Source organism: Candidatus Halocynthiibacter alkanivorans (assembly GCF_003333265.1).
GTDB lineage: Bacteria > Pseudomonadota > Alphaproteobacteria > Rhodobacterales > Rhodobacteraceae > Halocyntiibacter_A > Halocyntiibacter_A alkanivorans.
In genome coordinates this window covers 1-111,088 of sequence record NZ_QOLB01000156.1, presented here as the reverse complement: position 1 = coordinate 111,088, position 111,088 = coordinate 1, and the positions used below count along the sequence as shown (strand labels likewise).

108 protein-coding genes and 1 riboswitch (1 of these 109 cut by a window edge) are annotated in these 111,088 nt (G+C 61.8%); of the genes, 57 read left to right on the top strand and 51 right to left on the bottom strand.

Annotated features, from left to right (window positions below):
• The 4 genes in view from DWA01_RS20760 to DWA01_RS20745 are tightly spaced (at most 23 nt apart) and all read left to right on the top strand, a layout consistent with a single transcriptional unit that may run on beyond the window.
• On the top strand, positions 1-247 hold the 3' portion of the coding sequence (locus DWA01_RS20760; protein WP_114287708.1) for an ABC transporter permease subunit. The gene continues 761 nt to the left of window position 1, outside the view; the window shows 247 of its 1,008 coding nt (coding positions 762-1,008); its start codon lies beyond the left edge, outside the window; its stop codon occupies positions 245-247.
• A 5-nt stretch (positions 248-252) separates the two neighbouring features.
• A complete protein-coding gene (locus tag DWA01_RS20755; RefSeq protein WP_114287707.1) occupies positions 253-1,167 on the top strand; it encodes an ABC transporter permease subunit in 915 nt (304 codons plus the stop codon).
• A gap of 3 nt (positions 1,168-1,170) precedes the next feature.
• The gene (locus tag DWA01_RS20750; protein ID WP_114287706.1) at positions 1,171-2,157 is read left to right on the top strand and encodes an ABC transporter ATP-binding protein; all 987 of its coding nucleotides are present in this window, start codon (positions 1,171-1,173) and stop codon (positions 2,155-2,157) included.
• A 23-nt stretch (positions 2,158-2,180) separates the two neighbouring features.
• Complete coding sequence (locus DWA01_RS20745) at positions 2,181-3,215, top strand: ABC transporter ATP-binding protein (protein ID WP_114287725.1); 1,035 nt, start codon at positions 2,181-2,183, stop codon at positions 3,213-3,215.
• A 26-nt stretch (positions 3,216-3,241) separates the two neighbouring features.
• Here DWA01_RS20745 and DWA01_RS20740 read toward each other — a convergent pair whose 3' ends face one another.
• The 4 genes from DWA01_RS20740 to rocF all read right to left on the bottom strand — a co-directional run bounded on the left by DWA01_RS20740 (position 3,242) and on the right by rocF (position 8,196).
• Complete coding sequence (locus DWA01_RS20740) at positions 3,242-4,048, bottom strand: carbohydrate ABC transporter permease (RefSeq protein ID WP_160116088.1); 807 nt, start codon at positions 4,046-4,048, stop codon at positions 3,242-3,244.
• A 79-nt stretch (positions 4,049-4,127) separates the two neighbouring features.
• On the bottom strand, positions 4,128-5,627 hold the full coding sequence (locus tag DWA01_RS20735; RefSeq protein ID WP_114287704.1) for an NAD-dependent succinate-semialdehyde dehydrogenase: 1,500 nt from the start codon (positions 5,625-5,627) through the stop codon (positions 4,128-4,130).
• A 466-nt stretch (positions 5,628-6,093) separates the two neighbouring features.
• Positions 6,094-7,143, bottom strand: coding sequence for an ornithine cyclodeaminase (locus DWA01_RS20730; protein ID WP_114287703.1), 1,050 nt, complete (start codon positions 7,141-7,143; stop codon positions 6,094-6,096).
• Positions 7,144-7,269: 126 nt separating this feature from the next.
• Positions 7,270-8,196, bottom strand: coding sequence for an arginase (rocF, locus tag DWA01_RS20725; RefSeq protein WP_114287702.1), 927 nt, complete (start codon positions 8,194-8,196; stop codon positions 7,270-7,272).
• Between the two features lie 129 nt (positions 8,197-8,325).
• On the opposite strand from rocF, the gene DWA01_RS20720 reads away from it, so the two are divergent.
• The 5 genes from DWA01_RS20720 to DWA01_RS20700 all read left to right on the top strand — a co-directional run bounded on the left by DWA01_RS20720 (position 8,326) and on the right by DWA01_RS20700 (position 13,486).
• Complete coding sequence (locus tag DWA01_RS20720) at positions 8,326-8,748, top strand: Lrp/AsnC family transcriptional regulator (protein ID WP_200832633.1); 423 nt, start codon at positions 8,326-8,328, stop codon at positions 8,746-8,748.
• Positions 8,749-8,820: 72 nt separating this feature from the next.
• Entirely contained in the window at positions 8,821-9,906 is a 1,086-nt protein-coding gene (locus DWA01_RS20715) for a glycosyltransferase family 4 protein (RefSeq protein WP_114287701.1), read from the top strand.
• The gene (locus DWA01_RS20710; RefSeq protein ID WP_336470021.1) at positions 9,903-10,622 is read left to right on the top strand and encodes a glycosyltransferase family 29 protein; all 720 of its coding nucleotides are present in this window, start codon (positions 9,903-9,905) and stop codon (positions 10,620-10,622) included. Before DWA01_RS20715 ends, DWA01_RS20710 begins: the two co-directional genes overlap by 4 nt.
• Positions 10,623-10,711: 89 nt before the next feature.
• On the top strand, positions 10,712-11,734 hold the full coding sequence (locus DWA01_RS20705; RefSeq protein WP_114287700.1) for an aspartate-semialdehyde dehydrogenase: 1,023 nt from the start codon (positions 10,712-10,714) through the stop codon (positions 11,732-11,734).
• 129 nt (positions 11,735-11,863) lie between these two features.
• On the top strand, positions 11,864-13,486 hold the full coding sequence (locus tag DWA01_RS20700; protein WP_114287699.1) for a DUF4139 domain-containing protein: 1,623 nt from the start codon (positions 11,864-11,866) through the stop codon (positions 13,484-13,486).
• A gap of 476 nt (positions 13,487-13,962) precedes the next feature.
• Here the strand turns inward: DWA01_RS20700 and DWA01_RS20695 are convergent, their stop codons facing one another.
• A complete protein-coding gene (locus tag DWA01_RS20695; RefSeq protein ID WP_114287722.1) occupies positions 13,963-14,613 on the bottom strand; it encodes a carbonic anhydrase in 651 nt (216 codons plus the stop codon).
• A gap of 225 nt (positions 14,614-14,838) precedes the next feature.
• Between DWA01_RS20695 and DWA01_RS20690 the strand changes: the two genes are divergently transcribed.
• The 3 genes from DWA01_RS20690 to DWA01_RS20680 all read left to right on the top strand — a co-directional run bounded on the left by DWA01_RS20690 (position 14,839) and on the right by DWA01_RS20680 (position 17,408).
• Complete coding sequence (locus DWA01_RS20690) at positions 14,839-15,147, top strand: hypothetical protein (protein WP_235008638.1); 309 nt, start codon at positions 14,839-14,841, stop codon at positions 15,145-15,147.
• A 66-nt stretch (positions 15,148-15,213) separates the two neighbouring features.
• A complete protein-coding gene (locus DWA01_RS20685) occupies positions 15,214-16,599 on the top strand; it encodes a leucyl aminopeptidase family protein (RefSeq protein ID WP_114287697.1) in 1,386 nt (461 codons plus the stop codon).
• Positions 16,600-16,601: 2 nt separating this feature from the next.
• Positions 16,602-17,408 (top strand): C40 family peptidase, encoded by an 807-nt coding sequence (locus DWA01_RS20680; protein WP_114287696.1) that lies wholly within the window; start codon positions 16,602-16,604, stop codon positions 17,406-17,408.
• Between the two features lie 92 nt (positions 17,409-17,500).
• On the opposite strand, the gene DWA01_RS20675 is transcribed toward DWA01_RS20680, so the two are convergent.
• Together DWA01_RS20675 and DWA01_RS20670 are read right to left on the bottom strand one after the other, a co-directional pair.
• A complete protein-coding gene (locus tag DWA01_RS20675; RefSeq protein WP_114287695.1) occupies positions 17,501-17,860 on the bottom strand; it encodes a DUF2794 domain-containing protein in 360 nt (119 codons plus the stop codon).
• Between the two features lie 246 nt (positions 17,861-18,106).
• A complete protein-coding gene (locus DWA01_RS20670; RefSeq protein WP_160116087.1) occupies positions 18,107-18,376 on the bottom strand; it encodes an I78 family peptidase inhibitor in 270 nt (89 codons plus the stop codon).
• 70 nt (positions 18,377-18,446) lie between these two features.
• Between DWA01_RS20670 and DWA01_RS20665 the strand changes: the two genes are divergently transcribed.
• Positions 18,447-19,559, top strand: a complete 1,113-nt coding sequence (locus DWA01_RS20665; RefSeq protein WP_114287693.1) for an S-(hydroxymethyl)glutathione dehydrogenase/class III alcohol dehydrogenase — start codon at positions 18,447-18,449, stop codon at positions 19,557-19,559.
• 182 nt (positions 19,560-19,741) lie between these two features.
• Here DWA01_RS20665 and DWA01_RS20660 read toward each other — a convergent pair whose 3' ends face one another.
• Complete coding sequence (locus DWA01_RS20660; protein WP_114287692.1) at positions 19,742-20,368, bottom strand: TetR/AcrR family transcriptional regulator; 627 nt, start codon at positions 20,366-20,368, stop codon at positions 19,742-19,744.
• A gap of 182 nt (positions 20,369-20,550) precedes the next feature.
• Here DWA01_RS20660 and mbfA point away from each other — a divergent pair, with 182 nt between their 5' ends.
• From mbfA to DWA01_RS20620, 8 genes are all read left to right on the top strand, one after another.
• Entirely contained in the window at positions 20,551-21,531 is a 981-nt protein-coding gene (gene mbfA / locus DWA01_RS20655) for an iron exporter MbfA (RefSeq protein ID WP_114287691.1), read from the top strand.
• A 583-nt stretch (positions 21,532-22,114) separates the two neighbouring features.
• Entirely contained in the window at positions 22,115-22,948 is an 834-nt protein-coding gene (gene fghA / locus DWA01_RS20650; RefSeq protein WP_114287721.1) for an S-formylglutathione hydrolase, read from the top strand.
• Between the two features lie 2 nt (positions 22,949-22,950).
• Positions 22,951-24,501, top strand: a complete 1,551-nt coding sequence (gene sthA / locus DWA01_RS20645) for a Si-specific NAD(P)(+) transhydrogenase (protein WP_114287690.1) — start codon at positions 22,951-22,953, stop codon at positions 24,499-24,501.
• Positions 24,498-24,950 (top strand): YaiI/YqxD family protein, encoded by a 453-nt coding sequence (locus DWA01_RS20640; protein WP_114287689.1) that lies wholly within the window; start codon positions 24,498-24,500, stop codon positions 24,948-24,950. The genes sthA and DWA01_RS20640 overlap by 4 nt, the downstream gene beginning before the upstream one ends.
• Positions 24,947-25,930 (top strand): DMT family transporter, encoded by a 984-nt coding sequence (locus DWA01_RS20635; RefSeq protein ID WP_419187026.1) that lies wholly within the window; start codon positions 24,947-24,949, stop codon positions 25,928-25,930. Before DWA01_RS20640 ends, DWA01_RS20635 begins: the two co-directional genes overlap by 4 nt.
• Positions 25,931-25,969: 39 nt before the next feature.
• On the top strand, positions 25,970-26,590 hold the full coding sequence (locus tag DWA01_RS20630) for an HAD family hydrolase (RefSeq protein ID WP_114287688.1): 621 nt from the start codon (positions 25,970-25,972) through the stop codon (positions 26,588-26,590).
• The gene (locus DWA01_RS20625) at positions 26,587-27,537 is read left to right on the top strand and encodes an ornithine cyclodeaminase family protein (RefSeq protein ID WP_114287687.1); all 951 of its coding nucleotides are present in this window, start codon (positions 26,587-26,589) and stop codon (positions 27,535-27,537) included. Before DWA01_RS20630 ends, DWA01_RS20625 begins: the two co-directional genes overlap by 4 nt.
• Positions 27,534-28,445 (top strand): alpha/beta fold hydrolase, encoded by a 912-nt coding sequence (locus tag DWA01_RS20620; RefSeq protein ID WP_160116086.1) that lies wholly within the window; start codon positions 27,534-27,536, stop codon positions 28,443-28,445. The genes DWA01_RS20625 and DWA01_RS20620 overlap by 4 nt, the downstream gene beginning before the upstream one ends.
• A 147-nt stretch (positions 28,446-28,592) precedes the next feature.
• Here DWA01_RS20620 and DWA01_RS23200 read toward each other — a convergent pair whose 3' ends face one another.
• Together DWA01_RS23200 and DWA01_RS20615 are read right to left on the bottom strand one after the other, a co-directional pair.
• Entirely contained in the window at positions 28,593-28,760 is a 168-nt protein-coding gene (locus tag DWA01_RS23200; RefSeq protein WP_160116085.1) for a hypothetical protein, read from the bottom strand.
• 40 nt (positions 28,761-28,800) lie between these two features.
• Entirely contained in the window at positions 28,801-30,057 is a 1,257-nt protein-coding gene (locus tag DWA01_RS20615; RefSeq protein ID WP_114287685.1) for an MFS transporter, read from the bottom strand.
• A 358-nt stretch (positions 30,058-30,415) separates the two neighbouring features.
• Between DWA01_RS20615 and zapE the strand changes: the two genes are divergently transcribed.
• Together zapE and DWA01_RS20605 are read left to right on the top strand one after the other, a co-directional pair.
• Positions 30,416-31,570, top strand: coding sequence for a cell division protein ZapE (zapE, locus tag DWA01_RS20610; RefSeq protein WP_114287684.1), 1,155 nt, complete (start codon positions 30,416-30,418; stop codon positions 31,568-31,570).
• Positions 31,571-31,638: 68 nt separating this feature from the next.
• On the top strand, positions 31,639-32,376 hold the full coding sequence (locus tag DWA01_RS20605; RefSeq protein WP_114287683.1) for a glutathione S-transferase family protein: 738 nt from the start codon (positions 31,639-31,641) through the stop codon (positions 32,374-32,376).
• Between the two features lie 224 nt (positions 32,377-32,600).
• Here DWA01_RS20605 and DWA01_RS20600 read toward each other — a convergent pair whose 3' ends face one another.
• From DWA01_RS20600 to DWA01_RS20590, 3 genes are all read right to left on the bottom strand, one after another.
• Positions 32,601-33,878, bottom strand: a complete 1,278-nt coding sequence (locus tag DWA01_RS20600) for a bifunctional folylpolyglutamate synthase/dihydrofolate synthase (protein WP_114287682.1) — start codon at positions 33,876-33,878, stop codon at positions 32,601-32,603.
• A 256-nt stretch (positions 33,879-34,134) separates the two neighbouring features.
• A complete protein-coding gene (gene accD, locus DWA01_RS20595) occupies positions 34,135-35,082 on the bottom strand; it encodes an acetyl-CoA carboxylase, carboxyltransferase subunit beta (RefSeq protein WP_114287681.1) in 948 nt (315 codons plus the stop codon).
• Positions 35,083-35,148: 66 nt separating this feature from the next.
• A complete protein-coding gene (locus DWA01_RS20590) occupies positions 35,149-36,030 on the bottom strand; it encodes a CPBP family intramembrane glutamic endopeptidase (protein ID WP_160116084.1) in 882 nt (293 codons plus the stop codon).
• Between the two features lie 327 nt (positions 36,031-36,357).
• Between DWA01_RS20590 and ilvD the strand changes: the two genes are divergently transcribed.
• From ilvD to DWA01_RS20560, 6 genes are all read left to right on the top strand, one after another.
• The gene (gene ilvD / locus DWA01_RS20585) at positions 36,358-38,091 is read left to right on the top strand and encodes a dihydroxy-acid dehydratase (protein ID WP_114287679.1); all 1,734 of its coding nucleotides are present in this window, start codon (positions 36,358-36,360) and stop codon (positions 38,089-38,091) included.
• Positions 38,092-38,095: 4 nt separating this feature from the next.
• Positions 38,096-38,743, top strand: a complete 648-nt coding sequence (locus DWA01_RS20580; protein WP_114287678.1) for a hypothetical protein — start codon at positions 38,096-38,098, stop codon at positions 38,741-38,743.
• Positions 38,744-38,854: 111 nt separating this feature from the next.
• Positions 38,855-39,628: a DUF6478 family protein gene (locus DWA01_RS20575; protein ID WP_114287677.1), complete on the top strand. Its 774-nt coding sequence runs from the start codon at positions 38,855-38,857 to the stop codon at positions 39,626-39,628.
• Positions 39,629-39,710: 82 nt separating this feature from the next.
• Positions 39,711-40,097, top strand: coding sequence for a hypothetical protein (locus DWA01_RS20570; protein WP_114287719.1), 387 nt, complete (start codon positions 39,711-39,713; stop codon positions 40,095-40,097).
• Positions 40,098-40,159: 62 nt separating this feature from the next.
• Entirely contained in the window at positions 40,160-42,184 is a 2,025-nt protein-coding gene (locus DWA01_RS20565; RefSeq protein WP_114287676.1) for an FAD-dependent oxidoreductase, read from the top strand.
• A gap of 164 nt (positions 42,185-42,348) precedes the next feature.
• Positions 42,349-43,254, top strand: a complete 906-nt coding sequence (locus DWA01_RS20560) for a LysR family transcriptional regulator (RefSeq protein WP_114287675.1) — start codon at positions 42,349-42,351, stop codon at positions 43,252-43,254.
• Between the two features lie 143 nt (positions 43,255-43,397).
• Here the strand turns inward: DWA01_RS20560 and DWA01_RS20555 are convergent, their stop codons facing one another.
• The 5 genes from DWA01_RS20555 to DWA01_RS20535 are packed head-to-tail and all read right to left on the bottom strand — an operon-like array spanning position 43,398 to position 47,039.
• Positions 43,398-44,318, bottom strand: coding sequence for an OmpA family protein (locus tag DWA01_RS20555; protein WP_160116083.1), 921 nt, complete (start codon positions 44,316-44,318; stop codon positions 43,398-43,400).
• 8 nt (positions 44,319-44,326) lie between these two features.
• Positions 44,327-44,917 (bottom strand): peroxidase-related enzyme, encoded by a 591-nt coding sequence (locus tag DWA01_RS20550; RefSeq protein WP_200832632.1) that lies wholly within the window; start codon positions 44,915-44,917, stop codon positions 44,327-44,329.
• A 2-nt stretch (positions 44,918-44,919) separates the two neighbouring features.
• Positions 44,920-45,648, bottom strand: coding sequence for a GNAT family N-acetyltransferase (locus DWA01_RS20545; RefSeq protein WP_235008637.1), 729 nt, complete (start codon positions 45,646-45,648; stop codon positions 44,920-44,922).
• A complete protein-coding gene (locus tag DWA01_RS20540; protein ID WP_114287673.1) occupies positions 45,645-46,376 on the bottom strand; it encodes a competence/damage-inducible protein A in 732 nt (243 codons plus the stop codon). The genes DWA01_RS20545 and DWA01_RS20540 overlap by 4 nt, the downstream gene beginning before the upstream one ends.
• A 54-nt stretch (positions 46,377-46,430) precedes the next feature.
• The gene (locus DWA01_RS20535; RefSeq protein WP_200832631.1) at positions 46,431-47,039 is read right to left on the bottom strand and encodes a TetR/AcrR family transcriptional regulator; all 609 of its coding nucleotides are present in this window, start codon (positions 47,037-47,039) and stop codon (positions 46,431-46,433) included.
• A 110-nt stretch (positions 47,040-47,149) separates the two neighbouring features.
• On the opposite strand from DWA01_RS20535, the gene DWA01_RS20530 reads away from it, so the two are divergent.
• The 3 genes from DWA01_RS20530 (at position 47,150) to map (ending at position 49,909) form a co-directional block, all read left to right on the top strand.
• Complete coding sequence (locus tag DWA01_RS20530) at positions 47,150-47,914, top strand: SDR family NAD(P)-dependent oxidoreductase (RefSeq protein ID WP_114287672.1); 765 nt, start codon at positions 47,150-47,152, stop codon at positions 47,912-47,914.
• Between the two features lie 362 nt (positions 47,915-48,276).
• The gene (locus DWA01_RS20525; RefSeq protein ID WP_114287671.1) at positions 48,277-49,056 is read left to right on the top strand and encodes a DNA/RNA nuclease SfsA; all 780 of its coding nucleotides are present in this window, start codon (positions 48,277-48,279) and stop codon (positions 49,054-49,056) included.
• 46 nt (positions 49,057-49,102) lie between these two features.
• Positions 49,103-49,909 carry a type I methionyl aminopeptidase gene (gene map, locus DWA01_RS20520; protein WP_268807757.1) on the top strand — a complete coding sequence of 269 codons (807 nt, stop codon included), beginning with the start codon at positions 49,103-49,105 and terminating at the stop codon, positions 49,907-49,909.
• Here map and DWA01_RS20515 read toward each other — a convergent pair.
• The 3 genes from DWA01_RS20515 to DWA01_RS20505 are packed head-to-tail and all read right to left on the bottom strand — an operon-like array spanning position 49,897 to position 52,321.
• Positions 49,897-50,556 carry an HAD family hydrolase gene (locus DWA01_RS20515; RefSeq protein WP_114287670.1) on the bottom strand — a complete coding sequence of 220 codons (660 nt, stop codon included), beginning with the start codon at positions 50,554-50,556 and terminating at the stop codon, positions 49,897-49,899. The genes map and DWA01_RS20515 overlap by 13 nt on opposite strands.
• A complete protein-coding gene (gene rsmD, locus DWA01_RS20510; protein WP_114287669.1) occupies positions 50,553-51,116 on the bottom strand; it encodes a 16S rRNA (guanine(966)-N(2))-methyltransferase RsmD in 564 nt (187 codons plus the stop codon). Before rsmD ends, DWA01_RS20515 begins: the two co-directional genes overlap by 4 nt.
• On the bottom strand, positions 51,116-52,321 hold the full coding sequence (locus DWA01_RS20505; protein WP_114287668.1) for an NAD(P)/FAD-dependent oxidoreductase: 1,206 nt from the start codon (positions 52,319-52,321) through the stop codon (positions 51,116-51,118). Before DWA01_RS20505 ends, rsmD begins: the two co-directional genes overlap by 1 nt.
• A gap of 92 nt (positions 52,322-52,413) precedes the next feature.
• On the opposite strand from DWA01_RS20505, the gene DWA01_RS20500 reads away from it, so the two are divergent.
• Positions 52,414-52,902 carry a peroxiredoxin gene (locus DWA01_RS20500; protein WP_114287667.1) on the top strand — a complete coding sequence of 163 codons (489 nt, stop codon included), beginning with the start codon at positions 52,414-52,416 and terminating at the stop codon, positions 52,900-52,902.
• 128 nt (positions 52,903-53,030) lie between these two features.
• On the opposite strand, the gene DWA01_RS20495 is transcribed toward DWA01_RS20500, so the two are convergent.
• The 4 genes from DWA01_RS20495 to DWA01_RS20480 form a co-directional block, all read right to left on the bottom strand.
• Positions 53,031-53,849 carry a mechanosensitive ion channel family protein gene (locus DWA01_RS20495; protein WP_114287666.1) on the bottom strand — a complete coding sequence of 273 codons (819 nt, stop codon included), beginning with the start codon at positions 53,847-53,849 and terminating at the stop codon, positions 53,031-53,033.
• A gap of 180 nt (positions 53,850-54,029) precedes the next feature.
• Positions 54,030-55,184: a GNAT family N-acetyltransferase gene (locus tag DWA01_RS20490; RefSeq protein ID WP_114287665.1), complete on the bottom strand. Its 1,155-nt coding sequence runs from the start codon at positions 55,182-55,184 to the stop codon at positions 54,030-54,032.
• Between the two features lie 51 nt (positions 55,185-55,235).
• Positions 55,236-56,000 (bottom strand): glycerophosphodiester phosphodiesterase family protein, encoded by a 765-nt coding sequence (locus DWA01_RS20485; protein ID WP_114287664.1) that lies wholly within the window; start codon positions 55,998-56,000, stop codon positions 55,236-55,238.
• A complete protein-coding gene (locus tag DWA01_RS20480) occupies positions 55,997-56,461 on the bottom strand; it encodes a RidA family protein (RefSeq protein ID WP_114287663.1) in 465 nt (154 codons plus the stop codon). Before DWA01_RS20480 ends, DWA01_RS20485 begins: the two co-directional genes overlap by 4 nt.
• A 497-nt stretch (positions 56,462-56,958) precedes the next feature.
• Here DWA01_RS20480 and DWA01_RS20475 point away from each other — a divergent pair, with 497 nt between their 5' ends.
• Together DWA01_RS20475 and DWA01_RS20470 are read left to right on the top strand one after the other, a co-directional pair.
• Complete coding sequence (locus DWA01_RS20475) at positions 56,959-57,702, top strand: MlaA family lipoprotein (RefSeq protein ID WP_114287662.1); 744 nt, start codon at positions 56,959-56,961, stop codon at positions 57,700-57,702.
• Entirely contained in the window at positions 57,695-58,288 is a 594-nt protein-coding gene (locus tag DWA01_RS20470; protein ID WP_114287661.1) for an MlaC/ttg2D family ABC transporter substrate-binding protein, read from the top strand. Before DWA01_RS20475 ends, DWA01_RS20470 begins: the two co-directional genes overlap by 8 nt.
• Positions 58,289-58,345: 57 nt before the next feature.
• Here DWA01_RS20470 and DWA01_RS20465 read toward each other — a convergent pair whose 3' ends face one another.
• On the bottom strand, positions 58,346-60,517 hold the full coding sequence (locus tag DWA01_RS20465; RefSeq protein WP_114287660.1) for a transglycosylase domain-containing protein: 2,172 nt from the start codon (positions 60,515-60,517) through the stop codon (positions 58,346-58,348).
• 260 nt (positions 60,518-60,777) lie between these two features.
• Between DWA01_RS20465 and DWA01_RS20460 the strand changes: the two genes are divergently transcribed.
• The gene (locus tag DWA01_RS20460) at positions 60,778-61,116 is read left to right on the top strand and encodes a P-II family nitrogen regulator (protein ID WP_114287659.1); all 339 of its coding nucleotides are present in this window, start codon (positions 60,778-60,780) and stop codon (positions 61,114-61,116) included.
• A gap of 23 nt (positions 61,117-61,139) precedes the next feature.
• Positions 61,140-62,465: an ammonium transporter gene (locus tag DWA01_RS20455; RefSeq protein ID WP_114287658.1), complete on the top strand. Its 1,326-nt coding sequence runs from the start codon at positions 61,140-61,142 to the stop codon at positions 62,463-62,465.
• A gap of 93 nt (positions 62,466-62,558) precedes the next feature.
• Here the strand turns inward: DWA01_RS20455 and DWA01_RS20450 are convergent, their stop codons facing one another.
• From DWA01_RS20450 to dapA, 5 genes are all read right to left on the bottom strand, one after another.
• On the bottom strand, positions 62,559-63,743 hold the full coding sequence (locus DWA01_RS20450; RefSeq protein WP_114287657.1) for an amino acid aminotransferase: 1,185 nt from the start codon (positions 63,741-63,743) through the stop codon (positions 62,559-62,561).
• A complete protein-coding gene (sseA, locus tag DWA01_RS20445; RefSeq protein ID WP_114287656.1) occupies positions 63,743-64,600 on the bottom strand; it encodes a 3-mercaptopyruvate sulfurtransferase in 858 nt (285 codons plus the stop codon). The genes DWA01_RS20450 and sseA overlap by 1 nt, the downstream gene beginning before the upstream one ends.
• A gap of 253 nt (positions 64,601-64,853) precedes the next feature.
• Complete coding sequence (gene smpB, locus DWA01_RS20440) at positions 64,854-65,330, bottom strand: SsrA-binding protein SmpB (RefSeq protein ID WP_114287714.1); 477 nt, start codon at positions 65,328-65,330, stop codon at positions 64,854-64,856.
• A gap of 296 nt (positions 65,331-65,626) precedes the next feature.
• Positions 65,627-67,255: a tetratricopeptide repeat protein gene (locus DWA01_RS20435; protein WP_114287655.1), complete on the bottom strand. Its 1,629-nt coding sequence runs from the start codon at positions 67,253-67,255 to the stop codon at positions 65,627-65,629.
• 477 nt (positions 67,256-67,732) lie between these two features.
• Positions 67,733-68,608, bottom strand: coding sequence for a 4-hydroxy-tetrahydrodipicolinate synthase (dapA, locus tag DWA01_RS20425; protein ID WP_114287653.1), 876 nt, complete (start codon positions 68,606-68,608; stop codon positions 67,733-67,735).
• Positions 68,609-68,732: 124 nt separating this feature from the next.
• Between dapA and DWA01_RS20420 the strand changes: the two genes are divergently transcribed.
• The gene (locus tag DWA01_RS20420; RefSeq protein ID WP_114287652.1) at positions 68,733-70,679 is read left to right on the top strand and encodes a lytic transglycosylase domain-containing protein; all 1,947 of its coding nucleotides are present in this window, start codon (positions 68,733-68,735) and stop codon (positions 70,677-70,679) included.
• Between the two features lie 396 nt (positions 70,680-71,075).
• Here the strand turns inward: DWA01_RS20420 and DWA01_RS20415 are convergent, their stop codons facing one another.
• Both DWA01_RS20415 and mnmC2 read right to left on the bottom strand, forming a co-directional pair.
• On the bottom strand, positions 71,076-71,993 hold the full coding sequence (locus DWA01_RS20415; protein WP_114287651.1) for a DMT family transporter: 918 nt from the start codon (positions 71,991-71,993) through the stop codon (positions 71,076-71,078).
• Entirely contained in the window at positions 71,990-72,802 is an 813-nt protein-coding gene (gene mnmC2, locus DWA01_RS20410; protein WP_114287650.1) for a tRNA (5-methylaminomethyl-2-thiouridine)(34)-methyltransferase MnmC2, read from the bottom strand. The genes DWA01_RS20415 and mnmC2 overlap by 4 nt, the downstream gene beginning before the upstream one ends.
• 60 nt (positions 72,803-72,862) lie before the next feature.
• On the opposite strand from mnmC2, the gene DWA01_RS20405 reads away from it, so the two are divergent.
• Positions 72,863-73,912 carry an NAD(P)/FAD-dependent oxidoreductase gene (locus DWA01_RS20405; RefSeq protein ID WP_114287649.1) on the top strand — a complete coding sequence of 350 codons (1,050 nt, stop codon included), beginning with the start codon at positions 72,863-72,865 and terminating at the stop codon, positions 73,910-73,912.
• Positions 73,913-74,073: 161 nt separating this feature from the next.
• Here the strand turns inward: DWA01_RS20405 and DWA01_RS20400 are convergent, their stop codons facing one another.
• The 3 genes from DWA01_RS20400 to DWA01_RS20390 all read right to left on the bottom strand — a co-directional run bounded on the left by DWA01_RS20400 (position 74,074) and on the right by DWA01_RS20390 (position 76,117).
• Positions 74,074-74,610, bottom strand: a complete 537-nt coding sequence (locus DWA01_RS20400) for an NADPH-dependent FMN reductase (protein ID WP_114287648.1) — start codon at positions 74,608-74,610, stop codon at positions 74,074-74,076.
• Positions 74,611-75,055: 445 nt separating this feature from the next.
• On the bottom strand, positions 75,056-75,664 hold the full coding sequence (gene cobO / locus DWA01_RS20395) for a cob(I)yrinic acid a,c-diamide adenosyltransferase (protein WP_114287647.1): 609 nt from the start codon (positions 75,662-75,664) through the stop codon (positions 75,056-75,058).
• A complete protein-coding gene (locus tag DWA01_RS20390; RefSeq protein ID WP_114287713.1) occupies positions 75,665-76,117 on the bottom strand; it encodes a GFA family protein in 453 nt (150 codons plus the stop codon).
• 460 nt (positions 76,118-76,577) lie between these two features.
• Between DWA01_RS20390 and DWA01_RS20385 the strand changes: the two genes are divergently transcribed.
• Positions 76,578-76,904 carry a hypothetical protein gene (locus DWA01_RS20385; RefSeq protein ID WP_114287646.1) on the top strand — a complete coding sequence of 109 codons (327 nt, stop codon included), beginning with the start codon at positions 76,578-76,580 and terminating at the stop codon, positions 76,902-76,904.
• A 423-nt stretch (positions 76,905-77,327) separates the two neighbouring features.
• On the opposite strand, the gene DWA01_RS20380 is transcribed toward DWA01_RS20385, so the two are convergent.
• The 4 genes from DWA01_RS20380 to cobW all read right to left on the bottom strand — a co-directional run bounded on the left by DWA01_RS20380 (position 77,328) and on the right by cobW (position 83,596).
• Entirely contained in the window at positions 77,328-77,987 is a 660-nt protein-coding gene (locus tag DWA01_RS20380; RefSeq protein ID WP_114287645.1) for a GNAT family N-acetyltransferase, read from the bottom strand.
• A 37-nt stretch (positions 77,988-78,024) separates the two neighbouring features.
• Entirely contained in the window at positions 78,025-81,780 is a 3,756-nt protein-coding gene (gene cobN, locus DWA01_RS20375; RefSeq protein ID WP_114287644.1) for a cobaltochelatase subunit CobN, read from the bottom strand.
• A gap of 104 nt (positions 81,781-81,884) precedes the next feature.
• Positions 81,885-82,442, bottom strand: coding sequence for a GNAT family N-acetyltransferase (locus tag DWA01_RS20370; RefSeq protein ID WP_235008636.1), 558 nt, complete (start codon positions 82,440-82,442; stop codon positions 81,885-81,887).
• A gap of 59 nt (positions 82,443-82,501) precedes the next feature.
• Positions 82,502-83,596, bottom strand: coding sequence for a cobalamin biosynthesis protein CobW (gene cobW, locus DWA01_RS20365; RefSeq protein WP_114287642.1), 1,095 nt, complete (start codon positions 83,594-83,596; stop codon positions 82,502-82,504).
• Between the two features lie 72 nt (positions 83,597-83,668).
• On the opposite strand from cobW, the gene DWA01_RS20360 reads away from it, so the two are divergent.
• On the top strand, positions 83,669-83,989 hold the full coding sequence (locus tag DWA01_RS20360; RefSeq protein ID WP_114287641.1) for a DUF1636 family protein: 321 nt from the start codon (positions 83,669-83,671) through the stop codon (positions 83,987-83,989).
• 17 nt (positions 83,990-84,006) lie between these two features.
• Here the strand turns inward: DWA01_RS20360 and DWA01_RS20355 are convergent, their stop codons facing one another.
• From DWA01_RS20355 to DWA01_RS20345, 3 genes are all read right to left on the bottom strand, one after another.
• Positions 84,007-84,495: a hypothetical protein gene (locus DWA01_RS20355; protein ID WP_114287640.1), complete on the bottom strand. Its 489-nt coding sequence runs from the start codon at positions 84,493-84,495 to the stop codon at positions 84,007-84,009.
• A 78-nt stretch (positions 84,496-84,573) separates the two neighbouring features.
• On the bottom strand, positions 84,574-85,269 hold the full coding sequence (locus DWA01_RS20350; RefSeq protein ID WP_114287639.1) for a CbtA family protein: 696 nt from the start codon (positions 85,267-85,269) through the stop codon (positions 84,574-84,576).
• 3 nt (positions 85,270-85,272) lie between these two features.
• Positions 85,273-85,437 carry a CbtB domain-containing protein gene (locus DWA01_RS20345; protein WP_114287638.1) on the bottom strand — a complete coding sequence of 55 codons (165 nt, stop codon included), beginning with the start codon at positions 85,435-85,437 and terminating at the stop codon, positions 85,273-85,275.
• A gap of 37 nt (positions 85,438-85,474) precedes the next feature.
• A riboswitch (cobalamin riboswitch) is annotated at positions 85,475-85,689 on the bottom strand.
• A gap of 149 nt (positions 85,690-85,838) precedes the next feature.
• Here DWA01_RS20345 and DWA01_RS20340 point away from each other — a divergent pair.
• From DWA01_RS20340 to DWA01_RS20330, 3 genes are all read left to right on the top strand, one after another.
• Positions 85,839-86,900 carry an MBL fold metallo-hydrolase gene (locus tag DWA01_RS20340; protein WP_114287637.1) on the top strand — a complete coding sequence of 354 codons (1,062 nt, stop codon included), beginning with the start codon at positions 85,839-85,841 and terminating at the stop codon, positions 86,898-86,900.
• A gap of 227 nt (positions 86,901-87,127) precedes the next feature.
• Positions 87,128-90,583: a chromosome segregation SMC family protein gene (locus DWA01_RS20335; RefSeq protein ID WP_114287636.1), complete on the top strand. Its 3,456-nt coding sequence runs from the start codon at positions 87,128-87,130 to the stop codon at positions 90,581-90,583.
• A gap of 87 nt (positions 90,584-90,670) precedes the next feature.
• The gene (locus DWA01_RS20330; protein ID WP_114287635.1) at positions 90,671-91,141 is read left to right on the top strand and encodes a YbjN domain-containing protein; all 471 of its coding nucleotides are present in this window, start codon (positions 90,671-90,673) and stop codon (positions 91,139-91,141) included.
• Positions 91,142-91,321: 180 nt separating this feature from the next.
• Here DWA01_RS20330 and DWA01_RS20325 read toward each other — a convergent pair whose 3' ends face one another.
• The 4 genes from DWA01_RS20325 to DWA01_RS20305 all read right to left on the bottom strand — a co-directional run bounded on the left by DWA01_RS20325 (position 91,322) and on the right by DWA01_RS20305 (position 95,541).
• Complete coding sequence (locus tag DWA01_RS20325) at positions 91,322-92,587, bottom strand: lytic murein transglycosylase (RefSeq protein WP_114287634.1); 1,266 nt, start codon at positions 92,585-92,587, stop codon at positions 91,322-91,324.
• A gap of 446 nt (positions 92,588-93,033) precedes the next feature.
• Positions 93,034-93,945, bottom strand: a complete 912-nt coding sequence (cbiB, locus tag DWA01_RS20315) for an adenosylcobinamide-phosphate synthase CbiB (RefSeq protein WP_114287632.1) — start codon at positions 93,943-93,945, stop codon at positions 93,034-93,036.
• The gene (locus tag DWA01_RS20310; protein ID WP_235008635.1) at positions 93,942-95,141 is read right to left on the bottom strand and encodes a threonine-phosphate decarboxylase; all 1,200 of its coding nucleotides are present in this window, start codon (positions 95,139-95,141) and stop codon (positions 93,942-93,944) included. The genes cbiB and DWA01_RS20310 overlap by 4 nt, the downstream gene beginning before the upstream one ends.
• Before the next feature lie 7 nt (positions 95,142-95,148).
• Positions 95,149-95,541 (bottom strand): DUF1636 family protein, encoded by a 393-nt coding sequence (locus tag DWA01_RS20305; protein ID WP_114287631.1) that lies wholly within the window; start codon positions 95,539-95,541, stop codon positions 95,149-95,151.
• Positions 95,542-95,750: 209 nt separating this feature from the next.
• Between DWA01_RS20305 and DWA01_RS20300 the strand changes: the two genes are divergently transcribed.
• Positions 95,751-96,110, top strand: a complete 360-nt coding sequence (locus tag DWA01_RS20300) for a response regulator transcription factor (RefSeq protein WP_114287630.1) — start codon at positions 95,751-95,753, stop codon at positions 96,108-96,110.
• A gap of 38 nt (positions 96,111-96,148) precedes the next feature.
• Here DWA01_RS20300 and DWA01_RS20295 read toward each other — a convergent pair whose 3' ends face one another.
• Entirely contained in the window at positions 96,149-97,123 is a 975-nt protein-coding gene (locus tag DWA01_RS20295; protein ID WP_114287629.1) for a glutathione S-transferase family protein, read from the bottom strand.
• Positions 97,124-97,509: 386 nt separating this feature from the next.
• On the opposite strand from DWA01_RS20295, the gene DWA01_RS20290 reads away from it, so the two are divergent.
• From DWA01_RS20290 to DWA01_RS20260, 7 genes are all read left to right on the top strand, one after another.
• Positions 97,510-98,661, top strand: coding sequence for a sirohydrochlorin chelatase (locus tag DWA01_RS20290; protein ID WP_114287628.1), 1,152 nt, complete (start codon positions 97,510-97,512; stop codon positions 98,659-98,661).
• A gap of 102 nt (positions 98,662-98,763) precedes the next feature.
• Entirely contained in the window at positions 98,764-99,423 is a 660-nt protein-coding gene (locus DWA01_RS20285; RefSeq protein ID WP_114287627.1) for a precorrin-8X methylmutase, read from the top strand.
• Positions 99,420-100,619 (top strand): precorrin-6y C5,15-methyltransferase (decarboxylating) subunit CbiE, encoded by a 1,200-nt coding sequence (gene cbiE / locus DWA01_RS20280; RefSeq protein WP_114287626.1) that lies wholly within the window; start codon positions 99,420-99,422, stop codon positions 100,617-100,619. The genes DWA01_RS20285 and cbiE overlap by 4 nt, the downstream gene beginning before the upstream one ends.
• Positions 100,616-101,317, top strand: a complete 702-nt coding sequence (gene cobI / locus DWA01_RS20275) for a precorrin-2 C(20)-methyltransferase (protein ID WP_114287711.1) — start codon at positions 100,616-100,618, stop codon at positions 101,315-101,317. Before cbiE ends, cobI begins: the two co-directional genes overlap by 4 nt.
• On the top strand, positions 101,308-103,299 hold the full coding sequence (gene cobJ / locus DWA01_RS20270) for a precorrin-3B C(17)-methyltransferase (protein ID WP_114287625.1): 1,992 nt from the start codon (positions 101,308-101,310) through the stop codon (positions 103,297-103,299). The genes cobI and cobJ overlap by 10 nt, the downstream gene beginning before the upstream one ends.
• A gap of 100 nt (positions 103,300-103,399) precedes the next feature.
• A complete protein-coding gene (cobM, locus tag DWA01_RS20265) occupies positions 103,400-104,173 on the top strand; it encodes a precorrin-4 C(11)-methyltransferase (protein WP_114287624.1) in 774 nt (257 codons plus the stop codon).
• A gap of 98 nt (positions 104,174-104,271) precedes the next feature.
• Positions 104,272-104,619: a hypothetical protein gene (locus tag DWA01_RS20260; protein WP_114287623.1), complete on the top strand. Its 348-nt coding sequence runs from the start codon at positions 104,272-104,274 to the stop codon at positions 104,617-104,619.
• A 172-nt stretch (positions 104,620-104,791) separates the two neighbouring features.
• On the opposite strand, the gene DWA01_RS20255 is transcribed toward DWA01_RS20260, so the two are convergent.
• The gene (locus DWA01_RS20255; protein ID WP_114287622.1) at positions 104,792-105,157 is read right to left on the bottom strand and encodes a VOC family protein; all 366 of its coding nucleotides are present in this window, start codon (positions 105,155-105,157) and stop codon (positions 104,792-104,794) included.
• 230 nt (positions 105,158-105,387) lie between these two features.
• Here DWA01_RS20255 and DWA01_RS20250 point away from each other — a divergent pair, with 230 nt between their 5' ends.
• Positions 105,388-105,618 carry a hypothetical protein gene (locus tag DWA01_RS20250; RefSeq protein WP_136057793.1) on the top strand — a complete coding sequence of 77 codons (231 nt, stop codon included), beginning with the start codon at positions 105,388-105,390 and terminating at the stop codon, positions 105,616-105,618.
• Between the two features lie 478 nt (positions 105,619-106,096).
• Here the strand turns inward: DWA01_RS20250 and DWA01_RS20245 are convergent, their stop codons facing one another.
• A complete protein-coding gene (locus DWA01_RS20245) occupies positions 106,097-107,266 on the bottom strand; it encodes a MalY/PatB family protein (RefSeq protein WP_114287620.1) in 1,170 nt (389 codons plus the stop codon).
• Between the two features lie 100 nt (positions 107,267-107,366).
• Here DWA01_RS20245 and def (DWA01_RS20240) point away from each other — a divergent pair, with 100 nt between their 5' ends.
• The 4 genes from def (DWA01_RS20240) (at position 107,367) to DWA01_RS20225 (ending at position 110,015) form a co-directional block, all read left to right on the top strand.
• A complete protein-coding gene (gene def, locus DWA01_RS20240; RefSeq protein ID WP_114287710.1) occupies positions 107,367-107,888 on the top strand; it encodes a peptide deformylase in 522 nt (173 codons plus the stop codon).
• Positions 107,885-108,397, top strand: coding sequence for a peptide deformylase (gene def, locus DWA01_RS20235; protein ID WP_114287619.1), 513 nt, complete (start codon positions 107,885-107,887; stop codon positions 108,395-108,397). The genes def (DWA01_RS20240) and def (DWA01_RS20235) overlap by 4 nt, the downstream gene beginning before the upstream one ends.
• Before the next feature lie 47 nt (positions 108,398-108,444).
• On the top strand, positions 108,445-109,359 hold the full coding sequence (gene fmt / locus DWA01_RS20230; protein ID WP_114287618.1) for a methionyl-tRNA formyltransferase: 915 nt from the start codon (positions 108,445-108,447) through the stop codon (positions 109,357-109,359).
• Positions 109,360-109,778: 419 nt separating this feature from the next.
• Entirely contained in the window at positions 109,779-110,015 is a 237-nt protein-coding gene (locus DWA01_RS20225; RefSeq protein WP_114287617.1) for a GlsB/YeaQ/YmgE family stress response membrane protein, read from the top strand.
• A gap of 97 nt (positions 110,016-110,112) precedes the next feature.
• On the opposite strand, the gene DWA01_RS20220 is transcribed toward DWA01_RS20225, so the two are convergent.
• Positions 110,113-110,736, bottom strand: a complete 624-nt coding sequence (locus tag DWA01_RS20220; RefSeq protein WP_114287616.1) for a trimeric intracellular cation channel family protein — start codon at positions 110,734-110,736, stop codon at positions 110,113-110,115.
• Between the last annotated feature and the right edge of the window lie 352 nt (positions 110,737-111,088).

Below are 111,088 nucleotides of genomic sequence, written 5' to 3'. Positions count from 1 at the left end.
CAATGCGATGATCCCGGTGATCACGGTGATAGGCCTCTCAGTGGGCACGCTGCTGGCCGGCGCCATCCTGACCGAAACCATTTTCAGCTGGCCGGGCATCGGCAAATGGATGGTCGACTCGATCTTCCGCCGCGACTACCAGGCGGTGCAGGGCGGGCTGATGCTGATTGCCGCGATCGTGATGATCGTGAACCTGATCGTTGATCTGCTTTACGGCTTTATCAACCCCAAAATCCGTAAAGGCTGAGTGTGATGACCGACAATAATACCGACGCTGACACCACCCTGGCCACCCCCATCGCCCCCCCCGGTCCGCTGCGTGAATTCTGGAGTTATTTTTCCGAGAACCGCGGCGCCGTTGCCGGGTTTTATGTGTTCCTGCTGTTCCTGTTTATCGCCATTTTCGCGCCGCTGCTGGCGCCGCATTCCCCCTCTGAGCAGTTCCGCGACTTTCTGTTGCAGCCGCCGGTCTGGGAAGAGGGTGGCAGCTGGGCCTTCCCGCTGGGCACCGACCCGCTGGGCCGGGATATGGTCTCGCGCCTGCTGCATGGCGCCCGTTATTCGTTCTTTATCGGGGTTGTCGTGGTGTCGTTGGCGACGTTTTTCGGCGTTGGCATCGGTGTGATCGCCGGTTTTTCGCCGCGCTGGATCGATACGCTGATCATGCGGTTGATGGATATCGTGCTGTCCTTTCCTTCGCTGTTGCTGGCGCTGGTGCTGGTGGCGATCCTGGGCCCGTCGCTGATCAATGCGATGATCGCGATCTCGGTGGTGCTGCAGCCGCATTTTGTGCGCCTGACCCGCGCCGCGGTGATGACGGAACGCACCAAAGACTATGTCACCGCCGCCCAGGTTGCGGGCGCCTCCACCGCGCGGGTGATGTTCAAAACTGTGCTGCCCAATTGCCTCGGGCCGATCATCGTGCAGGCGGCGCTGAGCTTTTCCACTGCGGTGCTGGACGCCGCCGCGCTGGGCTTTTTGGGCATGGGCGCGCAGCCACCAACCCCGGAATGGGGAACAATGCTGGCTGAATCGCGTGAATTTATCCTGCGCGCCTGGTGGGTGGTGACGCTGCCCGGTCTCTGCATCCTGATCACGGTGCTGGCGATCAACCTGATGGGCGACGGTCTGCGTGACGCGCTTGATCCGAAACTAAAGCGGAGCTGAGCCATGTCCCTGTTAGAAATCCGCAACCTCACTGTCGAATTCCGCACCGCCTCCGGCTTGTTCCGGGCGGTGGATTCAGTCGATGTCACTGTCGAGAATGGCGACCTGCTGGCCATTGTAGGCGAATCCGGCTCCGGCAAATCGGTGTCGATGCTGGCGGTGATGGGGCTGTTGCCCTGGACCGCCAATATCACCGCTGACAAGATGGAGTTTGACGGCCACGACCTGCGCAGCCTGAGCGCCAAAGCCCGCCGGCAGATCGTTGGTAAAGACATCTCGATGATCTTTCAGGAACCGATGTCCTCGCTGAACCCCTGTTTCAACGTTGGGTATCAGATCAAAGAAACCCTGCGTATCCACATGGGCATGGGGCGGCGCGAACGCCACACCCGCGCAGTGGAACTGATGACCCAGGTCGGCATTCCCGACCCGGAAAAACGTCTCAGCGCTTTTCCACATCAGATGTCGGGCGGCATGTCACAGCGGGTGATGATTGCGATGGCGCTGGCCTGCAAACCGAAACTTCTGATCGCGGATGAACCGACAACAGCGCTGGATGTGACCATTCAGGCACAGATCCTCGATCTGCTGACCGATTTGCAGGAGACCACCGATATGGCGCTGATCCTGATCACTCATGACATGGGTGTGGTGGCCGAGACCGTCGACCGGGTGATGGTGCAATATGCCGGCCAGCGGGTCGAAGAACAGATGGTGGATAAATTGTTCGCCAACCCGCATCACCCCTATACCACAGCACTTCTGGCAGCACTTCCCGAACGTGCCCAAAGCCGCCATCTGCCCACCATTCCCGGCGTGGTGCCGGGCCAGTTTGACCGACCGCAGGGCTGTCTGTTTTCGCCGCGCTGTCAGTTTGCCGATGCGCGCTGTAAATCCCAACCGCCGGGCCGGGCAGGTCAGGAGCTTGGCTCGGTGCTGTGCCACTATCCGCTGGTGGACGGTGCGCCGCTGAACAAGGAGGCCAGCTGATGAGCCAGGTACTGCAAAATCAGATGGACAAGAGACAGGCGGAGAACAAACAGGTGGCAAAAAAACCGATCCTGATCGCGCGAGATCTGAAACGCCACTATGAGGTCGGCGGTGGCATGTTTTCCAAATCTTCCACGGTGCGGGCGCTGGACGGTGCCAGTTTCACGCTGACGCCGGGGCGCACGCTGGCGGTGGTCGGGGAATCCGGCTGCGGCAAATCCACCCTGGCCCGGGTGGTCACTATGATCGAACAGGCCACCGAAGGCGCGTTGGAAATTGAAGGCGACGCGATCGGCGAAAAGCTCGCACAGGGCAACAAAGAGCTGCGCGCCAAAGTGCAGATCGTCTTCCAGGACCCCTATGGCTCGCTGAACCCGCGTCAGTCGATCGGCAAAACTCTGATGGAGCCGCTGCTGATCAACCGTCCCGATATATCTGCGAAGGAGCGCGAGACACGCGCCCGCGACATGATCGCCATGGTCGGGCTGCGCGAAGAACATTTCGACCGCTATCCGCATATGTTTTCCGGCGGCCAGCGCCAGCGCATCGCGGTGGCGCGTGCCCTGATGCTGGACCCGAAAATCCTCGTTCTGGATGAACCGGTCTCTGCGCTCGACCTGTCGATCCAGAGCCAGATCCTCAACCTGCTGGTGGATCTGCAGGACCGGCTGGACCTGGCCTATCTCTTTATCAGCCACGACCTGTCGGTGGTGCGCCACTTTGCCGATGATGTGATGGTGATGTATCTGGGCAAACCGGTGGAACAAGGCAGTATGGAGACGGTGTTCAGCCAGCCGCGTCACCCCTATACCAAGGCGTTGCTTTCTGCGACGCCGGTGGCCGACCCGACCCGAAAATCAAAACGTATCAAGCTGAGCGGCGAACTGCCATCGCCGATGAACCTGCCACAGGGCTGCGCCTTTAACCCGCGCTGCTGGCGCGCGAGCGAGAAATGCCGCAGCACCCGCCCGGTGCTTACCGGCGCCGGGGACGGCGCGGGCACGGACCTTGGCGATCATCTGGCCGCCTGTTTCCATCCGCTCGAAGACGAGGACTGAGCGGCAGCCCGTCGCACGTCATCTTCTCAATGGGTGACGGCGACGAACTCGCGCACGATAAAACGTTGCAATACAATCACCAGCACCGCCGGTGGCAGCAGTGCGACGATCGCCAGCGCCATGCCGGTGCTGTCGCCGGTGCCGGCGCGCTGAATGCCATGCACCAGCGTGATCATACCCTCAGAACTGGTGGCAATCAGGATCGGCCAGAAATACTGGTTCCAGCCCATGACAAAAAAGATCACAACCAGGGCGGTGATCATCGGCACCGAGATTGGCACCAGAAACTGCCACAGGAACCGCATTGGCCCGACCCCGTCCATCTTGGCCGCTTCGAGCAATTCATCGGGCACGGTGCGGAAATACTGGTGGAACAGCAGCGTGCCATATCCGGTGGCCACCAAAGGCAGCACCACTCCGGCATAGGTGTTGAGCAGGCCCAGTTTCTGGGTCACCAGAAAGGTCGGCAGAAACCGGGTCTCCACCGGGAACCACATGGTCAGCACAATCAGCCCGAACCACAGCGATCCCCAGCGCGGCCGGAAATAGACCAGCCCATAGGCTGCAAGCAGGCTGACCAGGGTTTTCAGCAGGGTAAAACCAAGCGCGATAGCCAGCGTATTGCCCAGCATCGTATAGACATTGGCCAGGCCGGAAAACACTGGTTCACCAGAAAACAACCCGCCATAAACTTCAAAAAACTTGTCCCCCGGAGTGATCTGCAACCCGTCACGGCTGACCCGGCCACCGCCCCAGGTCGAGGACATGAAAATCACCAGCACCGGCAGCGACATGATCAAAGCGCCGGTGATCAGAATGAAATGGTCAAACAACCGCGACAGGCGCCGGGGCAAATTCCCTGGCGCCCGGGCGATGCGCAGCGGCTGTTTCCCTGAGGCGTTTGGAGGGCAATCAGACACCGCCAAGGCAGACGTATTTGATCTCCATATAATCCTCGAGCCCGTATTTGGAGCCTTCACGCCCCAGACCCGATTGTTTGACCCCGCCAAACGGCGCGGTGGCATTGGAAATCAGCCCGGTGTTGACGCCGACGATACCGTATTCCAGCGCTTCCGAGACCCGGAACACCCGCGACATGTCGCGGGTATAGAAATAGGCAGCGAGGCCGAATTCGGTGTCATTGGCGGCTTTGATCACCTCATCCGTGGTGTCGAACTTAAACAGCGGTGCCAATGGGCCGAAGGTTTCTTCGCGCGCCAGCAGCATCTCGCTGGTGACCCCGGTCAGGATGGTGGGCTCAAAGAACAGCTCCCCCGCGTCAGAACGACTACCGCCGGTCAACAGGGTTGCACCTTTTTCCAGCGCGTCTTTGATATGGGCTTCGACTTTGTTCAGCCCGCCGCCGTCAATCATCGGGCCGGTGGTGACACCGTCTTCAAACCCGTCGCCGACTTTCAATGCATCGACCGCCAGTTTCAGCTTGGCGGCAAAAGCATCATAGACCCCGGCCTGGACATAGATCCGGTTGGCGCAGACGCAGGTCTGGCCGTTGTTGCGGTATTTTGAGATCATCGCGCCGGCGACCGCCGCATCAATATCGGCGTCATCAAACACGATAAAGGGGGCGTTGCCGCCCAGCTCAAGCGACAGTTTCATGATCTGATCGGCGCCCTGACGCATCAGGATGCGACCGACCTGGGTCGAGCCGGTGAAAGAGAGTTTGCGCAGCTTGTCGTTGCTGCACATTTCCTGACCAATGCCGGGCCCGTCGGTGCCCAGAATAAGCGGGCACAGCGCGCCGGGAATGCCCGCGCGTTCCAGCAGCACCGTCAGCGCGATCGCTGACAAAGGCGTCTGTTCAGCTGGTTTAGAGACCATGGCACAGCCCGCCGCCAGCGCTGGCGCAATTTTGCGCGCCAGCATTGCCGAGGGGAAATTCCACGGTGTGATGGCGCCGGTCACCCCGATTGGCTGCTTGCTGACCAGCACCCGCTGGTCGCTGGACGGCGCAGGGATGATGTCGCCATAGACCCGGCGGGCCTCTTCCGCGAACCATGCAATATAAGAGGCGCCATAGAGCACTTCGCCGCGGGCTTCTGCCCAGGGTTTGCCCATTTCTGCGGTGATGATGGTGGCCAGATCATCGGCGTTTTCCACCACCAGGTCATTCAACGCGCGCAGCAGATTGGCGCGGTCCGGCGCCGGGCGTGCCGCCCAATCTTTCTGCGCCACATAGGCCGCTTCAATGGCTGCGCGTGTATCGGCCGCGCCCATTTCGGGCAAAGTGGCCAGCAGTTCACCGTTGGACGGGTTGCTGACCTCAAAACTACGCTGATCCGGCGCCAGATCCCGGTTCAGACCCTGGCTGACCCATTCGCCGCCGATATATCCTTCGGCCCGCAGCAGGCTTGCATCTTTCAGCCGCGACAGCATCGCATTGGTAATGGACATGAGGGTATTCCTTCTTCGCAAATTACAGACCACCGCCGGGCGGCGTTTTGAGGCGGAGAGTGGCGTGTCATCCGCCGGAATGCAAATGAAGATCTTTGATGGGTGCCAAAATGTCTGCACGCCACTGGGAAGGTGACGACCAGCAACGGGAGGGCGCGCCGGCCCTGGCGGGCCGGCGCGCAGAAGACGTGGTATTTCGCGGCAGAGTGAGGGGGGATTTGCCTGTTGCTCTACGCCAGAGTGCGCGGCACGTCAGCGTCGGCAAGCCGGTGCTGTGGTTCAAAGCAAGCGCCGCGGGGGTACGGCGCCCGGCCCTGCACAGGCATCGGAATCCGCAATTTCGACGTGCAAGCTGCCGGGGGCTTGCCGCATCCCATGTGAGGTTGCGTCCAGCAACATAAGAACGCGCCGGCCCTGGCGGGCCGGCGCGCAGAAACCGAGCGCTTCCGGTTTCGGGTGCTTTCGCTTATTTCGCCCGGTTCACCATGCCGAACAGATCGCGCGGATCATCGGGATCGGCCAGCATGTCCAGCGGTTCAAAGAAATCGGTGTCTTTGATTTTGGCATGCACATAGAGCAGGGCGCTGAAGTCTTCGATGGCAAAACCAACACTGTCAAACAGGGTGATCTGACGCGGATCGGTACGGCCTTCGGCTTCGCCCCGGATCACCTGCCACAGCTCGGTCACCGGATGATCGTCGGCCAGCGCCTGGATCTCGCCCTCAACCCGCGTCTGGGGCGGGTATTCCACGAAGATGTCAGAGCGGGTCAGGATGTCGCGGTGCAGCTCGGTCTTGCCCGGACAGTCGCCGCCGATGGCGTTGATATGCACGCCGGCCCCAACCATATTGTCGGTCAGCACGGTGGCGTTCTGTTTGTCGGCGGTGCAGGTGGTGATGATTTGTGCGCCTTCGACCACCGCTTCGGCGCTGGAACAGGAGACCACCTTCAGCCCGGTGCCCTGCAGATTTTTTGCCGCTTTGGCGGTGGCTTCGGGATCGATGTCATACAGGCGTACCGTGTCGATACCGACGATTTCCTTAAACGCCAGCGCCTGGAATTCGCACTGGGCGCCATTGCCGATCATCGCCATCACCCGGGCACCTTTGGGGGCAAGGTATTTCGCCATCAGCGCCGAGGTGGCGGCGGTGCGCAGCGCGGTCAGGATGGTCATTTCGGTGAACAGGATGGGATAGCCGTTGGACACCGCCGACAGCACGCCAAAAGCGGTCACGGTCTGAAAACCGCGTTTCATATTGGCGGGATGGCCGTTGACGTATTTGAAACCGTAATTTTCGGCATCCGCGGTGGGCATCAGCTCAATGACACCGTCTTTGGAATGGGACGGCACCCGTGGGGTCTTGTCAAATTCCTGCCAGCGGGAAAAGTCGCTCTCGATATAGTCCGCCAGTTCGCGCAGCACGCATTCAAGCCCGACCGCATGCACCAGGCGCATCATGTTGTCGACAGAAACGAATGGCACCATGGCCAGATCAGAAGGGGTAGGTTTGCTCATAGTGTCCTCATGGTTCGTGTCCCCTGGTGCCGGCGGATCCCGCGTGGTCGCGCGTGTCCCCGGGCAGGGTTTGAATGTTTACGTCCGTGCCCCGGCCAGTGTCGGCCGGGGCACGGGCAGCGCCGGTCAGAAGCTCTTGGTTTTGCGGTCCAGAACCTTGCGGCCGAACAGGCTGGCGGCGAGGTCGGTCAACAACTTGGCGGTGCGGCCGCGCTCGTCCAGAAACGGGTTCAGCTCCACCAGGTCCAGCGAGGTGACGCGCCCGGAATCATGCAGCATTTCCATGATCAGGTGCGCTTCGCGGAACGTCGCGCCACCGGGCACGGTGGTGCCGACAGCGGGTGCGATCGACGGGTCGAGAAAATCTACGTCAAAGCTGACATGCAGCATGCCGTTGGCTTCCACCACCCGATTCAGGAAAGCGCGCAGCGGGTTGATAATCCCGTGCTCATCAATGGCGCGCATATCATGCACGGCGACGCCGATCTCGTTGATGCGTTTGCCCTCGGCCGGATCGACCGAGCGGATGCCCATCATACAGATGTTCTTCGGGTCCACCGCATGGCTCAGGGCCGGGAAATCGTCAAATCCCTGCTGGCCGGTGAAATAGGCCACCGGCGTGCCGTGCAGATGGCCGCTGGTGGTGCTGTCCGGCGTGTGCAGATCGGGATGGGCATCGAGCCAGAGCACAAACAAAGGCCGGTCCTGCTCGGCGGCGTACCGCGCCAGCCCGGCGACAGTGCCGGCGGCCATAGAATGGTCGCCGCCCAGAAACACCGGCAGGTCAGAGTCGCGTGCGGCCTGACAGGCGGCCTCGGTCAGGATCCGGGTCCAGCCCACGGTTTCGGCCAGGTTGTGCACCGCGCCGTTCTGATGGTCTGCGACCGGGTCAGCAATCTGGGCCAGATCGCCCAGATCGGTGACCTGCCAGCCCAGCGAAGCGATCGTGTCGCCCAGCCCGGCTGTGCGCAGCGCTGCCGGCCCCATCAGGCAGCCGGGCTGAGAGGCGCCGGTCTGTACCGGGGCGCCAAGGATATGGCATTGTTTTGTCATCTGATTTTCCTGTGTCACGGTCTTGTCCCAAGGATGACTTGTCGAAATGCAGTGCAAAAGTGAGAAATATGTTCAAATTGCACGCTCAATGGTGCATTTTGGCGGGGTATTCTTGCAGATTGGGCGCGTATGACTGAAATCACCGAAACCGATCACCGGCTGCTGGCGGCGCTGAAGCGCAACGCGCGTGCCTCGGTCACCGAACTGGCCCAGGCCACCGGCGTGGCGCGCGCTACGGTGAAATCGCGGCTCGACCGGCTGGTGGAGAGCGGCACCATCCGTCGTTTTACCATCGAAACCGATCTGGAGGACCGCGAAATGGTGCGCGCGATCACCACCATTGAGCTGCAGGGCTCGATGTCGCGCTCGGTGGTGCGCAGCCTGCGCGCCATCCCCCATGTGCATGCGCTGCATTCTACCAATGGCGCCTGGGATCTGGTCGCCGAGATCCGGGCCAGCGATCTGCGCAGCTTTGACCAGGTGCTGCGTAAAATCCGCGATATCCCGGGTGTGCTGAACTCTGAAACCAGCCTGCTGTTGAATTCGGCCTGAAGCGGGCGTCGATTGCGCTTCCCAGCAGCACGGGCGGCGGGTAGATATCAGGGCGGATACAAGGATCTCACCATGCCAGCCCAGAACCCAGACCGGAAAACAGCAGGCGCACCAGCCCGGATACCCACCGGGTCCATCGAGGTGATCGCCCCCAATCTGAAACGCCGCCTCTCTGGTGTGACTTCGACTATTGTGCGCCTGGTGCCAATCCAGGCCGAACAAATGGGCGTGGTGGCCACCGGGCCTGGGCTGCCGGACTATTTGCCCCATATCGCGCTTTGGAAACTGCCGTTCCTGTCGCGGCGCACCCGCGTCTGGCATGCACGGCGCAATGTGGAAATGCTGCTGGGGCTGGTGCTGAAAAACCTGTTCCGCAGCAAGCTGAAACTCCTGTTCACTTCGGCCTCTCAGCGCCAGCACAGCGGCTATACCAAATGGCTGATCTCCCGGATGGACGCGGTGATCGCCACTTCGCATAAAACGCAATCCTATCTGGAGTGCGACGCCACGGTCAGCCATCACGGTATCAATACCGATGATTTTCAGCCGGCCGGCGACCGGACTGCGCTGCGCCAGAAACTCGGCCTGCCCGATGACGTGCTGATCGGCTGTTATGGCCGGATCCGGCACCAGAAAGGCACCGACGCTTTTGTCGATGCAATGATCCGCATCCTGCCGGACCTGCCTGGCCACACTGCGCTGGTGATGGGGCGGGCGACCGAAAAACACACGGCCTTTCTGGACGGGCTGAAAAAACGCGTGGCGGCAGAAGGCCTGGCAGAGCGCATCCTGTTTCTGCCGGAAGTGCCGGTGCATCAGGTCGCGGCCTGGTATCAGGTGCTTGATCTGTTCGTGGCGCCTCAACGTTGGGAAGGCTTTGGCCTGACACCGCTGGAGGCGATGGCCTGTGGCGTGCCCTGCGTCGCCACCCGGGTCGGCGCCTTTGAAGAACTGCTTGCGGATGGTGCGGTGGGCACGCTGGTGGCGCGTGACGATGTCGCGGCGCTGGCAGAGGCCAGCATGGCCTGGCTTGCGGATCCGGAGCGCATGGTGGCAGGGGCAAGCGCCGCACGGGCGCATGTGCTGGCGCATTTCCGCATTGAAGGCGAAGCCGAACGTCTGATCGCCATCTATCGTGATCTTTTGGAACAGGCATGATGGGCGATGAACAGGACTCCTGGGCTGCAGCCGCTGCCGCATTACGCGCTGGCGACTCGCAGAAAAAGCCAGCGCTGAAACCCGCAGGTCTGCTGACGCGACTGATCTTTGCGCTGCAACGGCGGCGACGCAAACAGGATACTCTGCTGCCATGGTCGGTGTCCGTGGTGGATCTGATGGAGGAGCTGGAAGGCAAATCCGTGGCGCTTGTCGGCAACGCGCGGGCGCTGGCGGAGACGGACCAGGGGGCGGCGATTGACGCTGCGGACATCGTGATCCGCATCAACCGGGCACCGATGCCCTCCGCGCGGTCTCATGGCAGCCGCACCACCTGGCTGGCGCTGGCAACATCGCTGCCGGACGCAAAGCTGGAGCGTATCAGCCCTGCACGCATTCTCTGGATGTCGCCCAAGCGCAAACGGCTGTCCCTGAAGATCGCGCGCCGGGCCGATTTCTATCTCTACCCGCTGACCGCCTTTCGCGCCCTGCAAACGCGGCTGGGCGGGGCGCCGACCACCGGGGCGATGTTGATCGACCTGCTTGCTACCACCGAGTCGGCACAAATCACCCTTTATGGATTCGATTTTTTCGCCAGCCAGTCATTGTCGGGCAGCCGCCGCGCCGACCAGGTGCCGCATGATTTCAGCTCGGAAAGCGCCTTTGTGCAGGATTTGATCGCCCGGGATGACAGATTCCACCTGATTGCGATGCGCTGACCCTTTCCCCTGGCGTCAAATTCCGCTATCAGGCCGCGTCTGCCCCGGCAGACACCCGTCCCATGCTAAACGAGATGAAGGAGAGCCACATGGGCTACAAAGTCGCCGTCGTCGGTGCCACAGGTAATGTGGGCCGCGAAATGCTGAACATTCTCGCTGAACGCGAATTCCCCGTAGATGAGATCGCCGTTCTGGCGTCCCGCAAGTCTCTGGGAACCGAAGTCAGCTTTGGCGACAAGACGATGAAGACACTTGATCTCGACACGTTTGACTTCACCGGTTGGGATATCGCGTTGTTTGCGATCGGCTCTGACGCCACCAAAAAATACGCGCCCAGAGCGGCCGCCACTGGCTGTGTTGTCATCGATAACAGCTCGCTGTACCGCTATGACCCCCAGGTGCCGCTGATCGTGCCGGAAGTGAACCCGGACGCGATCGTAGGCTATGCGCAGAAAAACATTATCGCCAACCCCAACTGCTCGACCGCGCAGATGGTTGTGGCGCTGAAACCGCTGCATGACCGTGCCACAATCAAACGCGTGGTGGTCTCGACCTACCAGTCGGTGTCCGGCGCGGGCACATCCGGTATCGACGAGCTGTGGGATCAAACCAAGTCGATCTACAACCCGACTGATAACAAACCGCCAAAGACCTTTACCAAGCAGATCGCTTTCAACGTGATTCCCCATATCGACGTGTTCCTCGATGATGGCTCCACCAAAGAAGAGTGGAAGATGGTCGCCGAGACCAAGAAGATCATCGACAAGAGCATCAAAGTCACCGCCACCTGTGTGCGCGTGCCGGTGTTTGTCGGCCATTCGGAAGCGATCAATATCGAGACCGAAGACTTTCTGGACGAAGATGAAGCCCGCGACATCCTGCGCGAAGCACCCGGCATCCTGGTGATCGACAAACGCGAAGACGGTGGTTACGCCACGCCGGTCGAATGTGTCGGTGATTTCGCCACGTTTGTATCGCGCATCCGTCAGGACAGCACCATCGACAACGGTCTGAACTTCTGGTGTGTCTCCGACAACCTGCGCAAAGGCGCGGCGCTGAACGCGGTTCAGATCGCCGAACTGCTGGGCCGCCGGATCCTGAAAAAAGGCTGAATCCCGCCGGGTTACATGCCGCAGCTCTGCAATGAGTTGCTGATATTGAGGGCGCCTCCGGGCGCCCTCTTGCGTTTTACCGGTGCCTGCGCAACGCTCCCTTAAACTTGTTTGAGTGGAGTCATTTTGATGCGTTATTCTTTTCCCCTTCTCACCGTGATGCTGGCAATCGCCGGTACAGCCCAGGCCGATGAAATCCTCGTCGCGCCGGAAATCCAGTTGGCGACGGTCTACCCGGGCGGCGCCTGGGTGTCGCGCAGCGCTGAAGTTTCGATCCCCGCCGGCACCCATCAGCTGATCCTGACCGGCCTGCCCAGAGATGCTTATTTTGAAGGGCTGCGCATTGATATCGACGGTGTCCGGACCGGTGCAGTCACCACACGCAATGATTTTGTGCCCCCCCAGGACCCGGCGAAATCGCAGGCCGTCACCGCTGCCGAGGCCGAAATTGAACGCATCAAAGACTTGATCCGCAAACAGGAACGTGATCAGCAGGCAATCCTGCTGGAAGTTGCCGCCGCAGAGGCCCGCAAGAGTTTCGTGGCCCAGCTGGGGCGCTCTGAAGGCATGGCAGTGCTGCCGCTGGACACCCTGCGCGATCTCGCCGGGCTTGTCAGTAGTGAAACGCTGGCCGCAGACCAGGCTGCTCAGGCGGCAGAAATCCGCGCTGAAGGGCTGGACCCGGCGCTGGAGGATCTCTCAGAGGAGCTGAAACGTGCCGAGGCAGCGCTTGCCGCTCTGCGCCCCGGTTCGCGCGCCCGTTCTTATGTCGCGGTTCAGGTCACTGCCGACGCTGACACCGACGCTGTGCTCCGCATGAAAACCCCGGTTGAATGGGCCGGCTGGGAGCCGGTCTATGATATCGAACTGGATCCGGTCACTGGTGCTGTCAGTGTTGAGCGCGGCGTGAAGGTCTTCCAGAACAGTGGTGAAAACTGGCAGGACATCAAAGTGACGCTGTCCACCGCCCAACTGAGCGGGCGCAGCGCGCCGGGATTTTTGCCAAAGCAACTCTACCAGATCTTTGATGAGCCGGAATTCAAGCCGCTGTCGCGGATCGCGCAGGCTCCGGTGATGGAAGAAATGGCGATGGATGCCGCCAGGGGCGCCGCACCGCCGCCACGCCAGGTGGCCGGTGGGCTGGTGGTGGAATATGCGCTGGAGGGGCGTTATTCGATTGCCGACCAGGCAGACGCGCTGCGCCTGTCTCTGGGCCAGCTGTCGTTTGACGGCAAAGTCACCGCCCAGGCCGTTCCGCGCAAAGATCAGACTGCCTTTATCGTCGCGGAATTCACCAACAGCAGCGCTGAGCCAATTCTGCCCGGCACCGCCTTTCTCTATGTCGATGGCACGATGACGGGGTCGCAACAGCTTGACCTGCTGGTGGCGGGCGACAGCACGGAACTGGGGTTCGGGCCGATAAACGGCATCCGACTGGAGCGCCGTGTGCTGGACCGCAATACCGGCGACGCGGGCTTTATCAGCCGCAGCAATGAACGCGTGGAAGAGGCAGAAATTACCGTCAGCAACCTGACCGGGCGGGCCTGGGATCTGCGGCTGATCGATCGTGTGCCCTATTCGGAACAGGAGGATCTCGAGATCACCTATCAGGCCGACCCGGCTGCCGATGTGCAGGATCTGGACGGGCGCAAGGGCATTCTGGCCTGGGATTTCACCCTGCAGGCAGGCGGCAAACGCAAAGTTCAGCTGCGCCATACCATCACCTGGCCGCTGGATAAATTACTGCGCTGAACCTGACCGGTGCAGCGCCGGGTGATTCGTCTCCCGGCGCGCGCTGCGCTCTCTGCCGCCCGTCAGTTCACAACTTCCCATCATTGCGTGCAGTTTTATCCATATACACACGCGGTGGTTGTAAAGTGTAGCGGACTGTTAACGCTGATTTTTGCTGACCCGTGGCGTGAGGCGATGGTTTTCCGTGGCATTTTAGCGATATTCGCGGGTGCCGGACCGGCAATCTGTGTTCCAGTCATATCAGCAGGGGCCGGTACAGAAGGCCAGTCACCGGTTTCCAATCGCCCGTGATTGCCCCGGCTGCACCGGTCAAACCAGCCAGCTTATGCTGCGCCGGGGCGAATCTCCGGCGGGCATATGGTGCCAGGCATATGCCCAGGTCACGCGCGGCACGATCTGCAGCGCGTCCTGCCGGTCCCTGCCTGTCTGATCCGGGCCAGCGGCTTGTCCACACTGGCCCGGATCACCACAGCGCTCTAAATCACCACAAAGCTGTCGCTCACGGGGTCGTATTGTTCCAGCCCGCCTTCGCCGATATCGGTCCACAAACCATGCAGCGTCATCTGCTCGGCCTCCAGCGCTTCGCGGACAAACGGAAAGCTCAGCAGGTTCTCCAGTGACACCATAACCGACTGTTTTTCCAGCGCACGGGTGCGGGTCTCCGGATCCTCAATATCTTTGATTATCTCATATTTTGGCCGTAAAATGTCCATCCAGCGGCCAACAAAAGAGCTTTGATCTTCCAGTTCAGGCGCGTCGCCGCTGCACATGTCATGGCAGCCCTGAACCCCGCCGCAATTGGAATGGCCCAGTACCACGATATGGGCGACCTTCAGATAGCGCACTGCATATTCCACTGCCGCCGACGTGCCATGCACATCCCCGTCCGGATTAAAGGGCGGTACCAGGTTGGCAATGTTGCGGTGAATGAAAAATTCGCCCTGGTCGGCGCCAAATATTTGCGTCACGTGCACCCGGCTGTCACAGCAGCTGATCAGCATCGCACGCGGGCGCTGGCCCTCGCTCGCGAGCCGGCGGTACCAGGCTTTGTTCTCGCTGTACATGGTGGCGCGCCAGCCGTGATAGCGCTGTACCAGATAGCTCGGCAGGGGTTTGGCCAGTGTCAGGTCGCTCATGGTCCGTCCTCGTTCAAATCTTAGATGAATTTAGTGAAGGTTTTCAGGAATTTCGAGAGATATTTCAGTTGGGCCTCAACCTTTTGTTTTTTCAGTGCCGTCACAGTGGAGCGGTCCGTGAGGGGCAGTGAGTAATTGGGGTGAATTAAGATGGTAACACATCTGAGATTTGATGAACCAGTACGGTTAGACCGTGAAAAGCTGGAGCACTTGTACGTGCAATTAGGGTCGCGCGGCGCGGAAGATGTAATCTCGCGTGCGATGGAGGAACTTGCGGTGCGTCTGGCCAAGGTGGGCAAGGCGTGGAAACGCAGTGACATGGAAGAGGTGCGGCGGGTGTCGCGCTCAATGGTGGCCATTTCCGAGCAGATCGGCATGGTCGCATTTGCCCGCGTGGCAGGGCAGGTCAGCGCCCTGGCGGTCACCGATAAAGGCACTGCGCTGGCGGCGACGGTGACGCGGCTGACCCGGATCGGGGAAGGATCGCTGATTGCAGTGTGGGATTTACAGGACCTTTCGGTCTGATGCCTCTTGCAGGTGCGCGGCAGCCGGCTAATCTGAGGTCTGTATTGACATGCCAAGGAACCGCCGATGCCCCTGCAATTCGCGCCCGCCTCTGACGACGCTTTACCACTTTATGCGCTGAGCAAAGAAACGCTGGCAGACTGGCGCGCCGGGCAAACGCCCCAGGCGCGCCACTGGCTTGATATGCTGGAGTTTTCTGCAGGCATCGGCGAAGTTGCCCTGGTGCCGGACAAGGACGGCGCAGCTGCTTTTGCTGTGGCCGGTCTTGGCGATGCCCGCGCCCGCGCCCGCGGACGTTTTGCGCTGGCGGCGGCGCGGACCAAATTACCCGCCGGAACCTATGTGCTGCACGCAGAGCTTGAAGGCGACGATCTGAACGAGGCGGCGCTGGGCTGGTTGCTGGCAGGCTATCGCTATGACCGGTATGCACATGCACCCCGGCCCGGGGCCCGTCTGGTGGCGCCAACAGGCGTGGACGCAGCGGCGCTGGAGATCATCGCGGCGGGCGAAGCTCTGACCCGGGACCTGATCAATACGCCATCTTCCGATATGGGACCTTCTGAGCTGGAGACGGCGGCGCGCCAACTGGCCGCGGATCATGGTGCCAAAGTCTCTGTCACCGTGGGCGAAGCTTTGCTGTCCCAGGGGTTTCCGATGATCCACGCGGTGGGGCGCGCTTCGCCACGGGCGCCGCGGCTGATCGATATGCGCTGGGGCGATACCGGCCCGACGCTGACCCTGGTGGGCAAGGGGGTTTGTTTTGACACTGGCGGTCTGAACCTGAAACCCGGCGCCTCGATGGGGCTGATGAAAAAGGACATGGGCGGCGCCGCAGCAGTGCTGGGACTGGCGCATATGATCATGTCGCTGGGGCTGAAGCTTCAGTTGCGGGTGCTGATTCCCGCGGTGGAAAACGCTGTGTCAGGCGCTGCGTTCCGTCCCCAGGACATTCTCACGTCACGCAAAGGCCTGACGGTTGAAATCAACAACACCGATGCCGAAGGCCGGCTGGTGCTGGCCGATGCGCTGGCGCTGGCGGATGAAGACTGCCCGGATCTGATCATCTCCATGGCGACACTGACCGGGGCTGCGCGTGTTGCGGTCGGCCCTGACCTGGCGCCGTTTTTCGCCGGCGATGAAGCCGACGCGCTGGCGGTGCAATCCGCCGCGCATCAGGTGGCGGACCCGGTCTGGCGGCTGCCGTTCCATGAACCCTATGAGAAGATGATCGAACCCGGCGTCGCGGATCTGGACAATGCGCCCAAAGGCGGTTTCGCCGGCACCATCACCGCCGCGCTGTTCCTGCGCCGCTTCGTGACTGAGTCTGAGCGCTATATGCATTTTGACATCTATGGCTGGCAGCCTGCCGCCTTGCCCGCCCGCCCCAAAGGCGGCATGGGGCAGGGCACCCGCGCCCTGCTGGCGGCGCTGCCCGCCCTGCTGGAGCTGTAATCATGGAAGACCATCAGCCGCCCGACAACAGTCTTGAGACGCAGAAACCGGTGCCAGGGTTCACCGGCGGCAGCTGGTGGCGCATTCGCACGCCGCTGGCGGATCTGCGCGACGCGCCTTCCGGCCGGCGGCAACGCCAGCTGTTGCTGGGTGCGCGGGTGCGGCTCACCGGCGATGTGCAGGACGGGTATGGTCCGCTCAGCGCTGAGCATGACGGCTACACGGGCTATGTGGCGCTGGACTGTCTTGGCGCCGACAGTGAGGTCAGTCATCAGGTCGCCAGCCGTGCCACCCATCTATATCCCGAAGCGGATTTCAAAGCGGAAGAGCTTGCCGCGCTGAGTTTCGGGGCGCAGCTGCTGGTGCTGGATGAGCGGCCAAAGTTTTACGAAACCAGTGCCGGGTTTGTGCCCAAAAAACATCTGCGGCCGCTGGATCGCCCATTTACGGACCCGGTGACCCTGGCACAGATGTTTTTTGGCACGCCTTATCTCTGGGGCGGCAATTCTTCTGCCGGCATTGACTGTTCCGGGCTGATCCAGGCGGCGCTGCGTGGCTGTGGTATTGCTTGCCCCGGCGACAGCGGCGCGCAACAAGCGGCGCTGGGCACAGACCTTGCCCCAGGCACGCCCTGGCAGCGGGGCGATCTGCTGTTCTGGCGCGGCCACGTGGCGCTGGTGGTGGATGCCGATACGCTGATCCACGCCAATGCCCATCATATGGCCGTCGCTTACGAGCCAATCGCGCGCGCCATCGCCCGGATTGAGGCGCAGGGCGAAGGGCCGGTGACAGCGCATAAACGTCTCTGAACAGGTCGGACTGGCAAGCAAGTCAGCCCGGCGGGAAAACCAGTGCTCCGCGTAAACCCATGCAGCAGGCAGATCAGACCACCAGGCGGATGTCAGTTCACCGACCGGATCAGTTTGCGCTCCAGCACCCGCAGCACCTGTGGCAGGTCATGGCCGCGTTTCAGAATATGCCCGTCCATCGCAATCACCGCGTAAAGCCCCTGCTTAAGGCGCAGGGCCGGGCGTTTCTCGATGCGGTAAAGCGGATGTTCCGCCGCGCGCCGGAAGACGGAGAACACCGCCACTTCGCGCAGGAAAGACATGCCATAATCGCGCCATTCCCCGGCGGCGACCATGCGGCCATAGAGCCCCATCAGGGAACCGATTTCGAGCCGGTTAAAAACCACCTGGTCGCGGGGCACCGCGTGGGCCGGAGCCTGCGGCGGAAACTGAGCGGGCGGAATGCTTTTCATACCCTATAGGGTGCGTCTCTGCCCCCGCAAAATCAAGTCCCGCCCTCAATTTGCCGCAAAAAAGCGCAGATTTGGCCGCGATACATCCCTGGTGGCGCCCTGTTTATGAACGATAAAGAAACTGTAGCGACAAATTTTCCCGGGGGCGCGGTTTTACAGCCCCCACCCAGTTCGCGGCCCCGGGAGGTTGCGCTTCAAATGACAAAAGCCCTGTCCTTGCGGACGGGGCTTTCTTTGTTCGTGCGATCAGCCGCAGGAAATCCGGCGGATATTTCCGGCCTCATCCATTTCAAAATTGATCCGGTCCGGGCGGAAATCCTGCGTCACCATAGTGCCGGGATCAATCAGGCGCAGCGGCCCCGGCAGGCCCAGAAGCGCCACCTGGCTGCCGGGCTCACCCAGCAGATATTGCACCTTGTCGGCACCGCAGATGCGGCTCGCCGCGTGGGGGTCAGCAGCGGTGGCGCAGGCGCCAGGAATGGCAAGGGTCGCGAGCGTAAAAATAATGCGGAACATCTGGACTTCCTTCCTGATTGCGGGACATGGTGCCCGGCAGAACACCATATGATTTACGGGAGGATCCCAAATGCGAACCAAAGCCGCCGTCGCCGTTCAGGCAGGTAAGCCGCTTGAAATTATGGACGTCAACCTTGAGGGCCCCCGTGCCGGCGAAGTTCTGGTGGAAATGAAAGCCACCGGCATTTGTCATACGGATCAGTTTACCCTGTCGGGCGACGATCCCGAAGGCTTGTTTCCAGCCATTCTCGGCCATGAGGGCGCCGGGGTGGTGCTGGAAGTCGGTGCCGGGGTGACCTCGCTGAAGCCGGGCGATCACGTGATCCCGCTGTACACGCCGGAATGTCGCGAGTGCGACTATTGTCTGAACCCGAAAACCAACCTGTGCCAGTCGATCCGCAGCACTCAGGGCGCCGGGCTGATGCCCGATGGCAGCTCGCGTTTTACCACACTGGATGGCGACCCGATCCTGCATTACATGGGCTGTTCGACCTTCTCCAACCACACGGTTGTGCCCGAGATCGCGCTGGCGAAGGTGCGCGAAGACGCGCCGTTTGACAAAATCTGTTATATCGGCTGCGGTGTCACCACTGGTATTGGTGCGGTGATCAACACCGCCAAGGTCGAGATCGGCAGCACTGCCATCGTCTTTGGCCTCGGTGGAATTGGTCTCAATGTGATCCAGGGGCTGCGTCTCGCCGGTGCAGATCAGATCGTCGGTGTGGATCTGAATCCGGCAAAAATTGAAATGGCGACCCGGTTTGGTATGACCGATTTTGTCAATCCGAATGAGGTGGACGGTGATCTGGTGGCCTATCTGGTGGCACTGACCAAAGGCGGGGCGGATTATACGTTTGACGCCACCGGCAATACCAATGTGATGCGTACCGCGCTTGAATCCGCCCACAAAGGCTGGGGCGAAAGCATCATCATCGGCGTGGCGGGAGCCGGAGCAGAGATTTCCACCCGTCCGTTCCAGTTGGTGACCGGACGGTCCTGGCGCGGCACCGCTTTTGGCGGCGCGCGCGGACGGACCGATGTGCCCAAAATCGTTGACTGGTACATGGAAGGCAAGATCGAGATCGATCCGATGATCACCCACACTATGGGGCTTGCTGACATCAACAAAGGGTTTGATCTGATGCATTCCGGTGAATCAATCCGCTCGGTGGTGATTTACTAAACCATCAAAGACAAAGCTGTCCCGGCGCCATCTTGCCGGGGCAGCAACGCCGGCGCAGGGTGAGAGCAGACAGAAACGCGGCGCCAGATTTGGCGGAACGGTTCTTGCTCAGACGCGCTGCGGGCCGCAGACCCATCAGCTCTGTCTTCAGGCTTGGCAGGTCCAGGCCCTCCGGCCGGATATCAGCGGGTTCCGGTGCCGTGACGCGCCAGGAACATCGCCACCGCCGCAGCAATCACATCCTTACGTTCTTTGTCACTGAACTCGGTCTGCACCCCAAACAGGTAACGGCTGAACAAGCGCGCTTTGCACAGCTCAACAAACTGCTCTGAGGCAAGCGCAATATCATCAATCTGCAAGTGGCCCAGAGACACTGCCCGGGCAAGATAGCGGGTGAGTTTTAAGCGCAGATTGCGCGGGCCGCATTCATAAAATTCGGCGGCAAACTCCGGAAAACGCTCACTTTCGGCCAGGCCGATGCGGAAAAACTGTTTGCCGGAGACCGACAGAAAAACGTCTAGAATGCTCTGCCCCACCTGGTACAGCACCACATCGGGCGGCTGGTTCTGGTCGATGTCGCTCAGATCGGCAACGGTCTGGTGCTGACACTGGTAAAGCAGGGCTTCCATGAACAGGGCACGTTTGTCCGGGAAATAGCTGTAGAGCGTAGCTTTGGAGACCGCCGCCTCGCGGGCGATGTCATCAACACTGGCGCCCTCAAACCCGTCGCGCAGGAATACAATGCGCGCGCCCGAGACCACCTGGTCGAACTTGCGACCGCGTTTAACAAGATCGGCTGGCGCTGACATATTCCTGTCCCCTTTCCCTAATCTAAGCGGATCTGAACTGATCAGTCTACTTGGCCAAAAGGCCAGGGTACCAGCCCATTTTCTGTGCGGGCAGATTTCGCCATCCATTGCGACAACTCTCCTCTTGTGCCGCCGGGTGGAATAAGTACTTTAGAACCATTCTAAACTGACAGGAGCCAGACATGATCCCAGGGTTCAGCACCGGCCGCCGCCGCTTTGACGATCTCAGCGAACAGGACATCCTGGCGCTGGCGATTTCCTCAGAAGAAGACGACGCGCGCATTTACCGCCATTTTGCCCATCAACTGCGCGCGGATTTTCCCGCTTCGGCCAAAGTGTTTGAAGGTATGGCCGAAGAGGAAGACACCCACCGCAATCAGCTGATCGCGCTGCACAAAAATCGGTTTGGGCAGATGATTCCGCTGATCCGGCGGGAACATGTGGCAGGGTTTTATGCACGACAGCCGGTGTGGCTGACGGAAAATCTGGGGCTGGACCGGATCCGTTCTGAAGCCCAGCATATGGAACGCAGCGCCGAAAAATTTTACCGCAAGGCGGCTGCGCGCAGCCAGGACGCCGACACCCGGGCCCTGCTGGGCGATCTGGCCGCCGCCGAGGCCGCCCACAGCGACCGCGCCATTGATCTGGAACAGGAGCACCTGGAAGGTGGGGCGCGCGACAGCGAGGATGACACCGCGAAACGCCAGTTTTTGCTGACCTGGGTTCAGCCGGGGCTGGCCGGGCTGATGGACGGGTCAGTGTCGACCCTGGCGCCGATCTTTGCCATCGCCTTTGCCACCCAGAACACCGAAACCACCTTTCTGGTCGGTCTGGCCGCCTCGGTCGGGGCGGGGATTTCGATGGGCTTTACCGAAGCGGCTTCGGATGATGGCGAACTGTCCGGACGCGGCTCGCCGCTGAAACGCGGCGTTGCGGCAGGGGTGATGACCACGATTGGCGGTCTGGGCCATGCGCTGCCCTATCTGATCCCCTCGTTCTGGACCGCGACCATTCTGGCGATGGTGGTGGTGTTTGTTGAACTCTGGGCCATCGTCTGGATCCAGAACCGGTTTATGAACACGCCGTTTTTGCGCGCCACCTTCCAGGTGGTGCTTGGCGGCGCGCTGGTCTTTGCCGCCGGCGCGCTGATCGGCGGCGGCTGAGCGTTTTTAAATGAGCGCCAGCCCGGCGCCGGTGCCTTGCGCGGGGGGCAGAGCGGAGCAGGATCAGGCCCGTCCCGCCCGATTGCGCAGGGGCGTGGCTGGCGGCTTTGGCGCAGGGCGCGCGGCGCAGCCAGGCCGGAAAAGACTGCGCCCAGCGTGTAAATTCAGCGCCTGGCAGCGAGCGGCCACTCCCGTCCCCGTGCGCCACATCAAAGATGTGTTCCCCGGCGTTGGGCCGCGCAGCTTCGCTGCAGTGGCGCTTGCCGGAAACGGGCGGACCAGGCCGGTTGAGCCCAATCTGCCTGCGACTGCTGCAATAGCCTGTTTGCGCATACCCTGGTGAGGGGGCTCACCAGGGTATGCGCCCGCCGCGCGTCAGCGCGGCGCGGCCCAACGCTTTTGGCCGGGGCCTGGCCCGGGACAAAGGGGCGGGAGCGCTCCCTGCGCCAGTGGCCACGCTGACAAGGCCGGCTTCTGGTGGCGTGTTCCGGTTACAATCGGGCGTTTCTGACAGGGCTTGCGCCCGCGCCAAAATGCGATGATGTTGGCGCCAACCTCATCCAGCCGTCAGGAGCCCCTGCGCATGAAGATCCTTTCCGAAAATACATGTTTTGGCGGTGTCCAGGGTGTCTATTCCCACGCCTCTGCCGCCACCGGCTGCGACATGACTTTTGCCTTGTTCCTGCCGGCGGAAGCGCGCGACGGGCCGGTGCCTGTGCTGTGGTATCTTTCGGGTCTGACCTGCACCCATGAGAACGCCATGACCAAAGCCGGTGCCCAGGCCTGGGCGGCAGAACATGGCATCGCGCTGGTCTTCCCGGACACCTCGCCGCGCGGCGAAGGGGTTGCGGATGACGCCGCCTATGACCTCGGTCAGGGCGCCGGCTTCTATCTCAACGCCAGCCAGGACCCGTGGAAACCACATTATCAGATGTGGGACTATATCGCCGAAGAGCTGCCAGCGCTGCTGTTTGAAAACTTCCCACTGGAACAGGCACGCCAGGCCATCACCGGCCATTCCATGGGCGGGCACGGCGCGCTGACGCTGGCGATGCGGCTGCCGGGGCGGTTTGCCTCGGTGTCGGCCTTTGCGCCGATCTGCAACCCCTCTGCCTCCGACTGGGGCCGCAAGCAACTCACCGCCTATCTGGGCGAAGATGAAGCCGCCTGGGCGCTGCATGACGCCTCGCTGCTGATGGCGCAGACCGGCTTTGACGGGCCAATGCTGATTGACACCGGCACCAAAGATCAGTTCCTCGATCTGCTGCGCCCCGAAACCCTGGCCCAGGCCATCGCCGCCCGCCGTCAGCAGGCCATCTTCCGTATGCAGCTGGGGTATGACCACAGCTATTTCTTCATCTCCACCTTCATGGAAGAGCATGTCGCTTTCCATGCCGATGCTTTGTACGCGGTGTAATTATGAACAACTCCAGTTTTGACTATGATCTGATTGTGATCGGCTCCGGCCCGGCCGGACGCTCGGCCGCGATCCAGGCCGGCAAGCTGCAACGCCGGGTTCTGGTGATCGACCGCCAGGAGCGGCTCGGCGGTGTTTCGGTCCATACCGGCACCATCCCGTCCAAGACCCTGCGCGAAACGGTGCTGAACCTGTCGGGCTGGCGCGAGCGTTCGTTTTATGGCCGGTCCTACCGGGCGCGTGAACAGATCGGCGCCGAGGATCTCAAGGCGCGTCTGCATATGACGCTGGACCATGAGGTCGATGTGCTGGAACACCAGTTCGCGCGCAACCATGTGGAAACGCTGATGGGTCAGGCGTGCTTTATCGGTGCCAATGAGGTCGAGGTCACCTCTGATAAAGGCGAGATCCGCTGCATCACCGCCGCACGCTTCCTGATTTCCACCGGCACCAAAACCTATCGCCCGGACAACATCCCGTTCAACGGCACCAGCATTGTCGATGGCGACGAGTTCCTCGAAATGGCGCAGATCCCGCGTTCTCTGATCGTGGTCGGTGCTGGTGTTATTGGCGTCGAATACGCCACCATGTTTGCCGCGCTCGATGTCAAAGTGACGCTCATTGAGCCGCGCGATACGTTTCTGGACTTCATTGACCGGCAGCTGATTTCGGATTTCACGCACCAGATCCGCGAAAACGGCGTCGATCTGCGGCTGGGATCCAAAGTCGAAAAGGTCGAAGACAAAGGCGAATTTGTTGAGGTTTCGCTGGCCAATGGCCGCCATATCCGCGCCGAGATGCTGCTGTTTGCCGCCGGGCGGCTCGGCGCCACCGCGTCGCTGAACCTCGAGGCGGTCGGCGTCAACACCGACCACCGCGGTCGCATCGAAGTCGATCGCAAGAGCTACCAGACTGCGGTGCCCCACATTTATGCGGCGGGCGATGTGATCGGGCATCCCTCGCTGGCCTCCACCTCGCTGCAACAGGGGCGCATCGCCGCCTGCCATGCGCTGGAAACGCCCACGCTGAAAGAAAGCCCCTGGTTCCCCTATGGCATCTATTCGGTGCCGGAAATGTCCACTTGCGGCATGTCCGAAGAAGAGTGCCAGCGCCGCGAGATCCCCTATGAGGTCGGCATCGCCCGTTTCCGCGAAACGTCGCGCGGGCATATCATGGGTCTGGAACATGGCATGCTGAAAATGCTGGTCAGCCTGAAAACCCGCCGTCTGCTCGGAGTGCAGATCGTCGGCGAAGGTGCGACGGAGCTGATCCACATCGCTCAGGCGGTGCTGAACCTCAAAGGCACGGTGGATTATTTCGTTGAAAACACCTTCAACTATCCCACCCTGGCCGAGGCCTATAAGATTGCCGGTCTGGATGCGTTCAACCGGATGCCGATCCCGCAGGAATTCAAGGTGGAGCGCCGGGCGGATGCCCCGGTACGAGCGGTCGCAGCAGCGGACAGCAAAGCGGCGGCCAACACCGCGGCAGCAAGCGCCAAAACCACGGGCTCAAATACCGCCGGCAAAAAATCCACCGGGGGCGCGGCGTGATCTATATCGATGCCGATGCCTGCCCGGTGAAAGCCGAGGCGGAAAAAGTCGCCACCCGGCATGGCCTGAAGATGTTTCTGGTCTGCAACGGCGGCCTGCGCCCCTCTGCCAACCCGCTGGTGGAGATGGTGTTTGTGCCCGACGGGCCCGACGTGGCGGATATGTGGATCGCGGACCGGGCCGGGCCAGGCGATGTGGTGGTGACCAGTGACATCCCGCTGGCCGCCAAATGTGTCGAAGCCGGTGCCCGGGTGCTCAAACACAATGGTGAAGCGCTGACACAGGCCAATATTGGCAATGTGCTGGCCACCCGCGATCTGATGGCGGATCTGCGCGCGGCGGATCCGTTCCGTCAGGGCGGCGGCCCGGCGTTTTCCAAAACCGACCGCTCGCGTTTTCTTGAGGCGCTGGAGCGTGAAGTGCGCGCCGCAGCGCGGGAGCAGAAGTGAACAAAATCACAGGCGCAAACCCGGCCACCGCAGGTATACAGCCTCTGGGCTTGCTGGCTGCTGTCGGTGCCGCGCTGTGTTTTTCCATTATTGATCTGATCGTCAAACTGCTGTCGGGTGACTACCCGCTTTATGAAATTGTGTTTCTGCGCTCGCTCATCGCGCTGACGGTGCTGCTTGGGTTCATCGTGCCGCTGGAAGGCGGGCTGCATGTGTTGCGCACTTCAAAACTACGGCTGCACGGGATGCGCAGCCTGGCGGTTATCTTTGCAAATCTGATGCTCTTTACGGGACTTGCGGTGATGCCGCTGGCCAATGCGGTGGCGATTTACTTTGCCACGCCGCTGATTGTGACCGCGATGTCGGTGCTGTTTCTGCGCGAAAAAGTAGGGCCCTGGCGCTGGGCGGCGGTGGCGGTTGGTTTCTTCGGGGTTCTGATCATCGTGCGCCCGGGAGCGGATGCGTTTCAGTTCACGTCGCTGCTGCCGCTGGCGGCCGCCTTTGGCTATGCCAGCGCGCATATCCTGACCCGCCGCGCGGGCGGCTCTGAACGGGGCGCGGCGCTGTCACTCTATCCGTTGCTGGGGTTCCTCTTTGTCAGCGCGCTGGTGGGGCTGACGCTGGGTGACGGGCGGTTTGCCACCGGCGACAGTACGGCGCTGGATTTCATATTCCGGGCCTGGATCTGGCCGGCGCAGAGTGATTATCTGGTCATTGCGGTGCTCGGTATTGCCGGCGGGTTTGGCGGTTATCTGATCGGTCAGGCCTACCGGCTCTGTGAAGCCGGGCTGGTGGCGCCGTTTGAATATGTCGCGTTGCCGCTGGCGGTACTTTGGGGCGTGGTGTTTTTTGCAGATTGGCCCACGACAAACGTCTGGATCGGCTCTACGCTGGTGGTCGGATCAGGGCTGGTTTCTGTCTGGCGGGAGTTACTGCACAAGCAGGTGCCCACCCGGCCAGGACGCCGGCCCGCCGGCTGATACAGACGGCTTTTTGGCAAGGCAAAGGATTAGACAAAAATGATTGAAGCAGTAATTTTTGACATCGGCAATGTCCTGATCGAATGGCATCCCGAACGCTGGTTCGACGCGAGGATCGGTGAAGCGCGGCGGCGCGAATTGTTCGCGACAACCGACCTGCACGCAGTGAATGACCTGGTGGACCAGGGCCATGATTTCAAACAGACGATCTATGACGCCGCCGACAGGTTCCCGGAATTCGCCGCGGAAATCCGCATGTGGCACGACAACTGGCTTGAACTGGCGCAGCCGGCGATCCCCCATTCGGCGCAGCTGCTGCGCGCGCTGCGCCAGCGCGGTATTCCGGTGTTCGCCCTGTCCAATTTTGGCATCGGCACCTTTGAAATCGCGGAAAAAGAATATCCGGTGCTGGCGGAATTCGACCGACGCTATGTTTCGGGCTACATGGGCTGCGTAAAACCGCATGTGCAGATCTATCAGATGCTGGAAGAGGATTGCGGCGTCACTCCGCAGAACATGCTGTTTGCGGACGACCGCCAGGAAAACCTCGACACCGCCGCTGCGCGCGGCTGGCAGACCCATCTGTTCACCTCGCCCAAAGGCTGGGCCGCGCGCCTGGTGGCCGAGGGCCTGCTCAGTGAAAGTGAAGCACGACCATGAGTTTTGACATTATTCCTTTTGCCGGCGGCGAAGCCCTGCTGGACTGGCGAGGTCTCACAGAGGCGCTTGAGGCCGGGCATTCGCTGCCCCGTGCCACGCTCGACGACACCTTTCTGTATCGCGGCAAAGACACCTTGCTGTCGCGTTCGGCCTGGATTGACGGCCTTGGTATTGCGGTGAAAAGCGCCACCATTTTCCCCGGTAACAAGGGCAGCGAGGTGCCGACCATCAACGGGGGTGTGAACCTTTATTCCGATGCGGACGGCAGCCTGGAAGCGCTGGTGGATTTCCACCTGGTGACCAAATGGAAAACCGCTGGAGACAGCCTGCTGGCGGCGCTGAAACTGGCGCGCCCTGACAGCAAACGCATCCTGATCCTCGGTGCGGGCACCGTGGCTCATTCCCTGCGCCAGGCCTATGGCGCCGCGTTTCCCCAGGCGCAGTTCACCGTCTGGAACCGCAGCGCCGCCGGCGCAGAAACGCTTGCCAATGCCTTTGACAATACCACCGTTGCCACCGACCTGGAATCCGCTGTGGGCGCGGCCGATATCATCAGTTCGGCGACCATGAGCACCGAGCCCCTGTTGCGCGGCGCCTGGTTGCAGCCGGGACAACATGTGGACCTGATCGGCGCCTATCGCCCTGATATGCGCGAAGCCGATGATGAGGCGCTCTGCCGCGCCCGCCTGTTTGTCGACAGTCGCGACACGGTGCTGGATCATATCGGCGAATTCAGAACGCCGCTGGCTGAGGGCGTGATAAGCCGTGACGACGTGGTGGCCGATTTTTATGACCTTCCGGGTGGCAACTTCACCCGCCGTAACGACGATGAGATCACTCTGTTTAAAAACGGCGGCGGTGGCCATCTCGACCTGATGACCAGCCGCTATATCCTGCAACAATGGCGCCGCCAGGGCGGGGGCGCAGTTCCGGGCCCGGGGGAATGATCTGGCTAACCCTCTTTCTGCTTCTGGCGGTTCTGGCGGCTGCGCCCTTTGTGCTGGAGCGCCGCCGCGCCTTGCCAGATACGCGCCAGGCGCCGGGCCGCTTTGCCAGCCTCAGCGACGGCGATACCCATTATCAGTGGCATGGGCCAACACGTGGTCCCGTCGCGGTCTGTGTGCATGGGCTGACCACCCCGTCCCATGTCTGGGCCGGCACCATTGAGGGATTGACCCGGATGGGGTTCCGGGTGCTGAGTTATGATCATTACGGCCGGGGCTATTCCGCCAGTGTGCACGCAGCACACGACCGGGCACTGTATCTGCGCCAGCTGCGCGACTTGCTGCAGGACCAGGCGGTAGAGGGCGATATCACCCTGCTGGGATATTCCATGGGCGGGCAGGTCGCCACCGCCTTTGCCGCCGAAGACCCTTCCCGGGTGGAGCGGCTGATCCTGGTCGCCCCCGCCGGCTTTGGTGTGACAACCGGGGCGCTGGACAGGCTGATTTTCAGAGGTGGGTTTCCGGCGCGTTGGCTGCAATATTTGTGGGGCCCGCAGGTGATGCGCCGGGCAGCGCGGGACCACAAGCGCCGTGGCCTGATCGACAGTACAGAGCAATATTACGCGGATTGCCGGCGCCGCGGGCTGCACCCGGCGATTGTCTCGGCGATCGGGCACCTTCTGAGCAATGGTGCCGCTGAGGATATGCGGGAGCTGCACGAGCAGGGCGTGCCGGTACTGGCGCTCTGGGGGGCGCAGGACGCGGTTATTCCGCAATCCGCGCCAGGCGCTATGGCGCAGGCCAATCAGGACGTTTGTCACAAGACCTGGCAGGAGGGCGACCATATGCTGCCACTCAGCCACGCCAAAGAAATGGCGGCTGAAATTCAGCGCTTTCTGCGCGAACAGTGAAGCGCGGCCCGCGGCCGTGACGGGTGTCACGGCGCCTCAGTGTTGGCGCTTCAATCCGACGCGGCAGTCATCGTGCAGCAGCCACAGAGGGGCCGTCACCGGCGGGCTGGCAGGCAGTGGCTGCGCCGAGGTGCCCTGCTCAAAACCTTACTGCGACACGGCGTTCGTCTGGGCCGGGGTCTGATGGGTCAGCATCAGGTAATATTCCTCACTCACCGGCACTTCAAAGGCGCGGTTCGGGCTCATTGAAGAGGTGGTCGCACAAGCGGACAACAGGATAAAACCACTGAGGGCAACAAATGTTAAACGGGTCATAATGACAGCTCCGGATCGGGGTGGTGCCTGGAAACGGTCCTCAGCCAGCAGCTGTCGCTGCAGTACGCTGCGACAGCGGGGTTTCCTTCACAGGCAGGTGCAGGATCGCTGAAATCGCCCCGACACCAACGCCAATCCACCACACAATGGTATAATCTCCGTAAACGTCATAAAGCTTACCGCCGAGCCAGACGCCCAGGAAGCTTCCGAGCTGATGGGACAGGAAGACAAATCCATACAGCGTGCCCATATAGCGCAGCCCGTAAATCTGCGCCACCAGACCCGAAGTCAGCGGCACGGTGGCCAGCCACAGCAGCCCCATAGTGAGCGAAAATATCAACACGGTTGCCGGGGTGATTGGCAGCAGGATGAACGCTGCGGCCAAAACCGTGCGCGCCGTGTAAATGCCTGCAAGAAGGTACTTTTTCGGGTAACGATCGCCGAGATAACCGGCCGTCAGCGTGCCGGCGATATTGGCAAGTCCGATCATCGAAATCGAGATCGCCCCCAGTGCTGCAGTGGTGCCAATCCCCATTGACGCGAGCTTGCCCGTCGGGTCCACAGCACTGGACATTTCGGTGACCAGAGCCGGGAAATGAGCGGTGACAAACGCAAGCTGATACCCGCAGGAAAAAAAGCCCAGAAAAATTAACCTATATGTCGGATCGCGAAACGCTTTGCCCAGAACCTGGCGCATTGTTTCTTCATCATCGACAATCCTGACCGGTTGAACGCTGCGCATAAACGGCAGCGCGCCCAGCACGGTCAGAATGGCGGCGGCGAACATCACAAACACTTCCTGCCAGCTCATGATGCTGAGCAGATACTCCGCAACCGGGGCGCCAAAGATCTGCCCGGCCGAGCCCGCTGCGGTGGCAATCGCCAGCGCCATCGAGCGATTTTTGTCAGAAGACGCCCGCCCCACCACCGCCAGAATGACTCCAAAACCGGTGCCGGCGATGCCAAAACCCACGAGGATCTCATAGGCCTGATGCTGCTCCGGTGTGACGGCAAAAGAGGACAGCAACAGCCCCAGCGCATAGGTCAGCGCGCCAAGGAAAATCGCTTTGCGGTCGCCGATCTTTTCGGCAATGGCGCCAAAGATGGGCTGGCCAATGCCCCAGGCCAGATTCTGCACCGCGATCGCCAGAGAAAACTCGGCCCGCGGCCAGTTGAACTCTGCCGCCACCGGGATCTGAAACACACCAAAAGAGGCGCGGATCGCAAAGCTGACCAGAATGACGAAACAAGCCGCCAGAAGAACCGGGTTGAAAAGGGGCGCGCGTGAAACTGTCATGAAGTCCTCCGGCGTGCAGTTGCCGTGAAAAACGCCACCGGGTCAAATCAATATCTGTCGGGTGACGCATCATCTTTTATGACGCGATGTCTGCAGGCCATATCGCGCGGCAATGACGGGCATCGCTGACCCATGAGAGCTGTCTGGCCCGGTGCCTGCCCACGCCGCGCCCGCGTCAGTGAAATGGTCGCCCGGGTCATTCCCGGGACGCTTCTCACGCCCCACGGAAAGGCGCTTCATGCCTCCCCAGCGTCAGGTGCTGCCCCGTTTCCGGACCACTGTCCAGGCCTCACAGCCAACCAACACGAATTGAAGACATCATCTTTTATTATCCTGTCCTGGCTATTACACAGTGGCCATGACCCAGCATCAGCCACAACAGATCTCAGACCCAAAACCGCTGCTGGCAGGCAGCCTGCAACAGATCTATGCCGCGCGTATTGCCCGCGGTGATCTGCGGGAAGACCCGGCGCAGCTGGCGCTGATGCCACTGTTGCAACAGGTGCGCGACGGGCTGGAAACCGCCCCGGTCAAACCCGGCGGGTTGCGCGGGTTGTTTTCCCGCCAGAAACCCGAGCCGGTGCGTGGCCTCTATATCTGGGGTGGCGTCGGGCGCGGCAAATCGATGCTGATGGACCTGTTTTATGACACGGTCGAGGTGCCCAAACGCCGGGTGCATTTCCACGCGTTCATGCAAGAGGTCCACGCCGCCATCCACCAGGCGCGTCAGGACGGCGTCGCCGATGCACTGCAACCGCTGGCGGCCGAGATCGCGGGCAGTCTGCGCCTGTTGTGTTTTGACGAGATGGTCATCACCGATATCACCGACGCGATGATGGTGGGGCGCTTGTTTGAACTGCTGTTCGCCGCCGGGGTTACCGTGGTCACCACCTCCAACCGGCTGCCGGATGACCTCTATCTGAACGGGTTGAACCGGAAGCTGTTCCTGCCCTTCATCGCGCTGCTGAACCAGCGGCTGGAGGTGTTTCATCTGCAGTCCCCTCATGATTACCGCCAGAACCTGCTGACCGGCGGCGACGTCTATTTCAGCCCGGCAACACCCGAGTGCCACGCCCGGATGAACCGGTTGTGGAGCGATCTGGCCGGGGGCGAAGCGGAACCGCTGGTGATCAAAGTGAATTCGCGTGACGTAACGCTGTCGCAGTACCGCAATGGCGTGGCGCGCGCGAGCTTCTGGGACCTGTGTTCGCGCATGCTGGGCCCGGCGGATTACCTCGCCATTGCCGATGCGGTTGAGGTGCTGTTCCTCGATGACATCCCGCTGCTGGGCCGCTCAAATTTCAACGAGGCCAAACGCTTTGTCACCCTGATTGACGCGCTTTATGAAGCGCGGGTGCGGCTGGTTGCAACCGCCGCCGCCCAGCCGGAAATGCTTTATGTAGAAGGCGAAGGCACTTTTGAATTTGAACGCACTGCCTCCCGCCTGCGCGAAATGCAGGGCGCGGACTGGGGCAGGGATCAAAGCGCCGCGTCTGGCGACACCGGCGGCTGATCCCGGGGCGCACGGGCGTGTTGCTGCGTTTCAGCTGTATTTTTAGCGCGCTGCGCCTATACTAAACCATGGCTGATGTGTTGCTTTACGACTATCCCGGCTCGATCTGTTCGCAGATGGCGCGGCTGGCGCTGGCGGAAAAAGGCGTGTCTTACACTCGCCAGACCATCGATATCATGAAAACCCACGAACAGTTTGAGCCCTGGTATGTGGCGCTCAATGCCAAAGCGGTGGTGCCGACACTGCGGATCGGCGATGAGATCATCACCGACACGATCAACATCGTGCATCGGGTGGATGCCGCCTTTGATGGCCCGGCGCTGATCGTCCCGGATGCGGCACGGATGCAGGACCTGATGGCGCGCATTATGGGGCTGCACTACGGCGTGCTGCTCTATTGCGACGGGCTGACACACGATCGTACCTCGCCCACAATCGTGGCACGCGGAGAACTTTTGGCGGCACAGTTGAAACAGCATCCGGAGCACGCAAAGCTGCTGAAATCGCGCCTCGAGGGCAACCGGCGTTTTCAGGCCATTCTCAAAGACGCGGATGAAGTCGAAGCCCATCTGCAAAACACCCGCGACCTGGTCGATGCGCTTGAAACGGCGCTGGCACACAGTGATTTTGTCGCCGGCGACAGCTACAGTCTCGCCGATTGTTTTGCCACTGCGGCGTTGGCACGGTTCCACAAACACGGCTTTGACATCTGGTGGGAAGACGGGCTGAAACCCAATATTCACCGCTATTATATGGCGATGAAAGCCCGGCCCAGCTGGAGCGCCGCCGGTGTGGTTGAAGGCTGAACCCGGCCGAAACCTGATGTGCACAGCATTGGAAACCAGTAAAAATTCCGGCAGCGCTTCATCACAAATCTCCGCTGGACATCAGACCAGCCCCCATCACAGTCCTCGTCCAGGCCGACATCCTGGCCGCCAACCAAGCCGCCTGGCCTCCGCGCGGTTCTGGCCCGGTATTGAACCCGGACCAGTCTTATTGGCAATCCTGAGCAGATACCCGACCGGAGTGCTCAGCCGTTTTCGCGCAGAATATGCCCGGCGAGGTAAAGCGAACCACAGATCAGAATCCGTGCGTCCGGATGCTCGGCACGGATGGCTTTCACCGCTTCTGCCGCGCTTTCTGCGGTGGCCGAGGTCAGACCCACAGAAGCAGCGGCTTTGGCGGTTTCCTCGCCGCTCAACGTCGCCGCTTCGCCTGGAATAGACACCGCATGCAGGCTTTGTGACACTGCCGCCAGCGGTGCCAGATAGCCGCTGACATCCTTGGTATTGAGCATGCCGCAGATCAGGTGCAGCTTGCGTTTGGGCAACCGGCCCAGCGCCTCGGCTAGCGCGGCACCCGCAGCGGCGTTGTGGCCACCGTCCAGCCACAGCTCGGCACTTTCCGCCAGCTCTACCAGCGGCCCCTGGCGCAGATGTTGCAGGCGCGCCGGCCAGACGGCATTTTCCATCGCCGCGACACAGGCCGCCTCGTCATATCCCAGATGGCGCAGCGCCATCAGCGCCGCCCCGGCGTTCTGCACCTGATGCGCGCCGATCAGCGCCGGCATCGGCAGATCCAGCAAGCCGGTCTCGTCCTGAAACACCAACCGGCCGCGTTCTTCACTGACATGCCAATGCTGGCCACAGGCCAGAACCGGTGCGCCCAGACGGGCGGCGGTGGCTTCAATCACCTCCATCACCTCGTCGGGCTGCGGACCGACGATGACCGGCACGCCACGTTTGATCACCCCGGCTTTTTCGGTGGCGATCTTGGTCAGCGTATCGCCGAGGAACTGTTCGTGGTCGATCGAGATCGGGGTGATCACCGACAACAGCGGCGTATCCACCACATTGGTGGCGTCCAGCCGTCCGCCCAGCCCCACTTCCAGCAGGGTGTAATCAGCCGGTGTGCGGGCAAAGGCCAGCAGGCCGGCGACGGTGGTGATCTCAAAATAAGTGATGCTCTCGCCGCCATTGGCCGCATAACACTCGTCCAGCATTTCGCTGAGCTGTTCCTCAGAAATCAATTCGCCTGCCAGCCGGATGCGCTCATGGAACCGCGCCAGATGTGGTGAGGTATAGGCGTGCACCGCTTTGCCGCCGCCCTCAAGCCCGGCGCGGATCAGCGCCTGGGTCGAGCCCTTGCCATTGGTGCCGGCGATATGGATCACCGGCGGCATCTTGCGCTCCGGGTGGTCCAGCGCCGCCAGCAGTCGCCAGACCCGGTCCAGCGTCAGATCAATGATCTTGGGATGCAGCGCCATCATGCGTTCCAGGATGAGGTCGGAGGTCGGGGAAGTGGGCATGGCTTTGATCCTGTTGTTCTGCCGGGGCGCGGCAGGCTGCGCGTACTATGTCTTGTTCGGGCGCTCTCCGCCTGGGGGATTGCGGCAAAGAGAGGGTGAGAACCGTCAGCGACAGCCGGATTGCGGCGCAACGGAGGTGCCGGATGTGCAAAAGCCGCGCTCAGAGCGCGGCAAATGCGAAATCAGTCTGCCAGGACGCCGGGGCACCAGGACGCCGGAGCACCGGGATGCCGGCGTCAACCGGCGGGCGCCGGCCTTATTCGGCGGCAGCGTTTTCCGCGCCGGCTTTGGCCGCAGCGTCTTCACCGCTGGCATCAGACGCGTCTGGTGCCGGCAGGTCACCGCGAATGGCGGGCGACTGGCCCATCAGCATACGGCAGATGGTCACCAACTCATCGCGCAGGTCCTTGCGGTGAGTGACCCGGTCCAGCATGCCGTGATCAATCAGGTATTCCGAGCGCTGGAACTCCGGGGGCAGTTTTTCCCCGATGGTCTGCTCGATCACCCGGGGGCCGGCGAAACAGATCAGCGCATTGGGCTCGGCGATATGCACATCCCCCAGCATCGCGTAAGAGGCGGTGACACCGCCAGTGGTGGGATGGGTGAGCACCACGATATAGGGCAGGCGGGCTTCTTTCAGCATCTGTACCGCAATTGTGGTGCGTGGCATCTGCATCAGCGACAGAATGCCTTCCTGCATCCGGGCGCCGCCGGCGGCCGAAAACAGCACCAGTGGCCGCTTCATTTCCACCGCACGTTCTGCGGCGGCAATAATGGCGTTGCCGACATACATGCCCATGGAACCGCCGAGGAAAGAAAAGTCCTGTACTGCGGCGATGATTGGCGTGCGGCAAATTTCGCCCTCCGCCACCAGCATCGCTTCAGATTCGCTGGTCTTTTTCTGCGCCGCTTTCATCCGGTCGGGATATTTCTTCTGATCGCGGAACTGCAGCGGATCGGCCAATGGCTCAGGCACCGCGACCTCGGTGAAAATGCCGCCGTCAAACAACGCGCTGAGCCGGTCCCGCGCAGTGATCGCCATATGGTGATCGCAGCTGCTGCAGACGTTCAGGTTGGCTTTGACTTCGCGGTGAAACAACATGGTGCCGCACTCGGGGCACTTGGTCCACAGATTGTCCGGGACTTCGCGCCGGGAAAACAGCGAGTTGATCGTCGGACGGACGTAGTTTGTGATCCAGTTCATAGTCGAGGGCCCTTGCTTTGCGGCTGCCGTAGCCTCCCAGATAGTCCTGCGAGCGGGGAATTGCAATCAGCGACGCACGGCAACGCGGCAAGCCAGCCAGCTGACAGCGATCCAGGCCATGTCCAGAACCAGGAATGAGGTCATGCCCGGCAGCTCTTCACTGCTGAACGGATAAAGATACAGGGCCAGACCGCTGAGATTGCCGGGCAGGGCGACAAACAGCACCGCCATCAGATTGTTGGTGAAATGAAAGGCGATCGCCGGTCCCAGATTGCCGCTGCGCGCGGTCAGGTCCGCCGCCGCCACCGCAAACAGCAGCGCCCAGCTGATATACCAGGGGTTCAGATCACCCGCAGCCGGATCAAAATGACCGAGCCCGAACAGTGTGGCGGGCAGCAGGATCCACACCAGCGGCGAGGCAAAGCGCGCCGCCAGCTGGCTCTGCACATAACCGCGAAACAGAATTTCTTCGGCGCTGACCTGGATCAGCAGCGCCAGCAGCGACACGGGCAGCAACAGCAGCCAGAGCCCGCCGCTGAGACCGGGCAGCAAGTCGCCACCCGTGCCTGACGGCAGCACCAGCACCAGCAGCGCCAGCGGCAGCAGCCATTTCAGACAGGCTTTGAAATCAGCCGCCAATTCGCGCAGCGGGCCCAGCAGCGTCAGCAGTCCACGTTTGTGCAGCCGCGGCAGCACCAGCGCGATGGCGACAATGGTCAGCAAAAAGCTGAACAGCACCACCAGGGTGGCGCCGGGGCTCTCGCCGCTGACAATGCCCTGATACAGCGCGTCATTTGCCGACGGGGCGACGGATCGCATCATCAACAGGAGCGACACTTTTAACACCGCGCCCAGGGTGAGGATCAGCACGAAGCCCACAATCAGCCGCCCGGGCTCTGAGGTCGGGCGTGCCGGAGCCACCAGTGCTTCGTATTTCTGATATGACATCGGGGCTCCCATGGGTGGCGGTCCTGCGCTGTGGATCGTGGCTGTGGATCTGCGGCAGTGGCTTCGTGGTGTGGCTTAGTGGCGTGGCTTTGTCGCAGCGGGGCCGCGGCAGGGGGCAACGGTGGTTCTGCGCCAGGCTACTTGCTGCGCTCCGCCTGTGCAATGGTGCTGCGACACAGGGTCCCGCCCTGGCGCCGTCCCCGCAGTAAAAGGCTTGATTTGCGCTGAAAAATGCGTGTTGCACCGCCTGTATAGTGCATTCTTGCTTGTCCAAAGCCCCGCAAGCAAGTATCGCAAAGGCAAGCCAGATTTTGGGAGCCTCAGCCAATGACCAATCGTTTTATTGATAAATCCAACCTGCCAAGCCGCCATGTGACCGAAGGGCCGGAGCGCGCACCGCACCGCTCTTATCTCTATGCGATGGGTCTGTCAGATCAGGAAATCCACCAGCCGCTGATTGGCGTTGCCACCTGCTGGAACGAAGCTGCCCCTTGTAACATTTCGCTGAACCGTCAGGCGCAGGCCGTCAAGATGGGCGTGAAAGCCGCCGAGGGCACACCACGCGAATTCACCACCATCACCGTCACCGACGGCATCGCCATGGGCCATGAGGGCATGCGCTCCTCGCTGGCCTCGCGTGAAGCCATCGCCGATACGGTTGAGCTGACCATGCGCGGCCATTGTTACGACGCCATCGTCGGCCTTGCCGGCTGTGACAAATCCCTGCCCGGCATGATGATGGCCATGGTGCGCCTGAACACGCCTTCGGTCTTTATCTACGGTGGCTCCATCCTTCCGGGCCGCCTTAACGGCAAAGACGTTGTGGTGCAGGACGTGTTTGAAGCGGTTGGCAAACACCAGGCTGGTGAGATGTCGGACGAAGAGCTGGAAATTCTTGAGCGCGTTGCCTGCCCTTCGGCCGGCGCCTGTGGTGGCCAGTACACCGCCAACACGATGGCCTGCGTCTCTGAAGCCATCGGCCTGGCGCTGATGAATTCTTCCGGTGCGCCCGCGCCTTATGAGTCCCGCGACCAGTATGGCGAGGCCTCTGGCCGGGCGGTGATGAACCTGATTGCGAAGAACATCCGCGCCCGTGACATCGTCACCAAAGAATCGCTGATCAACGCCGCTCGTGTTGTGGCTTGTACCGGTGGTTCTACCAACGCCGGTCTGCACCTGCCTGCAATCGCGCATGAAGCCGGCATCGACTTTGATCTGTTTGATGTTTGCGACATCTTCCGCGACACGCCCTATTTCGTGAACCTGAAGCCAGGCGGCGAATATGTGGCCAAAGATCTCTATGACGCCGGCGGTGTGCCAGTGGTGCTGCGCGAGCTGCAAAAAGCCGGTCTGATCTATGAAGACTGCATGACCGCGTCCGGCGAAACCATCGGCGAAGAGCTGAACAAAATCACCCGTGAAGTTGACGGCAAAGTAATCCATTCGGTCGCCACCCCGATTTCCAAAACCGGCGGTGTTGTTGGTCTCAGCGGCAACCTGGCCCCCGACGGTGCCATCGTCAAAGTCGCTGGCATGAGCGAAGAAGAACAAGTGTTCTCCGGCCCGGCCAATGTGTTTGAATGCGAAGAAGACGCGTTTGCCGCGGTGCAGAACCGCGAATACAAAGAGGGCGAAGTTCTGGTGATCCGCAATGAAGGCCCCGCCGGCGGTCCAGGCATGCGCGAAATGCTGGCCACCACAGCGGCGCTGTCCGGCCAGGGCATGGGCAAAAAAGTGGCGCTGATCACCGACGGCCGGTTCTCTGGTGCGACACGCGGGTTCTGCGTCGGTCACGTGGGTCCGGAAGCGGCGCATTGCGGGCCGATCGCGCTGGTCAAAAATGGCGATATCATCACCCTGAACGCGGTGAGCGGCGAAATCTCCATCGACGTGTCTGATGAAGAACTGGAAGCGCGCAAAGCCGACTGGAAAGGCCCGCGCGATACGATTTATGCCTCTGGCGCGCTGTATAAGTTTGCCAAACTGGTGGGCTCCACCCGTCTTGGCGCGGTGACCCACCCCGGTGCCAAAGTAGAACGTCACATCTATATGGATCTGTGAACCGGTGATTTCTAAAGCAAAATTCCGCGCGGCGACAGTTCTGGTCGCCGCGTTTCTGCTTTCCGGCTGTCTGGATACGATGACCGCAGGCGGGCTGACCGCTGCCAGCCGGCGGGCGCCGCAGAAACTTACCGTCGCTGCGGGGGCGGTGACCATTGCCGCCCCGCCCGGCTATTGCATCAACAGCTCGGTCAGCCAGGACAGCAGCGAAGGCGCTTTTGTCCTGCTCGGCAGTTGCCGGGCCCTGCGTGGCCTTTTTTCTCCGGCGCCGGCAGACCCGGCGATACTGACCGCCTCCGTCTCGGGCGTAGCGCAAGAGGGCGACGCTCCGGAGCGGCACACAGATCAGCTGGAACGCTATTTCCGCTCCCGGTCCGGGCAAAAAGCGCTGTCGCGCTCCGGGGACGCCAGCACCGTGAGTATTCTGGCCACCGACAGCACGGATGAGGCCTTTTTCGTCCAGGTGCGCGATACGTCCGACACGCTGAACAGCGGTTTGAATGAGGACTACTGGCGCGCCCTGATCGACGTCAACGGCTACCTGATCACCGCCTCGGTGATGACGTTCGACGCCAGCCCGATGACAAGTGGCTCTGCCCGTCAGACTCTTGAGCGCTTTACCACCCGTCTGCGGCGTGAAAACGAATTGTAAAATTAATTGTCGCCGGATGCTCGACAAACGCTGGAAATTCATCAGGATTGTCGCGCATAAACATGGTGCTGGCCTCCCGGGGTCAGCCTGTTGGAAAAAGGCGGCGTGAGCATGGCGAAACAACTCAGAGCAGCGGTGACCCGGGTGCTGCATGCCCGTGTGTTAAAACGCTGGCAACGCATTTCCGAGCGCACCGACCAGATGACCCTGAGCACATTGCGCCAGGTGCGCGGCCGGGCGCGGGAACTTGGCAAGCGGCTTGACCATATCCTTTTTGTCGCCGACGGAAGACTGACCCTGCCGCTGATCGGCTCCAATGCACTGGTGACACCGCTGCATACGGACTGGTCATACCGCCCGGAGCTCTGGCGCGGTCCGGTGCGCCCCTCCGGCCGCGCCGCTGTGGAAAACAAAGCCCGCCTTGGCCAGGAGGCGACGATCTTTCACGATTGCCAGGAGTCGGAACTGACCCTGCGCCAGATGCGCAACACCCGCGAAGAAGACCTGGCCCCCTTTGGGATGCGCCTGGATGTGTTCCGCTTTGACGGCTCCTTCCTGTCGCTGGTGCTGGACCTGCCAGACGCCGCCAGAGAAGGGCTGCAAAAACGCCATGTGTTCCGGTTGACGGCAGTGGTGGAGGTTGAAAAGCCGATCGAAATGTTTGTGCGCCTGAACATCAAACACGGGCCCAATACCGAACAACTGGTGCAGGAACTGCCGCTGGGGGCGGAGGAGAGTTTTGTCGAATTTGACCTGGCCTATTCCCGGCTGAACGAAAAACGCATCGACCATATCTGGGTGGATCTGATTTTTGAAGCGCCGGAGATGAACCAGGTGATGTTGCGCGATGTCACCCTGTCGCGCCGTCCGCGTGCCGAGTTCTGATGTGCCAGGCTGTCGTGAGCTGCCTTGTCATGCGCCGGACCAAAACGCGCCCAATTAAAGTGCTTAGATGAAGGATGCTGTGATGAGCGAGCTGAAACTGACCAAAACCCGCATTCAGGCCGGCGTCTGGGAAGGGATCTTGCACGTGCCGGACAGTGTCGGGGCGCTGCCTGAAATCGAAGTCACCCACCAGGAACAGCCGGTCCCCGGCCATATGCTGAGCGAAGACAGCGACACCGCAGGTCAGTGGCATCTGCGCATCGCCATCCCTCAGGATCTTCTCTCAGACGGGGTGCAGACCTTTTTGATCCACGACAAGGTGAGCGGCGTCAAACTTGGTGATTTCACCGTGATCACCGGCCAGCCGATGCAGGACGATATCCGCGCCGAAATGGATCTTCTGCGTGCCGAACTGGACATGTTAAAACGTGCCTTTCGCCGCCACTGTCTCGAAACACAGAACCTGTGACGCGGCGTCCCTGATGACAGCGCTGCGGCTTTACGCGAGGGTCAAGGCGAAGGAGACCCGCAATGACCCGCTACCCCCACATGCTCGCGCCGCTTGACCTTGGTTTCACCACGCTGAAAAACCGCGTGCTGATGGGGTCCATGCACACCAATCTCGAAGAGCGCGGCGACTGGAACCGGGTGGCGGAGTTCTATGCTGAACGGGCGCGCGGCGGCGTCGGCCTGATTGTCACCGGCGGCATGGCCCCCAACAATGAAGGCGGCGTGTTCCCCGGAGCCGCCGGTCTCTTTAGCGACCAGGACATCGCCAATCATCGTGTGGTCACCGACCGGGTGCATGCCGAGGGCGGCAAAATCGCGATGCAGGTGCTCAACGCCGGGCGCTATGCTTATGGCCCCGGCTGTGTCTCGGCTTCGGCAGTGAAATCTCCGATCTCGCCTTTTCCCCCTGTTGAGCTGGATGAAGCGGGCATTCAGAAACAGCTGGACGACTACGCCACCGCCGCCCGCCGCGCACAGATCGCTGGTTATGACGGTGTCGAAATCATGGGCTCGGAAGGCTATCTGATCAACCAGTTCCTGGTCGAACACACCAACCGGCGCGAGGACAGCTGGGGCGGCTCTTATGAGAACCGCATGCGCTTTGCCATTGAATCGGTGAAACGCTCACGTGCCGCCGTTGGCTCTGATTTCATACTCATTTTCCGCATCTCTCTGATGGATTTGCTGCCCAAAGGTTCGGACTGGGATGAGGTGCTGCAGCTGGCCCGTGCCATAGAGGCCGCTGGCGCCACCATTCTCAACACCGGCATCGGCTGGCATGAAGCGCGCATTCCGACTATCGCCACTTCCGTGCCGCGCGCTGCCTTCAGCTGGCTAACACAAAAGCTGAAGGGCGAAGTGGGCATCCCGGTGATCACCTCCAACCGTATCAATACCCCGGATCTGGCCGAAGAGCTGCTCGCGGATGGCTCTGCCGATATGGTGTCGATGGCGCGCCCCTTCCTGGCCGATGCCGATTTCGTCAACAAAGCCGCCGCAGGCCGTGCCGCTGAAATCGCCCCCTGTATCGCCTGCAACCAGGCGTGTCTTGATCACACGTTCAACGGCAAGCTCACCTCGTGCCTCGTGAACCCGCGCGCTTGCCACGAAACGGAGCTGAACCCGGAACCAGCGGCCACGCCGAAATCCATCGCTGTGGTCGGCGCCGGCCCAGCGGGCCTGTCCGCCGCCATCACCGCCGCCACGCGCGGCCACCAGGTGACGCTGTTTGAGCGCAGTCCTGAGCTGGGCGGCCAGCTTAATCTGGCGCGCCAGATCCCGGGCAAAGAAGAATTCAACGGCCTGGTGGACTGGTACAAAACTATGGTGGCCTTAAGCGGTGTTCGCACGCTGCTGAACACCGAGGCGACACCGGAGCTGCTTGCCGGCTATGACGAGATCATCATCGCCACCGGTGTCACCCCGCGCACGCCCGGTATTGAGGGCGAAACTGGTGCCAATGTGGTCAGCTATATCGACGTGCTGCGCCACCGGGTTCCGGTCGGAAAACGTGTGGCCATCATCGGGGCAGGCGGCATTGGCTTTGATGTCGCCGAATTCCTCACCGTGGGCGACAGCCCGACCGTGAATATTGAGGCCTGGAAACAAGAGTGGGGCGTCACCGATCCGGCGCTGCATCGCGGCGGCATTGCGCCCGGCGGCCCGGCGCCGGACGCGCCGCTGCGCGAAGTCTGGCTGTTGCAGCGCAAGGCGGAAAAACCCGGCAAACGGCTGGGTAAAACCACTGGCTGGATTCACCGCGCCATCTTGCAGATGAAACAAGTGAAGATGCTGGCGGGGGTGAATTACGAATATATCACGCGTGACGGTCTGATGCTGTCGCGCGGAGCTGCGCATGAGGATCCGGAATTGCTTGCGGTCGACACTATCGTGCTCTGCGCCGGGCAGTTGCCGGAACGCAGCCTTGCAGATCAGTTGGAATCAGCCGGGCTGAAACCGCATGTGATCGGCGGCGCCGATGTCGCGGCGGAACTCGACGCCAAACGCGCCATTGATCAGGGCGTCCGGCTCGCTGCCACGCTGTAACCCACTGTTAATCAAGGGGTTGCAGGCTGTTTTACACAGATTTTACGTGTTTCGCATTTCGCAACGATAGCCGTTTTACCCCGGTATTGTCGGGCCTCTGGCCCATTTCGGCCCCAATTGATGCCCATAAATAGGGGGAACCAGACGTAGACGGGTGTTTGAATATGGACCGACTGACAGAAATGGAAGCCTTCGCCACGGTTGTGGATCAGGGCGGTTTTACCGACGCGGCGCGTAAAATGGGGATTTCCAAATCCGCCGTTTCCAAACATGTCTCCTCGCTTGAAGCGCGCCTCGGTGCCCGGCTTCTGAACCGCACCACCCGTCGTGTCAGCCCTACCGAAATCGGCCTCGCCTATTATGACCGCGCCCGCCGGGTGCTCAATGATGCCGGTGAAGCCGACGCGCTGGTGACCTCGATGCAATCGGAACCTTCGGGCCTGCTGCGCATCTCAGTTGCCACCGATTTTGGCGTCAATCACCTGTCGCCGGTTCTTGGGGAATTCCTCACCGATTTCCCCGAGGTGACGGTGAATATGGTGCTGAACAACCGCTATGTGGAGCTGATTTCCGAAGGGTTTGATCTGGCGATCCGCATTGGCGAGCTGGAAGACAGCTCCCTGCGCGCCCGCAAACTGACCGAGAGTTCCAAACGCATGGTCGGCGCGCCGTCCTATTTCGAGAAATTCGGCCGTCCCGCGAAAATCGACGATCTGAATGAGCATAAACTGCTGCATTATTCCAACCAGGCCACTTCAGCTGTGTGGAAACTGACCGCGCCTTCCGGGGAAAAACGTCAGATCCGCACTGCCGGCTGGCTGACGGTGAATGATGGCCAGTCGCTGTTGAATGCCGCGATCTCTGGTCTGGGCATCGCTTACCTGCCCAGCTATCTCTGTGCTTCGGCACTGGAACAGGGGCTGATCGAAGAAGCCATTCCTGAACTGCCGGTGGAAACCCAGGGTATCTATGCGGTTTACCCGCCCGGTCGTTTTACCCAGCCCAAAGTGCGCGCCTTTATTGATTTTCTGGCCCATGCCTTTGCCGATAAAGGCCCCGACGCCTGGTAAGCGCGGCCATATTAAATGAACACCCGCAGGCGGTAACAGCGGGTGTTGTGACTTAAGCCAACATTTCAGGTGGTTCTGGTTCAGCGCCTTTTGGCACGATCACGTGGCAGCGCACGGGGCGCTGCACAGCCCGCGTGACTGGCTCAGCGGGTCGAGGTCAGGATCGCTTCTACCCGGCGGTTTTTAGCCCGGCTCTGATCTTGCAGATTGCTGAAACGCGGCGCCAGAAAACCAACCCCGTCAGCGGCCAGCTGGACCTCCGGCACGCCAAAATCTTTGATCAGCCGCGCCCGCACTGACAGCGCCCGTTTGCGTGACAGGGCAATATTGCCCGCCAGCGCCCCGACCGCATCGGTATGGCCGACAAGCGTCACGCTTTTGTCCGGATTGCGCAGCATATAATCCGCCAGCTGGCTCAGCACGATATCGCCGCCAGGCTCCAGCTCATCTGAGCCCGAGGCAAATTCCACTCCGTCCAGCAGGGCGTATCCGTCGTTTTCCAGCAGTGCGCCCAACTCCTGAGGCGCAGAGCTTTTGGTGGCGGTGACGATCTGCACCACAGGCGTGGCCCCGGCGGTAACCTGGGACAGCTGGATGAAACCGGCCGCCGCGCTGCGGCTGACCATGACGGTGGCATAATCATCACCACGCCGCGCCGACAGGTAGCGGAAATCCCCAAGGTCCACATGCATATCCGGCTCCGGCAGAACCGTCACCGCAAAGCGGAAATCAAAACCGCCACAAGCCTGAGTGGTGCATTCAAAGATCACCTCATAGCCCTGGCCGCTCAGTTCCGCCCGCATCGTGTCCATCAGGGCACGGGTGCTGGCGTCACCGGCAATGCGGAAGGCCTGCTGTTGCAGCGCGCCATCGGCCCGCACCACCTCAACCTGCTGCCCGTTCCACGGCGCCACTGGCACCTGGAAGCTGGTGGAGGCGGTCTGCACCAGAGCCACTGGCTGTGACAGATCCAGCGCCAGCGCCGGGGCGGCCGCCAGGGCCAGGCCGGCCATTGCGACACGGGCCGCTGCCAGGCGGCACAGGGCCGGCGCATATGTCTTCACCGCCGTACTCATCGGGCCTGACCGTGGTAATCAGCGTTGGGCACCATAGCTGTGGCCGAGGCAACCCGGTTGGTCATGTTGTAAAATCCGGTCACGGCAATGATGTCGAAAATATCGCGGTCACTGAAGCCAACGGCACGCAGCGCCTGGCGGTCCTCTTCCGTCACTTCACTGGAGGCGCGGGTGACCTGGGCGGCAAAATCCAGCATCGCGCGCTGGCGGGCGGTCAGATCGGCCACGCGGTAATTCATCACCATCGCTTCGCCCAGCGCCGGATCTCCGGACAGGCTGCGCACGGCGGCGCCATGGGCGACCTGGCAATACCAGCAACGGTTGATTGAGCTGACCACCACCGCGATCATCTCACGTTCCAGTTTGCTCAGCCCGCTCTGGCCCAGCATCAGGTCGTTGTACATGGCAGTAAAGGTGTTCAGCTTCTCGATATCAAACGCATAGGCTTTCAACACGTTTGGCACCATGCCAAGCTTTTGCTGGCACAGCTCAAAATAGTCCTGTGTGTCCTGGGGCAGTGGATTCACCACGGGTAAATCCAGCGCTGTGGCCTGCGGCTCGCTCTTGGTCAATTCTGCCTCATGCATTCTCATCTGATCCGGTAGTGATATGCCCCCACCCGATTCATCTTAAGCTTAGCATACAGCGAGTTTGCGGCATCATTCGCATTTGTCACAATTAGGGCGAAAAACCGCGCACCATTGGTGGTGGACCAGTGTCCGGCTGCACGCAAGATGTTGTTTCCGCAGCCTTGTCGCCGCATCTCCGGGTTAACTTCTATGGCGTGGATCATGGCAATGTCACCGTCCAGCGCCACAAAAGAAACACCAGCGGCGCGGTCCTTATGGCGCGAGAGAATCGCTGTTTTAACCCCCTGTACCCGCGCCATCACCGCCAGGCGCCCGGGACCAATGCCGCCCTCTGCCCAGATTTCGCGCATGATCGCCAGTGGCGGAAATATCTCAAATGAGCTCACCGGTGGTGGCGGGCCAGCGTCAATATCCGCCGCGTCGGCCAGGTAGATCACCACCGGATCAATCACCCGGTAGCCGCGGCGTTCAAGCTCTGCGTCCAGCGCGTCGTCGCCCTCGCGGATCATGAACAGCCGGTCTTGCCCCAGCGCCGTCATCGCTGCCTCAGCCGCGGCAATGTCGCCGGGCTGCCAGTCGCCCTCAGCTGTGGTGGCAGAGACCCGTTTGCCGCCGCCTGCGCCCTCGCGGATCCGCCAGGGGCCTGACCGGCGACTGCCGGCGGCAGGCCAGGTGGCCTCAACCACGTCATAGAGGCGGGCCAGGTCAGGCGCATCTGGCCGGTTCACGCGCAGTCGCCTGCAAATTCGGCCGCCAGCCGGGTCATCGCCGCATCCACCCTGGCGCCATCCTGACCCCGGATGACAATATTGGCACCATAGGCGCCGTCCTGAACAAACGGGTAGGAGCCGATCGAGAGATCAGAGAAATCTTCAGCCAGCGCACCCAATGGCCCGGCAATATCACCTTCGCCGCGGTGAATGCGCAGGTTTTGCGACAGCAGCGGGGCGCCGCCCTTTAAGCCGGGCAGGATGCTGGCAACCATGGCTTTGAACACGCTGGGCACCCCGGCCATCACATGCACGTTTTCAAGCGTAAACCCTGGCGCGATGGACACCGGATTGTCGATCAGCGTGGCCCCGTCCGGGATGCGCGCCATGCGCTGACGGGCCGCGTTGAACTCTTTGCCCTGGGCGGCATAATGCGCTGCCAGCAGGTCGCGCGCATCATCGCGCAGCCCGATTTTCACGCCAAAAGCGGCGGCAATGCAATCGGCGGTGATGTCATCATGGGTCGGGCCGATGCCGCCCGAAGTGACCACCGTGTCATATTGCGCCGCCAGCGCTTTCACCGCGCTGGTGATCGCGCCGGCATCGTCTGATACCATGCGCACCTCGAGCAAATCGACCCCAATACGGGTGAATTCGCCGGCAAGGTAATACATATTGGCATCGCGGGTCCGACCCGAAAGTATCTCGTCGCCAATCACAAGCATAGCGGCTGTCGGGTTTTTCATCACGGCTCTCCTGTTCAGTTGCGGACACCATAACGGAGTTGCCCCCTGCTGCAATCAGTTGCGCCGCGCAAGGATCGCATCAAACAGGGCAGGGTCCTGCATCGTGCGCGCCAGGATCATCGCCCCTTCCAGTGTCGCAATCAGCGACGCCGCCTCTGGGCGTGCCGCCTCAGGCGTGAAACCGGAGCGCGCAAAGACCGTTTCAAGCCAGGCCATATTGCGTTCAAAGAATGCCTGCGCCTCATGGGCGACGGTTTCCGGCAGGCAGGCGATCTGCGCGCCGAACATGCCACAAAGACACATCAGCTCTTCTTGTATCAAAGCCCCTCGGTAGGCCTCAATATAACGCCCAATGGCGATGTCCGGTGCCAGCGCATCCGGCGCGCCAAGCGCCTGTAAAAACCGTTCGGTGTAGCGGCTCGCAATGGCCGCACCCAAAAGCTCTTTGGTGGCAAAGTGGTAATGCACGCTCGCCGGTTTGATGCCGATCTCGGCGGCAATCTCGCGGAAGCTGAAACTGTTATAACCACCGCCGCGCGCCATGCGTTCACCGATGTCCATGATGCGGCTCGCCGTCTCAGAGGGCGGGCTGGCCAGTGGGCTTTTCTGCGGGCCGGTCCTGGCAGTGCTCCGGGGGCCGGGCTGGGGGCGGGTCTGGACCATATGAATCTGTCTCCTTGTCTACCTGCAGATAGATAAGCCTTGCTTTCGCGGCCGTCAACGGGCATAGGTGAGTCGTACAACCTACCTACTGATAGATAGAGGATTTCAAAATGACCACTTCTCCCACCACACTGATCATCGGCGGCTCTTCCGGCATGGGGCTGGAAACCGCCCGCCTCGCCGTCGCCAGGGGCAACCATGTGACCATAATAGGCTCTAATGCAGGGAAACTTGACGCCGCCCGCACCGATCTGGCCAATGACAGCCTGGTAGAAACCCGGGTGCTGGACCTGCGCGACCCTGGCCAGGTCAAAACCCTGATCGCGGAGATCGCGGCGCAGAAACGTCACATCAAACACCTGGTCAACGCCGCCGGCAGCTTTGCGCCCAAAGCGTTCCTTGAGAATGAAGAGGCCGATTACGACGCCTATATGGATCTGAACAAAGCGACGTTTTTCATCACCCGCGCGGTGGCGGAAAACATGAAAAACAACGGCGGCGGCTCCATCGTCAACATCGGCTCCATGTGGGGCAAACAGGCGGTCAAAGCGACGCCCTCCACCGCCTATTCGATGGCCAAAGCCGGGCTGCACGCGATGACCCAGCATCTGGCGATGGAGCTGGCCGACCACGGGATCCGGGTCAACGCCGTGTCCCCCGCCGTGGTGGTGACGCCGATCTATGGTTCTTTTATTGAGCCGTCGGAAATTGAATCCACCCTGACCGGCGCGTTTGACGCCTTCCATCCGATCGGCCGTGTCGGCCGGGCACTGGACGTGGCGAAATCCATCGACTTCCTGCTCTCAGACGACACCTCCTGGGTCACCGGCGCGGTCTGGGACGTGGACGGCGGCGTGCTTGCCGGCCGCAACTGATCCGGTTGAAATGCCAGGGCCGGCGCATCTCTCGCGTCGGCCTTTTTTTGACGGGCCTTCTTGTCGCCCTTGCCAGAGATTTCCCGGGTTCGGCCTTTGCCCCGAAGTCAGTCTTTCCTTTCAGGTCAGTCTTGCCCGGCAGCCCGGACCTTCGTCTGCGCCAGCCTATGGTGACGGGCCGAGTTATCGCCCCCGCCGGCCCAATTCCTCCCATCCCCGGTCCAGCCTTTACCCCGGGGCCAGTCTCCCGCTGGCGCCGCCCGTCCTGCCACCGGTCTTCCCCACAGGCCAGCCTTCCCCACAAGCCAGTCTGTCCTACAAGTCAACCTTTCCACACGGACTGCAGGCCGCTATCAAAGGGCATGAAATTTACCACGCCCCTGATCCCCGCCACTTTGCTCCGCCGTTATAAACGGTTCCTCGCTGACATCCGGCTGGAGGACGGGCGTGAAGTCACCGCCCATTGCCCCAATCCCGGCTCGATGATGGGCATGGCAGAGCCCGGCACCAGGCTCTGGGTCGAACCCAATACGGACCCGAAAAAGAAGCTGGATTACGGCTGGCGCCTGTCGCAATACCCGGGCGCCTTTGTCATCACCGACACCTCGCTGGCCAACCGGATTGTGGCAGAAGCCCTGTGTTCGGGTCGCATTCCGGAGCTGGCGGGTTATGCAGATATCCGCCCGGAAGTGAAATACGGCGACGCCTCACGGGTGGATTTCCTGCTGAGCGGGGCGACGCCCGGTTCTGCGACAGACGCAGCGTCAGGCGCCGCGACTGATGCCACCCCAGGCCCCGGACCGGGCACCAGAGCGGACTGCTATGTGGAGGTGAAATCGGTCACCCTGTCGCGCCGTCCGGGCCTCGTGGAATTTCCCGACAGCGTCACCAAACGCGGCGCGAAACACCTGGACGAACTGGCCACGATGTTCGCCCTGGGCCACCGTGCGGTTATGCTCTTTCTGGTGGCGCGCGACGACTGCCAAAAGGTCACCCTGGCGCGCGACATTGACCCGGCCTATGCGCAAGCCTTCGCAAAAGCCCGTGCTGCGGGGGTGGAAACCCTGTGTTATGATACCCATATCAGCGCCAGTGAAATCACTCTGCGCGCACCGGTGGTATTCGATCCGGATCTGACATAAAACAGCGCGCGAACATCTGGTATTCCTCCCACACTGGAGACAGCTCTTGGACGACAGTCACCGCGGCCGCATCACCAAAGACGGCATCCGTATTCACAGCCCCGCCGATTTTGCCGGCATGCGCGCCGCCGGACAGGTGGCAGCGCAGATCCTTGACGAGGTGGCGGCGCTGATCGAACCTGGTGTCAGCACCGGTACGCTGGACGCGTTCATCACCCGCCGGGTGACCGAACTGGGAACCACTTCGGCCACCATCGGCTACAAAGGCTATCAGCACGCCTCCTGCATCTCGGTGAACCACGTGGTCTGCCACGGCATCCCCGGCGACAAGAAACTGAAAGACGGCGATATCCTCAACATCGATGTCACGGTGATTCTGGACGGCTGGTTTGGCGACACGTCGCGCATGTATGTGGCGGGCAAACAGTCGCGCAAAGCGGAAAGGCTGATCCAGGTCACCCATGATTCGCTGTTTGAAGGCATCAACGCGGTGAAACCGGGCAACACATTTGGCGACATCGGTCACGCCATTCAGAAATACGCCGAAGGCAACCGGATGTCAGTGGTGCGTGACTTCTGTGGCCATGGTCTGGGCCGGGTGTTCCACGCGCCGCCCAACGTGCTGCACTATGGCCGTCCCGGCACCGCTTCTGTGCTGGAAGAGGGCATGTTTTTCACCATCGAGCCGATGATCAACCTGGGGCGCGCCGAAACCAAAGTTCTGGGCGATGACTGGACCGCAGTAACGCGCGACAAATCGCTGTCCGCCCAGTTTGAACATTCCATCGGCGTCACCAAAGATGGCTGCGAGATTTTCACCCTGTCACCCGCCGGGAAATTTCACCCGACCTGAGGCTGAAACCCCAGCAGCGGCAGCAGATCATGCATATGAGAAATTACCTCAGCGCCATGTTTTTCCAGGCGCTGAGCATCATCCTGATCATCATAGCCGATCGCGCGCATGCCGGCGCGTTTTGCGGCGATGACGCCGGCGGGACTGTCATCAATCATCACGCAATGTTCCGGCGCCACACCCATGTGGCGCGCCGCGATCAGCAGCAGTTCCGGCTCCGGCTTCGCGGTGTCATAGCGATGCGCCGAAAAGATCCGCCCTTCAAACCGCTGCAAAAGGCCAGACGGCGCCAGTGTCACATCCATCTTGTCTTCAGGCCCGTTTGAGGCGACACAGCACGGCACCCCAAGCGCCTCCAGTTGGTCGAGCGCAGCAACTATACCGTCAATCACCGCCACGCCCTGTTTCAGCACAGCAAACATTTCACTATAGATTTCGCTTAGCCAGTTCTCCGGCAGATCGGCCCCCAGCCGCTGTGCCTGATGACCCGCAGCTTCCATGGTGCCACCGACAAACAGTGACAGGCAGTCCTTTGGCGTGATGGCCAGCCCGTAGCGGGCCAGGTTCTGCGAAATCACCGTATTGGTGGTATGCTCCGTATCAACCAGCACGCCATCACAATCAAAAATTACCAGGCCCGGGGTCATAATTCCCGCTCCATAAAGGCGATATGGGTGCTGCCGTATTTGCGGCAATCGAGCCGCCGGAACCCCAGGGGCGCCATCTGCGGCACCTCGTCCTCAAACACCACCAGCGCGTTATCGGCGATCCAACCACCACGCAGCGCCGCTTCCAATGCGTCTTCCCCCAGGCCCTTGCCATAAGGCGGGTCGAGAAACACCAGGTCATAGGGCGCGCCGGAATTTGTATCCAACCTCGTCGCATCCCGTTTCACCACTGTGCTGCGATCCTGCGCCCGGCACAGGGTGACGTTTTCGCGGATCAGCGACAGCGCCTTGCGCCCGTCATCGACCAGCGTCACGTGTGATGCGCCGCGCGACAGAGCTTCCAGCCCCAGCGCGCCGGTGCCGGCAAACAAATCCAGCACCCGCTTCCCATAGATCGGATTGCCATAGGCGCCGCCCATCAGCACGTTGAACAGGCTTTCGCGCACCCGGTCGGTGGTCGGGCGCAGATGCGCGCCCTCATCCCCGGCACCAACACTGGCCAGTTTTTTGCCGCGCAGCTCGCCCGCAATAATCCGCATCAGGCCCTCAGCAGGGTTTTGAGCACCACAGCGGCGTCGGAGACCACGTCAGGTGCCGGCGATTTGCCGGCCTCGATCAGACGCTTGCCCACCATATAGGCCTTTGCATCATTCATCGCATCCACAGCAATCAGCGTCTCACCCGCATAATACCAGAACGACAACCCATCGCCATCATGCCGCTCAGCAATATGGTCATAGCCAGTGGACAGACCGGCGATCTGCAGTTTCACCTCATACTGATCGGACCAGAACCAGGGTTTGGGCACATAGGCTTTCGCCGCGCCCAGCATGTTCGCTGCCACCAGTTCGGCCTGATCAATGGCATTGCCGACGCTTTCCAGCCGGATCTGCTGCCCCATATGGGGGAACGAGGCACAATCGCCCGCAGCCCAGACCCCGGGCACCGAACATTGGCCGTGGGTGTCGGTCTTGATGCCATTTTCCAGCGCAATGCCTGCGGCCTCAGCGATGCTGCTGTCGGGCGTGATGCCAACGCCGACGATGACAAAATCCACCGCCAGCTCAGAGCCGTCAGAAAGCACAGCGCCAGACACATGGCCCTCGCCGGTCAGATGCGACAGGCCGGTGCCTTCGCGGATATCCACCCCGTGGCCCTGATGCAGGGTGCGGAAATAATCTGACGTCTGCGGCGCCGCCACCCGTTGCAGTATGCGGTTCGACATTTCAACCAGCGTGACCCTGAGCCCCTTTTTGGCCGCCACCGCCGCCGCCTCAAGCCCGATGTAACCGCCACCAACAATCAACACGGATGCGCCTTCCACAAGGCGCGGCGCCATCGCGTCCGCATCCGCCAGATCGCGCATCACAAACACCCCGTCCAGCGCGCCACCAATAGAGGCGGGCAGGTGGCGCGGGCTGGAACCGGTGGTAAAGGCCAGCTGGTCCCAGGGCAGCGTCTCGCCATTCACAGTGACGGTTTTACCCACCGCATCCACCGCCTCGACCGGCGCGCCAAGACGCAGCTCAATATTCTGCTCTGCGTAAAATTCATCGGAACGCAGATAGAGACGCTCCAGCGGCATCTCGCCCAACAAATAGGCTTTGGACAGGGGCGGGCGCTGATAGGGCGGCTCGGTTTCCGCCCCGATCAGCGTCACCTGGCCTCCGTAACCCAGGGTACGCAGTTTCACCGCCAGGGACTGCCCGGCCTGGCCGGCGCCAAGAATAATAATACCGCTCATGGAAATCCCCTTAGGTCATTGTTGCCAGGCACCCTATATCGACTGCAGATGAAATGACAATCACGCAGGCGCGAGCAAAAGGAATGAGAGTTATGACAATACAGACAGGTGATCGCATTGCCCCGGCAACACTGATGCAACTCGGTGCCAATGGCCCGGAAACCGTAGCACTGGCCGACAAGCTGGCCGGGCGCAAAGTGGTTCTGTTCGCGCTGCCCGGCGCGTTCACCCGCACGTGTTCCGCGGCGCATTTGCCTGGCTTTATGCGCAACCGTGACGCGTTCCTTGCCAAAGGGGTGGACGAGGTTATCTGCGTCTCGGTGAACGATCCCTTTGTAATGGCCGCCTGGGGGGAAGCCAGTGGCGCAAGCAATGCCGGGATTACGATGTTGGCGGATGCGGACGGCAGTTTTACCGCCGCAATGGGGATGGAGTTCAGTGCTGCAGCGACCGGGCTTTTCGGCCGCTCCCAGCGCTACGCCATGCTGATCAGTGACGGGGTGGTCAAGGTGCTGCATGCCGAGGCAAAGCGCGGCGTCTGTGACATCTCTTCAGCCGAGACAATGCTCGCCGCCGTTTGACGTTCACGATCTGTGTCCGGTTTTGCACAACCCATGCCCTGAAATGTGCAATTTGTACAAAACTCCGGGCAGAAAGGCGCCACGCAATTAAGCCGTGGCGCCCGCAAACTGGCTCTGATCAGGCGGGATCAGCTCTGAATAAGCGTCCGGGTCGGGAAGGGGATGTCGATGCCGCCGGTATCCAGCGCTTCTTTGACCTGGCGGGTCATATCGGTCTTGAACGCGAACAGATCGCCCCGGTCACACCAGGCCCGGACCAGAAAATCAACTGAGAAATCACCAAGCGTTGCCACCTGGATGAACAGCGCCGGATCCGCCTTGGCGCGCGGGTCGGCCATGATCACGTCGCGGATGATTTTTTCGGCATCCGCCAGGTTGGATCCGTAAGACACACCAAAAGTCCACTCCGCCCGGCGGGTTTCGTAGTAGGAAAAGTTGGTGACCGATCCCCCCCAAATACCACCGTTAGGGACGATGACCTGCACATTATCTGGTGTCGCCAGCTCGGTGGTGAACAGGCTGATGGCCTTTACGGTGCCGCTTTCTCCAGCCGCAGTGATGTAATCCCCAAGCTTGAAAGGACGGAACATGATCAGCATCACCCCGGCCGCAAGGTTGGACAAAGTGCCCTGCAGTGCCAGGCCGACCGCCAGACCCGCCGCACCCATAAGCGCCACCAGCGAGGTGGTTTGCAGCCCGAACACCCCCAGGATCGCCACTCCGGCCAGCGCCAGAATGCCATAGCGCACCAGCGAGCCGACAAAAGTGAACAGCGTGTCGTCAATCTCTTCATGTTTCAGCGCAACCGCGATGATGCGGTTTTTCACCAGACCGCCGATCCAGATCGAGGCGATCAGGATTACAAAGGCATAAAGAACGTTCATGCCCACATTGATAACTGTGCCCATATAGGCGTCGATAAACTGGTTAATCTGCTCGTTTTCCATGCCCTGCGATCCATTTTTGTTGCGGGTTTGATGTCGCTTTTCGTCACCATAGCCTGATTACACGCCAGCAGGCAAAGCTCAACTTTTTCGGGTGAATGTCCAGCCCGTGCAGGGGTTTATGTGTTCCAATGCAGGGGCAGGTCGCGGGCCAGAAACAGCCTGCCTGATGCGAACCGCCGCCTATTCGTCCGCCGGAGTGTTTTTAAACGGGCCATAGCTGGTCAGGATTTCGATGTCCTGGCCCACCGCCTGGCGCTCCTGCACCAGATAATCGGCGACCGCCTCACGAAATCCGGGTTCGGATATCCAGTGCAGTGAATTGGTTTTATTGGGCAAATAGCCACGCGCCAACTTGTGTTCGCCCTGGGCGCCGGCTTCAACGCGGACAAGCCCGTGGTTGATTGCCCAGTCCATTGCCTGATAATAACACAGTTCAAAATGCAGGCAGGGATGGTGCTCGGTGCAGCCCCAATAACGCCCGTAAAGCGTTGTTTGCCCAATGAAGTTCAGCGCGCCGGCCACCGGCACCCCGTCGCGCAGCGCCAGCACCAGCATCACGTCATCGCGCATCGTCGCCTGCACCTGGTTGAAAAAGTCCCGGGTCAGATAGGGCTGGCCCCATTTGCGCGACCCGGTGTCCTGATAAAACTGCCAGAACGCGTCCCAGTGGCGGGGCTCAAGCGCGTCCCCGGTCAGGCAGATGATCTCACCACCAAAAGCCTGCGCTTGCTTGCGTTCTTTGCGGATCTGCTTGCGTTTGCGCGCCGACAGGGCATTCAAAAATGCGTCAAAATCGGCGTATCCGTTGTTTTCCCAGTGAAACTGCTGATCTTCCCGGCGCAGCAGACCCATCGCTTCCCCTGCATCGGCCTCGGTCTCTGTGCAAAAGGTGATGTGCAGCGAGGACAGCTCATTGCCGGCGGCAAGCTGAACCGCGCCCTGAATAAGTGCCGATTGCCCCACCATTTCAAACCCGGACCGGGTCAGCAGACGCCGCCCTGCCACCGGGGTGAAGGGCACTGCGATCTGCAGTTTCGGGTAATAGCGCCCGCCGGCATTTTCCAGCGCCCGGGCCCAGCCATGGTCAAACACATATTCGCCCTGGCTGTGGGATTTGCCATAAAGAGGGGCCGTTGCAATGATTTGCCCCTCCTGGCGCGCCACCAGATGATGCGGTGTCCAGCCCGTGCCCGGTCCGACCGAGCCGGATACCTCCAGCGCCAGTAAAAACCGGTGGCTGACAAACGGATCTTCAGCCCCGGCACAGAGATCCCACTCTGCAGCGGCGATCTGATCCATTCCGCTCAGAACACTGATCTCTGTACCCTGGCTCATAACATGCAGTTCCGTTGTTCCGCCCGAGAATGTGGACCGGTCACCTGACGGTCAGGCCCGGCTGGGAGTATAGCCTTCAAACGTCACGTTGGCGGCGACTTTGCGGGCTTCGTCTTCCTGCTCCTGGCTGCGGATGGTCCAGCACAGAATGTCCGCCCCAAGAGATTTCAACTCTGCCACCCGTTCAGATGCCAGATCGGTATGGCTGTGGCTGATAAAACAGGCACCCACCCGGTCATAATCCGCGATTTTTCTGAGCGTCTCGCGCCGCGCTTCCGGCACCAGTGACATTTCTTCCGGGTCAAAAGGCGCAGTGACCAACCCGCGCGGCAGTTCCGGCATCACCCGTGCAGCTTCGGCGACCGACCAGGCGTTGAACGACATCAGGGCAACCGGGCCGTTGTAACCTTGCAGCGCCCGGGCAGTGGCCGCTTCCAGCGGACCGGTCTCGGGCCCCATGGCGCCATCCTGATCTTTCAGCTCAATCAGCAGGGCAACGCGACCGTCAACCAGCGCGAGGACCTGTTTCAGAGTGGGGATAGTGTCACTCCCCCCTGTGAGGGCAATGGCGCCGAGCTCGGCCGCAGTGCGTTGACGCACCGGGCCTGTTTCGCCGGTCACCCGCCCAAGGTCATAGTCATGAAACACCATGGCCTCGCCGTCTTTGGACAGTTGCAGGTCAAGTTCAATACCTACACCGGCCTCAATCGCAGCCAAAAAGGCTGCGGGTGAGTTTTCCGGGCGGCCTGACGACACGTCGTGCAGGCCGCGGTGGGCGATCGGAGCCTTTAGAAAGGCGTCAGGCAATCTGGTCATTTCAGTTCAAAAATCGCTTCGATTTCAACCGCTACACCAAGTGGCAGCGACACGGCGGACACGGCAGAACGCGCGTGGTGACCAGCGTCCCCCATGATTTCGACGAACAGGTCAGACGCACCGTTGATCACTTTGGGCTGATCCGTGAATTCGGCGGTGGAGTTCACAAAGCCGGTCAGCTTCACGAGACGGGCGATACGGCCCAGGTCACCGTCACAGGCAGCTTTGGCCTGAGCCAGCAGGCTGAGCGCACAGGTGCCGGCAGCGTCTGCGCCCTGTGCTGTGGTCAGATCACGGCCCACGACGCCGGTGATCAGCCCGTCGGAATTGGCGGAAATCTGACCGGAGATAAAGATTTGATTGCCGGAAATAACATAAGGGACATAGTTGGCGGCAGGCATCGGTGCCGCAGGCAATGTCAGGCCAAGTTCCGCCAGGCGTGCGTCGATTTGAGTGCTCATTGTATCTCTCCGAATTGGGTCTGGCAGACGCTACTCCGGCTTTTGATACAGGAAAACCCCCAAATGGCCTTCGTCAAAGGCGTGAGTAAAATAATCGGTCACCTGGATGTGCAGCGAGGACGAACAGAAGATGTTTTTTCGGACAGTTTGTACCTGTTGCAATCAGGGCGGTGCTTCGCAGCCTGACAGCAGTCCGCTACATGGCTGCTGTGTCCGACTGGGTGAGGCGGCTTGTCAAAACGCAGTATGGCTCAGAATACCGACGTCATATCGTTTCCCTTCTGACGGCGTGATGTTTCCTCAGCTTGGCTGACCCGTGTTTGTTCCATTTCAGGCGATTTTCAGGTACATTTGGAGACTTGGATGAAAACCAGAAGTTTCCTGTTTCTAATTAGTCACAAATTTACGCTGATACCCGATTCTGCCCTTTGCATCGCAGCCGGCATCACTATTTGAAAATGCTGTAAGCGCCACGGAATAATTCAGGTAGAAGATACATGGCCCACAAGTTTCGCACAAAAATTCGAATGGCTGCTCTGATCGGGCTTCTGTTTGTCTCGGCCTGCGCCCGGCCTGAGGTTTCGCGCGGCACCTATGATCCCTTCGAGGTTCAGAACCGTGGCATCCACGAAGACAACCGAAAGCTGGATCAGTATGTTCTGCGCCCCGTTTCACAGGGCTATGGGAAAATCCTACCGCCTGAACTGCGCCTGGGCGTGTCAAACATGGCGTCCAACCTGTCGGTGCCGGGGGTGGTGGTGAATGATCTTCTGCAATTCAATCTCAGAAATGCCGGCCATAACACGGTTCGCTTTCTGCTAAATTCTACCATCGGGCTCGGCGGTCTGCTGGACCCGGCGGCAGCGAAGTTTCCGCTGCGGCGCAACGATTTTGGCCAGACATTATATGTCTGGGGCGCCGGTGAGGGCGCTTATCTGGAGCTGCCGCTGCTGGGCCCTTCGACCACCCGCGCTGCGGCAGGTATAGTGGTTGACCTGGCGCTGGACCCGCTTCGGCTTTTCGCACCAACGGATGTCGCCACCGCCAGCACCATTGCCAGCGCGGCCGACGTTGCAAATTCGCGTTACACCTATTCCGATACGGTCGACAGCATCCTATATGACAGCGAAGACAGTTACGCTCAGTCGCGGCTGCTCTATCTTGAAAACCGTCGCTTTCTGCTTGGTGACACCACCAGCGGCGAAGACGTCTATGATATCTATGAGGACCTGTATGAGTGACATTGTAAACCGCCGCCAGTTTGTGGCCGGGCTGGCAGCATTCGGTGCGGTTTTTACCGCCGTCCCTGCTTTCGCCTACAGTTCCGCAGATGCGACGAATCTGATCGGAAAAGTTGTCCGTGACATCAATCGAATCATCAATTCCGGTCAGCCAGAAACGGTGATGTTGAGCGATTTTGAGAACATATTCCGCGATTATGCGGATGTTCCAATCATCGCCCGCAGCGCGCTGGGCCCGCCCGCCCGCAGTCTTTCAGCGTCACAGCTGGCCGATTTTACCACGTCATTCCAGGGCTATATCTCCCGCAAATACGGCCGGCGTTTCCGCGAATTCGTTGGCGGTAAAATGGAGGTGAAGAGCGCAAAAGCGGTCAAGTCCTTCTTTGAGGTGAAATGCCTCGCGACGCTCAAAGGGCAGCCTCCCTTTGAAGTGATTTTCGTGGTGGCGGGCAGATCCGGCCGCTTTATCGATATGGAAATCGAAGGTGTCAGCCTGTTGAAAGCGGAGCGCGCCGAAGTCGGGGCCATGCTGGACAACCGGCGCGGTGACGTGCGCCGACTGACCGCAGACCTGCGCAACATCTGATCACCGGGCGGCCTGCAGGCCGCCCGGTGAGGGCGGTTTCTGCTGACCAGGCGGGGCCTACTGGCCGGTGCCAAAGATTCTCTGCAATACACCAAGCAATGCGCGCTCGGCGGTGTCACCTGTTGCCCGCACCGGCGCCAGGGCCACTTCCGGCGGAACCACCGGTCGTGACGCTGGCCGGATCATCGGCAGCGGTGTGCCCGGTGTACCATCCTGCACCCGGCTCATGGTTTCGCGCCAGATTTCCGCCGGGTAGCTGCCGCCGGTCACGCGTTTCATCGGCGAATTGTCGTCATTCCCCATCCAGACGCCGGTGACATAATCTCCGGTAAAACCCATGAACCAGGCGTCACGCCCGGCCTGGGTGGTGCCGGTTTTACCTGCAATTTCGGTGCCTTCGATCCGGGCGCGTTTGCCGGTGCCCGCTTCGACCACCTGGTTCATCATATAGATTAGCTCCCGGGCGGTGTCCTGGGTGATCACCCGCTCGCCCAGGCCGCCGTCCTGACCCATCAGCGCCGTATCGTCGCCGTCAAGGCGCAGGTCGATCATGCCATAAGGCGTGACAGAAGTGCCGCCATTCAGGATGCCGGCATAGGCACCGGTCATCTCAATCAGGGTTGACTCCGAGGCACCCAGCGCCAGTGCCGGCCCCTGGGCCAGATCGCTCTGGATGCCAAACATTGAGGCCACGGTGCGTACGGTTTCTAGCCCTGTATCCACCGCCACCCGGATCGCCGGGATGTTGAGGGAATGGCGCAAGGCGTCCGTCAGGGTCACGCGGCCCATGAATTTTTTGGAGTAGTTTTTCGGGCAGTACTCACCGGAGCCCGGGACATCGACGCAATATTCTTCATCCACAACCACGTCGGCATAGCTCATGCCCAGATCCAGCGCAGCGGCATAAACGAAAGGTTTGAACGCGGAGCCGGTTTGCCGTCTGGCCTGCACTGCGCGGTTGAACTGCCCAACAATCCCTTTGAACTTGCGCCCGCCCACCATGGCGCGCACTGCGCCATCCGCCGACATCACCACGATGGCAGCCTGGATTGTGGAGTCTTCGTCGAGCCTGTCAGTAAATATTTTGGTCATGGCCTCTTCAGCCGCAGTCTGGATGCGCGGATCAAAAGTGGTGCGCATGATAACGTCTTCGGTGGTGTCACGGGTCAGGAAACTTGGCGCTGCTCCCATCACCCAGTCGGCGAAATAACCACCGGCGCGGGCTTCGGCTGCTGCAGACAGCTGCGCTGGCTGGGCGGTGGCGTCCGCAAGCTGCGCTTCAGAAATATAGTCTTGCTCAAACATCAGCTGCAAAACCACTGCGGCGCGGTCCTGGCTGCGCTCGAGGCTGGCGGTCGGCGAATAACGCGTCGGCGCTTTTAGCAGTCCGGCCAGCATGGCGGCTTCTGCTGGGGTGACTTCGGCGGCAGACTTGCCAAAATAGCGCTGGCTGGCGGCTTCAAATCCGCGCGACCCTTCGCCGAGAAAAGCGCGGCTCATATATATGGTGAGGATGTCGCCCTTGCTGTACCGGGCTTCCATCGCCACCGCATAAACGGCTTCTTTAATTTTGCGCCACATGGTGGAGCGGCGACACTCGGCTTCATAGGCGGTTTCGCTGTCCCAGTTGGCAGGAATATAGGGCGTGCCCAGGCAGATCAGCTTGGCGGTCTGTTGGGTGATGGTAGAGCCACCATTGCCGGACAAGGGGCCACGACCGGCAGAAAGGTTGATGCGGACCGCAGAAGCCACGCCACGGGGGCTGACACCGAAATGGCCATAAAAGCGTTTGTCTTCAGTGGAGATGATGGCGTTTCTCAGGTAGGGAGACACCGTATCTGAGGTAAGCTGGCGGCCAAACTGCTCGCCGCGCCACGCAAACACCTGATCGTCACGGTCCAGCAGGGTGACCGAGCCCCGGGCCCGTTGATCAAAGAAATCGCTGGCGGGAGGCATGGTCGAATAAAAATAGGCGACCCCAAGCCCCACGAGCGCTGCAGTGACAGTGGTGCCGATCCAGGTCAGTCGCCAGATCAGGCGCGTCGTCAGGCTGAACAGGCCAACAACAAGCCGCACCAGCAGATTGCCCGATGGTTTGCGCGCGGTTTTGCGTGCGGCTTTGCGCCGCGCTGGTTTCTTTTTGCCAGCCGGTTTTGCTTTTACCGGTTTGTCCGCCGGATAACGCCGCTCCGCCACCAGGGGGGTGCGCGATTTACCTGTGCCACTCATGTTTTGCGACCTGTCGTCTGCTCATTTTCGCAGACACTAACCGGGATTCGGAGAAATGTTTAGCAGGTAGTTAAATCAGGCGGGCCTTCGCTGATCGCCTGAAAAGCAGGCATGTGAGAGGGTTTGTGCAAAAAATAGGCACAATTGGCTGTTTTCTGCCACAGGAACCCCTGCTCAAGGCTTGCCCGCCTGGCGTTGAACAGGCCGGATGCCGCTGTCGGGACCCATTCCAGGTCCGCGAGAGGATGGAAGGGAAAACCATGAAACTGATAATTGCAGCCATCAAGCCGTTTAAGCTTGAAGAAGTGCGTGAAGCGCTGACCAGCCTTGGCGTGCGCGGCATGATGGTGTCTGAGATCAAAGGCTTCGGCTCGCAGTCTGGCCATACCGAAATTTACCGCGGTGCAGAATACGCCGTGAATTTTGTGCCTAAAGTCAAACTTGAGATCGTGGTCTCCGCCGATATGGCAGATCAGGTCGTCGAAACAATCGCAACAACTGCCCGGACCGACAAGATCGGTGATGGCAAGATTTTCGTCGTGGATGTGGAATCTGCAATGCGGGTGCGCACCGGCGAAACCAACGAAAACGCGCTGTAAGCCGCGAAAAAGGATCCGGACCTATGAAACTTATCAAACCTTTGCTGCTTGCCGGTGCGGTGGCGTCTTCGCCCGCTGCCCTGATGGCGCAGGAAGTTGCCGTTGCTGTCCCGACTGACAGTGTCTTTATTCTGAACTCGCTGCTGTTTCTTGTTGGCGGCGTGCTGGTGTTCTGGATGGCTGCAGGTTTTGCCATGCTCGAAGCGGGCCTCGTGCAGTCCAAAAACGTAACTATGCAGCTGACCAAAAACATCGCGCTGTTTTCGCTCGCTGCGGTGCTTTATTATCTGATCGGCTATAACCTGATGTATCCGCTGGGAAATTGGGCGATTGACGGTGTCTTGTCCGGTGTCTTCGGTCCCGGAGTTCTGGAAGCTGTGGGCATCGATGCCTCTGGTGCTGACGATTATTCCTATGCTGCAACCGGGTCGGATTTCTTCTTCCAGCTGATGTTTGCTGCGGCGACGGCGTCGATCGTGTCCGGCACCCTGGCGGAACGCATCAAACTGTGGCCGTTCTTGTTCTTCACCATCATTCTGGTCGCCATCATCTATCCGCTGCAGGCGTCGTGGAAATGGGGCGGTGGTTTTCTGGACCAGGCGGGTTTCCTCGATTTTGCCGGCTCTACCGTGGTGCATTCCGTCGGTGGCTGGGCCGCGTTGACCGGTGCCATCCTGCTCGGGCCACGCTTGGGCAAATATAAAAACGGCAAAGTATTTCCGATCGTCGGTTCCAACCTGACCCTTGCCACCCTGGGCACATTCATCCTGTGGATGGGCTGGTTTGGCTTTAACGGTGGTTCGCAGCTGGCGATGGGTTCCATCGGCGATGTTGCTGATATTTCGCGCATTTTCTCCAATACCAATGCGGCTGCTGCTGGTGGTGCTGTGGTTGCACTTCTGCTGACACAGCTGCTGTACAAAAAGCCGGATCTGACCATGATCCTGAACGGCGCGCTTGCCGGTCTGGTTTCGATCACCGCCGAGCCGCTGACGCCGACACTGGGCAGCGCCACGCTGATCGGGGCTGTTGGTGGTGTAATCGTCGTGTTCGCCGTTCCAATGCTCGACAAGTTGAAAATTGACGATGTGGTTGGCGCGATCCCGGTTCACCTGCTTTCCGGCATCTGGGGCACCATTGCGGTGGTCTTCACCAATGCGGACGCCTCGCTGGGCACGCAGCTCTATGGCATCATCGTGGTCGGCATCTTCACCGTCGTGACTTCGGCTGTGGTCTGGTACCTTATCAAAGTGACCGTCGGTATCCGTGTCGGGGAAGAAGAAGAGATCACCGGGCTGGATATCACGGAGTTGGGCATGGAAGCTTATCCGGAATTTTCACACAAGTAAAACGACTTAACTGACAAAATAAGGCCCGGGCAGCATGTCGTTGCCCGGGCCTTATTGTCTTTGGATGTCCACCAGGGCGGAGCGCCCCAGGCGTTATTTGCAGGTCACAGAAATCGCTTCTGCCAGCAGGGGGATCGTCTGTGCATTCAGCCCGGCGATGTTCATGCGGCTGTCGCCCACCATGTAGATCGCGTGGGTGTCGCGCATGGACTGAACCTCTTCCGGAGACGCGCCGATGCGGGAGAACATGCCGCGGTGGGTGGCGATGAAATCAAACCGGTCCGAATTGGTGCGCAGACGCAGCTCATTCGCCAGCTGGGTGCGTAGTGACAACATGCCCAGGCGCACCTCTTCCAGCTCAGACTTCCAGTCGGCCGTCAGGTCAGCGTCGCTCAGAATGGTCGATACAATCCGGGCCCCATGGTCTGGCGGGAAGGAATAGTTCTGGCGGTTCAGGTAGCTGAGCGTGCCCTGGGTATTGGCAGTCTGGCTGGCGTCAGCGCTGATCGCCATCAGAATGCCGGTGCGCTCGCGGTAGATGCCAAAGTTTTTCGAACAGCTGGCAGCGAGCAGCATTTCCGGTACTTTTGAAGCAATAAGCCGGGTCGCGGCTGCGTCTTCTTCAAGCCCGTCGCCGAAGCCCTGGTAGGCGATGTCAACCAGTGGCATTGCACCTTTTTCGACAATCAGATCAGCGACCTGCGCGAATTGTTCCAACGTCAGATTGGCACCGGTTGGATTGTGGCAGCAGCCGTGCAGCAGCACCACATCACCAGCTTTGACTGCGGCGAGACTGGCCATCATACCGTCGAAATCAACGTCACAGCTCTTGTCGTCGAAATACCGGTATTGCACCATCGGCAGGCCGAGGAATTTGATAATCGAAAGATGGTTTGGCCAGGTGGGGTTTGACACAAAGATAGTGGCGTCCGGGTTGGCCAATTTGATCAGCTCAAAGGCCTGACGCAGCGCACCGGTGCCACCTGGCGTTGCGGCGGCGGCAACACGACCAGCGTCAACACTGTCGGCCAGGATCAGGTCGCGCATCGCGGCACTGTAGGCGGGATCACCGGCCAGCCCGGTATAGGATTTGGATTTCTGCTCTTCCCAGATCCGTTTTTCAGCGGCTTTGACAGCCCGCATGACCGGCGTCAGACCGGTGGCATCCTTATAGACGCCGACACCCAGATCGATTTTGTTGTCACGGGGGTCTTCGCGATAAAACTGCATCAATTGCAGGATCTTATCGGCGGGCTGGGCTTTGAGATCTGTCAGCATTACTGCTCTCCTGTTGCGACCCGCAGGTCGTCGTACATGCCCCATTCTGACCAGGATCCGTCATAAAGCGCATGGGCTTTGTGGCCGATACGGTCGAGGGCAAGGTTAAGGATCGCCGCCGTGACACCGGAGCCGCAGCTGGTGATGGCGGGTTTGTTCAGGTCAACGCCGGCGTCAAGGAAGAGCCTGCGCAGGCTGTCGGTGTCTTTCATGGTGTGGTCTTTGTTCAGAAGATCCATGAAAAACAGATTTTTTGAGCCGGGAATGTGCCCGGCGCGCAGACCGGCGCGAGGTTCGGCCACTTCGCCGCGGAAGCGGTCCGGCGCGCGCGCATCGATAATCTCATAGTCACCGAGTTTTGAAGCGGCGGCGACCTGGGTTACGTCTTTGACGATCTGATTCTGGCGCTGCACCGTCATATGGCGGTCGCGGATCACCGGGGGCAGGTCGCTGAGCTCCTGGCCTGCGGATTTCCACGCTGGCAGCCCACCATCCAGAACGGCGACATCTTTTTTGCCCATCAGCTTGAAAAGCCACCATATTCTCGCGGCAGAAAACAGGCCCATGCCGTCGTAAACCACGACCTGATGGCCGTCGCCAATGCCGAGCGCGCGCATGCGGGACATGAATTTTTCCACCGGCGGCACCATGTGGGGCAGCTCAGAGCGGTGGTCTGACAGATCGTCAATATCCACGAACCGGGCGTTAGGGATATGGGCGGCGTCATATTCGGCGCGCGCGTCCCGGTTCATCGCCGGCATATACCACGAGCCGTCAATGATCCGCAGGTCGGGATCTTTCAGGTGGCGGGCAAGCCAGTCAGAGGAGACGAGGGTCCTCGGGTCACTGTGGGGCATGTTTTGGCCTTTGGTGTTGTTTGCCCAAGCTCTACTCCGATGCATGCACCCATGCAAGCGGAGCGTAATTTTATTTCGTGCAAAAATTATGCTTGTGAAGACAGCGACCAGTTCAGCGGTCCCTGATCGCGGCTTGCACGCCTGACCGGGTGTCGCATTCTGCCACATCCAGGCGCTTGCTGGCGGGCATCCGGCGCTGGGATGCGCCAGTTATCACGTTGATTTAAACGAAAAAATCTAGGAATCGCCGCGTCTATTCGCCGTGACGCAACAGGCGGGCTTTTTGACGGCCCCAGTCGCGTTTTGCCTCGGTGGCGCGTTTGTCGTGGTTCTGTTTGCCCTTGGCGATGCCGAGTTTGACTTTTACCTTGCCGCGATGATTGAAATACATCACCAGCGGCACCAGTGTCATGCCCTTGCGCTGGGTAGCCTGCCAGAGGCGCGACAATTCTTTCTTTGAAACCAGAAGCTTGCGCTTGCGGCGCTCGAGATGGCCAAATTGTTTCGCCTGTTCATAAGGCGCGATATAGGCGGCGACCAACCACAGCTCGCCTTCTTCAACAGCGGCATAGCTGTCGGCGATATTGGACTGCCCGCTGCGCAAGGATTTCACTTCGGAGCCCTGCAGTATCACGCCGCATTCGATGTCGGAATCGATGGCGTAATCGTAACGCGCGCGCCGGTTTTCGGCGATGACTTTGTAATTCGGATCAGTTTTTGGTTTGGCCATAAAGCGGTGATAAACGCCCGCGCCCGGAGAGTCCATATTCTGTAAACGGCTGCGAACTTTTGTGAAAATTGCACACTCCGGACCACGGGTTGTGCAAAGCCCGATACGAAACGGGAACAGGATGTTTTTGTTCGCAGGGGTTACCGGGTCGGGGGGCGCAGGTTACGGCTTGCGGAATTCAGCCCGCCCGGCGCGGGGCAGGCGGCCTTTGCATTTTCTGTTCCGCCGACAGCGGTGTCGGTCCGGCAAACTGTGGCGGAAGGTCGTGCCAAGGATCGCCCGCTGCGCACCATCCGTCAGCCACGGCAGAAACACGAAGCCCGTATCGGAACTTCCGCGCGCGCCATTGCCCGGTCGAGTTGCAGCCTGATGTGCACGATCTCCAGGTTTTCGCCGCGATGGGCCAGACATTCGTGCAAACCGTGCAGGCTCCAGACATTGGCCGGGTGCTGGCAGGCGCGGCTTAAGCTGGCATCAAGGCCCAGATCGGCGCGATAGACCGTCTCGGCCTCATCGTATCGTTTCTGGTCCAGCAGCAGCGCGCCAAGCGCGTGGCGGGTGGGCTGCATCCAGCCCCAGGGCTCATCATAGGGCAGGGTGTCATCCAGCGCGACGGAGCGTCTGAGGTGATCAAAGGCGACTTCAGGATTGCCCTTTTTATAGGCCAGTTCCCCGAGCAGCATCTGTTCCGCCACCTGCAGAATATCGCGACAGGTGTTGTTGAACAGCATGCGGCTTTCCGGCACCCGGTCAAAGGCCTGCGCAAACAGATCCCGTTCGGCCTCAGCACCGGCAATGTCGCCAAGATTGGCCAGCGCTACCGTGCGCGCATAATGCATCATTGCGGTGGTGACCGCGTAGAGTTCCGGCTCGTCGGGCAGGGGCTGGTCGAGGATGTCCTGCCAGAGGCCAAAGCGGATCAGCACATGTTGTTTCATCGGAATAAACGCTTCAAACCAGTCCGCCATCGGCCGCAGCGTGTCGGCGGGCAGGTTGGAAATCAGGTCCTCGGCGGCATCCAGTGCCGGGCCGGGCTGGCCCAGCAGCATCGCGCCGTAGATGATGAAGTGGTAATTGTGGCAGCGGTAGACCGAGTAGAAGTTCTCGCTGCCGGCGTAGGCGAGGAATTTCCGGTCCGCCACCACGGCGGTCTGGTTGCGGCTTACCACCTGCTGATAATCGCCGCAGAGCACGTCGATATGGGTGGCCATGTGCAACAGGTGGCCTGCGTCCGGCACCAGGCTGTGCAGCCGGTCGCCGTGGCGCAGCGCCCGTTCCGGATGCGGCGACATTTCCATCAGGTGGATGTACATATGCAGCAGACCGGGATGCTGCCAGGCACCGGGCAGCCGCTCAAGTGCGGTTTCCAGCACCCCGACCGCCTCCAGCGTAGCCGCGCCCGCCGCAGGCGTGCCGGTGGGCAGGTCCCAGAGCTGCCAGGGGGTGCGGTTCATCAGCGATTCGGCAAACAGGCAGCAAATGTCCGTGTCCTGTGGGTGGCCGCGATACGCCTCGCGCATCGCCGCCGCAAAACGGTCGTTCCACGGGCTGAAATCTTCAACCTCCGGGTCCGGCGGGCAGCGGTGGGGCAGGGCTTCAATCAGCGCCTTTTCCGCCGCTGTGGCCGCTGCTTTCAGCCGCTCCGCACTGGCGGCAGAGGCCTGCGCGAGGGCCAGCGCGGTGGGTTTTTCCTCCGGCTCAAAACTCTCCCACGGTTTGTTGTAATTGGGTCCGGTCGCATAGCCGATGCCCCAATGGGCCATGGCGCAGTCGGGATCGGCCTCAAGCGCTTTCTGAAAGCAGGTGATGGCCTCTTCGTGATTGTAAGCAAAGGTCCAGATCAGGCCGCGATCAAACCAGAGCTGGGCCTCCGGCGATGTGGTGGTGATTTTGCGTGAATGTGTTCCGAGGTCAAAATAGTCCATCTGTGCCGTCCCCCGTCTGAAATTCCGGTTCATTGCGCTTGAGGGTAACATTGTTGGCAGGCCCGGAGAAATCCGCCGCGCGACACGGAGGGGAAAGGCACGTTTCCGCTTGCCGGCAGGTGGTCCGGGCCGGTGCCTGGATCTGTGGGTGCATCGTCATGCGTCGCCTGTGGCGGGGCGCCACGACGCGAGCAGCGCCTGCCGGTCGCAGCGCCAGGGGCACGCCTGCTCAGCAGCCGCAATTCAGCGCCAGAGTACCGCCAGGCGGAGAGGCGCAAGATACGGCTTGCGGGATTCAAAAAAAGCCGCCCGGGGTCCGGACGGCTTTTTTGAATTTTCTGTTGCGGCTGACGCGTGGTGCTGTTCAGGCATTTCTGTTCCGGGCGCGCGGTTGTGAGCGCCCGGGTGTTGTCGCCACCGGCTGCTTTTGTTGCCGGTGTTTTTCGCGGCCGGTGCATTCGCCGCCGCGGGGCTGGCTCAGTTCAGCAGGCCGAGCTCTGACATGGCGCTGCGGATCGCGTTTTTGGTGCCGTCTGTCAGTGGTGTCAGCGGCAGGCGCACCTCGTCAGAACATTTGCCCAGCAGCGACAGGCCGTATTTTGCGCCGGCAAGGCCTGGCTCAATGAAGATCGCTTCGTGCAAAGGCATCAGCCGGTCCTGTAGCTCCAGCGCTGTGGCGTAATCGCCGGCCAGCGTCGCGTTCTGGAATTCAGCGCAGAGTTTCGGCGCCACATTGGCGGTGACCGAAATCGCGCCCTGGCCGCCATGGGCGTTGAACCCCAGTGCAGAGGCGTCTTCACCGGACAGCTGGATGAAGTCACTGCCGCAGGTGGCACGCTGCTGGCTGACACGGGCCACGTCACCGGTGGAATCCTTGACGCCGACGATGCGCGGCAGGCGGGCCAGTTCGCCCATGGTCGCCGGTGTCATGTCGACGATAGAACGGCCGGGGATGTTGTAGATGATGATCGGCAGATCGCAGCTGTCATGCAGCGCGGTGAAATGGGCGATCAGACCGGCCTGAGTCGGTTTGTTGTAATAGGGCGTCACCACCAGGGCGGCGTCCGCACCCACACGGGCAGCGTGCTGAATGAGCCCGATGCCTTCGGCGGTGTTGTTGGAGCCGGCACCGGCGATGATTTTGATGCGGCCGGCGGCAGCGCGCACGACTTCTTCAACCACTCTGGCATGTTCCGCGTGGGTCAGTGTCGGGCTTTCGCCGGTGGTGCCGACCGGTACGATGCCGGTTGTGCCTTGCTCCACATGCCACTCGACAAGGTGTTTGAGCGTATCGATATCCAGCTCACCATTCTTGAATGGCGTCACCAGGGCGGTAAGGGACCCTTTGAACATGACACGTTTCTCCTGTCTTCTGGGCATTGCCCGTTAATGTACGCGGCGGAAATTAGCCGCAAATCCGGCTTTTGCCAAGATTGTGATTTTACCTGTGCAATAGCACCGTTAGGTTCGGGGGGAAATGCAGATATTTACTTCTTTCTCTTTGAGACGCGGGCTGGTGCTCGCAGGGCTGGTTCTGGGGTCGTTTACCGCCCCGGCATCCGCAGAAATGTCGCCTGCAAAGGCGTTGGCAGCAGCACAGGATCTGGCGAAGACGGAGGACTGGACGGCGGCGCGCGCTATGGCGCATGGCGTTGGCCGCGATGTCATCGAGTGGCAGTACCTGCGCGCCGGCGAAGGCGAATTCGCTGAATACCGCGCTTTTCTGGCCAAAAACAGCGACTGGCCTGGTCTGCCGCGGCTGCAGAAAGCTGGTGAAGCCGCGATTGGGGACGGCGCGGTACCGGCTCAGGTGATCGCATATTTCGCCAAACGCGGTCCGCAAACCGCGGCAGGATTGCGGGCGCTGATCGCGGCGCAGCGCGCGGTGGGTGCCAGCGGCAAAGCGCGCGATCTTGCGGTGCAGGCCTGGAAGACGATGATTCTGCCGGTTGAGGACGAGGACTGGCTGCAAAAGACCTATGGGTCCAGTCTGAAGCCGGTGCAGGCAGAACGGCTGGATATGCTGTTGTGGCGCGGCTCACTGAAGGCTGCCAAACGCCAGTTGGCGCGGGTGGATGCGGCGTATGTGGCGCTGGGCCGGGCGCGTATTGCGCTGGCGGAGAACAAAGACGGCGTCAATGCGCTGATCAATGCGGTGCCAGCGCGGCTGCGCGGTGATCCGGGGCTGGCCTATGCGCGGTTTCAGTGGCGGATGAAGCGGGAATATTATGAGAGCGCGGCGGAGCTGATTCTGGCGCAGAAAAAGTTTGGGCGGCCCGAGGTCTGGGCCAACCGGCGCCGGGCTTTGGCGCGGCAGTTGATGCGCGATGGCAAGGCGGCTGTGGCCTATAAGGTTGCGGCGCGGCACGGCTTGAAATCAGGCAGCAATTATAACGATCTGGAATGGCTGGCCGGGTTTATCGCGCTGAGTGATCTGAACGACCCTGAAACCGCGCTGCGCCATTTCAACCGCTTCCGCATGGCAGTGAGTTCGCCGGTGTCGCTGGGGCGTGCCGGTTATTGGGAAGGCCGGGCGCTGGAGGCGATGGGGGCGCAGGCCGATGCCCGGGCGGCCTATGCGTTCGGCGGCAGGTTCCAGACCAGTTTCTATGGCCAGCTTGCGGCAGAAAAAGCCGGGTTGCCGGTGGACCCGGATCTGACCGGAGCGCGGCGCTATCCGGGCTGGCAGCAGGCGGGCTTTGACAGCTCCTCGGTGTTTCGCGCGGCGGTGATGTTGCAGGCGGCGGGTGATTCGCTGACCGGGGCGTGGTTTTTGCGTTATGTGGCCGACAAGAAAGACGCCGATGCGCTGGCGCAGATCACTCAGTTGGCAGTGGAGATGAATGATCCTTATGTCGCCCTGCGTATGGGCAAGCTGGCGGCAGGTCGCGGCATGGGGCTGATCGGCGCCTATTTCCCGCTGCATCCGCTGGCGCGGGCTGATCTGGCGGTGGCGCCGGAGCTGGCGCTGTCGATCGCACGGCGCGAGAGCGAGTTTTATGATGCGGCGCAGAGCCCTGCAGGGGCGCGCGGGCTGATGCAGCTGATGCCGGGCACCGGCAAAGAAATGGCGCAGAAACGCGGCGATACGCCCTCGACCGCGCGGCTGACGGAGGATCCTGTGTGGAACGCGCAGCTGGGCTCGGATTATCTGGCGCAGCTGATTGGGGAGTTCGGTAATTATCCGGTGCTGGTGAGTGCGGCCTATAATGCCGGGCCGACACGGGCGCGCCAATGGATCGCGCGCTATGGTGATCCGCGCAGCGGTTCGGTGGATGTGGTGGACTGGATCGAACACATCCCCTATCGCGAAACGCGCAATTACGTGATGCGGGTGGCGGAATCGCTGCCGGTGTACCGCATCCGCCTGCAAGGCCAGTTGGTGCCGCTTAATCCGCTGGGCACGCCGGCTCTGCTGCGCTGATCCCGCCGCCAATTGTTTTGGTGCTCCACATAATTTGATCGGCCCGGTGTGTTGCACCGGGCCGCGCCCGTCCCGCCCTTTGGGCGGGCGCATTCGCCCCCACCCCGGGCCAGGCGCGGCCCTTTGTCGAGGAGTGCCGGCCGCGGGGCGTTTATCCCTGGGGGCGCGGAGGGCGGGTGTTGTAATATCCGCAGTGGAGACAGCGTGAGATCCGCCCGGTGAAATGGTGGCGCGTAGCTGCTCCCGCCACCTCTGTTGCGAACCCTTTTATCCGCCTGGTGTTGCTTGCACCGGGCCGCGCCCGTCCCGCCCCACGGGTGGGCGCATTCGCTTCCACCCCGCGACGGACGCTGCCCTTTGATGGGGGCAAAGCTGGTGTAATGCCGGGTGTGCGCTTTAGCTTGAAATACGCTGAGCGCTGCGTTCGGCGCGGGCGCGGATGCGTTCGCGCATCAGGGTGAACAGGCCGGCCGCGACGATCAGGCTGCCACCAAACAGTACGTTGGCGCGCAGCGCCTCCTGAAACACCGTCACCCCGATCACCGAGACAAACAAAAGCTGGCTGAAGGCGAAGGGCTGCACCACAGAGGCTTCGGTCACCGTGTAACAGCGGATCAAGAGCCCGTGCGACAGGGTTGAGGTGACGCAGATCGCAGCGAGCCAGAGCCAGTCGGTACCCACCATTGGCGTCCAGTTCCACAGGCCGAACGGGGTCAGCACGATGGCGCCAACGACACCGACATAGAGGAAAGATGTCGCGCTGCTGTCATGCCGGCCCACATAGCGGTTGAGCAGGTTGTAGATGGCAAAACCCACCGCGCCGGCCAGGCCCCAGAGCGCTTCGGGCGCAAACACGCCGAAGCCTGGCTGCAGGATGATCATCATGCCGACAAAGCCGACGCCGATGGAGCCCCAGCGCCAGAGGCCGACTTTTTCCCCCAGCAGCGGGCCTGAGAGTGCGGTGACAATCAGCGGGTAGGTGGCAAATATCGCGTGGGTTTCGATCAGGCCGAGACTGATGAACCCCATCACGACCAGAGCGATCTCCACCGGCAGCAATACACCACGCAGCAGCTGGATCCTGGGGTGATGGCTTTGCAACGTGGCGCGGATGCCGCCCGGCGCGCGCGCTGCCATAAACAGGCCAAAGGCGGCAAAGGTCCAGAAGCGCACCATCAGCACCATCAGCACCGAATAATTCGTGCCCAGAAAGCGCGAGATGCCGTCCTGGACCGCAAAAATGACACAGACGATCAGCATCAGTGTGATGCCAAGGCGCGGGTTCGAACGCGGGGTCTGGAGGGCGTGGCTCATGGCTGTGGGGTCCTGTTTGTGGCGGACGGGCCTGTATCAGAGCCTGTTTTTGCGGTGTCTGAGGTGCTGTCCGTGCCGGTGTCATTCGGGCTGGTGTCTGGTGTCCCCGTATCTGTGGTGGCGGTTCTCACCCCCACTGTCATGTGGCGTTTGCGCCCGAAACCCGGCACCCGTTGTACATCGAACCCGGCGGCCTGCAGTGAGCGGCGCACATGACCGGCAGCGGTATAGGTGGCGCAGCTGCCGCCTGACCTGGTGTGGGTGCCGACCGCCGCCATCAGCTCCGGGTTCCACAGTTCCGGATTTTTGGCCGGGGAAAACCCGTCGAGATACCAGGCGTCGGCCTGTTGCTCCCAGGCTGGTAGTGTCTGTTGCGCGTCGCCAATCACCACCGTCAGGATCAGGTCGGGCAGCTCCATCACCCGCGTGCCAGGCGTTTTGTCCAGCGACCCCCAGGCGGCAATCATCGGCGCGGCGATGGCATGTGCTTCGGGAAAGGCGGCGAGCGCCTGATCCATGTCACATGCCGCCATCGGGAAGGCTTCAAAACTGGTGAAGCGCAGCGGCCCGGTTGTGCCGGAGGCGCGCCAGGCCAGCAGGCTGGCGAGCGCGTTAAGACCGGTGCCAAAGCCCAGCTCAGCGATGTGGAAACCGGGCGCAAAACGTGTGGGCAGCTCATTGCCGCCCAGAAACGTGTGGCGCGTTTCCTCCAGCCCGTTTTCCAGCGAGAAATACGGGTCATCAAAGCGGGTGGAGATGGGAATAGCCCCATCGCGCCATTCAAGGCGGGCTGTCTGGTCTGTTGTCATGAGATGGCCTAGAAGGGGCGGAATTCAGCGGCACATTGGGCAAAGGACGGGCGATTGGCAATGGTGGATGTCACAGTAATGGGCGCGGGCGCCTTTGGTCTGTCGGTGGCGTATGCCTGTGCGGCGCGTGGCGCGCAGGTGCGGGTGATCGATCCGGGCGGCGTTGGCGCGGGATCGTCCGGCGGCATTGTCGGGGCGCTGGCACCGCACACGCCCGAGCGCTGGGAGCCCAAAAAGCAGTTCCAGTTTGAAGCGCTGATCGCGGCGCGCAGTTTTTGGCCTGAGGTCGAGCGGCTGGGTGGCGTGTCCTCGGGGTATGGCAATACCGGGCGCTTGCAGCCGATTGCGGATCAGCACGGGCTTGATCTGGCGCGCGAGCGCGTCGAGGCGTCCGCAGAGCTGTGGCAGGGCAAGGCGCTCTGGCAGGTGGTGGAGGCGGCGCCATTTGGCGACTGGGCGCCGTTCAGTGCCACCGGGCTATTGGTGCAGGACAGCCTGTCGGCGCGGCTGCACCCAAAACGCGCCTGTGACGCGCTGGCGGCGGCGCTCATCGCGCTGGGCGGCGAAATTGTGACGTCGGGCGCGCCTGAGGGGGTGGTGGTCTGGGCCACCGGCTATCAGGGTTTGCTTGAACTGTCTGCGGCCCGGGGTCAGGAGGTGGGCAATGGCGTCAAGGGTCAGGCGCTACTGCTTGAGTTTGACGCCGGGGTCCGGGTCGGGCCAGGCGCGCCGCAATTGTTTTCAGGCGGGGTGCATGTGGTGCCCCATGCCGACGGCACTGTCGCGATCGGATCCACGTCGGAGCGCTATTTTGACCTGCCGGACCAATGTGATGACCAGGTCGAAGCGGTGTGGCAGAGGGCGTTGGCGGCGTTTCCGGTGCTGGAGGGCGCGCCGGTGATCCGACGCTGGGCCGGGGTGCGGCCACGCGCCAAAACCCGGGCGCCGATGCTGGGGCAATATCCGGGGCGCGACGGGCAGTTCATCGCCAACGGCGGCTTTAAGATCGGCTTTGGCATGGCGCCGGGCATTGGCGCGGTGATGGCGGATCTGGTGCTGGACGGGGTCGACAACATCCCGGTTGATTTCCGGGTCGAGGCCAGTCTGTAGCCTGTCTTTGGCAGAGCATGCGCAGAGTGTCTGCAGAGCCTGTGGCCGGCTGGGAACCAGACTTGAGTGGATGTGCGGGGCGCGGGAATTAACCGGTCGCGCCGCACCTCCATTGGAGCTTCTTTTGGGGTGTCTGTAGTAAGTGCAGTGCCTGCGCCGTATTAGCGGCTGGCCTCAGCGCGCAGCCGGGTCATCAATGTGGTGAGCGTGGCGGTGTAGCGCTCGCTGATCAGGCTGCCGTTTTCAAATTCCCGCATCGAGCCGGCGATCTGGACCTCGTTGCCCAGCAACAGCCGGGGCTGGAACGGCACCATCCAGGCGCGCAGATGGCCCAGCGCGGTTTCGCCTCCGGTGCGCCCGGCAGTGGCGGAAATCAGCGCCACCGGTTTGCCGGCAAAGGGCTTGCCCTCGGTGCGGCTGATCCAGTCGAGCGCGTTTTTCAGCACGCCGGAGGGCGCTTTGTTATATTCCGGGGTGGCAATGACGATGGCGTCGGCACTGGCGATCTGGTCCGCGAGCAATTGCACCGTAGCAGGGATGCCGCTGCTGGTCTCATCATCGGCGTTATAGAGCGGCAGGTTCAGGTCACCCTGGTTGAAATTGCCGCCGAACAGGCTTGCGGCCTGCAGCAGCAGTTGGGTGTTGAAGGAGCCCGCACGCAGGGCACCGGAAAGGCCAAAAAGGGTCAGGTCAGACATGGGGACTCCGTGAAGTGATATTTATGCAGTGGCGTTGGTGTCGTGATGACGGGTTTGGTCGCGCGGGGCAATGCTTATGCCCGCGCAGGACCTGCGCAGTTTTGTGGGCCGGGGGGCACGGCAGGCGGTTAACCTCGCCTTGTTAGCGAGCAATTGTTTTCCGGCGGGAACCAACCTGGCCGGCCGCAACCGGGACGTCAGCTTTGGACTGCCATGTTCCGGTTGTTGACCTGGCAGCAGGACGAACCAGGCAGCAAAGCCAGTCTTGAAGAAGACTTAGCCCCTGGTTTCGCTACGGGTGGAGTCACTGATGGTGACGCACATGCGCTTGCTGAGGCTCTAACTTTGGCGGGCAGATAAAAGCCACGCCGCATCAAGGAATAGTCCTGAGCGATTTTGAAAAGTCGCAACTCTCCAAAATCCGCCTCAGGTCATATCTGAACGCTTAGAATTCCACCCCGATCTGGGCTTTGATGCCGGAGCGGAACGGGTGTTTTACCAGCTCCATTTCGGTGACCAGATCGGCGATCTCGATCAGCTCGGCTTTGGCGTTGCGCCCGGTCAGCACCACATGGGTCATTTCGGGTTTTTCCGTGGTGAGGAATTCGATCACGTCATTCACATCGATATAATCATAACGCAGCGCGATGTTGATCTCGTCCAGCAGCACCATGGTATTGGCCGGGTCGCGGATCAGCTCTTTGGCTTTTTCCCAGGCGGCGGCGGCCATCTCGATATCGCGGCTTTTGTCCTGGGTCTCCCAGGTAAAGCCTTCGCCCATGGTGTAAAATTCGCAGACGTCAGAGAACTTGCCCTCAATAAGATTGCGTTCGCCGCATTCCATGCCGCCTTTTATGAACTGCACCACAGCGCATTTCATATCATGCGCAATGCAGCGGAAGATCATGCCGAAGGCGGCCGAGGTCTTGCCTTTGCCCTTGCCGGTGTGGATGATGATCAGGCCCTTTTTATCGGTCTTGGTGGCCATGATTTTATCGCGGGCGGCCTTTTTCTTGGCCATTTTCATTGCGTGGCGGTCGGTGTCTTCGCTCATTTACTGATCCTCTGTTTTGCTGACCGTTGTGTTGTCGGTCGCTGTATTACCGGCTGCGGTTTTATTGGCCGTATATCTGGGCAACGCGTCGGAAAGATGGAGCCAGGGCAGCTTTTCATCATAGTGCACGTGAAATTCCGGGGCAATGCGACCCGGGTCGTCAAGCGTGGCCGCATAGGCGTGGATTTCGCCCTCAAACCGGGAGGCCTGAAATGCCATCGGCGTGCCGCAGGTGCCGCAGAAACTGCGGGTCACCCCGGGGGAGGACGTATAGGTGCCGGGCGGCGCGCCGGTCCACTGAAAATCACTGAGCCGCACCCCGATGAAAGTGGTCATCGGCGCGGCGGTGGCGCGGCGGCAGCTTTCACAATGGCAGTGGCAGGCCCAGCTCACCGGGCCGTCGGCTTGCCAGGTCACGTCCCCACACAGGCAACGGGCGGTGAGTTTGGTCATCATTGCGGCTCCTGATTGTCGTTTCCAATCTGAGCCTTGTGGCGGTGGGATGCAAGGGGGCGGGCGGCCGGGCCAGTGATACGCCCGGGCAAGGGCGCCCAGGTGGCTGCAGCGTTTTGCCGGGTGTGAGCGCGCCGCAGGCCTTTGGTTTGTGCTGCGCCAGGCTGTCCGGGCCCAGGACGAAACATCAGCAGGAAAAGCCGGGAAGACACCGCAGGACGAAGCGGCTCAGTTCAGCGCGCCACTATGGCCCGGTCAGGCGCCGGCGACAGTGTTGCGGTCAATGCCATCTGCGCCGCGCTGCGTCCGGATTCTGTTTTGTCTGTGCCAGAGGCTTGCTGCGAACCGGGCTGGCGCGGTGGGGCGATTGTTCGGTCTCGCCTGGCATGGGGCGGCGCATGGCGGTGCGCGTGGCTGAGTGATTCAGATATTGTTAACCATGACTGTTTAGCCTGACGGCATGATTGCAAAGTACTGGAAACCTTTTGTTATTTCGCTGCTGATCGGGGTGTTGCTGAGCGCCTGCACCAGCGCTTCACTGTCGATGCTTGGCGTCGAGTCGGTGGATGTCAGTATTGAAAACAGTCAGTTCCGCATCTGGGCCGATCCGGGCAGTGGCCGGGTTGAAGCCCATCGTACCAGCGTTGAAATGCCGCCTCCGGGCCGGGCGGAAACACTGGCGCGCGGTCTTCGTGCCATTGAACAGGTGACGGGCTGTGCGGTGCGCGCGGGCAGCCTGGCTGGCGATCAGGCGATTATGACGGCGGAACTGGACTGCAGGCGTTGACAGATGGGCCCTGCTTGCTGTGCTCTGGCTTCTAAGTTCTAAGTTCTAAGTTCTAAGTTCTAAGTTCTAAGTTCTAAGTTCTAAGTTCTAAGTTCTAAGTTCTAAGTTCTAAGTTCTAAGTTCTAAGTTCTAAGTTCTAAGTTCTAACCTCTGACCTCTGACCTCTGACCTCTGACCTCTGACCTCTGACCTCCAGGCTCTGAATATGGCGATCCGAATGGGTTGATCCGGGTCCTGTGAATTGACCACCTCTCATTTGGCGGGGCAAGTCCCGGGGGGACGGGCCGCTGTGCCAGGGTTCTGCGATCTCGCGCTGGCGCACTCCGGTTGCTCAGCGCCTGTTGCAGGTGTGGCGTGGGCCTGTTGTGGGTCGGGTGGAGGACTGAATGCGCCGGTTGTGGCGCGGGGGGCGTGACCCCAACCTCAGCTGCGCGCTGGCTTCAGAGGCGACTGGCCAGGTAAATGCAGTTGGGGCGCCAGCGCCTTTTGCATGGTGACCGAGGTCGGGCGGTCATAGCCGGGATGGGCAGTCTCGCCGGTTTTTACGAAGCCCATGGACGCAAAGGCCGCCTGATTTTCCACCAGCTCAATCCTTGCCTCAAGTTCCAGATGGTCGAGCCCCAGTACGCCCGCGCGTTCAACCGCAAGATCGATCAGCCGGCGGGCCAGACCCCGGCCCCGGTGGCTGGCCGCTACGCTCAGTTTGCCCACATAGAGCGCCGGGGTTTTGACGGTGAAAAAGACGCAGGCGACGGGCGTGTCGGCCTCACCAACCGCCCAGATCTCACCGACCGCTGCTTGTTCAGCGATGGCAGCGCAAGTGAGCCGGTGCATCGAGGAGGGCGGGTCTATGCGTCCTTCCATAAAGGCAAATTCGCAGCGGATCAGATCCAGCAGCGGCTGGTGGTCGTCTGTGGGTAGCACCCGGCGCAGATCGCCGTGTGGTGGGGCAGGCCGGTGCGCGGGGTGGTCTGTACCCGTATCCCGGGGCCGGCCGTGCTCCTGCGCGTGGCGCGGGGCCTGGGGCCTGTCCGCGGGCAGGTCTGCGGACTGGTCTGAGGGGGGATCGGCGGGCGGTTTCATTCGGCTTCTCCCTTTGTCCCCCAGCCGGGGCTCCGACTCATTTCAGGCTATCGATCAGGGCGCGGGCAGAGTTGGAACGTGGGGTCCAGAGGCCACGCTCAATCGCCTCTTCCAGCCGCTGGGCAATTTCCCGCAGCGCCGGCGCGTTGTGGTCGCGGATGAATTCGCGGGTGTCGTCATCTTCCAGAAACGCCGCATGCACCAGGTCGAAATGATGGCCTTTGACCGCGCCGGTGGTGGCGGCAAAGGCAAAGAGATAGTCCACGGTGGCGGCGATTTCAAAGGCGCCTTTGTAGCCGTGGCGTTTGACGCCGTCGATCCACTTGGGATTGACCACGCGGGAGCGCACCACCCGGCCGATTTCGTCATCCAGCGTGCGGATCACCGGGCGTTCGGGGCGGGAATGGTCGTTGTGATAGATCACCCGGTCCTGGCCCTGCAAGGTAGACACCGCCGCCGCGGCGCCGCCTTCAAACTGGTAATAATCGTCTGAGTCGAGCAGGTCGTGTTCGCGGTTGTCCTGATTTTGCACGATGGCTTCGACCTGGCCTAACCGGGTTTCAAAACTGGTGCGCGCCGCGCGGCCCTCGGCATCTTTGCCATAGGCGTAGCTGCCCCATTCCAGATAGGCTTCAGCCAGATCCGCCTTGTTGCCCCAGAGACGCTCATCAATCATCGCCTGCAAGCCGGCGCCATAAGCACCCGGTTTAGAGCCGAAAACGCGGAACTGCCCCTCAGAGCCCTCGACGCGCGCGCGGGCGGCGGCGGGGTTGAGATCCTCGGGCTCATCAAGCGCCATAACCGCGCGGGCGGCCGAATCCACCAGCGCGATCAACTGCGGAAACGCGTCGCGGAAAAAGCCTGAAACACGCAGGGTGACATCAACGCGGGGGCGGCCCAGCACCGATTGCGGCAGCACTTCAAAGCCGGTGACCCGGCGATTGGCGGCGTCCCAGCGCGGTTTCACCCCCATCAGGGCGAGGCATTGCGCGATGTCGTCGCCGCCGGTGCGCATATTGGCGGTGCCCCAGGCGGTCAGCAACATGGTGCGCGGCCAGTCGCCATGGGTCTGCAGGTGTTTTTCGATCAGCAGGTTGGCGGATTTCCAGCCCAGCGCCCAGGCGGTTGGTGTCGGCACCGCGCGGCTGTCGACAGAAAAGAAATTACGCCCGGTGGGCAATGTATCAAGCCTGCCGCGGGTGGGGGCGCCCGAAGGGCCCGGGGCGACGAACTGCCCGGCGAGGGCGGTGAGGAGCCCCGCGCCTTCCGCCGGGCCACAGGTGGCCACGATCGGCGCGACATGATCACGGATCCCCTGCAGCACCGCGCTCGAGCGTGGCCCCGGCGCTTCAGCACCGTCAATCAGCGCCAGCGTCAGCAGTTCCAGCCGCTCGACCGTGTCGCCATTGCTGCGCCAGCTGTCGTCGCTGATCTGCTGCAATACGGCCGGGCGGGGCCCGTTCCAGGTGGCGGCCATGTCACAGTCCAGCGGGTCAAAGCGGCTTTCGGTGACCTCATCCAGCGCGTCAAATCCAAAATCCGCCGCCAGCGCCCGGATCAGCGAGGCATCGGCGCCCAGGCCCTGGCCACGCGGCACCCGCACCAGGGCTGCGACCAGATCGCGTGCCAGTCCGGCCTCCGGCGATTGGCCGAAGATATGCAGCCCGTCGCGGATCTGCGCTTCTTTCAATTCACAGAGATAGGCGTCGAGTTTGGCCAGATCGCCGTCCTCGTCACCACTCATGCCGACGTCCTTGTCCAGCCCGCTGCTCTGGCTCAGCGACAGAATTTCGCGACGCAGATGGCTGATGCGGCGCGGATCAACCCCGGCGGCTTCAAAATACTCATCCACCAGGGCTTCGAGATCGCGCAGCGGCCCGTAGGTTTCGGCGCGGGTCAGCGGCGGTGTCAGATGGTCGATGATCACCGCCTGCGCGCGGCGTTTGGCCTGGGTGCCTTCGCCCGGATCATTGACGATGAACGGGTAGACATGGGGCATGGGGCCCAGCACCACTTCGGGGATGCAGGTCTCAGACAGCGCCAGCGCCTTGCCGGGCAGCCATTCCAGATTGCCGTGTTTGCCCATATGGGTGATGACCTGGGCGCCAAAGCTGTGGCGCAGCCAGAAATAAAACGCCAGATAGTTGTGCGGCGGCACCAGATCAGGGGAATGATAGGTCTCGGTCGGGTCGATATTATAGCCGCGCGCCGGTTGCACCCCGACCACCACATTGCCAAATTCCAGCACCGAGAGCGCAAAACCACCGTCGCCGAAAAACGGATCAGACTGTGGCGCGCCCCATTGGTCCTCGATCTTTTGTTTCACCTCCCATGGCAGTTCAGAGTAGGCGCTGAGATAGTCCGCGAGGGCCAGGCGCACGCCACCTGCGCGGCTGGCGCGGTCGGTCAGCCAATTGGTCGGTCCCGCCAGTACCTGTTGCATCAGCGCGTCAGACTCCGCCGGGATATCGCGGACGGTGTAACCGGCGCCCGCCAGCAGATTGAGGCAATGCACCGTGGCCGCCGGCGTATCCAGCCCGACGCCGTTGGCAAGACGGCCGTCCTTGTTGGGGTAATTGGCCAGCACCAGCGCCACTTTGCGCTCTGCGGAATTGGTGTGGCGCAGCCGGGCCTGGTTGGCGGCCAGCTGCGCCACAAAATCGATGCGGTCGCCCCGGGCGGCGTAAGCGGCGATCGGACATTCCGTCGCGGCGTCAAAATAGGCTTCGCCTTTGAAACTGACGGCGCGGCTCAGGATGCGCCCGTCCACCTCGGGCAGCGACACATTCATCGCGATATCACGGGCAGACAGGCCTGAGAGACCGTCCGCCCAGGCCGCCTCCGAGCCGCCGGAAAGCACCACCTGAAACACCGGCGAGGCGTTGGCGGCGGGCATCTGCAGGGGGTTCGATGCCCCGGGCAGATGCGCCCCCTGATCGGGTGATCCGACCGCGAAAGAGGTGCAGTTCAGGATCACCGAGGGTGGCGCCTGAGTGAACAACTGATCCAGCGTCGCCACCGACACCGGGTCTTTCAGTGACGCGACAAACACCGGCAGCGGGTTCAGCCCCTGGCGCAGCAGCGCACGCGTCAGCCGGTTGATCGGGTTGAGTCCGGCGCCCTGCACCAGCGCGCGGTAAAATACCAGCGGCACCGCCGGCGCGCCCTCGGTCCAGTTCGCCTGTGCGGCGGAAAGATCCGCCACCCCGGCGCCGGGCCAGTAGACGCCGGCGCGCAGCAGCGGCACAGCGGGGCCAGGTCTTTCTGCGCCGGTCAGCATGGCTCTGGCGTGCTGCAGAAACCGGGTTGCGTTCTGGGCCCCGCCTTCGACCATCATCGCCCAGAGCGCCTGGTAGTCGTCTTCCGGCACGGTGGAGAGCGCGCGCAGTTCCGGGTCGGGCTTGTCGTCGCCAGGCAGCGCCACAAAGGGTACACCGGCGTCGTGCAGATGGGCGGCGTATTGTTCCAGCCCGTATTTCCAGTAGCCGGCGCCACCTAGAATACGGGCGATCACCAGCTTTGATTTGCTCGCGCAATTCTCAATATGCAGGTCGACCGACATCGGGTGACGCAGGTGCATCATATTGGCCAGCCGCAGGGTCAGGGCATCAGGACCGGCGCCGCCACTGGATTCTTCTGAGGTTTCTTCTCTGGCCTCACTGTGGGCCTGGGACAGCGCCGCCAGTTCGGTATCTGCCGCCGAGATGAACACAATATCGGCTGGGGTCTGGCCCAGATCGACCGGTTCCTGGCCATCGTCAATGCTTCCGGGGGTGGCGGCAAGAAGGTGCATGTCGGTCGTCTCTGGTCTGGGGCCGGGGAAAGAAGATGCCTCCGGCGGGGATATTTAAGCCAAAAAGAAGCGGCCAGGTGTCAGGCCAGCTGTCAGGCGCTGTGTCAGGCGAGATTTTTGCTCATGAAGACGGAGGTGGGGATATCGTCATACGCGCCAAAGGGGCCGCAGATTTCAAAGCCGTGGCGGGCGTAGAGCCGCTGGGCTGCGGTGAGGCTGTCGCCGGTTTCCAACTTCAGCGATTTGAGGTTGAGGCTGCGGGCAGTGGTTTCCAGCGCCTGCAGCAGGCCCGCGGCGACACCGAGACCGCGCGCGGTTTCAGCAACATACATTGATTTCAGTTCGCCATAGGGGGCGGCAAGGTCCGGGGCGCTGTCTGAGGCATCCACCGCCGCAGACTCTGGCTCAGGCGCGCCGGCCCGGTCCGCGCCATTGCCCGCACTACGGTTTGCGACGCTGTCCCGGCGTTCTGCCAGCGCGGCACAGCCGAGGTAGCCATCGCCTTGGCGGGCAATGAAAAAATGGATGCCAGGCACGCAGAGCGCATCGATGGAGAGAAAGAAATTATCCTCGGGCGGGAACAGCGCCTGCATCAGCGCATGGCTGGCGTTGAGCAGCGCGGTGGCGCGGGGATCTCTGGGATCCCCGCGTTCAAAGATCACTTTCCGGGTCCCATCCGGGCCTGCATTCTGACCTGCATCCGGGAGGGGAGGCCGGCCGCTCATGCGGCCAGCGCTTTTTCGATCGCGGTGCGGTCAAGGCCGGACTGGCCGATGACCACAAGGCGGGTTTCGCGGGCCTGGGCGCCAAAGGGCTGGTCAAAATAGGTGTCAACACGTGGACCCACCGCCTGCAGGGTCAGGCGCATCGGTTTGCCGCTGACCGCGACAAAGCCTTTCAGGCGCAGGATGCCGTGTTGACGGATCACACCGGCGACCTGATCGGCAAAGGTTTTGGCGTCCTGTACTTCTGCGCGGGTGACGACGAAGCTTTCGAATTCGTCATGGGAGTGCTCGTGGTGGTGATCGTCATGGTGATCATCATCATGGTGGTCGTCGTCGTCGTCGTCGTCGTCGTCGTGATCATGATGATGGTGATGGAGCTCGTGGCGCGACTTCAGGTCGTCTTCAGCGCCGATGCCCTGGCCCAGCAGCACATCAACCGGCAGCGCGCCCATGGTGGATTTCACCACTTGCACCCCGTCGCGGGACTCGGTGCGCAGTTTTGCCACCAGCGCGTCGGTTGCGTCCTGGCCCAGCAGGTCGGCTTTGTTGACCACGATCATATCGGCGCAGGCGACCTGGTCGGCAAACAGTTCAGACAGCGGCGTTTCGTGGTCGAGGTTCTCGTCCAGTTTTCGCTGCGCGTCCACTGCGGCGACATTGTGGGCGAACAGGCCCTCGGAGACCGCTTTGCCATCCACCACGGTGACAACGGCGTCGACGGTGACGCGGGTGGAGATCTGCGGCCAGTTAAACGCGCGCACCAGCGGCTGTGGCAGCGCCAGGCCCGAGGTTTCGATCACGATGTGATCAGGCGCGTTTTCCCGCTCCAGCAGTTTTTCCATTGTCGGGATGAAATCTTCAGCCACGGTGCAGCAGATGCAGCCGTTGGACAGCTCCATGATGTCGTCTTCCGTACAGGTCTCATCACCGCAACCCTTCAGAATATCCCCATCAATGCCGAGGTCGCCGAACTCATTGATGATCAGCGCGATGCGTTTGCCATTGGCATTGGCCAGCATGTGGCGGATCAGCGTGGTTTTACCAGCGCCGAGAAAGCCGGTGACAACGGTTGCGGGAATCTTGGCAGACATGGAGTACTCCTGTAAGGCGGGGGCTGATTTGGCCGGTTCGGCTGATTTGGTTAAGGGCAAAAGGGCAGGGTGATGGCGGATTGGCAGTTTGTGGTGTGCAACGGCTGTAGTGGCTCTGGCAAGGGCTTTGTCGCAGAATTGCGTCTTGCCTGCCCGGATGTGAACGTGGTGGAGACCAGCTGCATGTCGGTCTGCAGTGACCCGGTGACGGTGGCCGCCCAGGGCGTCGGGCGGGCCAGTTATGTATTCTCCGGTATCGGCGCCGATGATCTCGACGACCTGAAGGGCTTTGCCACGGCTTATACGGCCGCGCCGGCCGGGTGGATTGAAGATGCGCGGCCTTTGGGCCGGTTGCGGTTTTGTTTGTTAACGCGGATCCCGGCGCTGGGATAAGCCGGGGCTGAGCCGTGTCAGCGGGGCGGGATGGTCAATGTGGCCCCGATCGGGCGGTCGCCAATGCTGAGCGGCAGGTGATCATTGCCGTTGAGGCTGATGCGGATTTGCACCTCGCCCGCTGGCAGGTCGTCGAGATGATACCAGGCGCCATAGAGCCGGGTGCGTTTCACGCCGTTGACATAGAGATGGGCGTGGCCTTCACCGGCCTGATAGGCGCCGTTGACGTTCTCTGGTGCAAAGCGAAAGTTCTCCAGCGCGATATTCAGATTGAAACTGCCGCCGCTGTCCTCGGTCAGAGACGCGGTAAGTCCGGGCAGGCGGGCTTCGCCTGAGACATCGCGTGGTGACATCTGCATGGCGGTTTCACCGGCGTGATGGTCCATATTGGCGCCACTGGCGTGGTGATCAGAGCCGCTGCCTACAGCGGGGGCGGTGGCAATCAGCCAGCCGAGGCCGGTGCCAAAGAACAGCCCGATAATCAGCAGGAAAAATTTATCAAACATCTTGCACCTGGTACGGTTGGAAAAAAGGCCGCCCCGCATATGGGGACGGCCGGTTTTCGGGCATGAAAGCGGGGCGGCTCAGGCCGCGGCTTTCACGTCTGCTTCGTCGCGTGACCAGAAATAGCCGGCAAACATGCCAAGCAAGGTCCAGCCAGCAAGCGCTACGGCCAGCGAACGGGCGGCAAACATGCCGGCAAGTTCGGGCGGTGCGGTGCCGGCGAACGCATCCGGATGCGGCGCACCGATAACATGCGGCGCCAGCAGCAGCACAACAGCGGCGACCAGCACCAGCGGGTTGCGGCCAAAGGCGATCATCGCCAGCGCCAGCGCGGTGGCGGCAATGGTGCTGAACCACCAGAGTTGACGTGCGCCCATATCTGCCGCGGCAGCGCCGGGCACTTCTGGTGGCAGACCAGCGCCAGGCGCCAGCTGGAACGCGATGAAGCCGGCGAGACCCCAGATCAGACCGGTGCGGGCGTTGATGGTAACGCCGCGGTCAGAGGCGGCGGCCATGGCAGCAACCAGCATGAAGGCAAACCCGGTATAGGCCAGCGCAACAAACAAGATGCTGAGCCCGTCGCGGGTCAGGTTAAAACCACCGGTCTCCTGGGCTGCAGACACGTTTCCGGGGCCGCCAAAATGCACAAGTTGACCCGTTTCATACAGCTCCGCGTGTAACAGAACGGGCTGCATGAAATTCAGTTGCAGCAGGCCGGCAATCAGACCTGCTGCAAACCCAGCGAACAGAGCGCTGGTAACGATTTTACTGAACATGGCTTAGTGGCAGGGAAAGCCAACGGCGTGACGCATGTCATGCGCCGCGTCATGCAGAGAGGAAGCCTGAAGGTTGCCAGCGGCAAACATCAGTGTCAGGCCAATCAGGGCAGCGCCCAGAATTGGCATGATGTTGGTTCTTGTGTGGCCGAGTGCGATAGTTGTCATTGTCGTTCTCCAATTTCCCGTCTCACCCGACGGGACGCAGGTTTCAGTGCGCAAGGCTGGTCTCCTGGCTCACGGGTCAAAGCACTGCCGTCACCTTCCCGGGAAGTCCCAGTGGCATCTGACGGGTGCTCGCCGCTTACAGTCGCGGGGGCGGCCGGAGAGTCAGCGCCCTGAATGGGTCCGCCTCACTCCGTTCTCATTTCATCCCCTGGCGCTTTGCACCGTTGGGGAACCATGCGCGCCTAAAATGCAGGATTGCCGGGGCGGTGGTCAAGTCAGATTCCGTCACCCGTGGGCCAGTTTACGTCATTGCGGTGAAAAATTGCGTCGATTCCGGCGGCGCTATGAATATGGATGAAAATGGATATAGTTAATAAAATAGATGAAACGGAGGTATTTTGATGAAAAACGATTTAATGCGAAGTCTCACCGTGGCGGGCACGGTTTTCCTGTCGGGCGCTGGCGCGGCGCTGGCGGCGCCCTGTCTGGAAGTGACGCTGACCGGCACCCAGGGCGGGCCGCCGGTGTTTCAGGGTCAGGCCGGCTCGGGCACTCTGGTGCGCTATGGCGAGGAGGCCAACAATTGCTCCGATGTGGTGTTGCAGTTTGACGCCGGGCGCGGCACCACCCAGCAGCTGTCCAAACTGAAGGTGCCGGTGGGCAAGCTGGACGCGATTTTTCTGACCCATATCCATACCGACCATACTGACGGGCTGTCGGAGCTGATGCAGCTGCGCTGGCATTTTAATTCCGCAGGGCCAAAGGTCGATCTGGTATGCAACAGTGATGTTGTGGCCCCCAAAGGCTATACAATGAGCTGCGCCAGGCTTGCGGCGAGCATCGGCGACACCATGATCGCGGCGGGTGAGATCGCGCAGCGGCTGGCCGAGAACCCCAAACGATTGCCCGGCGGGCCTGCCGATCTGTTCAATGTGATGACATTTGACGGCGCTGAGCAGATTCAGACTGTCTGGGAACAGGGCGATGTCAAAGTCACCGCCATCGCGTCCCGTCATATTGCCGGTCATGTGTCTTTCCGGGTCGACACACCAGCGGGTTCCGTGGTGATCGGCGGCGATGCCGGCAATGATCTGCCGAAACCGCCGCGGGCCTCGTCGACCTCCGCTCAGGTGGAAACCCTGTCTGAGGGCGCGGATATCGTGGTGCATTCGGTGATACACCCGGTGATGGGGCCGGATGGCAGCTCGGGTTTTCCGCCACCAATCTATTACCGGCAGAGCACCGCCACCGACCTGGGCAGCATGGCGAAACGAGCGGGGGTCTCCAACCTGATGCTGACCCATCTGATCCCGCCGATTGGCGCGGCAAAACAGGGGCCCTATCCGGTGTCTGACACCGGGCTGAGCAAACAGGATTATATCGATTCGGTGCGCGAGGGCGGCTTTGAAGGCCAGGTGATCGTCGGCACCGACCTGGCGACGCTGCGGCTGGTTGCTCCGTAGAGCGTGGCCGGGCTGCGGTTGCAGCTTTTGTTGGGACTGCCGGCCTCATATATCAGGGTCTTTGTCGGAGTGAATCCGGCAAAGACCCGCGTTTCGCCCAAAATGTTGTGGATAAAGCGGCTCAGCTGACCAGATGCTGACCAGACAGCGGGATTTTCTGTTGACGATTCCCGATCCGCCCCATTGACTGGCTGTGCAGGATAAAAATCACAGGCAGATCCCTACGGGTGCGTTTTAGCAGACTCAAACTGAATGGCTTTAAAAGCTTTGTAGACCCCACCGATCTGATCATCGCCGATGGTCTGACCGGGGTAGTGGGGCCCAATGGCTGTGGCAAATCGAACCTGCTGGAGGCGCTGCGCTGGGTGATGGGGGAAAACCGTCCCAAAGCGATGCGCGGCGGCGGGATGGAAGATGTGATCTTTGCCGGGGCCGCCACCCGCCCGGCGCGCAATTTTGCCGAGGTGGTGCTGCTGCTGGACAACAGCGAACGGCTGGCCCCGGCGGGGTTCAACGAATCTGACTCGCTGGAGATCACCCGCCGCATCACACGGGACGCGGGCTCGGCCTATAAGGTCAACAGCCGCGATGTGCGGGCGCGCGACGTTTCGATGTTATTTGCCGATGCCTCTACCGGCGCGCATTCTCCGGCGCTGGTGCGTCAGGGGCAGATTTCTGAGCTGATCAACGCACGGCCCAAGGCGCGGCGGCGTATTCTGGAAGAGGCGGCGGGTATTTCCGGCCTCTATCAGCGCCGCCATGAAGCTGAGCTGAAGCTGAACGGGGCGGAAAACAACCTGTTGCGGGTGGATGATGTCATTGAACAGCTGGCGGCGCAGCTGGGGCAGCTGGCGCGCCAGGCACGTCAGGCGGCGCGCTATCGCGAGATCGGCAGTGAGCTGCGCCAGTCGGAAGGGCTGTTATTGTACCGGCGCTGGAAAGAGGCGGATGTGACCCGGCTGGACGCGGCGGATATCCTGCGCGCCTGCATCCGCCAGGCCGCCGAGGCCGAGCGGCTGGCGCGGGCTGCCGGCACGGCGCGGGCAGAGCGTGACGCAGCCCTGCCCCCCCTGCGCGAAGAAGAGGCGATCGCGGCGGCGGTGTTGCAACGGCTGCTGGTGAGCCGCGATACCCTGGCGGATGAAGAAGTCCGCGCCCGGGAAATGATCGCCACGCTGATGCGGCGCATTGACCAGCTGGTGCAGGACGGCGAGCGCGAAGAGGCGCTGAGCCGGGACGCAGAAGATACCATTGAGCGGCTGGACTGGGAAAGCCGTGAGCTGGCCCGGGCAAGCGAAGGCCATGAGGCGCGGTTGGAGGCGGCGGAAGAGGCGGCCATCAGCGCGGCGGAGATCCTGAGCGAGCGCGAAGTGGCTTTGAGCGAGATTACTGAAGACGTGGCGCGGCTGGCGGCGCGGCATCAGTCGGCGCACCGGCTGCTGGACGACAGCGGCAAGATGTTAGAGCGTTCAGAAACAGAGGCCGGACGCGCCCGCAATGCGGTGGATGAAGCAACCTCGGCCCTGGGCGCGGCTGAGACCGCCTACCTGGCGGCGGAGGACGCCCAGGACGAGGCGGTGGCGCAGGCGGAAGCGGCGGAAGAGGCGCTGGTGGCGGCGGAAGAGGCCCGCTCGCTGGTGGAAGAACAAGAGGCCGGGGCACGATCAGAGCGCTCCGAGGCTGAGGGTGCCGCCAATGCGCTGCGCGCGGAAGAGGCCGGGCTGGCGCGGCTGCTGGCGCGGGAGGCGGCCGGGGGCGATCAGGTGCTGGACCATCTGCAGGTCGAGGCCGGCTATGAAAAAGCGCTGGGCGCGGCGCTGGCGGATGATTTGAAAGCGCCTCAGATCGGCGCGGAGCTGCCTTCGGGCTGGGCGCTGATGCCGGAGTACGCGGCGATCCAGCGCTTGCCCGGTGGGGTGGCCGCGCTGATGGCGCATGTCTCGGTGCCGGGTGAGTTGGCGCGGCGGATGGATCAGGTGGGGCTGGTTGAGCGCGATAAGGGTGCAGATTTGCAGGGCGATCTGTTGCCGGGACAGCGGCTGGTCAGCCTTGAGGGCGATCTGTGGCGCTGGGACGGGTTTCGCGCCGGCGCAGAAGATACGCCCTCGGCGGCGGCGTTGCGGCTGGAGCAGGTGAACCGCCTGGCGGCGCTGCGCCGGGATCTGGACCGGGCCGAAGATTTTGCCGCCGGAGCGGTAGTTGAACATGAAGAGCTGCGCGCGGCGCTGGCAGAGTGTGCCGCCGCCGATCAGCAGGCGCGCGAAATCCGTCGCGGCGCCGACCGGTTGTTGTCCGACGCCGGGCGTAGCCTGTCACGCGCAGAAGCCGAGCGCAGCCTGGCCGGTGGTCGTCGCGAAAGCCTGGAGCTTGCCGTTGCCCGCCATGAAGAAGAGGCGATGGCGGCGCGTCAGAGATTGCGCGAGGCCGGCGCGGCGGTGGAAGAGCTGGGCGATCTGGGTGCGGCGCGCGCGGGCGTGGAGGATGTGCGCATGACGGTCGAGGCGTCGCGGGTGACGATGATGTCAAAACGCGCTGATTTTGACGAACAGCGCCGCACCGGTGAGGACCGGTTGCGCCGGGCACAGACGGTGACCAAGGAATTGTCCGGCTGGCGTCATCGTCAATCCAGCGCCGGCAGCCGCATTTCGGAGCTGGGGGACCGGTTGGAGGCCTCCAGGGAGCAGTTGGAAGAGGCGGCGGAAGCGCCCGGCGACATTGCGGAACGGCGCGAAGAACTGGTGGCTGCAATTGAAGAGGCGGAGGCACGGCGCCGCGATGCGGGCGACGCGCTGGCACTCGGGGAAACCGCGCTGCGTGAGGCGGTGAATGCGGAGCGGGAGGCCGAACGGCTGGCCGGAGAAGCGCGCGAATCCCGGGCGGCGGCTGAGGCGCGCGCAAGTGCCGCGATTGAGATCCTGAATGTGGCGGCGGCGCGGATAGCTGAGGATATGGATTGCAGCCCGGCGGCGCTGCTGGAAAACCTCGCGGTGGATCCGGAGGACATGCCAGCCTCAGACACGATTGAGGCGGAGGTCAACCGGTTGAAACGGTTGCGTGATTCTCTGGGCGCGGTGAACCTGCGCGCCGAGGAGGACAGCAAGAGTGTTGCTGAGGAGCATGACACGCTGAAGTCGGAAAAAGAGGATCTGGAACAGGCGATTCACACCCTGCGCCAGGGTATTGCCTCATTGAACAAAGAAGGGCGGGAGCGTCTTTTGACCGCGTTTGAGCAGGTAAACGCCAATTTCTCCAACCTGTTTGTGCATCTGTTTGGTGGTGGCGAGGCCAAGCTGGTGTTGGTGGAATCCGATGACCCTCTGGATGCCGGGCTGGAAATCATGTGCCAGCCGCCGGGCAAAAAACTGTCGGTGCTGAGCCTGTTGTCGGGCGGTGAGCAGACGCTGACGGCGCTGGCGCTGATCTTTGCGGTTTTTCTGGCCAACCCGGCGCCGATCTGTGTGCTGGACGAGGTCGATGCGCCGCTGGATGACGCCAATGTGACGCGGTTCTGTGACATGCTGGACGAGATGACACGCCAGACCAATACCCGCTTTCTGATCATCACCCACCATGCGGTGACCATGTCGCGTATGGACCGCCTGTTTGGTGTGACCATGGGAGAACAGGGGGTCAGCCAGCTGGTGAGCGTGGATCTGAAAGACGCCGAGGCGATGGTGGCCTAGGCTGCTGGTTCCGAGGCTCCTGTTACTGTATTGTCCGGGCGCTGTTTTCACGCTAGCGTGAGCAGAGTTTACCAGCGAGGGATAATTATGAGTTTAGATTTTGTGAAAGTGGCCGCGGTGGCTTTGCTGCTGCCAGGGGTGGCGGCGGCGGACCATACTCAGGTCGCGTCAGATCCGCAGGGGATGAAGTCCTTTTTTACCGATCAGGGCATTGTCACCCAGCTTGAGACCGATGATTACGGCGATCCGCTGCTGTCGATCCGTTATTATGACACCAGTTTTTCGATCTATTTCTATGGCTGCAATAATGGGACCGGCTGCACAGCCATTCAGTATTTTTCCGGCTATCGCACCGAGGGTTCGGTGAGCGTGAGCCGTCTCAATGAGTGGAACCGGGACAAGCGCTATGCCCGGGCCTATCTGTCGGACAGCGGCGCAGCGCGCATTGAATATGACATCTACCTGGGCGCAGACGGTATGAGCCAGGCCGATTTCGATCAGTCGTTTTCGCTCTGGACCCGATCGATGGGTGAATTCGAAGAGTTCATCGACTGGTAAGTGTCAGGCATTGCTGCCGGGGTTTGCTCCAGGATCGCTGACCCCGGTTTTCCGGGACCTGGTCCCCGGGAGCGGAACGGCTGTCTTCGGACTGTGTGACCGGAGTTTTTCAATCATACCGGGCGGCCACAGGGCCGGCCGGTATTTTTCTTTGGCGCACGGCGGCCCGGGCGCGTGGGATTACAGCTGGCCCAGCAGCCCGGTGGTCGGCCAGGCGTCCGCCGGCAGGCCAAGGCGCAGCTGCTCCGCGCGTACTGCGGCGCGGGTTCTGGCACCGAGAATACCGTCGATCTTGCCCACATCATAGCCGCGGCCTTCCAGTTTCCGCTGCAGCGATTTCATCTGCGCGTCACTCAGCGAGGGTGTGGGCGTGCGGGCATTAAACACGGGTGCGCCCGTAAGCCTGGTGGCGAAATAGGCAGCGGTGGTGACATAGGTAAAGCTTTGATTCCACTCAAAGAACACATCAAAATTCCGATAGGCGATAAAGGCCGGCCCGTCGCGGCCCATGGGCAGCAGCACCGAGGCCTGAGTGCTGCCCTCCGCGAGGGTTCCGGTGCGGGCGCTGACCCCGGCGCGGACCCAACTGGACACGGATGATTTACGCTCCAGTCCGGTTTTGGACCAGTCCAGATCGGCGGGCAGATTGATTTCCTGCAGCCAGGGCTCGTTTCTGTTCCAGCCCAGTTTGGTGAGCATTTTAGCGCCGGACATCAGCGCATCGGGCACCGAGGTTTTCAGGCTGACACGGCCGTCGCCGTCGCCGTCCACACCGTTCTCCAGGATGTCTCTGGGCAGCATCTGCACCATGCCGATCTCGCCGGCCCAGGCACCGGTGGTGGTGGCCGGGTCAAAATCGCCGCGCTCATACAACTCCAGTGCCGCGAACAGTTGCGGCTGGAACAGCTCCGGGCGGCGGCAGTCCTGGCTCAGCGTGAGCAGCGCGTTCAGCGTGTTGAAATTGCCCTGGACCTGGCCGTAATCGGTTTCCAGCGCCCAGAACGCCAGCAGCACGCCGCGGCTGACGCCATATTCGCGCTCAATCCGGTCAAACACCGCAGCATATTTGGCAGCAAAGCGGCGGCCGTTGTCCATCCGGTTCTGGCTGATCACCGCGCGGGCAAAATCGGTGAAGGATTTTTTGAACACGCCCTGGGCGCGGTCGGCTTTGATGACGGAGGGGCTGTGGCGGGCGCTGGCGAGGAAGCGGCTGACCTGGCGGGTTTCATATCCCTGTGCCACCGCCTGGGTTTTGAACGCCTGGAGGAAGTTTTCAAATGAGCCGCCGCAGGGGAGATCAGCGGCGCGGGCCGGCTGGTTCAGGCTGGTGAGCAGCAGGGCACAAAGTGCAAGGCCACGCGCGGGCTTGCGGCCAGTGATGCGGCCAGTGATGTGACCAGTGATACGGGCGGGGGAGAGATGGGAGAGGAAGGCCGGCAGACGCATAATAGCCTCTTTGTATGATGAAACAGCGCCACGTTAGCAGGGTGGCCGCCGCATACAAGCCCGGGCAGGCACCAGGGGGCAGACCAGGATGAAAACCGCATAAAGGGTAACGCCGGTCGCCGCGGCCTGCCGCAGCAAGAGCGTCACCGGCCCCTCACCGCTGCGTTGATGCCGGTGGCACCGGGTGGCGGCGGGTTCCCGCCGGGCGCTGGCCAGAATGAAACCGGCGACGCAGGCAGGGCGGGGTGCCAGGGCGCGGCGCAGTATTGGCACCGCGGCATCAACGCCCGTGGCACCGAGCTCAGATCAAAGCAACTACGGTGTCGTTGCCGGTCTGCGGGCCGGGTTGGCGCCGGGGTCGGACCAGGGTGGAACTGGCGGTACGCGACGCCGGGCGCCTCGCAGCAATCGTCATTGTCTTTAGCGGGGGGGGGCGCCTGCCTGTATCAGACCAGGAGGAAGACCGCCGCGAGCGCCAGACCCAGCGCCCAGGCGCGCCACAAGGTCGTCACTGCGGCGTCGATATCTTTGGGACCGGGGGTGCGGTTGCCCGCGGGGTTCACCCAGGGAAAGTCACGCCTCTCACCCTCATAGCTGCGCGGGCCGGACAGGGCGATGCCAAGCACGGCGGCCATGGCGGCTTCGGGCCAGCCGGCGTTGGGCGAGCGGTGCAGCGGCGCGTCACGCCGGATCACCGCCCAGGCTTCGGGAATGAAATATGCGCCTGCGATCAGAGCTGCGGTCAGCCGCGCCGGGATCCAGTTGATCAGGTCGTCAAAGCGGGCGGCGGCCCAGCCAAAGTCTTGGTGGCGCGGGGTGCGGTAGCCGATCATGGAATCGGCGGTGTTGACGAATTTATAGGCCAGCAACCCGGGCAGACCGGCGATCAGGAACCAGAAGGCCGGCGCGATCACCCCGTCCGAGAGGTTTTCCGCAGCGCTTTCAATGGCACCCCGGCTGACGGCAGCTTCATCGATGCCGCTGGTATCGCGGCCCACAATCATCGCCACCGCGCGGCGGCCCTCGCTGAGCGACATGCGCAGGCCGGCGGCGACGGCTTTGACATGATCCACCAAAGATTTTTGGGCCAGCAGCGCGGCCAGCACCAGGATGTCAGGGATCCGGGTGGGCAGCGCTTCGATCAGCCGGCCCAGTGTTGAGGCCAGGATCAGCAACGCCAGCAGCACAAGACTGCCACGCAGCTTGCGGGCGCCACCGCGGTTGAATTTTTGATCGGCCCAGCCAATGAGCCGCCCCATCAGCACCGCCGGATGCGGCACGCGGTCCCAGAGCAGACGCGGCTCGCCCAGGGTGGCGTCGAGCAGCGCGGCCAGGATCAGGATTAAGGCGGCGCTCATGCGGGGGCGCTCTGAAGTGCGGCTTGCAGCTGGTCCCAGCGCTCAGTGGCGGGCAGGCCGAGGCGCAGCCAGCGGCTGGAGTAAGGGAAGATGCGCGACCAGATATGATGCGCGGCCAGGTGGTCCTGCCAGGCGGCGGCGTCAGGGACCTCATAGAGGCGGAACAGACCGGTGCCGCCGGTAAGGCGCGCGCCACGCGCCTGCATGAGACGGTCCAGCCGGGCGCTGTCTGTCGCCAGCCGCGCGCGGGTGCTCGCTGCCCAAGTGTGATCCGTCAGCGCGCGCGCGCCGATGCGCAGCGCCGGGCCGGAGACCGGCCAGGGCCCCATTGCGGCGGCCAGCTGGCTGACCAGAGCGGGATCGCCGATGGCAAATCCCAGCCGAAGGCCCGCAAGGCCCCAGAATTTGCCAAAGCTTTTCAGCACCAGGGTGCCGGGGGTGGCGGCGTCACTGATCAGTGTGGCCCCGGGCGTGATGTCGCAGAAGCTTTCATCAATCACTCTCAGCTTTGCGTGCAGTTCCTGTGCAGACCAGAGGCGGCCGGTGGGGTTGTTGGGATGCACCACAACCTGGGCGGTGACCTGATCGGTGGCGTGGTCAGTGACCTGGGCTGCGATACAGCTTGTGGCAGACGCTGCTGTGGCGGGATTGCGGCCAGCTGCGTCGCTAGCTGGACCGCTGACCGGAGCCCCGGCCGCGCCGCCAGTGCTGTGGTCAAAACCGGCGGTGTTGCCTGCATCGCCTGTGCGGCCTGCGTTGCCAGTGCCGTCTGCATTGCCCGCAATTCCGGTGTCAGTGCCAGTGCCGCTGACGACGCAGCCAGCACTGCGCGCGCCGTCCGTCACGTTCCAGCCGGCCTGGGCAAAGCTCGCTGCGTGTTCGTTATAGGTGGGGCCGGCAATGGCAACGCGGCCCGGGGGCGCCAGATGCGGAATGCGCGCGATCAGTGCTGAGGCGCCGGGCGCGGCCAGCACCGCGGCACCTTCGGGCACCTGCCAGAAGCGGCGCGCCGCATCGGTCAGCGCAGTTTGCGCCGCCCGGTCGGGCAGCGCGTTCCAGGCGTCGGCGCTGATCTCTCCCACCGGATAGGGCAGCGGGTTGATGCCGGTCGAGAGGTCAAGCCAGCTGGCGCGGCTGCCGCCAAACCGGGCAATGGCGGCATCGATGCCGCCACCATGGTCACGTTCTGCGTTCATTCCGCAGTCATTCAGCGGCTTCGGCGATGTCGGTTGCCGGCAGCGGTGGCATGCGGGTGACAAAGTGCCCTTTGACCGGCTGCGGCCACTGGCGGAACGGCACCTGGCCTGAGCCGCTTGCTGCGTGCAGGGTGGCATATTCAACAATGGCGTCAGCGGTTTCCGCGTCGGGGGTAAATTCCCCCAGCGTGTAGTTCAGCTTGCCTTCGGCCTGGATGGTGACATTGCAGCTGCGTTTGCAGCCCATCAGACAGGACACCCGGCGCGTCCGCACCTGTTCACTGCCGGCGGCGCTGGTTTCAACGAGGGCTGCCAGTGCTTCGCCATCGGTCTGTTCGCGGCCGCTGTCTGCCCAGTCGTCACGTTTGCAGGTGTCGCAGATGGTAATCCAGGTGGTCATAGGGCGGCCCTTTGTAAATGTGTTTTGGTCTTGTTTCCTATTTGGTGCAGCGGTGCAAGCCTGCGCAGATCACCCTGTCCTTTTGGACAGGGGACTCCGGGGTGAAAATTTACTAAGATGAACTATAGATTAACACATGTTGTGAGCAGAGATCACCGGCACCCGTAAGCTGGCCGTTCCTGTAGTGCCGGTCCGAAGAGGGGGCTGTTATGAAAGTGCTTATTGTTGAAAGCAATACCAGCCTCAGCCGGGTCTGGGGCCGTCATCTGGAACGGCATGGTGCCATCGTCATCCAGGCTGCATCTGAAACAGACGCCATCGCTGTGCTGCGCATGGAGTCGGTGGATATCATCGTCTGCAATCTGCTGCTGGAGGGCGGCAGCGCATTTGCCGTGGCTGATTTTGCCAGCTACCGTTATCCCGAAGCGCGGGTGGTCTTTGTCACCGCCTCGAGCTTTTTCTCCGACGGATCGATCTTTCAGCACATCCCCAATGCCTGCGCATTTCTGCCGCTGGGCACGCCGCCAGAGGATCTGACGGCGCTGGTGGAACATTACGGAACCCATTGAAACCGGTGCGATAACGCCGCATCGACGCCGCCGGGGATTTAACCGCGACCGTGGGGCTGATGCCAGTCAATCACCGGGTTGACCGGCACGATCCGGTTGGGATTGATCGTTTCATGGCTGTAGTGATAGTGGCGCACAATATGGTCGAAATTCACCGTTTCCGCCACGCCGTCCCATTGATACAGCTCGCGGGTCCAGGCCCAGAGGCTGGGGTAATCAATCAGCCGTTTGCGGTTGCATTTGAAGTGCTGGTGATAGACCAGGTCAAAGCGCAGCAGCGTGGTCAGCAGCCGCCAGTCGGCCTCAGTCACCCGGTCGCCCATGAGATAGCGCTGCTGTGACAGCCGCTCATCAAGCCAGTCGAGGCTTTCAAACAGCGGCCCCACGGCGGCGTCATAGGCGTCCTGGGTGGTGGCGAATCCGGCTTTGTAGACGCCGTTGTTAACCGTGCTGTAGATGCGGCTGTTCAGCTCTTCAATCGCCTCTCGCTGTGATTCGGGCCAGTAGTCGTCCGTGTTGCCGGTCACCTCGTTAAAGGCGGAATTAAACATGCGGATGATTTCCGAGCTTTCATTGGAAACGATGGTATTGTTCACCTTGTCCCAGAGCACCGGCACCGTCACGCGGCCCGAAATCTCCGGATCGGCGCGCAGGTAGATGTCGCGCAGAAACGGCAGGCAAAACAGCTTGTCACCGGTGCTGCCGCGGAAGTCGCGCGCAAAGCTCCAGCCTTCGCTGAGCATGTCGGGATGCACCACTGAAACACTGATATGGTCAGAGAGGCCTTTGATGGCGCGAAATATAAGCGTGCGGTGGGCCCAGGGGCAGGCGTGGGAGACATAAAGATGATAGCGGCCACTTTCCGCATGAAAGCCAGCCTCACCGCTGGGGCCGGCGCTGCCGTCTTTGGTGATCCAGTTGCGGAATGCTGCGGAGGTGCGTTTGAAGGCGCCGCCGGAATCTTTGGTTTCATACCATGTGTCGTGCCAGACACCGTTGACCAGTTGGCCCATATTTCTGTCCTTTAGTGATCTGCCAAAAGTGGCGTTGCGTTTAAGGTAGAGCGCATCAGTACGGCTGGTAATCCCCGCTGATGGCGCAGGCCCTCTGCACAGATGCACATCCGGCACCCATATGGTCGCGATTGGCGCCGCTGATGCCGCTAAACCCGTTGCGCGGACGGGGCGGGGCGCTTATACGCGACGCAGACGACGCCCCCGCGGGGGCCGGAGAGGTGGTGGCAGCGGAACCGACCCGGACCGGGGGTTTTCAGCCGCATCGTTGATCAGGGACTGCGCCCCGGCGCCGCTCCCTGCGCGGTTTTCTCAGCTCCGGATGTCGTGACCTTATATGCGGGCCGCACAAAGCGGCCGGCGGGCAGATCCGGGAGACGTGAGCGATGACCAAAACAGGTGTGATGATTTGCGGGCATGGCTCGCGCAGCCAGGACGCGGTGGATGAATTTGCGGTGCTGGCGGAAAAGCTTCCGGCCTATCTGCCCGAGGACTGGATCACCGATTATGGCTATCTGGAATTTGCCAACCCGGTGATCCGCGATGGTCTTGACCGGCTGCGGGAAGCGGGCTGTGAGCGCATTCTGGCAGTGCCGGGCATGTTGTTCGCGGCGATGCACGCCAAGAATGACATCCCCACCGTGCTCAACACCTATGGGGCCAAACATGACATCAACCTGAGCTATGGTCGCGAGCTTGGGGTGGATCCTAAGATGCTCGCCGCCGCCGGTGACCGGATTCAGCAGGCGGTGGATGCGGCCAATGCGGAATATGGCGAACTGCCGGTGGCAGAGACCTGTCTGGTGGTGATCGGGCGCGGCGCGTCAGATCCGGACGCCAATGGCAATGTCTCCAAAGTCGCCCGCATGTTGTGGGAAGGCATGGGCTTTGGCTGGTGCGAGGTCGGCTATTCCGGCGTCACCTTCCCTCTGGTGGAACCCTGCCTGACCCATGTCACCCGGCTGGGTTACAAACGGGTCATAGTATTTCCCTATTTCCTCTTTGCCGGCATTCTGATTGACCGCATCTATGGATTTACCGATCAGGTGGCCGCGGCACATCCCGATATTCAGTTTGTCAAAGCCGGTTATCTGAACGATCACCCGAAGGTGCTGGAGACCTTTGCTGAGCGCATCACCGAGCAGGTGGGCGAGGTGGTGCCGCCGACCTGTGGCACCTGTAAATACCGCACCCAGGTGCTGGGGTTTGAGTCTGAGGTTGGCGCGGTGCAGGAAAGCCATCACCACCATGTGGAAGGCCAGGGCGCCTCGGCGCCGGGCTCCAATGTGGCGGATTGCAGCCTGTGTGATACTTTCTGCACCGGCATGTGCCGGCTGGAGATGCAGGACAAGGGCCATGACCACCATGATCACCATGACCACCACGATCACGGGCATGATCACGCGCATTCCCATGACCACGCCCATGATCATGGGCACAGCCATGCGCATTCGCACAGTCATGACCACGACCACGTGCACGCAGAATACCCCCATGCCAAACACCCGCATGGCCCCGAAAGTGCCCGTAAAGCATAGATTTTACACCTGGTGCGCCCTTGCGGGCGCAAGACTTGAGACGCGGAACCCCACCCCGTCCCTCCCCCACGGGGGAGGGGGCGACAGATGAGAAGGCAGCGCATGCGACCCTATGAAAAAGATCCTGCCGCGATCTATGCGGCCTCGTTTGAGACCGTGCGTGCGGAGGCGAATCTGGCGCGGTTTGCTCCCGGTATGCAGCGGATGGTGACACGGCTGATCCACGCTTGCGGCATGGTAGAAATCGCCGACCGGCTGGCCTGGTCGCCCGATGTCTATGAGGCGGGCCATGCGGCGCTGTTGGCGGGCGCACCGGTTCTTTGCGATTGTGAAATGGTTGGGGCCGGTATTATCCGGCGTTATCTGCCGGCTGACAATGAAGTGATAGTGACATTGAACCGCCCTGGCGTGCCCGAACGGGCGGCAGAAATCGGCAATACCCGTTCTGCCGCTGCCGTTGAGCTGTGGCGCGATCATATTGAAGGCGCGGTGGTGGCGGTGGGCAATGCGCCCACGGCGCTGTTTCATCTGCTGGAGCTGCTGGACGCGGGCTGGCCGAAACCGGCGGTGATCCTGGGGTTTCCGGTCGGGTTTATCGGCGCGGCCGAAAGCAAAGCGGAGCTGGCGTCTAACGCGCGCGGCTGTGACTTTGTGGCGCTGCGCGGGAGGCGTGGCGGCTCCGCCATTGCCTCGGCTGCGGTGAATGCGCTGTCCGCCGGGCTGCCGGAAGACAAAGACACACAGCCGGGGGGCAAGCTATGAGCGCCTGGCTGCATATCGTCGGCATTGGCGAAGACGGCATGGACGGGCTGGCCCCGGCCACCCGTGCGGTGGTGGAAAGCGCCGAGATCATCATTGGTGGCGCGCGTCATCATCAGCTCTCGGACGCGGTGAGCGCGGAGCGGCTGGCCTGGCCTTCGCCCTTTGATACGCTGATTGACCTGCTCAAAAGTCATGCAGGGCGCCGGGTGGTGGTTTTGGCCACCGGCGACCCGTTGTGGTATTCGGTCGGCGCCCGTATTGGCCGCGAGATTGAACCGTCTGAGATCTGTTATCACCCGCAGATTGGTGCGTTCCAGCTGGCCTCGGCGCGGATGGGCTGGTCGATGGCCGATCTGGAGACGCTGACGGTGCATGGGCGTCCGGTCGAGCAGATGATCGCGTTTATCCAGCCCGACCTGCGGCTGCTGATCCTGACCACCGGCGCACAAACCCCGGGGCAGATCGCGGCCTTTCTGTCCGAGCGCGGCTTTGGCAAATCGAAAATGACCGTGCTGGCCAATATGGGCGGTGCGGATGAAGCGCGTTTTGACGGGCTGGCCGAAAGCTGGGACCATGAGGTGCCGCCGTTCAATACGCTGGCGGTGGAGTGTATCGCGGCGCCGGATGCGGCTTTGTTGCCGCGGGTGCCCGGGCTGGCAGATGAGTTGTTTCAGGGCGACGGCACCATGACCAAACAAGAGGTGCGGGCGGTGACGCTGGCGAAACTGATGCCGATGCGCGGCGCTCTGCTCTGGGACATCGGCACCGGCTGTGGTTCGATCGCGGTGGAGTGGATGCGGGCGGCGCGCTATGCGCGCGCCATTGGCATTGAACCCAAAGCCGAGCGGCGGGCCTGGGCGGCGGCCAATGCGCTGGCGCTGGGGGTGCCAAAGCTGGAGCTGATCGAAGGTACCGCGCCCGATGCACTGGACGGGCTGGACGCGCCGGACGCGATTTTCATCGGTGGCGGCTTGTCAGAGGCCACGTTTGACGCAGCCTGGGCGGCGCTTAAACCGCTGGGGCGGCTGGTGGCCAATGCGGTGACACTTGAAAGCGAAGCGGTGCTGATGGCGCTGCACAAGAAATATGGCGGGCAGTTGGTGAAACTGTCGGTCAACCGCGCTGAGCCCATCGGCGGGCTGACGGGATGGCGGCCAATGATGCCGGTTACGCAATGGAGTCTGATCAAGAGATGAGCGGGATTTTATACGGGGTCGGGCTGGGGCCTGGCGACCCTGAGTTGATAACGCTGAAAGCGGCGCGGCTGATTGCGGCGGCAAAAGTCGTGGCCTATCCGGCGCTGGCCGGGGGCAACAGTTTCGCCCGGTCGATCGCTTCCGGTCTGATTGCGCCGGGGGCGCGCGAAATTGTGATTGATGTGCCGATGAAGGTGGCGCGCCAGCCGGCGCAGGACGCCTATGATGCCGGAGCGACTGAGATCGCGGCGGCGCTTGAGACGGGCGAGGATGTGGTCTGCCTCTGTGAGGGGGACCCGTTTTTCTACGGCTCCTTCATGTATCTTTATGCGCGGCTCTCAGAGCGGTTCACGGTGGAGGTGGTGCCTGGCGTCAGTTCGGTGATGGCCAGTGCGGCGCGCGCAAGCCAGCCACTGGTCGCGCGCAATGAGGTGATGACGGTGATCCCCGGTCCTCTGGAGGCGGCGGACATGCGCGCGCGCATCGAGACCGCGGACAGCATTGTCATCATGAAGGTGGGCCGCCATCTGGCAAAGATCCGGACCCTGCTGGCGGAGCTGGGGCTGGAGGCACGTGCAAAATATATCGAGCGCGCAACACTGGCTGAAGAAGTTGTGTTGCCGCTGTCTGAGGCGCCGGAGACGGCGCCTTATTTTTCAATGATTCTGATCACCAAGGGGGCCGATCCATGGCTGTGAAACCTGTAGTTCTGTGCCTGTCGTCTTCGGGCGAAGAGGTTGCGCATAAAGTCGCGGCAATCCTTGAAGCCCAGGTGCATGGTCGCGAAGGCCGGGTTGAAAAAGCGGATGCGTTTTTCCCCAACGCGCTGGAACATGCCCAGGCGCTGTTTGCCGCCGGTACTCCCATTGTCGGTGTCTGTGCCAGTGGCATTCTGATCCGGGCGGTGGCGCCATTGCTGGGCGACAAACGCCAGGAGCCGCCGGTGGTTTCTGTTTCAGACGACGGTGCAGTGGTGGTGCCTTTGCTGGGCGGGCATCGTGGTGCCAACCGGATCGCGCGCGATGTTGCTGAGGCGCTGGGCGCGGTGGCGGCTGTCACCACGGCGGGCGATGTGGCGCTGGGCGTGGCGCTGGATGAGCCGCCGCGCGGCTATGGCCTGGCCAATCCGCAAGACGCTAAGGGCGCGATGGCGAACCTGCTTTCAGGTGCGGGCTTGCGTCAGCGCGGCGCACGGCTGTTTGACATTGAAGACCGGGCTGGCAAATCCGGCCCTGGGAGCAAGAATAAAGGCGGCGAGGTCCAGGTTGAACTGCTGATCACCGAAGCGCCGGTGGAGGGCAATGCAACCCGGCTGGTCTATCACCCGCAGCATTATGTGCTGGGGCTGGGATGCGCACGCAATGCCGATCCCGAAGAGATGTGGACGCTGGTCTCAACCGTGCTGGCGGACGCGGATATTGCGCCGGGCGCGGTGGCCTGTATTGCCACCATCGATCTGAAGGCCGATGAGCCGGCGATGAATGTGGTGGCCAAACGCCTTGGCGTGCCGTTGCGTCTGTTCACGGCCGCGGAACTGGAAGCCCATGCCGATCAGCTGATCAACCCGTCCGAGGTGGTATTTGCCGAGGTTGGCTGTCACGGGGTGTGTGAAGGGGCGGCTTTGGCCTGTGGCGCCGATCTGGCGGTGCCAAAACAAAAGACCGCCAATGTCACCTGTGCCATTGGCCGCTCTGAGAAAGTGATCACTGAGATGAAGGGCCGCGCGCGCGGCCGTCTGTCGGTGGTGGGCATTGGTCCGGGCCAGGCCACCTGGCGCACGCCGGAAGTGTCCCGTCTGGTGGCGGACGCCGAAGAGCTGGTCGGCTACGGGCTTTATATCGATCTGCTGGGGCCGCTGGCCGCTGGCAAGACCCGGTCCGACTTCCCGCTGGGAGGCGAAGAGGCGCGCTGTCGTTATGCGCTGGAGCAGGCGGCCAAGGGCAAGAACGTCGCGCTGGTCTGTTCCGGGGATGCCGGCATCTATGCCATGGGCGCGTTGGTGTTTGAATTGCTCGACCGGGGTGTGGAAGAGCACGGCGTCTCAGACGCGGCGCACCGGGTCGAGGTGGTCTGTTCGCCCGGGGTCTCGGCTTTGCAGGGCGCGGCGGCACGTGCGGGTGCACCGCTGGGCCATGATTTCTGCGCCATTTCGCTCTCAGATCTGCTGACGCCGCGCGAGGACATCATCAACCGGATCCGGATGGCGTCGATGGGGGACTTTATCATTGCCTTCTACAATCCGGTGTCCAAGACGCGCCGCACCCTGTTGGAAAAAGCGCGCAAGATCCTGCTGCAGCACCGTCCGGCAGACACGCCGGTGATGCTGGCGAGCTCGCTGGGGCGACCGGAGGAACATGTGCGCTATCGCGAGCTGAGCGAGCTGGATGTGGATGAGGTCGACATGCTGACGGTGGTGCTGATCGGGTCGTCCAACACCCGGCTGGCGCAGCTGGGCGAGGGGCCGCGCATGTTCACCCCACGCGGTTATGCCCGCAAGATCGACGGTGACTTGTCCGGCCTGGCCGGTGCCGGGGAGGTGGCAGATGCTTCGGCAGAATCTGCGGGCGGTGTTGCAGCGGCAGCCGCTGAGCCGGCCTCAGTCGCCACAGGGTCCCGGGATGCCGCCGCAGATATTGCGGCTGACGAGGATCGCAATACAAACGGCACAAGCGCCGCCTGAGGGCGACGGTTTAAGCCTGGTGTGGGCCTGCGGCCCACGCTTTGCACTGGGATATGTGGCCGGGCTGAGCCCCAGGGCTGCGACATGAGGGAAGTTTGAGATGACAGTCTATTTCATTGGTGCGGGTCCGGGCGATCCTGAATTGCTGACCAAAAAAGCCGAGCGGGTGATCGGCGAATGCCCGGTCTGTCTTTATGCCGGCTCGCTGGTGCCGCCGGAAGTGGTGAGCTGTGCGCCGACGGGCGCGCGGGTGATGGATACGGCGGTGATGACGCTGGACGACACCCATGCCGAGATCCTGGCGGCGCATCAGCGCGGCGAAGATGTGGCGCGGGTGCATTCGGGCGATCCGTCGCTTTATGGCGCTATTGCCGAGCAGATCCGGCGTCTGCGCGCCGATGGGATCGACTATCAGATCATCCCCGGGGTGCCGGCCTATGCCGCCGCCGCCGCCGCGCTGGGCCAGGAGCTGACCATTCCCGAGATTGCCCAGTCGATCGTGCTGACCCGGGTGTCGATGAAATCCACTTCCATGCCGGAAAATGAGACGCTGGACAATTTCGCCCGCACCGGCGCGACACTGGCGATCCATCTTGGGGTGCGCAATATGCGTGAGATCGTGCGCCAGCTGGTGCCCCATTACGGTGAGGACTGCCCGGTGGTGGTGGCTTACCGTGTGGGCTGGCCGGACCAGATGTTTATCCGTGGCACCCTGGCCGATATTCAGAAAAAAGTGCGCGCCTCCAAGATCACCCGCACGGCGCTGACGCTGGTGGGGCCGGCGCTGGGGGAAATCCAGGATTTCCGTGATTCCGCGCTTTATGATCCGGAAACACCCCATGTGCTGCGGCCGGTGAACGGGAAATTCGGCTAGGGATAAGCGCCCGTATTTCCAAACGAACTACGCGAATGGTTAACTTGACCGTAACCGTAAATACGGCATGCTTATGAGGCAGAAAAGGGGAGTGAGACATGCTGGAATATTTGCCCGAAGAAGTCCGGGCCGGACTTGCGGCTGCGCGCAAGGCGGATCTGCGCAAAAAGAGCCGCCTGCGGGTACATGTGGGCGACAAGATCTACCCGGTGCTGCGCTATTGGGAGACCGGGTTCGCGCTGGATACGGAGCACGGGCATCATTTTCGCGGTCTTGTCGATATCTATGACGGCGGCCGCCATCTGTACCAGTGCCTGGTCGTTGCCTGTGATGAGGACAATGGCGAGCTGGTATTTGAATTCAAGCGCAGCACGTTGGCCGCTGACAAGGCACCGCTGGATTACGTGCGGGACGAAAATGCGCCGATTGCGCTGCTGGGCCGTTAATCCCGGCTGAAAGAACGAAATGCGGCCCTGTTGTGGGGCCGCTACGGATCGCGAATGGGCCGCCAGGGTCCTGCTATGGGCCGCCGGGGTCTTGCTACAGACCGCTTGCGATGAGGCAATTCCCGGCCGCTGCTGCCGGTTATGGGGCAGTTACCGGGCAATTATGGTCCGGCTAGGAAGCCGGTTGCCAAAGCTCGACCGGATTGCCTTCGGGGTCATGCAACCGGGCGAAACGCCCGTTGGGGTGGGGTTCTGGATCCACCACCACTTTGATACCCGCGCCCTCAAGCTGCGCCACCATGGCCGCCAGATCCCGCACCCGGAAATTAAACATGAACTGCTGGCTGTCGCGGCTGAAATAATCGGTGTCCTGCGCAAAGGGCGCAAACACGGTCGGGCCGGCCTGCTGCATCCACGGCACCGTGTCATAATCCTGCGGCACCTGCGCGACACCCAGATGAGTCTCATACCACAGCGCCAGCGCCGCCGGGTCTTTGGCGCGGAAAAACACGCCACCAAGTCCAAGGGTTTTTTCCATTGTGCTGCTCCTGCTGTGCTGCGCCTGCGGTGATACCGCACCTGTTGGCATCCTATCATGAACGGGTTTATTGGTGGCGGCTTTCAGGAGGTGGTCTTGCGGATCGGGTGCGTTCTCCTTATGGTTGTGTTTGGGCGGGGCGATTGTGATCCGTTTCAGGCACCGGTGCGTTGTTTTAAAAAACGCAGACACAGAGGCCGGGGCCAGCGGCGCACAGATTGGAGAGCGTTTTGACCAGAGAACAGATTAGCCACACCATTATGAATTTCTGGCGCACCGAGCACGGCAAGGCGATCGCAGGCTGGTCTCCGGCCCAGATCCAGGCCCAGGCGACGGCGCAGGCAGCGCTGACCGAAGCTGAGATGGACGCGCTGGCCTTGATCGGGCTGGACCGGGCCACCGCCTGGATAGAAGTGCGCAATTCGATGGCGTTGCGGGCACCGCCGGACCTGTCGCTTTAAAATGCCGGGCCATCGTGGCAGCGGGCAGGCCTTATTGCCGCAAGCCTTGAAACTGGGCGGTGAAGACGTCGGGTAGTTGTGAGAGCGGCTTTGTGGCGCCCCGGTCGTTGCACCCGGATAGTGGCGCGCCGGACGTCGCACCCTGACCTGATAACAGCTGTGGTAACGCCAGGCGGTCGTTATTCCGCATGGAGGCTGTACCGGGCGGCGACGGTGCCGGGTGATGTGCGAGAAGCGGGAACGTGCTCGCTGCAGGCATAACGGAAGAAAATCAGCGCAAAAAGGCCGGGCTTGTGGCAGAGGCGTGCATTGGCTGCACCTTTATGGAAGCGCCGGATCCGGGCCGGGCGCTCGGGCCGGAAACGCGGGCCAGGAGCGTGGGCGCTGGGCAACAGGTGCTGGATCCGGGCGCTGGCCAGGTGCCGGAATTGTCAGGCGTGATGCCCCGCCCGCGTCATAATGCGGGCGGGGCAAGCGCTTACTGCAGGTCGCCAAACACTCTTTGCAGCCGCTCCACCGCTTCAATCACCCGGGCGCGCGGGGTGGCGATGTTAAAGCGCAGGAAATGATCGCCGCCCTTGCCAAAGGTGGGGCCGTGGTTGACGGCGATATGCGCTTCTTGTTCCACCCGCAGGGTGAACTCTTCGCGCTCCATACCGGTGCCGGCAAAATCGACCCAGGCCAGGTAGGTGGCTTCCAGCGGCATCGAGCGCAGGCCGGGGATAGTGTTGATGCCGGCGTCAAACAGCTTTCGGTTGCCGTCGAGATATTTCATCAGCTGATCGACCCAGGCGGCGCCGTCGGGCGAGTAGGCGGCGGTGGCCATGAACAGCCCAAAGCTGTTGGCGGAGATGCCGAGAGCGGCCATATGGCTTTTGAACGTGGCGCGCAGTTTGGGGTCATGGATGATGACATTGCCCGAAAGCGCGCCGGCGATGTTGAACGTCTTGGTCGTGGCGGTCATCATCACCAGCCGGTCCTGAATGCCGTCGATATGCTCCATCACCGTGTGTTTGTGGCCGGGATAGACCAGATCGTTGTGGATCTCGTCTGAGACCAGCAACAGGTCGTGGCGTTTGGCAAATTCGGCCACCTGGACCAGCTCATCGCGGCTCCAGACCCGGCCGCCGGGGTTGTGCGGCGAGCACAGGATCAGCATTTTTTCATTGCCGGTCATCAGCGCGTCATAGGCCTCAAAATCAAAGTGGTATTGCCCGTCGGTGCGCGCCAGCGGGCATTCGACCACCTCGCGCCCGGCGGCTTTGATCACCCGGGCAAAGGCGTGATAGACCGGGGTGAACAGCACCACACCGTCGCCGCGCTGGGTAAAGCTGTTGACGCACATGGCGGTGCCGTTGACCAGACCGTGGGTGGTGAAGATCGCTTCGGGGTCCACAGTCCAGCCATGGCGCTCTTTCATCCACCAGCAGACGGCGGCGCGGTATTCAGCATCGTCGCCGTAATAGCCATAGATCCCGTGGGAGGCCATGTCTTCGACCGCTTTTTGCACAACGGCGGGGGGGCGAAAATCCATATCGGCGACCCACATGGCGATGCCGTCGTCTTCGGGTACGTTGTAGAGCTTCTGCATCATGTCCCATTTTGAGGAATGAGTGCCGATACGGTTGATGATTTCGTCAAAGTTCATGCAGGTCTCCGTGGTGAAAGTAGCTGTTTTGCAAGCTAGCGGCATTTTAGGCAGGTGCAAGGGCGTTGCATGGGGCGCGGGCTTGGCCTACATGAGTTTCATGACCCTGAGACCCATTCTGATCCACCCGGATCCCCGCCTGAAAAAGATCTGCACGCCTGTGGCTGCCGTCTCTGAAGAGATGCGCGCGCTGGCGGATGACATGTTGGAAACCATGTATGACGCGCCGGGCATTGGCCTGGCCGCGCCCCAGCTTGGCATCAACAAGCGGCTGATCGTGATGGATTGCGTGAAAGAAGACGACGCCACGCCGGAACCGGTGGTGATGTTCAACCCGGCGGTGACCTGGGTGTCGGACGAGACCAACGTCTATGAAGAGGGCTGTCTGTCGATCCCGGAGATGTATGGCGAGGTGACCCGGCCTGCGGAAGTGCGGGTCAGTTGGCTGGACATAGATGGTCAGGCGCAGGAAGAGCAGTTTGACGGGCTGTGGGCCACCTGTGTGCAGCATGAGATCGATCATCTCGAGGGCAAGCTGTTCATCGATTATCTCGGCGCGATGAAGCGGCAGATGATCACCCGAAAAATGCAGAAACTCAAACGCGAAATGGCCCGGCCATGAGTGTGCGTGCTTTTGTGCCCTTTCCCGACACGCGGCTGAAAACCGTGGTGCCGGCCCTTGAGGCGGTGACGGATGAAACCCGGGCGATCTGGGACGATATGGTTGAGACCATGGATGCGATGCCCGGCGTCGGTCTGGCTGCGGTGCAGATCGGGGTGATGCAGCGGCTTGCGGTGGTGGATTGTTCTGAAGCGCGCGGCAAGGCGGTCAGGATGGCCAATCCCGAAGTGCTGCATGCCTCGGTTAAGATGCGGGTCTATGAAGAGGCCAGCCCCAACCTGCCGGGGGCGTCAGTGGCGATCAGCCGGCCACGTGCGGTGACGGTGCGGTTTCTCAATGAGGCGGGCGCGGTGGAAGAGCGCGATTTTGTCGGGCTCTGGGCGACTTCAGTGCAGCACCAGATCGACCATCTGAACGGCAAGATGTATTTTGACAATCTGAAACCGGTGAAGCGGCAAATGTTTCTGAAAAAGGTGCAAAAGGCCCAAAAGGCTGGGACGCGCAGTTGAGCGTGATCTTTTGATGCGCGTGATGTTCTGATGCAGGGGATTGACGGATGAGAGTGATTTTCATGGGCACGCCGGAGTTCTCGGTGCCGGTGCTGGACGCGCTGGTGGCGGCGGGCCATGAAATTGCTGCGGTCTATTGCCAGCCGCCCCGCCCGGCGGGACGTGGCAAAAAAGACCGGCTCACCCCGGTGCACGCGCGGGCAGTTGAGCTGGGCTTTGAAGTGCGCCATCCCCTGTCGCTGAAGGGCGAAGAGGACCAGGCGGCGTTTGCCGCACTGGGTGCCGATATTGCGGTGGTGGTGGCCTATGGGCTGCTGTTGCCCCAGCTGGTGCTGGGTGCGCCTGCGCTGGGATGTCTGAACATTCACGCTTCGCTGTTGCCGCGCTGGCGCGGCGCGGCGCCGATCCACCGTGCCATTATGTCAGGGGACGCGGAAACCGGCGTCTGCATCATGCAGATGGAGGCCGGGCTTGATACCGGGCCGGTGCTGCTGCGCAAAGCCATCGCCATCGGCGCGGAGGAAACCACCGCCCTGCTGCATGACCGGTTGGCGGTGCTGGGCGCGGACGCCATTGTGGAGGCGCTGGGCGCCTTGCCTCTGGCGCCGGAGGTGCAGCCACAAGAGGGCGTCACCTATGCCAAAAAGATCGACAAGGCTGAGGCGCGTATCGACTGGAGCCGCCCGGCAGATGAGGTCGACCGTCTGATCCGGGGTCTGGCGCCGTTTCCCGGCGCCTGGACCGAGGTGAAGGGCGAGCGGGTGAAACTGCTGGCCAGCCGGCTGGGCACGGGCAGCGGTATTGCTGGTCAGGTGCTTGAGGCCGGCGGGCAGCCGGTGCTGATGATTGCCTGTGGCGAGGGTTCAGTCGAGATCCTCCAGGCGCAGCGCCACTGCAAACGCGCCATGTGCACCGCCGATTTCCTGCGCGGTGCCGAATTGCCTGCAGGCACCCAGCTCTGAGATTCTATGAGGTTTTGGTGGTTCTGACGGGTGGTTTTGACCAGCGGCCCGCGTTGATGATCGCCTGAGGGCAGGGCTCAGTTGAAAACCTCCAGGCGCAGCGCCATTGCAACCGTTCCATATGCGCCGCCAGCTTTCTGCGCGGTGTGCGTTTGCCTTGGGGCACCTGGTTGGGACGTTTTGGGACGTTTCGGTGGGCCCGGACGGGAAGCCCGGACACAGGCTCTGACCGGTGGCTGATCGCGGGTTTCGCCTTTTCGCTTCGGTGTGTGCGCTTTCTCTTGCCGGACCAGACCTGGCTGTCTGCTCACCCTGCCGGTGCTTGACGGAGGGGCATGGCTGACCGATGCTGACATTGTAGTGACGCGGGTGGCGGCTCTGCCCCTGCGCGGGTCTCAGTCTCAGCAAGGATTTGTTTTATGAGTATTTTGTATCTGATTATCATCGGCGCTGCTGCGGGGTATTTCGCCACCAGGATCATGGATGTTGAGGCCTCAGTGCCCATGACCGTGTCGATTGGCATTGCCGGCGCACTGATTGGTGGCCTCGTGTTCCGGGCTTTGATGTCCGTTATGGGCATGGCGTCTGGCTTCATTGGTGCGCTGCTGGGGGCCTTGCTGCTGATCTGGCTCTGGCAACGTTATTCCGGCCGCTGACAGTCACGAACAGCCACGGGTGCGGGCGTATTATAATACTGGGGCTGCCGGGCGTATAATACCGGGGCTGGCGTTTTCAGGCCCTGAATTGCGGCGCTCAGACGCGGGGCGGACGACCCTTATAGGCGCGCAGCTTCCAGCCAAATATCAGTGAGCCGGCGCGCAGCCCCCAGGTCACCAGCGCGCTGCTCAGCAGCACTTGCCAGCCTGGCAGGTCAAAGGCCAGCGTGATCAGCGCGGTGAGTGCGCCGGCAAACGCGGCAGTGGCATAGAGTTCGCCCTGTTTCAGGATCAGCGGCACCTCATTGCAGACCACATCGCGCATCAGCCCGCCCATACAGCCGGTGCTCACCCCCATCAGCACGATAATCACCGGCGGCTGGCCCAGGTCGATGGCCACCCCCACCCCGGCGGACACTGCAAAGGCCAGCGCGAAACTGTCGAGCCAGAGCAGCAGGCGCAGCCGGCTTTCGACCAGGTGGGCGGTGAAAAACACCAGCACAGCGGCGGCGGTGGCCAGCACGATATAGGCCGGTTCTGCAATCCAGAACACCGGGTTGCGATCGAGCAGCACGTCGCGCAGGGTGCCGCCGCCCACCGCGGTCAGGCTGGCGATAAAGGCAAAGCCGATCAGGTCAAGCTGGGCCCGGCTGGCGGCAAGCGCCCCGGTCAGCGCAAAGACCAGAACCGAAGCAAAATCCAAAAATGTAACTGCGCTCATCGGGTCTGCCTGTCTCTGCCTGGCTCTGTGCTGTTTTGCACATCATGGCGTGGCGGCGGGCAGGAATAAAGGCCTGATTTATGGCTGGCGCAGAGGGGTGGGCTTGCCCCGTGCTGGTACCCGTGCTGGTAGCCGTGCTGCGCCGGGAACGGTGCTCAGCGCGGGCTGTTGCGTGCTGCGGAGTGCTGAAACAGTGCCTGATTGTTGTTGTTGATTGTGCGTGCTGAGGCGGTGCCGGGCCCACGCCCGGGGCCGCCGCCGCGATCTGCTCCGGCTTCCGGACACGGCACGGTGTCGCGGGACGTGCCGCCCAGGCTCCGGCACTATCGGTCCACCCCGCCTGTGCCCCCCG

What these genes read in the sequence shown, in the direction of transcription:
- cobM (WP_114287624.1), top strand. Translation starts at nt 103,400, where the DNA reads ATGACAGTCTATTTCATTGGTGCGGGTCCGGGCGATCCTGAATTGCTG.
- DWA01_RS20630 (WP_114287688.1), top strand. Translation starts at nt 25,970, where the DNA reads ATGATTGAAGCAGTAATTTTTGACATCGGCAATGTCCTGATCGAATGG.
- DWA01_RS20490 (WP_114287665.1), bottom strand. Translation starts at nt 55,184, where the DNA reads ATGAGCCAGGGTACAGAGATCAGTGTTCTGAGCGGAATGGATCAGATC.
- DWA01_RS20435 (WP_114287655.1), bottom strand. Translation starts at nt 67,255, where the DNA reads ATGGACTATTTTGACCTCGGAACACATTCACGCAAAATCACCACCACA.
- DWA01_RS20290 (WP_114287628.1), top strand. Translation starts at nt 97,510, where the DNA reads ATGACCAAAACAGGTGTGATGATTTGCGGGCATGGCTCGCGCAGCCAG.
- DWA01_RS20465 (WP_114287660.1), bottom strand. Translation starts at nt 60,517, where the DNA reads ATGAGTGGCACAGGTAAATCGCGCACCCCCCTGGTGGCGGAGCGGCGT.
- DWA01_RS20380 (WP_114287645.1), bottom strand. Translation starts at nt 77,987, where the DNA reads ATGAAACCGCCCGCCGATCCCCCCTCAGACCAGTCCGCAGACCTGCCC.
- cobO (WP_114287647.1), bottom strand. Translation starts at nt 75,664, where the DNA reads ATGAGCGAAGACACCGACCGCCACGCAATGAAAATGGCCAAGAAAAAG.
- DWA01_RS20355 (WP_114287640.1), bottom strand. Translation starts at nt 84,495, where the DNA reads ATGTTTGATAAATTTTTCCTGCTGATTATCGGGCTGTTCTTTGGCACC.
- DWA01_RS20730 (WP_114287703.1), bottom strand. Translation starts at nt 7,143, where the DNA reads ATGAGCAAACCTACCCCTTCTGATCTGGCCATGGTGCCATTCGTTTCT.
- DWA01_RS20295 (WP_114287629.1), bottom strand. Translation starts at nt 97,123, where the DNA reads ATGGGCCAACTGGTCAACGGTGTCTGGCACGACACATGGTATGAAACC.
- mnmC2 (WP_114287650.1), bottom strand. Translation starts at nt 72,802, where the DNA reads ATGACAACAGACCAGACAGCCCGCCTTGAATGGCGCGATGGGGCTATT.
- DWA01_RS20590 (WP_160116084.1), bottom strand. Translation starts at nt 36,030, where the DNA reads ATGTCATATCAGAAATACGAAGCACTGGTGGCTCCGGCACGCCCGACC.
- DWA01_RS20535 (WP_200832631.1), bottom strand. Translation starts at nt 47,039, where the DNA reads ATGGTCCAGACCCGCCCCCAGCCCGGCCCCCGGAGCACTGCCAGGACC.
- DWA01_RS20325 (WP_114287634.1), bottom strand. Translation starts at nt 92,587, where the DNA reads ATGCGTCTGCCGGCCTTCCTCTCCCATCTCTCCCCCGCCCGTATCACT.
- DWA01_RS20460 (WP_114287659.1), top strand. Translation starts at nt 60,778, where the DNA reads ATGAAACTGATAATTGCAGCCATCAAGCCGTTTAAGCTTGAAGAAGTG.
- DWA01_RS20470 (WP_114287661.1), top strand. Translation starts at nt 57,695, where the DNA reads ATGAGTGACATTGTAAACCGCCGCCAGTTTGTGGCCGGGCTGGCAGCA.
- cbiB (WP_114287632.1), bottom strand. Translation starts at nt 93,945, where the DNA reads ATGAGCGCCGCCTTAATCCTGATCCTGGCCGCGCTGCTCGACGCCACC.
- DWA01_RS20720 (WP_200832633.1), top strand. Translation starts at nt 8,326, where the DNA reads ATGACTGAAATCACCGAAACCGATCACCGGCTGCTGGCGGCGCTGAAG.
- DWA01_RS20620 (WP_160116086.1), top strand. Translation starts at nt 27,534, where the DNA reads ATGATCTGGCTAACCCTCTTTCTGCTTCTGGCGGTTCTGGCGGCTGCG.
- DWA01_RS20495 (WP_114287666.1), bottom strand. Translation starts at nt 53,849, where the DNA reads ATGGAAAACGAGCAGATTAACCAGTTTATCGACGCCTATATGGGCACA.
- DWA01_RS20745 (WP_114287725.1), top strand. Translation starts at nt 2,181, where the DNA reads ATGGACAAGAGACAGGCGGAGAACAAACAGGTGGCAAAAAAACCGATC.
- mbfA (WP_114287691.1), top strand. Translation starts at nt 20,551, where the DNA reads ATGATCCCAGGGTTCAGCACCGGCCGCCGCCGCTTTGACGATCTCAGC.
- DWA01_RS20675 (WP_114287695.1), bottom strand. Translation starts at nt 17,860, where the DNA reads ATGAAAAGCATTCCGCCCGCTCAGTTTCCGCCGCAGGCTCCGGCCCAC.
- DWA01_RS20485 (WP_114287664.1), bottom strand. Translation starts at nt 56,000, where the DNA reads ATGACCAGATTGCCTGACGCCTTTCTAAAGGCTCCGATCGCCCACCGC.
- dapA (WP_114287653.1), bottom strand. Translation starts at nt 68,608, where the DNA reads ATGTTCAAAGGGTCCCTTACCGCCCTGGTGACGCCATTCAAGAATGGT.
- DWA01_RS20285 (WP_114287627.1), top strand. Translation starts at nt 98,764, where the DNA reads ATGCGACCCTATGAAAAAGATCCTGCCGCGATCTATGCGGCCTCGTTT.
- DWA01_RS20245 (WP_114287620.1), bottom strand. Translation starts at nt 107,266, where the DNA reads ATGAACTTTGACGAAATCATCAACCGTATCGGCACTCATTCCTCAAAA.
- DWA01_RS20400 (WP_114287648.1), bottom strand. Translation starts at nt 74,610, where the DNA reads ATGTCTGACCTGACCCTTTTTGGCCTTTCCGGTGCCCTGCGTGCGGGC.
- rsmD (WP_114287669.1), bottom strand. Translation starts at nt 51,116, where the DNA reads ATGCGGATTATTGCGGGCGAGCTGCGCGGCAAAAAACTGGCCAGTGTT.
- sthA (WP_114287690.1), top strand. Translation starts at nt 22,951, where the DNA reads ATGAACAACTCCAGTTTTGACTATGATCTGATTGTGATCGGCTCCGGC.
- DWA01_RS20530 (WP_114287672.1), top strand. Translation starts at nt 47,150, where the DNA reads ATGACCACTTCTCCCACCACACTGATCATCGGCGGCTCTTCCGGCATG.
- DWA01_RS20505 (WP_114287668.1), bottom strand. Translation starts at nt 52,321, where the DNA reads ATGAGCGGTATTATTATTCTTGGCGCCGGCCAGGCCGGGCAGTCCCTG.
- DWA01_RS20385 (WP_114287646.1), top strand. Translation starts at nt 76,578, where the DNA reads ATGATTGCAAAGTACTGGAAACCTTTTGTTATTTCGCTGCTGATCGGG.
- ilvD (WP_114287679.1), top strand. Translation starts at nt 36,358, where the DNA reads ATGACCAATCGTTTTATTGATAAATCCAACCTGCCAAGCCGCCATGTG.
- DWA01_RS20360 (WP_114287641.1), top strand. Translation starts at nt 83,669, where the DNA reads ATGGCGGATTGGCAGTTTGTGGTGTGCAACGGCTGTAGTGGCTCTGGC.
- DWA01_RS20255 (WP_114287622.1), bottom strand. Translation starts at nt 105,157, where the DNA reads ATGGAAAAAACCCTTGGACTTGGTGGCGTGTTTTTCCGCGCCAAAGAC.
- DWA01_RS20550 (WP_200832632.1), bottom strand. Translation starts at nt 44,917, where the DNA reads ATGCATGAGGCAGAATTGACCAAGAGCGAGCCGCAGGCCACAGCGCTG.
- fmt (WP_114287618.1), top strand. Translation starts at nt 108,445, where the DNA reads ATGAGAGTGATTTTCATGGGCACGCCGGAGTTCTCGGTGCCGGTGCTG.
- rocF (WP_114287702.1), bottom strand. Translation starts at nt 8,196, where the DNA reads ATGACAAAACAATGCCATATCCTTGGCGCCCCGGTACAGACCGGCGCC.
- DWA01_RS20390 (WP_114287713.1), bottom strand. Translation starts at nt 76,117, where the DNA reads ATGACCAAACTCACCGCCCGTTGCCTGTGTGGGGACGTGACCTGGCAA.
- DWA01_RS20685 (WP_114287697.1), top strand. Translation starts at nt 15,214, where the DNA reads ATGCCCCTGCAATTCGCGCCCGCCTCTGACGACGCTTTACCACTTTAT.
- DWA01_RS20305 (WP_114287631.1), bottom strand. Translation starts at nt 95,541, where the DNA reads ATGACCACCTGGATTACCATCTGCGACACCTGCAAACGTGACGACTGG.
- DWA01_RS20340 (WP_114287637.1), top strand. Translation starts at nt 85,839, where the DNA reads ATGAAAAACGATTTAATGCGAAGTCTCACCGTGGCGGGCACGGTTTTC.
- DWA01_RS20735 (WP_114287704.1), bottom strand. Translation starts at nt 5,627, where the DNA reads ATGTCCATTACCAATGCGATGCTGTCGCGGCTGAAAGATGCAAGCCTG.
- sseA (WP_114287656.1), bottom strand. Translation starts at nt 64,600, where the DNA reads ATGCCCCACAGTGACCCGAGGACCCTCGTCTCCTCTGACTGGCTTGCC.
- DWA01_RS20670 (WP_160116087.1), bottom strand. Translation starts at nt 18,376, where the DNA reads ATGTTCCGCATTATTTTTACGCTCGCGACCCTTGCCATTCCTGGCGCC.
- DWA01_RS20705 (WP_114287700.1), top strand. Translation starts at nt 10,712, where the DNA reads ATGGGCTACAAAGTCGCCGTCGTCGGTGCCACAGGTAATGTGGGCCGC.
- cobI (WP_114287711.1), top strand. Translation starts at nt 100,616, where the DNA reads ATGAGCGGGATTTTATACGGGGTCGGGCTGGGGCCTGGCGACCCTGAG.
- DWA01_RS20420 (WP_114287652.1), top strand. Translation starts at nt 68,733, where the DNA reads ATGCAGATATTTACTTCTTTCTCTTTGAGACGCGGGCTGGTGCTCGCA.
- DWA01_RS20475 (WP_114287662.1), top strand. Translation starts at nt 56,959, where the DNA reads ATGGCCCACAAGTTTCGCACAAAAATTCGAATGGCTGCTCTGATCGGG.
- DWA01_RS20330 (WP_114287635.1), top strand. Translation starts at nt 90,671, where the DNA reads ATGAGTTTAGATTTTGTGAAAGTGGCCGCGGTGGCTTTGCTGCTGCCA.
- DWA01_RS20515 (WP_114287670.1), bottom strand. Translation starts at nt 50,556, where the DNA reads ATGACCCCGGGCCTGGTAATTTTTGATTGTGATGGCGTGCTGGTTGAT.
- cobW (WP_114287642.1), bottom strand. Translation starts at nt 83,596, where the DNA reads ATGTCTGCCAAGATTCCCGCAACCGTTGTCACCGGCTTTCTCGGCGCT.
- DWA01_RS20700 (WP_114287699.1), top strand. Translation starts at nt 11,864, where the DNA reads ATGCGTTATTCTTTTCCCCTTCTCACCGTGATGCTGGCAATCGCCGGT.
- DWA01_RS20750 (WP_114287706.1), top strand. Translation starts at nt 1,171, where the DNA reads ATGTCCCTGTTAGAAATCCGCAACCTCACTGTCGAATTCCGCACCGCC.
- DWA01_RS20605 (WP_114287683.1), top strand. Translation starts at nt 31,639, where the DNA reads ATGGCTGATGTGTTGCTTTACGACTATCCCGGCTCGATCTGTTCGCAG.
- DWA01_RS20525 (WP_114287671.1), top strand. Translation starts at nt 48,277, where the DNA reads ATGAAATTTACCACGCCCCTGATCCCCGCCACTTTGCTCCGCCGTTAT.
- DWA01_RS20615 (WP_114287685.1), bottom strand. Translation starts at nt 30,057, where the DNA reads ATGACAGTTTCACGCGCGCCCCTTTTCAACCCGGTTCTTCTGGCGGCT.
- smpB (WP_114287714.1), bottom strand. Translation starts at nt 65,330, where the DNA reads ATGGCCAAACCAAAAACTGATCCGAATTACAAAGTCATCGCCGAAAAC.
- DWA01_RS20540 (WP_114287673.1), bottom strand. Translation starts at nt 46,376, where the DNA reads ATGAAAAACCCGACAGCCGCTATGCTTGTGATTGGCGACGAGATACTT.
- fghA (WP_114287721.1), top strand. Translation starts at nt 22,115, where the DNA reads ATGAAGATCCTTTCCGAAAATACATGTTTTGGCGGTGTCCAGGGTGTC.
- DWA01_RS20455 (WP_114287658.1), top strand. Translation starts at nt 61,140, where the DNA reads ATGAAACTTATCAAACCTTTGCTGCTTGCCGGTGCGGTGGCGTCTTCG.
- cobN (WP_114287644.1), bottom strand. Translation starts at nt 81,780, where the DNA reads ATGCACCTTCTTGCCGCCACCCCCGGAAGCATTGACGATGGCCAGGAA.
- DWA01_RS20480 (WP_114287663.1), bottom strand. Translation starts at nt 56,461, where the DNA reads ATGAGCACTCAAATCGACGCACGCCTGGCGGAACTTGGCCTGACATTG.
- DWA01_RS20345 (WP_114287638.1), bottom strand. Translation starts at nt 85,437, where the DNA reads ATGACAACTATCGCACTCGGCCACACAAGAACCAACATCATGCCAATT.
- DWA01_RS20560 (WP_114287675.1), top strand. Translation starts at nt 42,349, where the DNA reads ATGGACCGACTGACAGAAATGGAAGCCTTCGCCACGGTTGTGGATCAG.
- accD (WP_114287681.1), bottom strand. Translation starts at nt 35,082, where the DNA reads ATGAACTGGATCACAAACTACGTCCGTCCGACGATCAACTCGCTGTTT.
- DWA01_RS20710 (WP_336470021.1), top strand. Translation starts at nt 9,903, where the DNA reads ATGATGGGCGATGAACAGGACTCCTGGGCTGCAGCCGCTGCCGCATTA.
- zapE (WP_114287684.1), top strand. Translation starts at nt 30,416, where the DNA reads ATGACCCAGCATCAGCCACAACAGATCTCAGACCCAAAACCGCTGCTG.
- DWA01_RS20220 (WP_114287616.1), bottom strand. Translation starts at nt 110,736, where the DNA reads ATGAGCGCAGTTACATTTTTGGATTTTGCTTCGGTTCTGGTCTTTGCG.
- DWA01_RS20225 (WP_114287617.1), top strand. Translation starts at nt 109,779, where the DNA reads ATGAGTATTTTGTATCTGATTATCATCGGCGCTGCTGCGGGGTATTTC.
- DWA01_RS20450 (WP_114287657.1), bottom strand. Translation starts at nt 63,743, where the DNA reads ATGCTGACAGATCTCAAAGCCCAGCCCGCCGATAAGATCCTGCAATTG.
- DWA01_RS20570 (WP_114287719.1), top strand. Translation starts at nt 39,711, where the DNA reads ATGAGCGAGCTGAAACTGACCAAAACCCGCATTCAGGCCGGCGTCTGG.
- DWA01_RS20755 (WP_114287707.1), top strand. Translation starts at nt 253, where the DNA reads ATGACCGACAATAATACCGACGCTGACACCACCCTGGCCACCCCCATC.
- DWA01_RS20600 (WP_114287682.1), bottom strand. Translation starts at nt 33,878, where the DNA reads ATGCCCACTTCCCCGACCTCCGACCTCATCCTGGAACGCATGATGGCG.
- cobJ (WP_114287625.1), top strand. Translation starts at nt 101,308, where the DNA reads ATGGCTGTGAAACCTGTAGTTCTGTGCCTGTCGTCTTCGGGCGAAGAG.
- DWA01_RS20350 (WP_114287639.1), bottom strand. Translation starts at nt 85,269, where the DNA reads ATGTTCAGTAAAATCGTTACCAGCGCTCTGTTCGCTGGGTTTGCAGCA.
- DWA01_RS20625 (WP_114287687.1), top strand. Translation starts at nt 26,587, where the DNA reads ATGAGTTTTGACATTATTCCTTTTGCCGGCGGCGAAGCCCTGCTGGAC.
- DWA01_RS20405 (WP_114287649.1), top strand. Translation starts at nt 72,863, where the DNA reads ATGGTGGATGTCACAGTAATGGGCGCGGGCGCCTTTGGTCTGTCGGTG.
- DWA01_RS20660 (WP_114287692.1), bottom strand. Translation starts at nt 20,368, where the DNA reads ATGTCAGCGCCAGCCGATCTTGTTAAACGCGGTCGCAAGTTCGACCAG.
- DWA01_RS20310 (WP_235008635.1), bottom strand. Translation starts at nt 95,141, where the DNA reads ATGAACGCAGAACGTGACCATGGTGGCGGCATCGATGCCGCCATTGCC.
- DWA01_RS20665 (WP_114287693.1), top strand. Translation starts at nt 18,447, where the DNA reads ATGCGAACCAAAGCCGCCGTCGCCGTTCAGGCAGGTAAGCCGCTTGAA.
- DWA01_RS20680 (WP_114287696.1), top strand. Translation starts at nt 16,602, where the DNA reads ATGGAAGACCATCAGCCGCCCGACAACAGTCTTGAGACGCAGAAACCG.
- DWA01_RS20260 (WP_114287623.1), top strand. Translation starts at nt 104,272, where the DNA reads ATGCTGGAATATTTGCCCGAAGAAGTCCGGGCCGGACTTGCGGCTGCG.
- def (WP_114287619.1), top strand. Translation starts at nt 107,885, where the DNA reads ATGAGTGTGCGTGCTTTTGTGCCCTTTCCCGACACGCGGCTGAAAACC.
- DWA01_RS20500 (WP_114287667.1), top strand. Translation starts at nt 52,414, where the DNA reads ATGACAATACAGACAGGTGATCGCATTGCCCCGGCAACACTGATGCAA.
- DWA01_RS20715 (WP_114287701.1), top strand. Translation starts at nt 8,821, where the DNA reads ATGCCAGCCCAGAACCCAGACCGGAAAACAGCAGGCGCACCAGCCCGG.
- def (WP_114287710.1), top strand. Translation starts at nt 107,367, where the DNA reads ATGACCCTGAGACCCATTCTGATCCACCCGGATCCCCGCCTGAAAAAG.
- DWA01_RS20300 (WP_114287630.1), top strand. Translation starts at nt 95,751, where the DNA reads ATGAAAGTGCTTATTGTTGAAAGCAATACCAGCCTCAGCCGGGTCTGG.
- DWA01_RS20565 (WP_114287676.1), top strand. Translation starts at nt 40,160, where the DNA reads ATGACCCGCTACCCCCACATGCTCGCGCCGCTTGACCTTGGTTTCACC.
- DWA01_RS20415 (WP_114287651.1), bottom strand. Translation starts at nt 71,993, where the DNA reads ATGAGCCACGCCCTCCAGACCCCGCGTTCGAACCCGCGCCTTGGCATC.
- DWA01_RS23200 (WP_160116085.1), bottom strand. Translation starts at nt 28,760, where the DNA reads ATGACCCGTTTAACATTTGTTGCCCTCAGTGGTTTTATCCTGTTGTCC.
- cbiE (WP_114287626.1), top strand. Translation starts at nt 99,420, where the DNA reads ATGAGCGCCTGGCTGCATATCGTCGGCATTGGCGAAGACGGCATGGAC.
- DWA01_RS20575 (WP_114287677.1), top strand. Translation starts at nt 38,855, where the DNA reads ATGGCGAAACAACTCAGAGCAGCGGTGACCCGGGTGCTGCATGCCCGT.